The following is a 115343-nucleotide window of genomic DNA, read 5'->3' as shown; positions in this document are numbered from 1 at the left end:
AGCGCCCTCACCCGCTCGATGTTCTGCGGGGTGATGGTTTCGGCGTGGTCGAAGAACCATGGCAAACCGTTGAACGGAATATCGCGGTTGACCTTCTCGAACACGTCGAGCATGCGGCTGATCGATTCGTTGTAAGTGGCGTGCAAACGGAACGGCCAGCGCTGTTCCACCAGATGGCGCACCACCGGCTCCAGCTCCTGTTCCATGGTCTGCGGCAGGTCTGGACGTGGTTCGAGGAAGTCCTCGAAGTCCGCCGCCGAGAACACCAGCATCTCGCCGGCGCCGTTGTGCCGCAGGAAGTCGTCGCCCTGATGCAGCTTGACGCTGCCGGTCCAGTTCTTGAAGTCGGTCAGCTCTTCTTTTGGCTTCTGGGTAAACAGGTTGTAGGCGATGCGCACGGTCAGTTGGTCATCTTTCGCCAACTGCTCGATCACCTGGTAATCGTCCGGGTAATTCTGGAAACCACCGCCGGCATCAATGGCGCTGGTCAGGCCGAGACGGTTGAGTTCGCGCATGAACTGGCGGGTCGAGTTGACCTGATATTCCAGCGGCAGCTTCGGCCCCTTGGCGAGGGTCGAGTACAAAATCATCGCGTTCGGCCGCGCCACCAACATGCCGGTTGGGTTGCCGTTGGCATCACGCACGATTTCGCCACCCGGCGGGTTCGGCGTGTCGCGGGTGTAACCGACAACCCGCAATGCGGCGCGGTTGAGCAAGGCGCGGTCGTACAAATGCAGCACGAACACCGGCGTATCGGGCGCCGCCTGGTTGAGTTCTTCCAGGGTCGGCATGCGCTTCTCGGCAAACTGGAATTCGTTCCAGCCACCGACCACCCTCACCCACTGCGGCGTCGGCGTGCGGTCGGCTTGCTCCTTGAGCATGCGCAACGCATCGGCCAGGGACGGCACGCCTTCCCAGCGCAGTTCGAGGTTGTAGTTCAAGCCGCCACGGATCAGGTGCAAGTGCGAGTCGTTGAGGCCAGGGATGACGCAACGGCCCTTGAGGTCGATCACCTGGGTGCCCGAGCCGCGCAGGGCCATGGCCTCGGCGTCGGTGCCGACCGCGACGAAGCGGCCATCGCTGATCGCCACGGCGCTGGCGAGGGGTTTTTCGCGGTCTACGGTATGAAATTGGCCATTGAACAGAATCAGATCGGCGTTCATCGCAGTTCCTTCGTCATCAGTGAAATGAAGCAAATAAGCGCCAGCTCAGCGCGGCGAATTTGCGTTGGATTCGAGGTGTTCCCGTGGCTGACTGGGCGCCAGCCACGGCGCAAACAAGCGAGTCGCGGCCGGCATGCACACGTACACCACCGACACCACGATGGTCACGGTGATCAGGAACGTGGCGACCAGGTAGTTGGAGAGAAAAGCGTTGAGTTTTAGCAGCGGCCCCCAGAGCAGCGGCACCAGCAAGGTGTGCGGCAGAATCACCAGCAACGACAGCACGGCCTGCTTCCAGCGCGGCGGTGGCGAGGCGGCATCGGCCAGCGGCGCGAACCAGAATTCGTTGACCGGGTTGACCTCGGTCTGATCGCCGTCGGCCAGCATCGGCGCGGCTTCATCGATCAACGCCTGACGTTGCTGCGAATCGAGCCAGCGCTGCATGGCCTCGGTGGAGCAAAAGCGCAGCACGCAGGTGAACATGTCCAGGCCACCGTTCTTGCCACGGATCACGTCCACGCCCAGATGTCCTTCCATGCGCCCCGCTACGCTGACGATGTTGCGCAACCAGGCTTCATAGGCCGCTTCGAAACCGGCCTTGACCCGGTGCTTGACGATCAGCGTCACGATCTCATCGGACCCCGGCGCTTTTTGAGTTTGGGCTTCAGACATAACGGAGCACTCCGGGCAAACGAACATTGAGCGCCAGCCGTCCGGGGCCGGCGATAAACACAGAGGTGAAGATGATCAACAACAGCCAGCCGAACTGCCCTTCGGCCACACTCCATTGCGGATGAACCACCAGCAGCGCCACCAGCAGCACAAACAGAATAGGCAAGCACGCCAACCGCGCCAGGACACCGGCGACGATCAACAGCGGGCACAGGACTTCGGCGAAAATCGCCAGGATCAGCGTGAGGTGGGCACCGAGGTGGAACGGGTCTTCGATCAGTTGCAACTGCGCATTGAAGTCCAGCAGCTTGGGCAAGCCATGCACCCACAGCAGGAACACGCTGCCGGTGACCCGCAGAAACAGCAAACCGAGGCTTTGCGCCTGTTCATTGCGTTGCGAAGCATTCATGGCCGCCCCCCTGTTCAATCATTGGCTTGAATAGTGCCGCCAAGGGGTGGGGAAAAATTGAATGTACGTGCTCTCTTTGCGGTACGAAGAGCTTAGGCTCAACGCCCCCCGTAAGACCCGTTGTGGCAAGAGAGTTTGCCCCTCGCCACGGGGTAATACTGTTCACTTAAGCCGTAATGCAATCTGTAGCAGCTGTCGAGCTTGCGAGGCTGCGTTCGGCTGCGCAGCAGTCGTGAGTGTTGATCGTTCCCACGCTCTGCGTGGGAATGCCTCAACGGACGCTCCGCGTTCGGCTCTGGAGGGGACGCAGAGCGTCCCGGGCTGCATTCCTTTGCTGCGCGTGGGAACGATCGACAGGGATCAGCGTATAAGATCAGGTTACAGGGCCGGGTCGGCCTTCAGCTCCAGACTATCCAGCGCCCGATTCACCGCCAATTCACCGAACATGATGAGCTGCGCGACGCCCAGGATCGTATTGCGCTGCGGCCCTTCCAGAAACCCGGCGCAGTCACTGGCGATCACCTTGGCCGAGGCAAAGGACTCGCAGGCATTGGCCAGTAACTCTTCGATGTCGATGTTGGGGGCGACGGTGTAAATCGTGCTCGGTTTGCGCGGGGGCTGTTTGGCGCCGTCGGGGTCGGACGGTTTGAGGTAGTGATCGAGGGCGCGTTCGGCGGCTTCGTTGAGTTTTTTGGGATCGAGGGGATCGTAGGGGGAAACATCGTCGGTTTGGGGCGGGTTAGGTGTGACCTTGAACATGGTGAAACTCCTACAAGAAATGGAGCCACCAAGACCTGTCGCTAAACAGGTAAGGGTGGCGGCTGCACGCAGGTTAGCGAACCGAGTGTAGGCGCCCGGCAGACCCGAAGGTCTCCCGCGCACAGCCGCCATGACATCAATCGCAGACATGAACAATCTGCAAGAGGGTTTGGAGCGCTGTTGCGCCTACAAAGGTTCGGGTCGCTAAATCCGATCGCTGATTCGTCAGCGACCGGCAAACGATAGAGCCCGCCCCCAAGGCACACAAGCCGGCGGATTCTGGCGCAATCGTAGGCAACGACGCAAGGATCTGTAGCTTTCAGGAAGTAACGCTAAACACCATTAAACACAGCCTTCGGCAGCGCCTACGGTGCCGGTATTTTCAAGGGTTCGGACATGAATTGACTGATCCGCGACCGCAGCCATTTCTCGGCAGGATCGTTGTCGTGCACCCCGCTCCAGGCCATCGACAGTTGCGCGGCGTCGATGGGAAACGGCGGATCTTCGGCGCGCAACCCACACCCCTCAACCAACGCGCACGCGGCGTAATCCGGCACGGTGGCGATCATCTCGGTACCGGCAAGCAGCGCGCGCAAGCCACTGAATTGCGGTACGCCCAGCACCACGCGGCGGGTGCGACCGACCTTGGCCAGATCCAGGTCGATGTTGCCGCTCAGATCACCGGAGAACGACACCATCGCATGCGGACGGGCGCAGTATTCGTCCAGCGTCAACGGCCCCGGGCGGTCATCGCCGCGCAGGACTTTGCAGGGGATGTCGCGCAGCTTCTTGCGCTTGGCATTGGCCGGCAGGTCGGTGGTGTAGCTCACCCCCACCGAGATTTCTCCCGACGCCAGTAACGCCGGCATCAACAGGTAATTGGCGCGGCGCACCACGACCACGATCCCCGGCGCCTCTTCCTGCAACTGGCGCAGCAACGGCGGAAACAGACCGAACTCGGCATCGTCCGACAACCCGATGCGGAACACGTCGCAACTGCTGGCCGGGTCGAACTCCTTGGCCCGGCTGACCGCGCCGGAGATGGTGTCCATCGCCGGTTGCAGCTCCTTGAGAATCGCCAGCGCACGCGCCGTCGGCTCCATGCCGCGACCGTTGCGCAGCAACAACGGATCGTCGAACAGATCACGCAGCCGCCCCAGCGCGGCGCTCACCGCCGGTTGGCCCATGAACAGTTTTTCGGCGACGCGGGTCAGGTTTTTTTCGAACATCAGGGCTTCGAAAATCACCAGCAGGTTCATGTCGACGCGGCGTAGATCGTTACGGTTCATGGGCGCGGTTCCCTTTTTGTGTTCAGCAGGCGCGAGGTCTGTCGGACTTTACTCGATGGCGCGGTGGAGTCCAGGGCGATTTTGAAGAATTCCCTGGCACCGGCCGGTGCCTTGGCCAAGGAGATCACCCTTGATCAAGCCAGAAAAGGCGCCCCTGCCCAGCCCGCTACGCGTCGTCAATCTTACATGACCGTGCGTCAGTGCGAATTGAAGCGATGTGCTCAGTTGGCGCATTTTTACCCTTAAGCCTGACTGCGGAATTAACAACGTTTAACTCGCAAGCCAAAGCCCTCGCGACCAAAAATGAAGCCTTCTGCACAGACTTGTTTTTTAGACAAAGGAATGTGCTGACCCACCGTGCAGCGCAACCGCGCGCGCCCATTGACACGGACATTGGCCATGGCTCATTTTCAGCAAACCGCGATCAGTGCGCGTGCCACTGAAACACGAAAAAAAGCCACGGGCGGTCTGAGTCCCTGGCGTGAAACCCTGGTCAAGCAGTTGATCCTCGATAACCTCGGTGCCCCCCTGGAAGTGACCGAACTGGCACGGGCCTGTGCCCTGTCGCGCAGTCATTTTTCCCGTGCGTTCAAGTGCAGCATCGGTGCTTCACCGCAGGACTGGATCCGACAGCAACGCATCGCCCGGGCCAAACAGTTGATCCGCAACACCGACCTGACCCTGACGCAAATCAGCCTGGAATGCGGCTTCTGCGATCAGGCGCATTTCTCTCATATTTTTACCCGCAGCGAAGGCATCACACCGTTTGCCTGGCGTTGCCGCGCCATGCGTACGCTTCCCTCTCTCAACAGCAAAAGATCGCAGCCTTCGCCAGCGCCTACAGGTGTTCACATAACCCTGTAGGCGCCTTTGATTTTGATCAGGCCTTGATGAACGCCAGCAGATCTTCGTTGAGTTGATCCTTGTGGGTATCGGTCAGGCCGTGCGGGGCTCCTGGGTAGACTTTCAACGTAGAGCCCTTGACCAGTTTCGCCGAGGCGATGCCCGCCGCTTCGATCGGCACCACCTGGTCGTCGTCGCCATGCACCACGAGGGTCGGCACGTCGAACTTCTTCAGGTCTTCGGTGAAGTCGGTTTCAGAGAACGCCTTGATGCAGTCGTACGCGTTCTTATGACCGGAAGCCATGCCCTGCAGCCAGAACCAGTCGATCATGCCTTGGGACGGTTTGGCACCCGGCCGGTTGAAACCGAAGAACGGACCGCTGGCCAGATCCTTGTACAGTTGCGAACGGTCGACCAAGGACGCCTGACGAATACCGTCGAACACTTCCATCGGCAAGCCACCGGGGTTGGCTTCGGTCTTGAGCATCTGCGGCGGCACCGCGGAAATCAGCCCGGCCTTGGCCACGCGACCGGTGCCGTGGCGACCGATGTAACGCGCCACCTCGCCGCCGCCGGTGGAGAAGCCGAACAGCACGGCGTTTTGCAGATCCAGATGCTCGATCAACTGCGCCAGGTCATCGGCGTAGGTGTCCATGTCATTGCCGAACCATGGCTGGCTCGAACGACCGTGACCACGGCGGTCGTGGGCGATGACCCGGTAGCCTTGGGAGGCCAGGAAGATCATCTGCGATTCCCAACTGTCGGCGTTCAATGGCCAGCCGTGGCTGAAGACGATCGGCTGACCGGTGCCCCAGTCCTTGTAGTAAATCTCGGTGCCGTCACGGGTGGTAAAGGTGCTCATTACGATTCTCCTGATGCATGGGTTTACGACGATTAACAAGAGGTTTGAGCCAGGCGTTCGGCCAGGCGCGCGACCCGCTCGCCCAAATGTGCGGCGGTGCGGCGGTCTTCCAGGGGCGGAGCAAATTCGGGGGATTGTTCGACGTTCGATTGGGCCATCGCCCCCAGCGAACTGCCGAGTCGGTTCAACTGCCCGTCGAACAGGCCGACGCTGCTGCGCGCTGGCAGCAGGTCGAGGCCGACCCAAATCATCGAGTGTTGGGCGGCGAACACCGCCATCTGCAGCAAGGTGTTGAGCTTGTCGCCACACAGGCAACCGGAGTTGGTAAACCCGGCAGCGAGCTTGTCGCGCCAGGGCTGGGCCAGGTAGAAAGAGGCGGTGGCCTCCATGAAGCCCTTGAAGGCTGCCGAAGCGCTGCCCATGTAGGTGGGGGCGCCGAAGATGATTGCATCAGCAAGGTGCAAGCGCTCCCAGTGGTCGTCCACGTCCTCCACCGGAATCAGCCGACAGGTGCTACCCAGGTGCCGTTCCACCCCCAGGCCCACAGCTTCGGCCATGACCCGGGTGTGCCCGTAACCGCTGTGATAGACCACCACCACGTTGCTCATTCCGGTTCCTCCAGAAGTGTTCGTCCTTTTTGCGGCACGCTTTTTGTTGCACTTTCTGTTGCAAAAAGGCCGATACCTTCGGCTACTTGAAGAAATGGATTTTTGAGCGTAGACCGGATCGGTACGAGTTAAACGTTGTTAATTTTCTGCCGTACACCCATGGCCCCGGCGTGCCGTTCACCGGCGCTGAGTCCAATAAATACGGGACCGCCGGGCACTGACGGCAAGGCCGCAGCCGTTGTACCTGCTGTCGAGATGTATGACGCCACGTTGCGCTACCGAAAAAACCTCAGGAATATGCCTGGATACCGCGTGATAGAAGGATGCAAGCAGGAGTGACCCGTTGACCCTTACCCCCGAACAGGCCATCCGTTTCGGCCCCTACCGGATCTACCCCGGACAACGCCTGGTGATGGAGGCCGACCAGCCCCTGCGCCTGGGCAGGCAAGCCATGGACATTCTGTTGGTCCTGCTGGAGCACGCAGGCCAGGTGGTGAGCAAACAACAACTGATCGCGCGGGTCTGGCCCAAAAGCGTGGTGGAAGACATCAATCTGCGCGTGCACATGGCAGCACTGCGCAAAGCCCTCGGTGACGGTCAGGCCGGTCAGCGTTACATCATCACCGTCGCCCAACGCGGCTACAGTTTTGTCGCGCCATTTTCCCTGGAATCCATCGAACAACGCCCCCAAAACGACGCTAATGAACCAGGCGGCCATAACCTGCCGGTGCGCCGGACTCGCATGATCGGCCGTCAGGCCCTGGTCGACAGACTGCTGGCGCAACTCTCACAGCAACGTTTCATCACCCTCGTGGGCCCCGGCGGGATCGGCAAGACGACCGTGGCGCTGCGCGTCGCCGAGCAACTGATCGGTCGCTATCGAGACGGCATTCGCCTGGTGGACCTGGCACCGATCAACTGCCCTTTGATGATCGGCGCGCACTTGGCGACAGCGCTGGGCTTGTCGTTGCATGACGCCGACCCCATGAACGGGCTCGCCACATGCTTGCGCGAACGACAGATGCTGCTGGTCATCGACAACTGCGAACACCTGATCGATGCCATTGCGTTGCTCAGCGAAAGTATCCTGCGCGCGGCGCCCCAGGTGCACATTCTGGCCACCAGCCGCGAGAGCCTGCGGGCCGAAGGCGAATGCGTGCAGCGCCTGGAATCGCTGGACTGCCCGCCGCCCGTCGCCGTGCTCGACCGCGCTCAGGCCCTGACGTTTTCGGCGCTGCAATTGTTTGTCGAGCGGGCGATGGCCAGCCATGACAGCTTTGAACTGAGCGAAGCCGAACTGCCGCTGGCGATTGAAATCTGCCGTCGCCTGGACGGCATACCGCTGGCGATCGAACTGGCAGCGGCGCAAGTGGGCAACCTGGGCTTGAGTGGCTTGCTGTCGCAACTGCAAGGCAGTTTTCGTCTGCTCACCCAGGGTTGCCCGACGACCCTGGGCCGCCATCAGACCCTGCGCGCCACACTGGACTGGAGCTTCGAACTGCTCAATGCCTGCGAGCAAACCTGCCTGCGCCGATTGGGGGTGTTCCGGGGCGGGTTTACCCTGGAGTCGGCAGCCGCCGTGATTGTCGGCCAGCACGTCGAGCCCGACGTGGTGCTTGCCTCTATTACCCAATTGGTGGCCAAGTCATTGCTGAACGTGGAAGTCGGCGACGAAGAAGTGTTCTACCGTCTGCTCGACACCACACGTAGCTATGCACTGGAAAAACTCGATCAGGCCCAGGAGCTGGCGGACACCCGCGAGCGTCACGCCGAACGCTGCCTGGCCTTGATGCAGCAGGCGCAGAGTGACTGGGACCACACCCCGAGCGAACGCTGGACCGAGCGTTACGCCCGCAGCCTGGAAGACATTCGTGCGGCGCTCGATTGGGGCTTGAATGCGCAAGGGTCGCAAGGGTTGGCCATCCGCCTCACCGCGACCTCGGCACCGCTCTGGCAAGAGTTGTCGCTGCTCAAGGAACACGGCCAGTACGTGCGCAAAGCCCTGGCGTTGGACGAAGCGATACGCCCGCCCTGCCCGCGTTTGACCATGGCCCTCATGCTCGCCCTCGGCAGTTGCTGCTACCACACCCTGGGCAGCAGCGCCGAAGCCGTCGAAGCGTTCGTCAGCGCCAGACACCTGGCCGAACTCTGCAACGATGTGGCCGGTCAGCTCAAAGCGATTTCCGGACACCTGGCGGTTGATCTCAGTCGCGGCCACTACCAACTGGCCCTGGAGCAGAGCCTACAATTCGAGCGGTTGAGGCCGCACGACGACGCAGTGACAGCCCTCAGCACCCAGCGCTTGCGGGTTCTGGCCCTGCACTTTGCCGGCGATCAGCCACTGGCGCGGGAGAACGCCGAACAGGTCATTCAACGCCTGGCCCAGTGCGGCCACCTCAACCGTTTCACCCATGGCTTTGGCGTGCAGTACGACCAGAGCGTGGCGGCCCTGACGATTCTGGCGCGCATTCTCTGGTTGCAAGGGCACCCGGAAAAAGCCTGGCACACCGCGCGACAGGCACTCGACATCGCGATGCAGATCAATCATGGCACGTCCATCTGCTACACCCTGGCGCTGTCCGGCTGCCTGATCGCCCACTACAACGGCGACACCCCGCTCGCCCGCGAGCTCCTGGCCTTGCTGCTTGAGCAGGCGAAGAAACATTCGGTGCTGCTGTTCTATAAGTGGGCCAAACATTACGCGCAGGTGATCGACGTTGCCGATACCCCCTCGCCCCCGCGACCAGACACCGGGTTGATCAAGGAAATCATGGTCACACTGGACAGCCGTTTCATCGATGATGCGTTGCTGGAGCGGGTCGAAAACGGCGCCGCGGGCTGGAGCACGGCGGAGATTCTGCGGGCCGGGGCAGACGCGTTACTGGCAGAGGATTGCCCGGGCAGCGTTGGCGCGGCCGAGGCGGTGCTGCTCAAGGCTTTGACCGTAGCAAAAAAACAGGGAGCGCTGGCCTGGGAACTGCGCAGCGCCACATCACTGGCCCAGCTATGGCAGCGTCAGGGCCACTTCCGGCAAGCCCATGAGCTGCTGGCGCCGATTTACCAGCGTTTCACCGAAGGCTTCGCCACACCGGACCTGATCAAAGTCCGGCGGTTACTCGACGAGTTGCAGCGCGACCTGCCCGCCTGATGCCCAGAAGGACCGACTGGTGTAGCGCTCATAACGCAGTTCGAAGGCGCGCAAGTAACCGCTGCGTTCGAGTTTCTCCAGGGCGTAGGTGCGCGTGGTATTGAGGAAACGGTAGCGGGTCACGCCGCTGCCCTGCTCCACTGACAAAAGCGATTTATTCGCCAGACTCTCCACCACGTTGACCAGGCTTGCGGGCAGCAGCATCGCGCCACTGATCACGCCAATCGCCGCGTCCAGGGTGAACGCCATCTTGAACACCGCCAAGCGCTGCAACACGATCTGCTCCAACGGGCTCAGCCGTTCATAGCTCCAGTCCAGCGCAGCCTTGAGACTCTGATGCCGTGGCACGGCGGTGCGTCGACCTTGGCTCAACAGTTGAAAACAGTTGCCGAGTTGCGCTTGCACCCCCACCAGCGCCAGCGCATCGATCTGCGCCGCCGCCAGCTCAATGGCCAGGGGCAGGCCATCGAGCCGTCGACAGATTTCGCGCACGGCATTGAGATCCTGTTGGCGCAGGGCAAACCCTTGCTGACGGGCTCGGGCGCGGCTGATCAGCAGCTGCACCGCTGAATAGCCCATGGCTTCGGCCACGCTATAAATCGCCGAGGCGGGTGGCACCGTCAGGGCTGGTAACCGCAGCAGCGTTTCCGTTGCCGCTCGTAGCGGTTCGCGACTGGTGGCGAGGATCGACAAGCGAGGCGCCGAGGCCAGCAGACCCTCGACCACTGTCCGACAACGTTCAAGCAGGTGTTCGCAATTGTCGAGCACCACCAAGGCGTGTCGTTGCGCCAGTGCCTTTGCGCCGACGTCCAGTTCCAGCGTGCACGACAGATGATCGACAAGCTGCGACGGGTCGTCGATGGCCGCCAGATCAACCATCCAGACGCCATCCCGATAGTGCTGCAACAGCAATTCGGCCACGCGTAACGCCACGGTGGTCTTGCCGATGCCGGCGGGGCCGACCAGGGTCATGAAGCGTCGAACCGGTAACTGCCGGACCACGCTGCCGACGATCGAATCGCGACCGGTCACCGGTGTGAGTCGCGCAGGCAGGTTGTGTTGCGGCTTGTGCAAGGTTTCGACCAGCACCGGCGTGCCCGTACGGTCGTGCTGCACCGGGGCGATGAAGCTATAACCTCGCTGGGGAATATTAACGATATAGGGGTGCCCGTTCGGCATATCGCCAAGTGCCCGACGCAGGGCGGCGATGTGTACGCGCAGGTTGATTTCCTCGACCACCGAGGTCGGCCAGACGCGGGCAATCAACGCCTCTTTGCTGACCACCGCACCGGCGTGTTCGACCAGCATCTGCAAAATATCCAGGGCCCGCCCACCCATGCGCAGCGGTCGATCCCCCTCCAGGATCAGCCGCTGATGCAGGTGGAATGCGTAGGGCCCGAACCGCAGCACCGTGTCGCTGTGTATATTTCTGAAGCTGTTCATGCACGTTCAAGCGCTGAAAACCTGGCCCCGGCTCAAGGAACTGCAAGCTCCATCGAACCCCATCCAGGCTCCCGCACCTCCAAGAAAAAGAGTTCACGGGTATCTTGGCAGGCATGGGTGAGGGTACAACGGCCATGGGAGGAGCGTCACGGCCATCACGGTGCGCGTGACGGACACCAGGGACTCTAGCTGAACTGTTCGCGGTATTGAGTGGGCGTCAGGCCGAGCTTTTCACTGAACAGAAAACGCATGTGCCGCACGCTGCCGAAGCCACTTTTATAGGCCACGGTCTTGAGCGGCAGCTCGCTGGTTTCCAGCAGGTTCCTGGCGTGATCGATGCGCGCGCTTTGCAGAAACTCCATCGGCGTCATGTTCACTTCCCGGGCGAAAACCCTGGCGAAGTGGCGTGCACTCATGTTCACCAGACTGGCCATGCGCTCGATGCTGAACGCTTCGTCAAGGTGTTCGAGCACATGGTTCTGCACCCGGGTGACCGGCGTTTCCTGGGGAGCCACCGCGGCCATCAATGGACTGAACTGTGCCTGCCCGCCCTGGCGCTTCATCACCACCAGCAGCACTTTGGCCACGTCCTGAGCGACTTTCTTGCCGTGGTCCTGGGCAACCACCGCCAGCGCCAGGTCGATGCCGGCGGTGACACCGCCGGAGGTGATGAGGTTGCGATCCTGCACGAAAATCTGATCGGTCTCGACGACAGCCTTGGGGAAGCCCTTGATCAGTCGCTCGGTGTAATGCCAGTGGGTGGTCACGCGATACCCATCCAGCAACCCGGCATGCCCGAGCACGAACGCCCCGGTGCAGATCGAACCATAACGGTGTGCACGGCTGACGGCGCCCTGAAGCCAGTCGAGCAGCGGCGGATGCTTTTCGTTGTAGGCCCCCGGCCCGCCCGGCACCAGCAACACGTCATAGTGTCCGTTCGCCTGATCGATGTGCAGATCAGCCTGGACATTGACGCCGTTGGAAGCCCGCAATGCACCCTGCTCGGTGCCAATGGTCTGCAGCTCGTAACGGTCCGCCGGTTGCAGATAACGATTGGCGATGGAAAACACCTCCATGGGGCCGGCCATGTCGAGCAGGAGAAAGTCTGGGAACAACACCATTGCCACGGTTTTCATGGATCGGACATCACTGTAATCAAAGTCATCGGAACGTAGCGTCAGTACTGAACATTATCGCTGATTGTAACAATAAGGATACGTGAACCTACCCACACAACTGTCAACCTGACAGGGACAGTTTTTCAATTTTCATCTACTTACCGCACCGAAAGGTAAACATTAACCTTCTCCTCACTCGGACGAATTCACGTCCTGACAGGAGATTTCATCATGCTGACCCTTCGTAAAGCTTCGGATCGCGGCGCGGCCAATCACGGATGGTTGAAGTCGTTCCACACCTTTTCTTTCGCCAACTACCGCAACCCTCGGGAGCAGGGTTTTTCCGACCTGCTGGTGATCAACGACGACCGCGTGGCGGCCGGAAAAGGCTTTGGTCAGCACCCGCACCGCGACATGGAGATATTCTCCTACGTGCTCGAAGGCGCACTGGAACACAAGGACACCTTGGGCACCGGTTCGGTGATCCGCCCCGGTGACGTGCAACTGATGAGCGCCGGCAGTGGCGTGGCGCACAGTGAATACAATCACTCCTCGACACGCCCGGTGCACTTCCTGCAAATCTGGATCGTGCCTGACGTCGGCGGCGCCAAACCGCGTTACCAGCAAGAGCACTTCAGCACGCAGAAAAAACGCGGACGCCTGCAACTGATCATCTCCCCGGACGGGGCCAAGGGATCGCTGAAAGTCCGGCAGGATGCGCGGGTGTATGCCGGCCTGATCGACGGCCAGGAAAGCGCCACGCTGGAACTGGCCGCCAATCGCTACGCATATGTGCATGTGGCACGCGGCAGTGTCGAGCTCAACGGCATGCCGTTACAGGAAGGCGATGGCGTGCGGGTTCGCGAAGAACAGGTGCTGACCTTGAGCAACGGCGTGGATGCCGAGGTGCTGGTGTTTGATCTGCGGCCGCAGGAGTTGCCGCAAATGCCATAACCCCATCGTCCCAACGCCTGTAGGAGCGGGCAAGCCCACTCCTACAGCTCCGTTCAAACCCCTGCGAAGATATTTTTCATCGCCGCATACTGCAGCAGCATGATGGTCTTGGCATCGCAGATCTCCCCGCGATAAAACGCCGCGAGTGCGTCGTCGAACTTCCACTCCAGCACTTCCAGTTCCTCGGTTTCTTCTTCCAGCCCACCGCCCTCGCTGACTTTCGAAGACGCGTCGTATTCGGCGATAAAGAAATGCAGTTTCTCCGTGACCGAACCGGGGCTCATGTAAGACTCGAACACCTTCTGCACATGGTGGACGCGATAGCCGGTTTCTTCTTCGGCTTCAGCGCGAATGCGCTCTTCAGGCGCAGCGCCTTCCAGCAGCCCCGCCGCCACTTCAATCAGCAAGCCATCATGGCCGTTGACGAATACCGGCAACCGGAACTGGCGAGTCAGCACGACGGTTTTCTTCTCGCGGTTGAACAGCAGAATCGCCGCGCCGTTGCCACGGTCGTAGACCTCGCGGCTCTGGCGCTGCCAGTCGCCGTTGTTGCGCAGGTAATCGAAGGTGATTTTCTTCAGCAGATACCAGTTGTGGGACAACACCTGAGACTCGATGATGTTGACCCGCTCGGCTGTGTTCGACATGACAATTCATCCTTATTTTCGTCAGAGGGCGTCGATGTTAGACGAAAACGGATTTCTCCGGTGTGGGGGGATAGAACAATCGCCGCGACCGGGATAGGCTCAGCCTTCACTGCCATAAGGAAGTAGCACATGACCCTGCGAATCGAATTGTCGACAAATGCCACTCAGCAAGAGCGCGAGGCGATCCTCACCCCGCTGCGCGCCTACAACGTTTCAAAGGCCGGGCCCACGGTGTCAGAGCAGATTGCTTTACTGGTACGCGATGACAACGACGAGATTCTCGGCGGGCTTTATGGCCGGGTGTTTTACCAGTGGTTTTTCATTGAGTTGTTGTCGGTACCGGATCAGGCCCGGGGACAAGGGATGGGCTCGAAGCTGATGCAAATGGCCGAAGACCTGGCGCGGGAGAAGGAATGCATCGGGATCTGGCTGGACACCTTCGACTTCCAGGCGCCGGAGTTCTACAAGAAACACGGCTACAGCGAGCTGGGGCACATTGCCGATTACCCGCCGGGCCACAAGCGCTTCTTTTTCCAGAAGCGTTTGATGGATTTGTAAGCTGCGATCTTTCGATCTTGCTTACAAACAGGTCGCCAACGCCGCCAACCGGCGCTTGGCGACAAAATCATCGTGCTGGGCGTAGTAGCTCAAGGCCGTGCCTGAAGCATCGGTGGTCACGTCCACAAAGGACTCGGCCGAACGGGTGTAGACCGTCGAGCCGCCCTTCTTGCCCGGCTGCAAATATGCGCCCGCATCGACGCCGAATACCGCCTCGTCCTGCCAGGCAAACTGCACGCACTGGGCGACGACTTTTTCCGGCTTGTCCGACGTCAGGGTTTTGTACGGGGTTTTGCTGCGGGCATCGTTCATCGCCGATCCGGCGCAGCCCGCCAGCAAGGTCGCGGCCAGCGCCACCATCAGAATTCGCATTGCGTTCGCTCATCAGAAAAAAGCGGACTGTATCACCAGGAGCATTGCGAGTTATATGGGTTGACGTAGGTTGAATGGGGGGCATCTGACACACCACCTTCGCCGCCTCGCCGATAAAGCTTTATCATGGCCGCAGTTTCGCTGATCGAGTCCGTCATGAAATTCGCCATTGCGCTGTTTTCCGCCGCCCATGCGCCTTCCTCGCGCCGTGCCTTGCTGTTCGCCCAGGCTCTGCTTGCCGGCGGGCATGAGATTGTCCGGCTGTTTTTTTATCAGGATGGCGTCTACAACGCGTCCGCCAGCGTGGTCACGCCGCAGGATGAGCAGGATTTGCCCAAGCAATGGCGCAACTTTGTCAGCGAGCATCAACTCGATGGCGTGGTCTGCATCGCCGCCGCCCTGCGCCGTGGTGTGCTGAACGAGGAAGAAGCCCAGCGCTATCAGCGTGAAGCGGTCGCCGTGGGCGCACCATGGGAATTGTCCGGCCTTGGCCAGTTGCATGACGCGGTGCAGGACGCCGACCGCCTGATCTGTTTCGGAGGCGCGTGAGATGGCTAAATCCTTGCTGATTATCAGCCGTCAGGCGCCGTGGTCCGGGCCGAATGCGCGCGAAGCGCTGGACATCGTGCTGGCCGGCGGCGCCTTCGATCTGCCGATCGGCCTGCTGTTTCTCGATGACGGGGTGTTCCAGCTCGCCGCAAAACAGGATGCCAAGGCGTTGCAACAGAAAGACCTGAGCGCCAACCTGCAGGCCTTGCCGATGTTTGGTGTCGAAGACCTGTTCGTGTGCGCCGAAAGCGTCGCTGCCCGTGGTCTGGACCCTGAAGGTCTGTCGCTTGAAGAAGCCCGGCTGTTGACCGCCCAGGACATCACCGCCCTCATTGACCGTTACGACCAGGTGATCACCCTCTGATGTCGACTTTGCATGTGTTGTCTCATTCCCCTTTCGGCGACGAGCGCCTGAGCAGTTGCCTGCGCGTGATCGGCCCCAACGATGCCCTGCTGCTGAGCGGCGACGCAGCGTATGCCTTGCAGCCAGGCACCGCGCCGTTCGGCGCGCTGAACGCCCGCCAGCTGAAACTGTTCGTACTGGCCGAAGATGCTCAGGCGCGTGCCCTGCAAGTTCCGGACTGGGCCAGTGCCATCGATTATCCGGCCTTCGTCGAGTTGTCGATTCATTACGACAAGGTCAACAGTTGGCTATGAAATCCCTGACCGTTGGCGCCCGCGCCGTTGAACTGGACAAGGACGGCTTCCTGGTCGAACTGAGTGACTGGTCTGCCGAGGTGGCCACCGCCCTCGCCGCCGCCGAAGACATCGAGTTGAGCCCGGAACACTGGGAAATCCTCGAGCTGCTGCGTAGTTTCTACGACGAATTCCAGCTGTCCCCGGCGACCCGCCCGCTGATCAAGTACACCGCATTGAAACTGGGCCCCGACAAGGGCAACAGCCTGCACCTGAACCGACTGTTCAAAGGCACCCCTGCCAAACTCGCCGCGAAACTGGCGGGCCTGCCCAAACCGACGAATTGCTTATGACCGACTATCCAGCGCTGACCCTAGAAACGCCCGCCGAACACCCGTTCGCCCAGTTCGTGCGGATCCTTGGCAAAGGCAAACGCGGCGCCCGCGATTTGACCCGCGAGGAAGCCCGCCAAGCCATGGGCATGGTGCTCGACGACAAGATCGAAGACACCCAACTCGGCGCCTTCCTGATGCTGTTGCGGCACAAGGAAGAAAGCGCCGAGGAAATGGCCGGCTTCACCGAAGCCTTGCGTGAACGCCTGAATCCACCGGCGCTGGCGGTCGATCTGGACTGGCCGACTTACGCGGGAAAGAAGCGTCATCTGCCGTGGTATCTGCTGGCGGCCAAGTGCCTGGCGCAGAACGGCGTGCGCATCTTCATGCATGGCGGCGGCGCGCACACGGCGGGTCGGCTGTACAGTGAACAACTGCTCCAGACCTTGAACATACCGCTGTGTCGCAACTGGCAGCAGGTCGGTGCGGCACTCGATCAGGGCGGTCTGGCGTTCATGCCATTGGTGGACTGGGCCCCGCAGCTTCAGCGGATGATCGACCTGCGCAACACCTTGGGCCTGCGCTCGCCGATCCATTCCCTGGCGCGGATTCTCAACCCGCTGGGCGCCCGTTGTGGCCTGCAAAGCATTTTCCACCCCGGCTATCAGGCGGTGCATCGCGATGCCAGCGGTCTGCTCGGGGACACCGCCATCGTGATCAAGGGCGACGGCGGTGAGATCGAGATCAACCCGGACGCCGACAGTCACCTGTATGGCACCACCGGCGGTAAAAGCTGGGATGAAGAATGGCCGCAGTTGTCCAGCCAACGCCACGTCAAACCGGCCACCCTCGATCCCGAGCACTTGAAAGCCGTGTGGCGTGGTGACGTGGTCGACAGCTACCCGCAAATGGCATTGATCTCGACCATGGCCCTGGCCTTGCGCGGCCTCGGCCAGACCCGCGAGCAAGCGTTCGAAACCGCCCAGCAGTACTGGGATGCTCGAGACCGATCGATTTAACCGATCATAAACGCCCAACCTTTGCGCTTTTAGTTCGAACCTATGCGGATAGACTCCTCTCCAACGCTTATGGGTTGAGGAGTCAGAAACATGGGATTGTTAGTCGAAGGCCGCTGGCAGGATCAGTGGTATGAAAGCAGCAAGGACGGCGCGTTCCAGCGTGAACAGGCGCAGCGGCGCAACTGGCTGACCGTCGACGGCAAGCCAGGCCCGACCGGCGTCGGTGGCTTTGCCGCCGAGGCCGGTCGCTATCACCTCTACGTGTCCCTCGCCTGCCCGTGGGCCCATCGCACGCTGATCCTGCGCAAGCTCAAGGGCCTGGAAAGCCTGGTCGACGTGTCGGTGGTCAGCTGGTTGATGCTGGAAAACGGCTGGACCTTCGACCAGAGCCTCGGCTCGACTGGCGACAAGCTCGATCACTTCAATTTCATGCACCAGCGCTACACCGCCGATACTGCTGACTACACCGGCCGCGTCACCGTGCCGGTGCTGTGGGACAAACAGCTCGGGCGTATCGTCAACAATGAATCGGCGGAGATCATCCGCATGTTCAACAGCGCGTTCGATGACTTGACCGGCAATGACCTGGATTTCTACCCAGCACCGCTGCGCAGCGAAATCGACGCCCTAAACGAGCGGATTTATCCAGCGGTGAACAACGGCGTGTACCGCGCCGGGTTTGCCACCTCGCAGCAGGCTTATGAAGAAGCGTTCGATGAGTTGTTTAGTGAACTGGATCGGCTGGAGCAACTGCTGGGCGCCAATCGTTACCTGACGGGTGAATACCTGACCGAAGCGGATATCCGGCTGTTCACCACCCTGATTCGTTTTGATGCGGTGTATTACGGCCACTTCAAATGCAACCTGCAGCGGATTGCCGATTATCCGAACCTGTCGAACTGGCTACGGGAGATTTATCAGTGGCCGGGGATTGCCGAGACGGTGGATTTCACCCACATCAAGAATCACTACTACGGCAGCCACAAGACCATCAACCCGACCGGGGTTGTGCCCAAAGGGCCGGCGCAGGATTTCACCGTGGCCCATGATCGGGAGCGGTTGAGCGGGAAAGGGGTTTGGCGCAAGGCCTGAGATTGATCGTTCCCACGCTCTGCGTGGGAATGCCTCAATGGACGCTCCGCGTCCGCTTCGGCATGGGACGCAGAGCGTCCCGGGCTGCATTCCCACGCGGAGCGTGGGAACGATCACATCATGTGGAGCGGTGACTCGGTCTCTAGACCTGCCCCTGCGCCCCTTCAAACCACGCCAGTTTCTCGCGCAGTTGCACCACTTCCCCGACGATCACCAGTGTCGGTGCATGCACTTCATGCTCCGCCACCAGCCGTGGAAGGTCGGCCAACGTGCCGGTAAATACCCGCTGATTGACCGTGGTGCCCTGCTGGATCAACGCCGCCGGGGTGTCGGCCGCGCGACCGTGCTTGATCAACTGCTCGCAGATGATCGGCAAGCCCACCAGCCCCATGTAAAACACCAGGGTTTGCGCCGGCGCGACCAGGTCGGCCCACGGCAAATCGGTGGAACCGTCCTTGAGGTGCCCGGTGACAAACCGCACTGACTGCGCGTAATCGCGGTGAGTCAGCGGAATCCCGGCATACGCCGCGCAACCGCTGGCAGCGGTAATACCCGGCACGACCTGGAACGGGATGCCATGGGCCGCCAGTTCTTCGATCTCTTCGCCGCCACGCCCGAAAATGAACGGATCACCGCCCTTCAACCGCACCACGCGCTTGCCGGCCTTGGCCAGATCCACCAGATGCTGGTTGATCTGTTCCTGAGGCACGGCGTGATCGGCGCGGCGCTTGCCGACGTAGACCCGCTCAGCATCGCGACGGCACAAATCCAGAATCGCCGGCGCCACCAGACGGTCATACAGCACCACGTCGGCTTGCTGCATCAGGCGCAAGGCGCGGAAGGTCAACAGGTCGGGATCACCCGGCCCGGCGCCCACCAGATAGACCTCACCGGTGGCCACAGGGGCTTCGCCATTGATTTTCGCCAGCATCAAGCGCTCGGCCTCGGCGCCCTGCCCAGCCAGTTGCCGGTCGGCAATCGGGCCCTGGAACACATCCTCCCAGAACGCCCGACGCTGCTGCACATCCGGAAACAGGCCTTTGACCTGGTTGCGGAAACGCGCCGCCAGACCGGCCAGTTGTCCATAAGTGGAAGGAATCCAGGTTTCCAGCTTGGCGCGAATCAACCGCGCCAGCACCGGCGCATCGCCGCCACTGGACACAGCGATAATCAGCGGCGAACGGTCGACGATCGCCGGGAAGATCACGCTGCACAGCGCCGGGGCGTCCACCACATTGACCGGCACGCAACGCCGATGAGCATCGGCGGAGACTTGCGCGTTCAGCGGTTCGTCGTCGGTGGCGGCGATGATCAGCCCGCAACCGTCCAGATCCGCCTCGACGTAGCCACGCAACAGGCACTCGCCACCGCTGCCCGCCACCAGCTCACGCAGTTGCGGTTCGATGTCAGGCGCGACCACCCGCAGCAGCGCACCGGCCTCGGCCAACAGGCGGGATTTGCGCAAGGCAATCTCCCCCCCGCCGACGACCAACACACGACTGCCGCGAAGGTTATGAAACAGCGGCAGATAGTCCATTTAGCCGATGACCTCAAGGCCACCCATGTACGGTTTGAGCACCTCAGGCACACGGATCGAACCGTCGGCCTGCTGATAGTTCTCAAGCACCGCCACCAGGGTGCGACCGACCGCCAGGCCGGAACCGTTCAGGGTGTGCACCAGTTCAGGCTTGCCGGTTTCCGGGTTGCGGAAACGCGCTTGCATGCGGCGGGCCTGGAAGTCGCCGCAGTTGGAGCACGACGAAATTTCGCGGTACTTGTCCTGGCTAGGAATCCACACTTCCAGGTCATAGGTCTTGACTGCGCTGAAGCCCATGTCGCCGGTGCACAGCGCCAGGGTTCGGTATGGCAGCTCCAGCAGTTGCAGGACTTTTTCAGCGTTGGCGGTCAGGCTTTCCAGCGCTTGCATCGAGGTCGACGGTTCAACGATCTGCACCATCTCGACCTTGTCGAACTGGTGCTGACGGATCATCCCGCGAGTGTCGCGACCCGACGCACCGGCCTCGCTGCGGAAGCACGGCGTGTGCGCCACAAACTTGATCGGCAACAGTTTGGAGTCGACGATTTCGCCGGCCACGATGTTGGTCAGCGACACTTCAGCGGTCGGGATCAGGTACAGGTCGGCTTCGCCGTCGCGGCCGATCTTGAACAGGTCTTCTTCGAACTTCGGCAGCTGACCGGTGCCTTGCAGGGCCGGCGCTTGTACCAGATAAGGCGTGTAAGCCTCTTCGTAACCGTGTTCGTTGATGTGCAGGTTGATCATGAACTGCGCCAGCGCCCGGTGCAGACGAGCAATCGGACCGCGCAGCAAGGCGAAACGGGCGCCGGACAGCTTGGCGGCGGTTTCGAAGTCCAGCCAGCCGAACTTCTCGCCCAGGGCCACGTGGTCCTGAACCGGGAAGTCGAACACCTTCGGCGTGCCCCAGCGGCGCACTTCAACGTTGCCGTCTTCATCATCGCCAATCGGCACCGATTCGTGCGGCAGGTTCGGGATGCCCAGCAGGATCGAATCCAGCTCGGTCTGGATCGCGTCCAGCTCGACTTTGCCGGCGCTCAACTCGCCCGCCATGCGCTCGACGTCCGCCATCAACGGCGCGATGTCTTCGCCGCGCTGCTTGGCCTGACCGATGGACTTGGAGCGCGCGTTACGTTCAGCCTGCAGAGCTTCGGTGCGGGTCTGGACGGTCTTGCGCTGTTCTTCCAGCGCTTCGATGCGCGCAACATCCAGGGCAAAGCCACGGGATGCCAGGCGGTCCGCTACGTCCTGAAGGTTGCTACGTAACAGTTTGGAATCGAGCATGTCGGTTTCTCGTTATCAAAGTTTGGTCAGGGACAGGCCAGCCCAGGTGGCGAGCAGCCCGCCGAATACGCTGATGGCCGCATAGCCCAGGGCCAGCGGCACTTGCCCGGTTTCCAGCAGGCGCACCGTATCCAGTGAAAAGGATGAAAAAGTCGTCAGCCCCCCGAGGAAGCCGACGATCAACCCGGCGCGTACCGCAAACGATACCTCCGGGCGAATCAAAAACAGGCCGTATAGAACGCCGATCAGCAAACAGCCCACGATATTAACGGCCAGCGTCGCGGTATAGAAGTGCCGCGGCCAATTCGCGTTGATCCAGTTACCGGTGGCGAAGCGCAGCAGCGTACCGGCGACACCGCCGACAGAAACCGCAACAATCAAGGGAATCAATTTTTTCTCCGCTGCCGGGGGCTTAGACGGTCAAGCTGCGCGAGGTGACTGAGCTTTTCGCCGATCTTCAGCTCCAGGCCGCGGGGCACGGGTTGATAGAACCGTTGTGGCTCCAGCTCTTCCGGGAAGTAATCTTCGCCAGCGGCGTAGGCATCCGGTTCATCGTGGGCATAACGGTATTCGTCGCCGTAGCCCAATTGCTTCATCAGCTTGGTCGGCGCGTTGCGCAGGTGCAGCGGCACTTCGAGCGAGCCGTGTTCGGTGGCGCTGCGCATCGCGGCCTTGAAGCCCATGTACACCGCGTTGCTTTTCGGCGCGCAAGCCAGATACGTAATGGCCTGGGCCACCGCCAATTCGCCTTCGGGGCTGCCGAGGCGCTCCTGCACTTCCCACGCCGCCAGGCACAGGCTCAGGGCGCGGGGGTCGGCATTGCCGATGTCTTCGCTGGCCATGCGCACTACGCGTCGGGCCAGGTACAGCGGGTCGCAGCCGCCGTCGATCATTCGCGCGAACCAGTACAGCGCGCCATCGGGGTTGGAACCGCGTACCGATTTATGCAGCGCGGATATCTGGTCGTAGAAGGCTTCGCCGCCCTTGTCGAAACGCCGACGGGTATCGCCGAGCAGGCTTTGCAGCAGGTCGATGCCAATTTCGCTGTTGTCTTCGGCCAGGTCCGAGGCGTTTTCCAGCAGATTGAGCAGACGCCGGCCATCGCCATCGGCGGCGGACAACAACATCTGGAAGCCCTCGTCGCTGAGGGTCAGTTGCCGCTTGCCCAGCCCGCGCTCTTCGGTCAGCGCGCGATGCACCAGCTTGCGCAGGGCCGCTTCGTCGAGGCTCTTGAGCACATAGACACGCGCCCGGGACAGGAGCGCGTTATTGAGTTCGAACGAGGGGTTTTCCGTGGTCGCGCCGATGAAAATCAGCGTGCCGTCTTCAACGTATGGCAGGAACGCATCCTGCTGGGACTTGTTGAAGCGGTGCACTTCGTCGACGAACAGGATGGTGCGTTTACCGTACTGCCCGGCCTGCTGCTTGGCGACCTCCACTGCCTGACGAATCTCTTTGACCCCGGCCAGCACCGCCGAAACCGTTTCGAAATGCGCATCGGAGACTTCCGCCAGCAGCCGCGCCAGGGTGGTTTTACCCACCCCCGGCGGCCCCCAGAAAATCATCGAGTGCAGGGCCCCCTGCTCCAGGGCTTCGCGCAAAGGCTTGCCGCGAGCGAGCACATGTTCCTGACCGACGTACTCGTCCAGATTGGCCGCACGCAAGCGTGCTGCCAAAGGTTGAGCGATCGGGGCGCTGCGAAACAGGTCCATCACTGCTTATGAAACCTCACTGGGTCCTGATGTCGATCAGTAGGAGCGGGCTTGCTCGCGAAAGCGGTGTGTCATTCAACATTGATGTTGGCTGATCCGACGCATTCGCGGGCAAGCCCGCTCCTACAGTTATTCCTGGATCACATCGGCACCCTTGGGGATGTCGAACTTGAACTTGGATGCCGGGATCGGTTCGTTGGCCTTCACGCCAGTGAACAGAATGTTGGTGCGCTGGCCGACGCTGTCGATCATCTGCATATCATTGACCAGACCATTGCGGAACGACAGGCGCAGGCTGTCGAACAGGGTGTCTTTGGTTTTCGGCTTCAGGGTGAAGTCGATCACGCCGCCGGCTTCCTTGGCGCTGATGTCGAAGCTCTGGCTGATCTTGGACACGTCACCGGACAGCAGCAACGCCGGGGTCTGGGTCAGGCGCTGGTCGAGGGTCTTGATGGTGGCCTGTTCCAGATCCGGGTCCCACAGGGTCACTTTCTTACCGTCCGATACCATGGTTTGCTCGGCCGGCGCGTTGGTGTGCCAGTAGAACAGGCCCGGGCGCTGCAAGGACATTTCACCCGCAGTTTCTTGTAACTGGGTGCCGCTGCCATCAAGGGTCAGCTGAGAGAAGCGCGCGGTCAGGGTCTGGGATTTTTCCAGCAGTTGAGTCAGACGCGCCACGTCCTTGTCGTCGGCGTGGGCCGAGAGCGTGGTCAGAGCCAGTACCGGCAGCAACAGCATGCGGATAAGACGCATGGGAGTCCTCATAAACATTCGTGGGAGTGCGGGCAGCGCCTCAAGACGCCGCCCCTTTCAATACCGGATCAGTCGCGCACCGGGCCAGGGGCCAGGACTTCACGCGAACCGTTGGTGTTCATGGACGTTACGACCCCGGCCATTTCCATGGCTTCGATCATGCGCGCCGCGCGGTTGTAGCCGATTTTCAGCTTGCGCTGAACCGCGGAGATGGATGCGCGACGGCTTTCCAGGACGAACTGCACCGCTTCGTCGTAGAGCGCGTCGGTTTCGGCATCATCTTCACCGCCACCGCCGCCGTTTTCAAAGCCGCTACCAGCCTCTTCGACACCGGCGAGAATGTCATCGTTGTATTCCGGCGCGCCGCGCAACTTCCAGGCTTCAACCACCCGGTGCACCTCGTCATCGGACACGAATGCGCCGTGAACACGAATCGGCAGGCTGGTGCCCGGCGGCATGTACAACATATCACCGTGGCCCAGCAGTTGTTCGGCGCCGCCCTGGTCGATGATGGTCCGCGAATCGATCTTGCTCGACACCTGGAACGCCATACGGGTCGGGATGTTCGCCTTGATCAGACCGGTGATCACGTCCACCGACGGACGCTGGGTCGCAAGGATCAAATGGATGCCCGCCGCACGCGCCTTCTGGGCGATACGGGCGATCAGTTCTTCAACCTTCTTGCCGACGATCATCATCATGTCGGCGAATTCGTCGACCACCACGACGATGGTCGGCAGCTTCTGCAGCAGCGGCGCCTCGTCGTGGATGCTCTCGCGCTTGTACAGCGGATCGCTCAACGGCTCGCCAGCGTCCTGGGCTTCCTTGACCTTGGCGTTGAAGCCCGACAGGTTACGCACACCCATCTTCGCCATCAGTTTGTAGCGCCGTTCCATCTCGGCGACGCTCCAGCGCAAAGCGTTGGCAGCGTCCTTCATGTCGGTGACCACCGGGCACAACAGGTGCGGGATGCCTTCGTAGATCGACAGTTCAAGCATTTTCGGGTCGATCATGATCAGCTTGGCGTCTTCAGGGCCCGACTTGAACAGAATCGACAGGATCATCGCGTTCACGCCCACCGACTTACCGGAACCGGTCGTGCCGGCCACCAGCAAGTGCGGCATTTTCGCCAGGTCAGTGATGACCGGCTTGCCGCCGATGTCATGACCCAGGGCCAGGGTGACCGGCGACTTGAAATTATCGTACTCGGGGGTCGACAAGACCTCGGAGAACCGTACGATCTGCCGGTCTTCGTTAGGGATCTCGATACCGACCGTGGTCTTGCCCGGAATCACTTCCACCACACGCACACTGGTCACGGCCAGGGAGCGGGCCAGGTCTTTGGCCAGGTTGGCGATGCGGCTGACTTTAACCCCGGCGGCAGGCTGGATTTCGTAACGGGTAATGACCGGGCCCGGGTGAATCGAATCCACCGCGACTTCGACGCCGAATTCCTTGAGCTTGATTTCCAGCAAGTGGCCGACGGCCGCCAGGGATTCAGGCGAATAATTGAGTTGTTTCTTTTCCGCGGGGTCGAGAATCGAGATCGGCGGCAAGGTGCCTTCCACGGCGCTGTCGACGAACAACGGCGCCTGTTTCTCTTTCTCTACGCGTTTGCTCGGGGCGGCCGGTTTGGGCAGAGCCGGGGCAATCACCGGCGGCACCTGTTTCTCGCGCTCGGACATGTGCTTGCTCAGGGCCTGCTCGCGTTCGATCAGGCGCTCCTTGACCTTGGCCTGCTCGCGTTTGTCGGTGACGGTCGGTGCAACCACGTCATGCACGCGATCGTCGACTTCACGCAATTGGGCAACCAGTTGCTTGCGTTCGGTACGGGCCGCCCACCAACGATTGGCCGCGCCCTGAAACAGTTCGAACAGATCGAGGGTGATCTTGCCGGTAACGTCCATCACCTTGAACCACGACAGGTCGGTGAACACCGTCAGGCCGAACAGGAACAGCGCGATGAACAGCAGCGTACTGCCCTGGATGTTCAACGCGTTTTTGGCCAGATCGCCGAGGCTTTCACCCAAAGCGCCGCCCGCGCCGGCCGGCAGACCGGTCGCCGCATGAAAATGGATGTGGGCCAGTGCCGCGCCTGACAGCACCAGAAACACCAGGCCGATCAAGCGCCAGGAGAACAGCCAGCCGCTCCACTCCCACGGCTCGTGGCGTTGGCGAAAGATCTGATAGGCCTTGATCGCCAGCAGCAACGGGAAAATGTAGGCGAAGTAACCCAGGACCATGAACAGGATGTCGGCGCTGTAAGAGCCGGCAGGCCCGCCGAAGTTCTGCACATCGTCGATCTTGCTGTTATGGCTCCAGCCCGGATCGTCCTTGCCATAGGTCAACAAGGCCATCATCAGGAACAGGCACAACGCGCCAATGGCGATCAATGCACCTTCCTTGAGCCGGTAGTGCAATTGCTGCCGCCAGAGCGGAACGACTGTTTTAGGTGCTGCGGTGGATTTCTTCAAAACGCTTCTTTTCCTGCGCCCAGGGCGCGTCCATCTGTTGAATGACTATAAAAACTGCCCAATCCAGGCAGGTAAAAAAGTTAACCGGCGCAACCGGGACTACTTTTAACACTGCGCCCTGGTTTTTCGAAATACGGCACGCACTGCTTTTTTGATACAAACGCTGTTACAGCAAGGCATTGTACGGGTTTGTTCGCCCGATGCCATGCTTGACGCCCTTGGCAACAGCATAGCCAACAGCACAGTACGCGCGGTCCAATTTGAGCATGCATTCTCTTTTGTGACAAAGGCTTATGAGGTGTTTTTATGAGCGAAGCGAAGCATTTCCGCCTGATCATTCTGGGTTCCGGCCCTGCCGGTTATAGCGCAGCCGTTTATGCCGCTCGCGCCAACCTCAAACCCGTTGTCATCACCGGCCTACAGGCAGGTGGCCAGCTGACCACCACCGTCGAAGTCGACAACTGGCCTGGCGACGTCGAAGGCCTGACTGGCCCGGTACTGATGGAGCGCATGCAGAAACACGCCGAACGCTTCGACACCGAGATCGTTTACGACCACATCCATACCGCCAAGTTGCAACAGCGCCCGTTCGAGCTCATCGGCGACAGTGGCACCTATACTTGCGATGCGCTGATTATCGCCACCGGCGCTTCGGCCCAATACCTGGGGTTGCCATCGGAAGAAGCCTTTGCCGGCAAAGGGGTTTCGGCCTGCGCCACCTGCGATGGCTTCTTTTACCGCAACCAGGTGGTTGCCGTGGTTGGCGGCGGCAACACTGCGGTGGAAGAAGCGCTGTATCTATCGAATATCGCCAGGGAAGTTCATCTGATTCACCGTCGCGACAAACTGCGCTCGGAGAAGATCCTGCAGGACAAGCTCTTCGAAAAGGCCGCCAACGGCAACATTCGCCTGCACTGGAACCAGAATCTGGATGAAGTGCTGGGCGACGCCAGCGGCGTGACCGGCGCCCGACTGCGCCACAGCCATACCGGCGAAACCCATGAACTGTCGCTGGCCGGCGTTTTCATCGCCATCGGCCACAAGCCCAACACCGACCTGTTCCAGGGTCAACTGAAAATGCGTGACGGCTACCTGCTGGTCAAGGGCGGCAGCGAAGGCGACGCCACTGCAACCGACATCGCAGGCGTGTTTGCCGCCGGCGACGTGGCCGACCACGTTTATCGCCAGGCCGTGACGTCCGCCGGAGCCGGCTGCATGGCCGCGCTGGATGCCGAGAAGTATCTCGATGACATTCCCGGTGTTTGACGGTTAACCTTCCATCAGGCGGGCTCGCCAGCCCGCCACCGCCCTCCCCTTCTGCAAGCCCGGATGCCATGCTGACTTGGTTACAACGCAACACACTGACCTTTCCGCCACTGGAAAAAGCCATGCGCGACCCCAACGGGTTGCTGGCCGCGGGCGGCGATCTGTCTGCCGACCGTCTGATTCAGGCGTATCGCCATGGCTGCTTTCCATGGTTCTCGGAAGGCCAACCGATTCTCTGGTGGTCGCCGGATCCGCGCACGGTGCTGTTTCCCGATGAACTGCATGTCTCTCGCAGCCTGAACAAACTGCTGCGCCAGCAACGCTATCAAGTGACCTTCGATCGGGATTTTGTCGCGGTCATCCGCGCCTGCGCCGCACCGCGCGAGTACGCTGATGGCACCTGGATCACCCAGGAAATGCAGCACGCCTACATCGAACTGCACAAGCGCGGGTACGCCCATTCGGTGGAAGTCTGGGACGATGGCGCGCTGGTTGGCGGGCTCTACGGCCTGGCCATGGGGCAGCTGTTTTTCGGCGAGTCGATGTTCAGCCGCGCCGACAACGCTTCAAAATATGGCTTTGCCACACTGGTGCGGCATCTGAAAGACTCAGGTTTTGTACTGATCGATTGCCAGATGCCTACCGATCATCTGCACAGCCTGGGCGCCCGGGCGATTCCCCGCAGCGAGTTTGCCGGCTACCTTGCGCGACACCTGGATCAACCCGGCCGTGCCACCTGGGTTTGCTGAGCGACATTGGCGTGTGTGGCTTACACTTAATGCGGGGGAGACGAATTGAAAACGCTCCCTTATCAAAAGTTTATCCCGAGGGTTGATCATGACCGAGTTGGCGCGTTTGAAGTTCTATGCCACTCAGCCCCACTCTTGCAGTTATCTGCCCGATGAACAGGCCACGACGCTGTTCCTCGACCCTAGTCAGCCCATGGATGTGCATGTCTATGCAGACCTGTCGGAAATGGGCTTTCGTCGCAGTGGCGATCATCTCTACCGGCCCCATTGCCAGCATTGCAATGCGTGCGTACCGGCGCGCATTCCTGTGGCGCAATTCACCCCCAACCGTCAGCAGAAACGCATTCTCAAACGCAATGCCGATTTGCAGGTGCGCCCGGCCCGGCCAAAGTTCAGCGAAGAGTACTTCGACCTGTATCAGCGCTACATCGAACAACGCCACGCCGATGGCGATATGTATCCGCCGAGCCGCGACCAGTTTTCGACCTTCCTGGTACGTGACCTGCCGTTCTCCCGCTTCTACGAATTTCGCCTCGAAGGCCGGCTGGTGGCAGTGGCCGTTACCGATTTGCTGCCCAACGGTCTGTCAGCGGTCTACACCTTCTACGAGCCCGATGAGGAGCGCCGCAGCCTGGGACGTTACGCGATTCTCTGGCAGATCGCCGAAGCCCGGCGCCTGGAGCTGGAGGCGGTCTATCTGGGCTACTGGATCAAAAACTGCAAAAAAATGAGCTACAAGACCCAATATCGCCCTATCGAACTGCTGATTAATCAACGCTGGGTCATCCTGAGCTAGAACCTCTTGGCTTAAACCCCACTTTTCGGGCACAATGCACGCCGCTTTTGCCTGGCGCAGTTGCACCGGGCCATTCATTGGACACCGAGGGCTTTACTGCATGTCGAAAGAAGACAGCTTCGAAATGGAAGGCACTGTCGTCGACACCCTGCCCAACACCATGTTTCGTGTGGAGTTGGAAAATGGGCACGTCGTAACCGCGCACATCTCCGGCAAGATGCGCAAGAACTACATTCGTATTCTTACCGGCGACAAAGTGCGCGTCGAGCTGACGCCCTATGACTTGAGCAAAGGGCGCATCACCTACCGCGCTCGCTAATCAAGTCAATACAAAACGCCCGGCCATGCCGGGCGTTTTTGTTTGCGGATCGTTCCCACGCTCTGCGTGGGAATGCCTCAACGGACGCTCTGCGTTCGGCTTTTGAAGGGACGCGGAGCGTCCCGGGCTGCATTCCTTTGCTGCGCGTGGGAACGATCACATCTGGCAGACAGCAAAAAGGCGCCTTTCGGCGCCTTTTGCTTTGTTGCGGTTAACGTCAGGCCATTTCAGCCGTGGTCTCGAACTCGAAGGTCAGCTCGCCATCCTTGATGTCGATGTGCACCACACCACCATGGTCGGCCAGTTCGCCAAAGAGGATCTCTTCCGCCAGCGGACGCTTGATCTTGTCCTGGATCAAGCGCGCCATTGGCCGAGCGCCCATTGCCGTGTCGTAGCCACCCGCCGCCAGCCAGCTGCGTGCAGCGTCGGTGACTTCCAGCTGCACACGCTTGTCTTCCAGCTGCGCCTGAAGCTCGGTAAGGAACTTGTCCACCACACTTTTGATGACCTCATGACTGAGGCGACCAAACTGGATGATGGTGTCCAGACGGTTGCGGAACTCCGGCGTGAAGCTCTTCTTGATCACTTCCATCGCATCGGACGAGTGGTCCTGATAGGTGAAACCGATCGAAGCACGCGCCGCGGTCTCGGCACCGGCGTTGGTCGTCATGATGACGATCACGTTACGGAAATCCGCCTTGCGCCCGTTGTTATCGGTCAGCGTACCGTGGTCCATGACCTGCAACAGCAGGTTGAAGACTTCCGGATGCGCCTTCTCGATCTCATCGAGCAGCAGCACGCAGTGAGGTTGCTTGGTGATGGCTTCGGTCAGCAGACCGCCCTGATCGAACCCGACGTAGCCTGGAGGCGCACCGATCAGACGCGATACGGTGTGGCGCTCCATGTACTCGGACATGTCGAAGCGGACCAGTTCGACCCCCAACGCCTTGGCCAGTTGCCGCGCGGCTTCGGTTTTACCGACACCGGTCGGCCCTGCGAACAGGAACGAACCGACGGGTTTGTCAGGCGACTTGAGGCCGGCACGGGACAGCTTGATTGCGGTCGACAGCGAGTCGATCGCCGCATCCTGGCCGAATACCGTGAGTTTCAGGTCACGCTCAAGGTTGCGCAGCAGTTCTTTGTCGGAACTGGTGACGTGTTTTGGCGGAATCCGCGCGATTTTCGCGACGATGTCCTCGACCTGAGGCACTTCGATGCGTTTCACACGCTTCTCGATCGGTTGCAGACGCTGATAGGCGCCCGCCTCGTCGATGACGTCGATGGCTTTGTCCGGCATGTGCCGGTCGTTGATGTAACGCGAGGCCAGTTCGGCAGCGGCGCGCAGGGCTTCATCACTGTATTCGATGTTGTGATGCAGCTCGAAACGCCCTTTCAGGCCACGCAGGATGCCGACGGTGTCTTCCACCGAGGGCTCCGAGACATCGACCTTCTGGAAGCGCCGGGCCAGAGCACGGTCCTTCTCGAAGATCCCGCGGAACTCCTGGAACGTGGTCGAACCGATGCAGCGAATATCGCCGGACGACAGCAATGGCTTGAGCAGGTTCGAGGCATCCATGACGCCACCGGACGCAGCGCCCGCACCGATGATGGTGTGGATCTCGTCGATGAAGAGGATCGCCTGCGGACGTTTTTTCAGCTCATTGAGCAACGCCTTGAAGCGCTTCTCGAAATCGCCGCGGTATTTGGTTCCGGCCAGCAAGGCCCCCAGATCGAGGGAATACACCACGCTGTTGGCCAGCAGGTCTGGCACCTGGTTGTCGACAATGCGTTTGGCCAGGCCTTCGGCAATCGCGGTTTTACCCACGCCCGCCTCGCCCACCAGCAACGGGTTGTTTTTGCGACGACGCGCCAGGATCTGCGCGACGCGCTCGACTTCGAGCTCACGACCTACCAATGGATCGATACGACCCTGGCGCGCGAGTTCGTTGAGGTTGCTGGCATAAGCATCCAGAGGATTGCCTGAAGAAGAAGACTCACCGCCCTCGTCGTCCTGCATATCTTGTTCACCTTCAGAGTGATCGCCATGCCCCGGCACTTTGGAAATGCCATGGGCGATGTAGTTGACGACATCGATACGCGCAACGCTCTGCTGTTTCAGCAGAAACACTGCCTGACTCTCTTGCTCACTGAAGATCGCGACCAGCACGTTGGCGCCAGTCACTTCGCGTTTGCCCGAGCTCTGTACGTGAAAGACAGCACGTTGCAGTACACGCTGGAAGCCCAGGGTTGGCTGGGTTTCACGATCCTCGTCATGGAGGGGGATCAATGGCGTGGTGGAGTCGATGAACTCCTGCAGGTCATGCTTGAGTTTGTCGAGGTTTGCGCCACAGGCACGCAAAACGGTAGCGGCAGCCTCATTATCCAATAGGGCCAGCAGCAGGTGTTCGACGGTCATGAATTCATGACGCTTCGAACGAGCCTCCTTGAAGGCTAGATTGAGGGTGACTTCGAGCTCGCGGTTTAACATAGCTTCACCTCATACCCAAGTGGTCGGCGATTAACCGTCCTTCTCGATTTCACAGAGTAGCGGATGCTGGCTTTCCCTGGCGTACTGGTTGACCTGCATGGCCTTGGTCTCGGCGATGTCGCGGGTAAACACTCCACATACTGCCCGTCCTTCTGTGTGGACGGCCAGCATGACCTTGGTCGCCAGCTCGCGATTCAGGTTAAAAAACACCTCGAGCACTTCGACGACGAAATCCATCGGTGTGTAGTCATCGTTGAACAAAACCACCTTGTACATAGGCGGCGCCTGTAAAGCAGGCTTGGCCTCCTGAACAGCAATGCCTGCGGAATCGTCGTCGTGTAAATCAGGGCGATCCTGATTGAATGTTAGTCGAATCTGGCTGATTGCATGCATGGAAAGAAAGGTTCGTCAGTTGTGCAAATACAGTGGTGGGGGCGTCTACACACGTTTTCAACTCCGACTGCCCGGTCACCTTGACTATCGGAAAATCGGTGTTACAAACAATAGAGCCCACAGTGGGTAAAAAAGGTCCGCGGAGTCAATCCTGTTTGCAAGATTAGACTGCGGATGTACTGGATGATACTCCAGTGATGGAGTCTGTTGCAGAGGGATATGGGTATGTCAGTTGGCAAGGTGAAATGGTTCAACAATGCCAAGGGGTTCGGCTTCATTAATACCGACGCCAGAGAAGGTCGCGACGAGGACGGAAAACAAATCGATTTCTTTGCCCACTATTCGGCCATTGAAATGGAGGGATACAAGACCCTCAAGGCTGGGCAAATCGTTAAATTCGAGATCATTCAGGGCCCCAAAGGGTTGCATGCCATAAAGATCGCGCCTGCCACATCCCCGAACGAACAGACTGCACCTGCCACCAGGCAAGAAACAGTGTCGAGCTGACGCAACCTGTCATCCAGTCATAAAAAAACCGCCCGAAGGCGGTTTTTTTGTGCTGATTCGCTTACATATGCGGCTTACATATGCGAGATGAGCGCATCACCAAACGCAGAAGACGACAGCAGTTTCGCCCCGTCCATCAAACGCTCGAAGTCATAGGTCACGGTCTTGGCCGAAATCGCGCCATTAGTGCCCTTGATGATCAGATCGGCCGCTTCGGTCCAGCCCATGTGACGCAACATCATCTCGGCGGACAGGATCAACGAACCCGGGTTGACCTGGTCCTTGCCGGCGTACTTCGGCGCAGTACCGTGGGTCGCCTCGAACATCGCCACGGTGTCGGACAGGTTGGCACCCGGCGCAATACCGATACCGCCCACTTCAGCCGCCAGGGCGTCGGAGAGGTAGTCGCCGTTGAGGTTCAGAGTCGCGATCACATCGTACTCGGCCGGGCGCAGCAGGATCTGCTGGAGCATGGCGTCGGCGATGGCGTCCTTGACGATGACGTTCTTGCCGGTTTTCGGGTTCTTGAACTGCATCCACGGACCGCCGTCGAGCAGGGTCGCACCGAATTCTTCGGCGGCCACTTCGTAGGCCCATTCCTTGAAGGCACCTTCGGTGAACTTCATGATGTTGCCTTTGTGCACGATGGTCAGCGAGTCGCGATCATTGTCGACCACGTACTGCAGGGCTTTGCGCGCCAGACGCTTGGTGCCTTCCAGGGAAACCGGCTTGACGCCGATACCGCAGTTTTCGTCGAAACGGATCTTGGTGACGCCCATTTCTTCTTTAAGGAACTTGATGATCTTGGTCGCTTCCGGCGAACCGGCCTTCCATTCGATACCGGCATAAATGTCTTCCGAGTTTTCGCGGAAGATAGTCATGTCGACGTCGCCTGGCTTCTTGACCGGGCTCGGCACGCCTTCGAACCAGCGCACCGGGCGCAGGCACACATACAGGTCAAGCTGCTGACGCAGGGCCACGTTCAGGGAACGGATGCCGCCGCCGACTGGTGTGGTCAGAGGGCCCTTGATGGAAACCACGTAATCCTTGACCGCGTCCAGGGTTTCCTGAGGCAGCCAGGTGTCCTGATCGTAAACCTGAGTCGCTTTCTCCCCGGCGTAGACTTCCATCCAGGAAATTTTGCGCTCGCCGCCGTAAGCCTTCTTAACAGCAGCATCGACAACCTTGATCATGACCGGGCTGATATCAACGCCAATACCATCGCCTTCGATGAAGGGGATGATCGGGTTGTTAGGAACATTGAGAGAATGGTCCGCGTTGACGGTGATTTTTTCGCCAACGGCTGGAACCTGAATCTTCTTGTATCCCATGCTGAACTCCATTGTTTGGATTGAACATCTGGCTTGGTCCGAGCGTACCCCAGTTAAATCGGCGCGCAAACCCTATGTTCCGCCCATCTGCCGCAAAGCTGCGCTGTTCGCGACGTACAAGCCTGAAAACAAAGGGAAAAGCGCCAAACTCAAGCACGATGGACGACTCTACGCCCCACGCCTTCCTGCGACCTTTAGACCAATGGACGAAAATCGTTACCTATGAACCATCGGCAGATTGCCAGCTACCTATGTATAATGCCGCCGCTGACCACAGAGTCACGACGGCCGACCTCTCTGCCACTGGAAATGTAGCCGAGACTCTGGGCCCGAAAAAGCAGGATTGTTATCGCAGTCCACCCGCTTGACGCTCGACCGATGCACCCAACATCACAGCAAAGAAACCTCGACATTCGGCTCATGGATGACTTTGAACGAACGCGCTTACCCGGCGCCCCTCGAGTTTCTGTGCACGCTTTAGCAAAGAAGAGAGAGTTAATCCGAATATGCCCACCCGCTCGAAGATCATCTATACCTTCACCGACGAAGCCCCAGCCCTCGCCACCTATTCACTGTTGCCTATCGTAGAGGCTTTCACCGCCTCGGCTGATATCGCCGTTGAAACCCGCGATATCTCTCTTGCAGGGCGCATTCTGGCCAGCTTCCCCGAGCAATTGGGCGACAAGGCGGTAGCCGACCACCTCGCCGAACTGGGCGAGCTGGCCGTTACACCTGAAGCCAACATCATCAAGCTGCCGAACATCAGTGCTTCGGTTCCGCAACTGCAGGCCGCGATCAAAGAGCTGCAAGCCCAGGGCTATGCACTGCCGGACTACCCGGAAACCGTGACCAGCGACGCCGACAAAGAAGCCAAGGCCCGCTACGACAAGATCAAGGGCAGCGCCGTAAACCCGGTTCTGCGCGAAGGCAACTCCGATCGTCGTGCACCGCTGTCGGTCAAGAACTACGCACGCAAGCACCCGCACAAAATGGGCGCCTGGGCCAAGGACTCCAAGTCCCACGTGGCTCACATGAGCACCGGCGATTTCTACGGCAGCGAAAAAGCTGCCCTGATCGACGCCGCTGACGCCGTCAAAATCGAACTGATCGCTCAAGACGGCACCACCACCGTCCTGAAGGAAAAAACCACCGTACAAGCCGGTGAGATCCTCGATTGCGCGGTCATGAGCAAAAACGCGCTGCGCAGCTTCATCGCCGCCGAGATCGAAGACGCCAAGGCAAAAGGTGTACTGCTGTCGGTTCACCTCAAAGCCACCATGATGAAGGTCTCCGACCCGATCATGTTCGGCCAGATCGTTGCCGAGTTCTATAAAGATGCCCTGGCCAAGCACGCTGACGTGCTGGCTCAGATCGGCTTCAACCTGAACAACGGCATCGGCGACCTGTACGCTCGCATCAAGGCTTTGCCTGCCGAGCAACAAGCGCAGATCGAAGCGGACATCCAGGCGGTCTACGCCGTTCGTCCGTCGTTGGCCATGGTCAACTCCGACAAGGGCATCACCAACCTGCACGTGCCGAGCGACGTCATCGTCGACGCCTCGATGCCGGCCATGATCCGTGACTCCGGCAAAATGTGGGGCACCGACGGCCAGCTGCACGACACCAAGGCCGTGATCCCGGATCGCTGCTACGCCACCATCTACCAAGCGGTGATCGAAGACTGCAAGGCAAACGGCGCCTTCGATCCGACCACCATGGGCAGCGTGCCAAACGTTGGCCTGATGGCGAAAAAAGCCGAAGAGTACGGCTCGCACGACAAGACGTTCCAGATCAAGGCCAACGGCGTGGTTCGGGTTTCCGACAGCGCTGGCCGCACTCTGCTGGAACAGTCGGTTGAAGCCGGCGACATCTTCCGCATGTGCCAGACCAAAGACGCGCCGATCCAGGACTGGGTCAAACTGGCCGTCAACCGCGCTCGCGCAAGCAGCACTCCAGCGATTTTCTGGCTGGACCCAATGCGCGCCCACGACGGCGTAGTGATCGAGAAAGTTCAGGCTTACCTGAAGGACCACGACACTTCCGGGCTGGACATCCGCGTCATGTCGCCAGTCGACGCGATGAAGTTCACCCTGGAGCGCACTCGCGAAGGCAAGGACACCATCTCGGTGACCGGCAACGTATTGCGCGACTACCTGACCGACCTGTTCCCGATCATGGAACTGGGCACCAGCGCCAAGATGCTGTCGATCGTGCCGCTGATGAACGGCGGTGGCCTGTTCGAAACCGGCGCTGGCGGTTCGGCGCCGAAGCACGTTCAGCAGTTGCTGGAAGAAAACTTCCTGCGCTGGGATTCCCTGGGCGAATTCCTGGCCCTGGCCGCTTCTCTTGAGCATCTGGGTGTGACGTACAACAACCCTAAAGCGCTGGTGCTGGCCAAGACCCTGGATCAGGCCACTGGCCAGTTCCTCGACAACAACAAGTCGCCATCGCGCAAAGTCGGCAACATCGACAACCGCGGCAGCCACTTCTACCTGGCGCTGTACTGGGCTCAAGCCCTGGCCGCCCAGACCGAAGATGCTGCGCTGCAAGCGCAGTTCGGCGAGCTGGCCAAAACCCTGACCGAGAACGAAGCGACCATCGTTGCCGAGCTCAACGCCGTTCAGGGCAAGCCAGTGGACATCGGCGGTTACTACCACGCCAATGCCGAGCTGATCAGCAAGGCCATGCGCCCGAGCGCAACCTTCAACGCCGCGATTGCTGCGCTGGTTTAAGGTTGTAAGGGAGCATCACAAACCCCGGCCTCGTGCCGGGGTTTGTGTTTTCTATCTGCCAAACCTCAAAACCCTGTAGGAGCTGGCTTGCCAGCGAAAGCGGTTTATCATCCGAGACTTCGATTGACTGACCCACCGCCTTCGCTGGCAAGCCAGCTCCTACAGGGCTCGGGTTTCAAATTTTAATTTGAGGAAGCTTCATGGACTGGCTACCCCACATCACCGTCGCCACCATCGTCGAAGACAATGGCCGCTTCCTGATGGTCGAAGAATCCAAGCACGGACGAACGGTGCTCAACCAGCCCGCCGGCCATCTGGACCCGGACGAAACCCTGATCGAGGCCGCCGTGCGCGAGACCCTCGAGGAAACCGGCTGGGACGTCGAACCGACCGGTGTAATAGGCATTTACCTCTACACCGCGCCCAGCAACGGCGTGACTTACCAACGGGTCTGCTTCAGCGCAAAACCCGTCCAGCACCACCCGGATTATCCATTGGACGACGGCATTGTCGGTGCAAAATGGCTGACGCGTGACGAACTGCTGCAACAGCGCGCAAACTGGCGCAGTGAGCTGATCATCCGCTGCATCGATGATTATCTGGACGGTAAACACTTCAGCCTCGAACTGATCCGCCCTTCTCTTTAGCCTTGCAGGCTTGAGCCTGCTAGAATCGCGTCCTTTTTCAAGACACTCGTTGAATCCCTATGCGTGATCCAGCCCCTTCTGCCACACAAAAGAAGCGCGTCATTGTCGGTATGTCCGGCGGCGTGGACTCTTCCGTTTCCGCCCTCCTGCTGATCGAGCAGGGTTATGAGGTGGAAGGCCTGTTCATGAAGAACTGGGAAGAAGACGATGGAACGGAATACTGCACCGCCATGGATGACCTGGCGGACGCCCAGGCCGTGTGCGACAAGATTGGCATCAAGCTGCACACCGCCAACTTCGCCGCCGAGTACTGGGATAACGTGTTCGAGCACTTCCTGGCCGAATACAAGGCCGGTCGCACGCCGAACCCGGACATCCTGTGCAACCGCGAGATCAAGTTCAAGGCGTTCCTCGATTACGCCATGATGCTCGGCGCCGATCTGATCGCCACCGGCCACTATGTGCGCCGCCGCGACGTCGATGGCCGCACCGAGTTGCTCAAGGGCCTGGATCCGAACAAGGATCAGAGCTACTTCCTGCACGCCGTCGGCGGCGAGCAGATCGCCAAGACGCTGTTCCCGGTCGGCGAACTGGAAAAACCCGAAGTACGCGCAATTGCCGAGAAACACGACCTGGCCACCGCGAAGAAAAAGGATTCCACCGGGATCTGCTTTATCGGCGAACGCCGCTTCAGCGACTTCCTCAAGCAATACCTGCCGGCCCAACCCGGCGAGATCAAGACCACCGAAGGCGAAGTCATCGGTCGCCACCATGGCCTGATGTACCACACCATCGGCCAACGCCAGGGCCTGGGCATTGGCGGCCTGAAAGACGCCGGTGAAGAGCCGTGGTACGTGCTGATCAAGGACCTGGAGCACAACGAGCTGATCGTCGGCCAGGGCAATGACCACCCGTGGCTGTTCTCCCGCGCCCTGCTCGCCTCGGACATCTACTGGGTCAACCCGATCGATCTGACCGAGCCGCGCAGGCTGACTGCCAAAGTCCGCTATCGTCAGAGCGACCAGCCTTGCACCCTGGAAAAGACCGCCACCGGCTACCGCGCCACCTTTGATGACCCGCAACGCGCGGTCACCCCGGGCCAATCCGTGGTGTTCTACGACGGCGAAATCTGCCTCGGCGGCGGCGTGATCGAAGTGGCCGAGCCCTGGACCAGCAAGGGCCAGCGCCCATGAGCCCGACTCAGGAGCAACTGACAGCCCTGGGCGGTGTGTTTCTCGCCGCCGTGCTGGTCGACAAGATCGCCAAGACCGGCCAGACCAACGAAGCCGGCCTGACCTGCATGCTCGGCAGCCTGTTGATTCGCGACCCCAAGGACACGCTGGAAGTCTATGGCGGTGACGACATCAACCTGCGTGACGGTTACCGCGCACTGATCGGCGCCCTGGAGCGCGACCCCAGCACCCTCCAGCGCGAACCGCTGCGCTATGCCCTGGCGATGCTGGGGCTGGAGCGTCAGTTGGCCAAGCGCGGCGACATGCTGGACGTGATCGGCAAGCGTCTGCCGCAGATTCAGTCCCAGGTCGAGCACTTCGGCCCGGCGCACGAAAACGTGATCGCCGCCTGCGGCGCGCTGTATCAGGACACCCTGAGCACCCTGCGCCAACGGATCCAGGTGCATGGCGACATGCGCAACCTGCAGCAACCGAGCAATGCCTCGAAAATCCGCGCACTGTTGCTGGCCGGGATTCGTTCGGCGCGCCTGTGGCGGCAGTTGGGCGGCCATCGCTGGCAATTGGTGATCAGCCGTCGCAAGTTGCTTAAAGAGCTTTACCCGCTGATGCGCGGCAGCTGAACCGCGCCCGCAGTACCGCTTTGTAGTCAGTAACGCGTAATACGCCGGTCAGTTGGCAACGGACCGGCGGATTTTTTCATGTATGATACGCGCCCCATTTCGTTGCCCGACTGTCCGAGAACACCCCATGCAGCTCTCTTCGCTCACTGCGGTTTCCCCTGTTGACGGCCGCTACGCCGGCAAAACCCAGGCCCTGCGCCCGATTTTCAGCGAATACGGCCTGATCCGTGCTCGCGTTCTGGTTGAAGTGCGCTGGCTCCAGCGCCTGGCCGCTCACCCTGCCATCAGTGAAGTGCCGGCGTTCTCCGCCGAAGCCAACGCGGTGTTGAACACCCTGGCGGAAAACTTCTCTCTTGAGCACGCCGAGCGCGTCAAAGAGATCGAGCGCACCACCAACCACGACGTCAAAGCCATCGAATACCTGCTCAAAGAGCAGGCGGCCAAGCTGCCGGAACTGGCCAAGGTCAGCGAATTCATCCACTTTGCCTGCACCAGCGAGGACATCAACAACCTGTCCCACGCCCTGATGCTGCGCGAAGGCCGTGATGATGTGATGCTGCCGCTGATGCGCCAGACCGCCAACGCCATCCGCGAACTGGCCATCCGTTTCGCAGACGTGCCGATGCTGTCGCGCACCCACGGTCAACCGGCGTCCCCGACCACCCTGGGCAAAGAGCTGGCGAACGTGGTTTACCGCCTGGAGCGTCAAATCGCTCAAGTCGCCGCCGTTCCGCTGCTGGGCAAGATCAACGGCGCTGTCGGCAACTACAACGCTCACCTGTCGGCCTACCCTGAGATCGACTGGGAAGCCAACGCCCGCGCCTTCATCGAAGACGAGCTGGGCCTGGGCTTCAACCCGTACACCACGCAGATCGAACCGCACGACTACATCGCCGAGCTGTTCGATGCGATCGCGCGCTTCAACACCATCCTGATCGACTTCGACCGCGATATCTGGGGCTACATCTCCCTGGGTTATTTCAAACAGCGCACCATCGCTGGCGAAATCGGTTCGTCGACCATGCCGCACAAGGTCAACCCGATCGACTTCGAAAACTCCGAAGGCAACCTGGGCATCGCCAACGCACTGTTCCAGCACCTGGCGAGCAAACTGCCAATCTCCCGCTGGCAGCGCGACCTGACCGACTCCACCGTGCTGCGCAACCTCGGTGTCGGCTTCGCCCACAGCGTGATCGCGTACGAAGCCAGCCTCAAAGGCATCAGCAAACTGGAGCTCAACGAGCAAAAGATCGCCGCCGACCTGGACGCTTGCTGGGAAGTGTTGGCCGAGCCGATCCAGACCGTGATGCGTCGCTACAACATCGAAAACCCGTACGAGAAGCTCAAAGAGCTGACGCGCGGCAAGGGCATCAGCCCGCAAGCGCTGCAAACTTTCATCGACGGCCTGGACATGCCAGCTGCCGCCAAGGCTGAGCTGAAACTGCTCACCCCGGCCAACTACATCGGCAACGCTGTAGCACAAGCCAAACGTATCTGATCGACCGCTCTACCCGTTTGAGACGCCCGGCAGCGCCGGGCGTTTTTATTCCCGTCTGAAAAGTGCTTTTTTTCAATAGGTTACACATGAATCCTGATACTCCTCTTCAACTTCTGGGCGGCATCACGGCACGGGAATTCCTGCGCGACTACTGGCAGAAAAAACCGCTGCTGATCCGTCAGGCGATTCCTGATTTCGAAAGCCCGATCGACGCCGACGAACTGGCCGGCCTGGCGCTGGAAGAAGAAGTCGAATCGCGCCTGGTGATCGAGCACGGCGAGCGCCCTTGGGAATTGCGCCGCGGCCCGTTCGCCGAAGACGAATTCAGCAAACTGCCGGAACGTGAATGGACCCTGCTGGTGCAAGCGGTCGACCAGTTCGTGCCGGAAGTTGCCGAGCTGCTGGAAAACTTCCGCTTCCTGCCGAGCTGGCGCGTCGACGACGTGATGATCAGCTTCGCCGCTCCGGGTGGCAGCGTGGGTCCGCACTTCGATAACTACGACGTGTTCCTGTTGCAGGGCCACGGCAAGCGCAACTGGAAAATCGGCCAGATGTGCGATTCCGAGAGTCCGCTGCTGCAACATGCCGACTTGCGCATCCTCGCCGATTTCGAAGCCACCGATGAGTGGGTGCTGGAACCGGGCGACATGCTCTACCTGCCGCCGCGCCTGGCGCACAGCGGTGTAGCTGTCGATGATTGCATGACCTACTCGGTCGGTTTCCGCGCACCGAGCGCCGCTGAAGTGCTGACCCACTTCACCGATTTCCTCAGCCAGTTCCTGTCGGACGAAGAGCGTTACACGGACGCCGACGCCCTGCCGGCGGTCGATCCTCATCAGATCCAGCACGATGCCCTCGATCGCCTGAAAAGCTTGCTGGCTGAGCACATGAGCGACGAGCGCTTGCTGCTGACCTGGTTCGGCCAGTTCATGACCGAGCCACGCTACCCGGAACTGGTGGTCGGCCCGGAAGAAGTCGAAGAGCAAGACCTGCTCAGCGCACTCGAAGAAGGCGCCGTGCTGATCCGCAACCCGAGCGCGCGCCTGGCCTGGTCGGAAGTCGACGACGATCTGCTGCTGTTCGCCAGCGGCCAGAGCCGTTACCTGCCGGGCAAGCTGCGCGAGCTGCTGAAAATGATCTGCGCCGCCGATGCCCTGCATGTCGACAACCTCGGCCCATGGCTGAGCGACGAAGACGGCTGCGGCCTGCTGTGCGAACTGGTCAAGCAAGGCAGCCTGGGGTTTGCCGATGAATAAAATTCACGTACGTGTCGCAGACTGGCAGAAGGACAACGCCGAGATCCGGCGCATTCGTGAAGCGGTATTCGTCGCCGAGCAATCCGTTCCACCTGAACTGGAATGGGATGCCGATGACGCCACGGCGGTGCATTTCCTGGCCTTCGAAGGCGACTTTCCGATCGGCACCGCCCGCCTGTTGCCCGATGGCCACATCGGCCGGGTGTCGGTGCTCAAAGACTGGCGCGGCATGAAGGTTGGCGATGCGCTGATGCAAGCGGTGATCGGTGAAGCCGAGAAGCGCGGGCTGAAGCAGCAGATGCTGAGCGCGCAAGTGCAAGCCACGGCGTTCTATGAGCGCTTGGGTTTCAGCATGGTCAGTGAGGAATTCCTGGAAGCCGGGATTCCGCATGTAGACATGGTGCGTCACTCGGCTTGATACCTCGTAACTGATCGTTCCCACGCTCTGCGTGGGAATGCCTCTCGGGACGCTCCACGTCCCTTCGCGGCAGTGACGCGGAGCGTCACAGGCTGCATTCCTTTGCTGCGCGAGGGAACGATCACGCCCCGCCATCCTCGGATGCCGGGGCGTTTTGCTGTCTGTGATTCAACTCGCGCCACGCCGGGCCGACAAACTGGCAATATCAAACCTTTGATTTGCGGAGAAACGGACATGTCCCTACGCACCCTGCTCACCACGCTGCTGCTGACCTGCAGTTTTTCGGTCATGGCCGCCACCGAGATCGTGCCCCTGAATTACCGCACCAGCGCCGACCTGCTGCCGGTGGCGCAGAATTTCATCGGCAAGGACGGCAAGGTCAGCGCCTACGGCAACCAACTGATCGTCAATGCCGAGCCCGGCAAGATCGGCGAACTCAAAGCCCTCCTCGCGCAACTGGACACCGCGCCCAAGCGCCTGCTGATCACCGTCGACACCAACGAAAACAACTTCCAGGGCGATCAGGGCTACTCGGTGAATGGCGCCGCACCGAATCAGACCCGCATCATCAATCGCAGCACCGACAGCCGTGATGGCGGCATCCAGCAGGTTCAGGCCAGCGAAGGCGCACCGGCGCTGATCCAGGTCGGACAGAGCGTGCCGCTCACCAGCACCCAGACCGACGGCTATGGCGACCTGCGCAGCCAGACCGAATACCGCAACGTCACCCAGGGTTTCTACGTCACCGCCAGCGTCACCGGCGACATCGTTCATCTGGCAATCAGTACCAACCGTGACCGGATGAGCCAGGAACGCCCCGATGTAGTGAACGTGCAAAGTACCGACACAACCGTCAGCGGTCGACTGGGCGAATGGATCACCCTGGCCGGCATGAACCGCCAGACTCAGGCCGACAAACAGGGCCTGACCCGCAGCTACTCGACTCAGGGCCGGGATGACATGACGTTGCGGGTGAAAGTCGATACGTTGGACTAAAGCACCAAAAACTGACTGATTAGTCGTATTAGACCAAAGATGTAGTGCTTGAAAAAAAGCACTACAAAACGTTTGACGAGCCAAAAAAGCAAAGGCATGATGGCCTCGCTCCCGCTAATCAGAGGCCCTGGCAAGGGCTTTCGAGTCGCTGTTCGCACCCTACCCCGCGAGCCGATTCGTGTCTGTACCGCCCACAAGGTGTGTTTGACGAGGTTGCCGACTGGAACGAAGTTGTCCCGAGGGACGGAAGCGTAAATAGGTAACCCGGCTCCACACTGAAGTTCGCACCAAGGCCCACGACGCCCGAATGCGCTCGCCAGTTCGCCCTTACCTGCTCACTTCCCCCTCGAGCCCATCGTTCATCCCGTCGCCATCCCCGCCGAACCCGACTTGACCGCCTAAGCTTCTGGTCAGCGAGCAGCCTTTTACGCGCCCTTTAATTGTGTATCTGGCAGGAGCAGGAACTTTCACCAAGAACGACTTTTCATCAAAGACGCGACGAGGTTTATCTCCATGGCACTGACACGCGAACAGCAAATTGCAGCCCTCGAAAAAGACTGGGCTGAAAACCCGCGCTGGAAAGGCGTGAAGCGCAATTACTCCGCTGCTGACGTCGTCCGTCTGCGTGGCTCGGTTCAACCTGAGCACACCTTTGCAAAAATGGGCGCCGAGAAGCTCTGGAACCTGGTCACCCAGGGTGCCAAGCCGTCCTTCCGTCCTGAGAAAGATTTCGTCAACTGCATGGGCGCCCTGACCGGCGGCCAGGCTGTGCAACAAGTCAAGGCCGGCATCCAGGCGATCTACCTGTCGGGCTGGCAAGTGGCGGCGGACAACAACTCCGCCGAATCGATGTACCCGGACCAGTCGCTGTACCCGGTGGATTCGGTTCCAACCGTGGTCAAGCGCATCAACAACTCGTTCCGTCGTGCTGACCAGATCCAGTGGAAAGCCGGCAAGAACCCGGGCGACGAAGGCTACATCGACTACTTCGCACCGATCGTGGCGGACGCTGAAGCCGGTTTCGGCGGTGTACTGAACGCTTACGAGCTGATGAAGAGCATGATCGAAGCAGGCGCCGCCGGCGTTCACTTCGAAGACCAACTGGCTTCCGTGAAAAAATGCGGCCACATGGGCGGCAAGGTATTGGTTCCGACTCAGGAAGCCGTGCAGAAGCTGACCGCTGCTCGTCTGGCAGCCGACGTTGCCGGTGTGCCAACCATTATTCTGGCCCGTACCGACGCCAACGCTGCTGACCTGCTGACGTCCGACTGCGACCCGTACGACCAGCCATTCGTGACCGGCACCCGTACCCAGGAAGGCTTCTACAAGGTTCGCGCCGGTCTCGACCAGGCGATCGCTCGCGGCCTGGCTTACGCGCCATACGCCGACCTGATCTGGTGTGAAACCGCCAAGCCGGATCTGGACGAAGCCCGTCGTTTCGCCGAAGCGATCAAAAAGGAATACCCGGACCAACTGCTGTCGTACAACTGCTCGCCTTCCTTCAACTGGAAGAAAAACCTGGACGACGCGACCATCGCCAAGTTCCAGCGCGAACTGTCCGCCATGGGCTACAAGCACCAGTTCATCACCCTGGCCGGCATTCACAACATGTGGCACAGCATGTTCAACCTGGCGCACGACTACGCCCGCAACGACATGACCGCCTACGTGAAGCTGCAAGAACAAGAGTTCGCTGACGCCGCCAAGGGTTACACCTTCGTGGCTCACCAGCAGGAAGTGGGCACCGGTTACTTCGACGACATGACCACCGTGATCCAGGGCGGCACGTCTTCGGTGACCGCACTGACCGGCTCCACCGAAGAAGAACAGTTCCACTGATCTGCTTCGCTTAAACAAACGGCCCTTGCGGACCGAATAAAAAGCTAACCGCAAAGCCGCTCATCTGACGCCCCGACTGGTTCGGGGCGTTTTTTTGCCTGCGCGTCCATGACGCCAGCGACCACAGGAAATGAGCCAACCCACAAAATGCTGGCAAAAACATTGATCCAGAGCGGTATCACGATCTGGAAAAAAGGGTAAAACGACCGCGCATGCTACTTGCAGTAACGCGCATATAAGACAACTTCCCGGAGCGTGACCCGCTAAACAGTTTAAAAACCATATCAAATAACATTGATTATCATTTAGCGACAACTATGTTCGTTACATTCCCTACAAAACATATTTGACAAAACCCCCGCTAATGCCCGAACCGCATGGGCTACAGGGCTTTGGAGGTGCGCCATGTCCTTATTCCAATAAATAATTTCGCTACAGGAATTTTACTTGCACGGTGTTTAGCCATAAAATCAGCGGGATTGATTGCTGCGACATATCGTCACTGCTTTGTTTCTTTTCAAGCTCAGAGACCTTTGCTCTCTGTTAAGGATTACCAGCATGCCCGAAGCGACCGGACTCATGGCCCACAACTGGGGCTTTGCCATTTTCCTTCTGGGTGTCGGCGGCCTTTGCGCCTTCATGCTCGGCGTCTCCAGCCTCCTCGGGTCAAAAGCCTGGGGCCGCAGCAAAAACGAACCGTTCGAGTCCGGCATGCTACCTACAGGTGGCGCCCGCTTGCGGCTCTCAGCCAAATTCTATCTGGTCGCGATGCTCTTCGTGATCTTCGATATCGAAGCCCTCTTTCTCTTTGCCTGGTCTGTGTCCGTCCGCGAAAGCGGCTGGACCGGATTCGTCGAAGCTCTCGTTTTCATAGCAATTCTGTTGGCAGGTCTTGTCTACCTATTTCGAGTGGGCGCCCTTGACTGGGCTCCGGCAGCTCGTCTTAAGCGGCAAGCGAAGCTGAAACAATGAGGCTTTGGCAATGCAATACAATCTCACCAGGATCGACCCCGATGCTCCTAACGAGCAGTATCCGATTGGCCAACGGGAAACCGTTTCCGATCCGTTAGAAGATCAAGTCCACAAAAACATTTTCATGGGCAAGCTCGAAGACGTGCTCAACGGCACGATCAACTGGGGGCGCAAGAACTCCCTGTGGCCGTATAACTTCGGTCTTTCGTGCTGCTACGTGGAAATGACCACCGCCTTCACGGCGCCCCACGACATCGCGCGCTTTGGCGCCGAGGTGATCCGGGCATCGCCGCGTCAGGCGGATTTCATGGTTATCGCCGGTACCTGCTTCATCAAGATGGCGCCGATCATTCAGCGTCTCTACGAGCAAATGCTCGAGCCTAAATGGGTAATATCCATGGGTTCGTGCGCCAACTCCGGTGGCATGTACGACATCTACTCCGTCGTTCAAGGGGTGGACAAGTTCCTGCCCGTGGACGTCTACGTGCCTGGCTGCCCGCCCCGCCCTGAAGCTTTTCTGCAAGGCTTGATGCTGTTGCAGGAGTCGATTGGCCAGGAGCGTCGCCCACTTTCCTGGGTCGTTGGCGATCAAGGCGTTTACCGCGCCGAGATGCCTTCGCAAAAGGAACAGCGCCGCGAACAGCGTATTCAGGTAACCAACCTGCGCAGCCCCGACGAAGTCTGATCCAGATCTGCTTCTTCTATAGAACGAGAAACTGGCTTCATTCTTTACGTTGACCGAAAGCGATAAATAACCATGACTACAGGCAGTGCTCTGTACATCCCGCCTTATAAGGCAGACGACCAGGATGTGGTCGTCGAACTGAACAACCGTTTTGGCCCAGAGGCGTTCACCGCCCAGCCGACCCGCACCGGCATGCCGGTGCTTTGGGTTGCCCGCGCCAAACTCGTCGAAGTGATGACCTTCCTGCGCAACCTGCCCAAGCCGTACGTCATGCTCTATGACCTGCACGGCGTGGACGAGCGTCTGCGCACCAAGCGTCAAGGGCTGCCAAACGGCGTCGACTTCACTGTGTTCTATCACTTGATGTCGATCGAACGTAATAGTGACGTAATGATCAAGGTTGCCTTGTCCGAGAGCGACCTCAACCTGCCGACCGTCACCAGCATCTGGCCGAACGCCAACTGGTACGAGCGTGAAGTGTGGGACATGTACGGCATCCACTTTGCCGGCCACCCGCATCTGACTCGCATCATGATGCCGCCGACCTGGGAAGGTCACCCGCTGCGCAAGGACTTCCCGGCCCGTGCCACCGAGTTCGATCCATTCAGCCTGACCCTGGCCAAGCAACAGCTCGAGGAAGAAGCCGCGCGCTTCAAGCCTGAAGACTGGGGCATGAAGCGTTCCGGGCCGAACGAGGACTACATGTTCCTCAACCTGGGCCCTAACCACCCTTCGGCCCACGGTGCCTTCCGTATCATCCTGCAGCTGGACGGTGAAGAGATCGTCGACTGCGTGCCGGACGTCGGTTACCACCACCGTGGTGCCGAGAAAATGGCCGAGCGCCAGTCCTGGCACAGCTTCATTCCATACACCGACCGTATCGACTACCTCGGCGGCGTGATGAACAACCTGCCGTACGTGCTCTCGGTCGAGAAGCTGGCCGGCATCAAGGTGCCCGAGAAGGTCGACGTCATCCGCATCATGATGGCCGAGTTCTTCCGGATCACCAGCCACCTGCTGTTCCTGGGCACTTACATCCAGGACGTCGGCGCCATGACCCCGGTGTTCTTCACCTTCACCGACCGCCAGAAGGCGTACACGGTGATCGAAGCCATCACCGGTTTCCGCCTGCACCCGGCCTGGTACCGCATCGGTGGCGTCGCCCACGACCTGCCGCGCGGCTGGGAAAAACTGGTCAAGGATTTCGTCGAGTGGATGCCAAAGCGTCTGGACGAATACCAGAAAGCCGCACTGGACAACAGCATCCTGCGTGGCCGGACCATCGGCGTCGCCGACTACAACACCAAGCAAGCCCTGGAATGGGGCGTCACCGGTGCCGGCCTGCGTGCCACCGGTTGCGACTTCGACCTGCGTAAAGCGCGCCCCTACTCCGGCTACGAGAACTTCGAATTCGAAGTCCCGCTGGCGGCCAATGGCGATGCCTACGACCGTTGCATCGTTCGTGTCGAGGAGATGCGCCAGAGCATCAGGATCATCGACCAGTGCCTGCGCAACATGCCGGAAGGCCCGTACAAGGCGGATCACCCGCTGACCACGCCGCCGCCCAAAGAGCGCACGCTGCAGCACATCGAGACCCTGATCACGCACTTCCTGCAAGTTTCGTGGGGCCCGGTCATGCCGGCCAACGAATCCTTCCAGATGATCGAAGCGACCAAGGGCATCAACAGTTATTACCTGACGAGCGATGGCGGCACCATGAGCTACCGCACCCGGATTCGTACTCCAAGCTTCCCGCACCTGCAGCAGATCCCTTCGGTGATCAAAGGCAGCATGGTCGCGGACTTGATCGCGTACCTGGGTAGTATCGATTTCGTTATGGCCGACGTGGACCGTTAAGCATGAACAGCACGCTTATCCTGACAGACCGTTTCGCCCTCAGCGAAACCGAGCGCTCGGCCATCGAGCATGAGCTGCATCACTATGAAGACCCGCGCGCGGCGTCGATCGAAGCCCTGAAAATCGTCCAGAAGGAACGTGGCTGGGTGCCTGACGGCGCGCTCTACGCCATCGGCGAGATCCTCGGCATCCCGGCCAGCGACGTTGAAGGGGTGGCTACTTTCTATAGCCAGATCTTCCGTCAGCCAGTCGGCCGTCACATCATTCGCGTCTGCGACAGCATGGTCTGCTACATCGGCGGCCACGAGTCCGTGGTCAGCGAAATCCAGAGCAAGCTGGGCATCGGCCTGGGTCAGACCACCGCCGACGGTCGTTTCACCCTGCTGCCGGTCTGCTGCCTCGGCAACTGTGACAAGGCGCCGGCACTGATGATCGACGACGACACATTCGGTGATGTGCAGCCTGCCGGTGTTGCCAAATTGCTCGAGGGCTACGTATGACCCTGACTTCCTTCGGTCCCGCCAACCGCATCAAGCGTACGGCCGAGACTCACCCGCTCACCTGGCGCCTGCGTGACGACGGCGAAGCCGTATGGCTCGACGAGTACCAGGCCAAGAACGGTTACGCCGCTGCGCGCAAGGCCTTCGCCGACATGGCCCAGGACGACATCGTCCAGACCGTGAAAGACTCCGGCCTCAAGGGCCGCGGCGGTGCAGGCTTCCCCACGGGCGTGAAGTGGGGCCTGATGCCCAAGGATGAATCCATCAACATCCGCTACCTGCTGTGCAACGCGGATGAAATGGAGCCGAACACCTGGAAAGACCGCATGCTGATGGAGCAACTGCCCCATCTGCTGATCGAAGGCATGCTGATCAGTGCCCGCGCACTGAAAACCTACCGTGGCTACATCTTCCTGCGTGGCGAATACACCACCGCCGCCAGGCACCTGAACCGTGCCGTGGAAGAAGCCAAGGCAGCGGGCTTGCTGGGTAAAAACATCCTGGGCAGCGGCTTCGATTTCGAGCTGTTCGTCCACACCGGCGCCGGGCGTTACATCTGCGGTGAAGAAACCGCACTGATCAACTCCCTCGAAGGTCGCCGCGCCAACCCGCGCTCCAAGCCGCCCTTCCCTGCCGCCGTGGGCGTGTGGGGCAAGCCGACGTGCGTGAACAACGTTGAAACCCTGTGCAACGTGCCGGCGATCATTGCCGACGGCGTGGACTGGTACAAATCGTTGGCCCGGGTCGGCAGTGAGGATATGGGCACCAAGCTCATGGGCTTCTCCGGCAAGGTCAAGAACCCTGGGCTGTGGGAGTTGCCGTTCGGCGTCACCGGTCGCGAGCTGTTCGAAGACTACGCCGGCGGCATGCGCGACGGTTACAAGCTCAAGTGCTGGCAGCCAGGCGGCGCCGGTACCGGCTTCCTGTTGCCGGAACACCTGGACGCACAAATGTACGCCGGCGGCATCGCCAAAGTGGGCACCCGTATGGGTACCGGCCTGGCCATGGCGGTGGACGACAGCGTCAACATGGTGTCTCTGCTGCGCAACATGGAAGAGTTCTTCGCCCGTGAGTCGTGCGGTTTCTGCACCCCTTGCCGTGACGGTCTGCCGTGGAGCGTCAAGCTGCTGCGCGCGATCGAGAATGGAGAAGGGCAAGCCGGCGACATCGAGACCCTGCTGGGTCTGGTCGGTTTCCTCGGCCCGGGCAAGACCTTCTGTGCTCACGCACCGGGTGCCGTGGAACCGTTGGGCAGCGCCATCAAATACTTCCGTCCAGAGTTCGAAGCCGGCATCGCGCCTACCCGCGCCGTCGTCCCGCCTCTGGCAAAGCCGATCGTAGTCGGCGCGTAAACGCTTAAAAAAGGCGAAGGGTCCGTGCCCTTCGCCTTCTCGTGTGATGACGCCGCAAGCGGCTGTATTGATTCACACGGATAACAAGATTCCATTAGCCACGCCCGCTGACACCGGGCCAACGAAGAACTTTGAACCATGGCCACTATCCACGTAGACGGCAAAGAGCTCGAAGTCGATGGGGCAGACAACCTGTTACAGGCATGTCTGTCGCTAGGCCTCGATATCCCTTATTTCTGCTGGCACCCTGCCCTTGGCAGCGTTGGCGCTTGCCGCCAGTGCGCGGTCAAGCAATACACCGACGAGAATGACAAGCGTGGTCGGATCGTCATGTCCTGCATGACCCCCGCCACCGACGGCAGCTGGATCTCCATCGACGACGAAGAAGCGAAAGTATTCCGCGCCAGCGTCGTCGAATGGCTGATGACCAACCACCCCCACGACTGCCCGGTCTGTGAGGAAGGCGGTCACTGCCACCTGCAAGACATGACCGTGATGACCGGCCACAACGAGCGCCGTTATCGCTTCACCAAGCGTACCCACCAGAACCAGCAACTGGGCCCGTTCATTTCCCACGAAATGAACCGCTGCATCGCCTGCTATCGCTGCGTGCGTTTCTATAAGGACTACGCCGGCGGCACCGACCTCGGCGTATTTGGCGCCCACGACAACGTGTACTTCGGTCGCGTTGAAGACGGCACCCTGGAAAGCGAGTTCTCCGGCAACCTCACCGAGGTTTGCCCGACCGGTGTGTTCACCGACAAGACTCACTCCGAGCGCTACAACCGCAAGTGGGACATGCAGTTCTCGCCGAGCATCTGCCATGGCTGCTCCAGCGGTTGCAACATCTCTCCGGGCGAACGTTACGGCGAACTGCGTCGCATCGAAAACCGTTTCAACGGTTCGGTAAACCAATACTTCCTGTGCGACCGTGGCCGTTTTGGCTATGGCTACGTCAACCGCAAGGATCGCCCGCGTCAGCCACTGCTGGCCAACGGCGCGAAACTGAGCCTGGACGAAGCACTGGACAAAGCCGCCGACCTGCTGCGCGGTCGCAACATCGTCGGTATCGGTTCGCCGCGTGCCAGCCTGGAAAGCAACTACGCGTTGCTTGAACTGGTCGGCGCCGAGCACTTCTACTCCGGTATCGAAGCCTCGGAGCTGGAACGCATTCGTCTGGTGGTGCAGGTGTTGAAAAACAGCCCGCTGCCAATCCCGAACATGCGCGACATCGAAGACCACGATGCAATTTTCGTCCTCGGCGAAGACCTGACCCAAACCGCTGCGCGCATGGCCCTGGCCCTGCGTCAATCGGTCAAGGGCAAGGCCGAAGACATGGCCGACGCGATGCGCGTTCAGCCATGGCTCGACGCCGCCGTGAAAAACATCGGCCAACACGAACTGAACCCGCTGTTCATCGCCAGCCTGGCTGAAACCAAGCTCGACGACATCGCTGAAGAATGCGTTCACGCCGCACCAGACGACCTGGCCCGCCTCGGTTTCGCCGTGGCTCATGCCCTCGACGCCAGCGCGCCGGCCGTTGAAGGCCTGGATGCTGAAGCCCTCGAACTGGCTCAGCGCATCGCCAACGCCCTGCTCGCGGCCAAGCGTCCACTGATCATTGCCGGTACCTCGCTGGGTTCCAAGGCGCTGATCGAAGCAGCGGCGAACATCGCCAAAGCCCTGAAGCTGCGCGAGAAGAATGGTTCCATCAGCCTGATCGTGCCAGAGGCCAACAGCCTCGGCCTGGCCATGCTTGGCGGCAACTCGGTCGACGAAGCGCTGCAAGCGGTGATCGACGGCAAAGCCGACGCCATCGTGGTGCTGGAAAACGATCTGTACACCCGTACCGACAAAGCCAAGGTCGATGCGGCCCTGAACGCCGCGAAAGTGGTGATCGTGGCGGACCATCAGAAGACTGCCACCAGCGATCGCGCCCACCTGGTGCTGCCAGCGGCCAGCTTCGCTGAAGGCGACGGTACGCTGGTCAGCCAGGAAGGCCGCGCCCAGCGCTTCTTCCAGGTCTTCGACCCGACTTACCTCGACGCGAGCATTCTGGTCCACGAAGGCTGGCGCTGGCTGCATGCCCTGCGCTCGACCCTGCTGAACCAGCCGATCGATTGGACCCAACTGGACCACGTCACGGCTGCCGTTGCTGCAAGCACGCCGCAACTGGCGCGTATCGTCGACGCCGCACCGTCCGCCGCGTTCCGGATCAAAGGCCTGAAACTGGCGCGCGAACCGCTGCGTTACTCCGGTCGTACCGCCATGCGCGCTGACATCAGCGTGCACGAACCGCGCACCTCCCAGGACAAGGACACCGCGTTTGCCTTCTCCATGGAAGGTTACTCGGGCTCTGCCGAACCGCGTCAGCAAGTGCCATTCGCCTGGTCTCCGGGCTGGAACTCGCCGCAAGCCTGGAACAAGTTCCAGGACGAAGTCGGTGGTCACCTGCGCGCTGGCGACCCGGGCACGCGCCTGATCGAAAGCACCGGTGATTCGCTGAACTGGTTCGCCAGTGTTCCGCGCGCGTTCAACCCGGCGCCGGGCACCTGGCAGGTCGTGCCGTTCTTCCACCTGTTCGGCAGCGAAGAGAACTCTGCCAAAGCCGCGCCGGTGCAGGAACGCATTCCAGCCGCCTACGTGTCGCTGGCCAAGTCCGAAGCCGATCGCCTGGGCGTCAATGACGGTGCCCTGCTGAGCCTGAACGTGGCTGGCCAGACCCTGCGTCTGCCACTGCGCATCAACGAAGAACTGGGCGCCGGTCTGGTCGCATTGCCGGCCGGTATCGCCGGTATTCCGCCCGCGATCTTTGGCAAATCCGTTGACGGTCTGCAGGAGGCAGCGCTATGACCTGGTTCACTCCTGAAGTGATCGACGTAATCATCGCGGTCCTCAAGGCCATCGTGATTCTGCTCGCCGTAGTGGTCTGCGGCGCGCTGCTGAGCTGGGTCGAGCGTCGTCTGCTCGCCCTCTGGCAGGACCGTTACGGTCCGAACCGCGTCGGCCCGTTCGGCGCGTTCCAGATTGCGGCCGACATGATCAAGATGTTCTTCAAGGAAGACTGGACCCCGCCGTTCGCCGACAAAGTGATCTTCACCCTGGCGCCGGTCGTGGCCATGAGCGCCTTGCTGATTGCCTTCGCGATCATCCCGATCACCCCGACCTGGGGCGTGGCGGATATCAACATCGGCATCCTGTTCTTCTTCGCCATGGCGGGTCTGTCGGTCTACGCGGTGCTGTTCGCCGGCTGGTCGAGTAACAACAAGTTCGCCCTGCTGGGCAGCTTGCGGGCCTCGGCACAAACCGTGTCGTACGAAGTGTTCATGGGCCTGTCGCTGATGGGCATCGTGATCCAGGTCGGCTCGTTCAACATGCGCGACATCGTTGAATACCAAGCGCAGAACATGTGGTTCATCATTCCGCAAATCTTCGGTTTCCTGACCTTCTTCATCGCTGGCGTCGCCGTGACTCACCGTCACCCGTTCGACCAGCCGGAAGCGGAACAGGAACTGGCCGACGGTTACCACATTGAATACGCCGGCATGAAATGGGGCATGTTCTTCGTCGGTGAGTACATCGGTATCGTGTTGATTTCGGCGCTGCTGGTCACGCTGTTCTTCGGTGGCTGGCACGGCCCGTTCGGCCTGCTGCCGCAGATCCCGTTCATCTGGTTCGCACTGAAAACCGCGTTCTTCATCATGTTCTTCATCCTGCTGCGCGCCTCGATTCCGCGCCCACGGTATGACCAAGTGATGGACTTCAGCTGGAAGTTCTGCCTGCCGCTGACCCTCGTCAACATGCTGGTGACCGCTGCGATCGTGTTGCTCAACACGCCCGCCGTCGCGGCTCAGTGAGGATAGAGAATCATGAAGTACATTTTTGACATCGTGCATGGCTTCTTCACCCAGCTTCGCAGCCTGGTGATGATCTTCGGCCATGCCTTCCGCAAGCGCGACACGCTGCAGTACCCGGAAGAAGCCGTGTACCTGCCGCCGCGTTTCCGTGGTCGTATCGTCCTGACCCGCGACCCCGACGGCGAAGAGCGTTGTGTAGCCTGCAACCTGTGCGCCGTGGCGTGCCCGGTGGGTTGCATCTCGCTGCAGAAAGCTGAAACCGACGACGGTCGCTGGTACCCGGAGTTTTTCCGTATCAACTTCTCGCGCTGCATTTTCTGTGGCCTCTGCGAGGAAGCCTGCCCGACCACCGCGATCCAGCTGACACCGGATTTCGAAATGGCCGAGTTCAAACGTCAGGACCTGGTTTACGAGAAAGAAGATCTGCTGATCTCCGGCCCCGGCAAAAACCCTGATTACAACTTCTATCGTGTTGCAGGTATGGCCATTGCCGGTAAGCCGAAAGGCGCCGCGCAAAATGAAGCCGAGCCGATCAACGTGAAGAGCTTGCTGCCTTAAGGAAGAACGATGGAATTCGCTTTCTATTTCGCATCGGGTATCGCGGTTGTGTCCACGCTTCGCGTGATCACCAACACCAACCCCGTGCACGCCCTGCTCTACCTGATCATTTCGCTGATCGCCGTGGCCATGACGTTCTTCGCCCTCGGCGCGCCGTTCGCCGGTGTGCTGGAAGTGATCGCCTACGCCGGCGCCATCATGGTGCTGTTCGTGTTCGTGGTGATGATGCTGAACCTGGGCCCGGCCTCGGTTCAGCAAGAGCGCGTCTGGCTCAAGCCCGGTATCTGGCTGGGCCCGGTCGCGCTCGGCGCCCTGCTGCTGGCTGAACTGCTGTATGTGCTGTTCGGCGAAACCAGCGGTCAGGCCATCGGCCACACCACCGTAGACGCCAAGGCCGTGGGCATCAGCCTGTTCGGTCCTTATCTGCTGGTGGTCGAACTCGCCTCGATGCTGCTGCTCGCCGCAGCCGTCACGGCGTTCCACTTGGGCCGCAACGAAGCCAAGGAGCAATGACGATGCCTGCTATCCCTCTGGAGCATGGTCTGGCGGTCGCCGGCATCCTGTTCTGCCTCGGTCTGGTCGGCCTGATGGTCCGGCGCAACATTCTCTTCGTGCTGATGAGCCTGGAGGTCATGATGAATGCCTCCGCGTTGGCGTTCATCGTTGCCGGTAGCCGCTGGGCGCAGCCGGATGGACAGATCATGTTCATTCTGGTGATCAGCCTGGCAGCCGCCGAGGCCAGTATTGGCCTGGCGATTCTGTTGCAGCTGTATCGCCGCTTCCACACTCTCGATATCGACGCTGCCAGCGAGATGCGCGGATGAACCTTCTCTATCTGACTTTCCTGTTCCCCCTGATCGGTTTTGTGCTGCTGGCGTTCTCCCGGGGACGCCTCTCGGAAAACCTCTCGGCGCTGATCGGCGTCGGTTCCATTGGCCTGTCGGCGATCGTCGCCACTTATGTGATCTGGCAGTTCAACGTCGCGCCACCGGAGGGTGGTCATTACACCCAGGTGCTGTGGCAATGGATGGCGGTGGAAGGCTTTACGCCGACCTTCACCCTGTACCTGGATGGTCTGTCCGTGACCATGCTCGGCGTGGTGGTGGGCGTGGGCTTCCTGATCCACCTGTTCGCGTCCTGGTACATGCGCGGTGAAGCCGGTTACTCGCGCTTCTTCGCCTACACCAACCTGTTTATCGCCAGCATGCTGTTCCTGGTCCTGGCCGATAACCTGTTGTTCGTGTACTTCGGCTGGGAAGGCGTGGGCCTGTGCTCGTACCTGTTGATCGGTTTCTACTACAGCAACCGCAACAACGGTAACGCGGCACTCAAAGCCTTCATCGTGACCCGGGTCGGCGACGTGTTCATGGCCATCGGCCTGTTCATCCTGTTCCAACAGTTGGGCACGCTGAACATCCAGGAACTGCTGGTCAAGGCGCCTGAGCACTTCAAGGCCGGCGACTTCTGGATCGTTCTGGCGACCCTGATGCTGCTGGGCGGGGCGGTCGGTAAATCCGCGCAACTGCCGCTGCAAACCTGGCTGGCGGATGCGATGGCCGGCCCGACTCCGGTTTCGGCACTGATCCACGCCGCGACCATGGTAACCGCCGGTGTCTACCTGATTGCCCGTACCCACGGCCTGTTCGCCCTGGCGCCGGACATCCTGCACCTGGTAGGTGTTGTGGGTGGCGTGACGCTGGTGCTGGCAGGTTTTGCCGCACTGGTTCAGACCGACATCAAACGTATCCTCGCCTACTCGACCATGAGCCAGATCGGCTACATGTTCCTGGCCTTGGGCGTCGGTGCGTGGGATGGCGCGATCTTCCACCTGATGACCCACGCCTTCTTCAAGGCGCTGCTGTTCCTTGCATCCGGTTCGGTGATCGTTGCCTGCCACCACGAGCAGAACATCTTCAAGATGGGCGGCCTGTGGAAGAAACTGCCACTGGCCTACGCCAGCTTCATCGTTGGCGGCGCGGCCCTGGCGGCCTTGCCTCTGGTGACCGCGGGCTTCTACTCCAAGGATGAAATCCTCTGGGAAGCGTTCGCCAGCGGTAACGAAGGCCTGCTTTATGCCGGTCTGGTCGGTGCCTTCATGACCTCGCTGTACACCTTCCGCCTGATCTTCATCGCGTTCCACGGTGAAGCGAAGACCGAAGCCCATGCCGGTCACGGCATCGCTCACTGGCTGCCGCTGTCGGTGCTGATCGTGTTGTCGACGTTCGTCGGCGCAATGATCGTTCCGCCGCTGCACGGTGTGCTGCCGCAAAGCGTCGGCCATGCCGGCGGCGAAGCCAAGCACAGCCTGGAAATCGCCTCGGGCGCCATCGCCCTGTCCGGTATCCTGCTGGCCGCGCTGCTGTTCCTGGGCAAGCGCCGCTTCGTCACGGCCATCGCCAACAGCGGCATCGGCCGTATCCTTTCGGCCTGGTGGTTCGCTGCCTGGGGCTTCGACTGGATCTACGACAAACTGTTCGTCAAGCCATACCTTGCGATCAGCCACATTCTGCGCAAAGACCCGCTCGACCAGACCATCGGTCTGATCCCGCGTATGGCCAAAGGCGGTCACACCGCCCTGAGCCGTACCGAGACCGGTCAACTGCGTTGGTATGCCGCCTCGATGGCTGCTGGTGCCGTGCTGGTAATCGGCGCCGTCGTGCTGGTAGCGGTCTGACTATGAACCTTGCGAACTTGCGAAAGGAAACGAGCCCGTCATGATTCTGCCCTGGCTAATCCTGATCCCCTTCATCGGCGGCCTGCTGTGCTGGATGGGTGAGCGCTTCGGCGCCACCCTCCCCCGCTGGATTGCGCTGATCACCATGTCCCTGCTGCTCTCCCTCGGCCTCTGGCTGTGGGCCAACGGTGACTATTCATTTGCTCCGGCACCGGGTGCCGATCCGACCTGGGTGATTGAGTTCAAACACGTCTGGATCCAGCGCTTCGGCATCAACGTGCACCTGGCCCTCGACGGCCTGTCGCTGTTGATGATCCTGCTGACCGGCCTGCTGGGTGTCCTCTCGGTACTCTGCTCCTGGAAAGAGATTCAGCGTCACGTGGGCTTCTTCCACCTGAACCTGATGTGGATCCTGGGCGGTGTCGTCGGCGTGTTCCTCGCCCTCGACCTGTTCATGTTCTTCTTCTTCTGGGAAATGATGCTGGTGCCGATGTACTTCCTCATCGCGCTCTGGGGTCACAGTTCTTCGGACGGCAAGAAAACCCGGATCTACGCGGCGACCAAGTTCTTCATCTTCACGCAGGCTTCCGGCCTGATCATGTTGGTGGCGATCCTGGGGCTGGTACTGGTCAACTTCAACGACACCGGCGTGATTACCTTCAACTACGCCGACCTGTTGAAAACCAAGATGTCGCAGACCACCGAGTACATCCTGATGCTCGGCTTCTTCATCGCCTTCGCGGTCAAGCTGCCAGTGGTACCGTTCCACTCTTGGTTGCCTGACGCTCACGCCCAGGCACCGACCGCAGGTTCCGTCGACCTGGCGGGTATCTTGCTGAAGACTGCAGCGTACGGCCTGCTGCGTTTCGCCCTGCCGCTGTTCCCGAATGCCTCGGCCGAGTTCGCGCCGTTCGCCATGACCCTGGGTCTGATCGGGATCTTCTACGGTGCGTTCCTGGCCTTCGCGCAAACCGACATCAAGCGTCTGGTTGCCTTCTCCAGTGTGTCCCACATGGGCTTCGTGCTGATCGGCATCTACTCCGGCAGCCAACTGGCGCTGCAGGGCGCGGTGATGCAGATGCTGGCTCACGGTCTGTCGGCCGCGGCACTCTTTATCCTCGCCGGTCAGCTGTACGAGCGCACCCACACCCGCGATATGCGCGAGATGGGTGGCCTGTGGTCGAAGATTGCCTACCTGCCAGCCCTCAGCCTGTTCTTCGCGGCCGCGTCGCTGGGCTTGCCGGCGACCGGTAACTTTGTCGGTGAGTTCCTGATCCTGATCGGCACCTTCGCCAGTGCCCCATGGGTCACCGTACTCGCGACGTCCGGCCTGGTGTTCGGTTCGGTCTACTCGCTGATCATGGTCCACCGTGCCTACTTCGGCCCGTCCAAGTCGGACGCGGTGTTGCGTGGCATGGACGGTCGCGAACTGATCATGGTGGTTGGGCTTGCGGCGCTGCTGATCTACATCGGCGTGTACCCGCAACCGTTCCTCGATACCTCTGCCGCGACGATGCATGGCGTGCAGCAGTGGCTCGGCACCGCCTTCACTCAACTCGCTTCGGCCCGGTAAGAGCGCTATGGAATTCACGACTCAACACTTTATCGCGCTTGCGCCGTTGTTGATCACCAGCGCCACGATCATCGTGGTGATGCTGGCTATCGCCTGGCGCCGCAACCACTCACAGACCTTCCTGGTGTCGGTGGCAGGTCTTAACCTGGCCTTGCTGTCGATCCTGCCAGCCCTGAAAGTCGCGCCACTGGCCGTGACGCCATTGCTGCAGATCGACACCTTCGCCTGCCTGTACATGGCGCTGATCCTGGTCGCCACCCTCGCCTGTGTGACCCTCGCCCACGCCTACCTGGGCGACGGCGGTACGGGCTACCCGGGCAACCGTGAAGAACTTTACCTGCTGATCCTGATGTCCGCCGCCGGTGGCCTGGTGCTGGTCAGCGCGCAGCACCTGGCCGGGTTGTTCGTCGGTCTGGAACTGCTCTCGGTACCGGTCTACGGTCTGGTGGCTTACGCCTTCTTCAACAAGCGTTCGCTGGAAGCCGGCATCAAGTACATGGTGCTGTCGGCCGCCGGTTCCGCGTTCCTGTTGTTCGGCATGGCCCTGCTCTACGCCGAAGCCGGCAGCCTGAGCTTCAACGGCATCGGCCAGGCCCTGGCGGCCACCGGCCTGCCGAGCCCGATCGCGCAACTGGGCCTGGGCATGATGCTGATCGGCCTGGCGTTCAAACTGTCGCTGGTACCGTTCCACCTCTGGACCCCGGACGTTTACGAAGGGGCTCCGGCACCGGTGGCGGCGTTCCTGGCCACCGCATCGAAAGTGGCGGTGTTCGCGGTGATGGTGCGGCTGTTCCAGATCTCGCCGGCGGCGAGCAGTGGCGTGCTGAGCAACGTACTGACCATCATCGCCATCGCGTCGATCCTGTTCGGTAACCTGCTGGCACTGACCCAGAGCAACCTCAAGCGTCTGCTGGGTTACTCGTCCATCGCGCACTTCGGCTACCTGCTGATCGCCCTGGTGGCGAGCAAGGGCCTGGCCGTGGAAGCCATCGGCGTGTACCTGGTCACCTACGTGATCACCAGCCTCGGCGCGTTCGGTGTGATTACCCTGATGTCCTCGCCGTACAGCGGCCGTGACGCGGATGCCCTGTACGAATACCGCGGCCTGTTCTGGCGCCGTCCGTACCTGACCGCCGTGCTGACCGTGATGATGCTGTCCCTGGCCGGTATCCCGCTGACCGCGGGCTTCATCGGCAAGTTCTACATCATCGCCACCGGCGTCGAGTCGCATCAATGGTGGCTGGTCGGCTCCCTGGTACTGGGCAGCGCCATCGGCGTGTTCTACTACCTGCGCGTGATGGTCACCCTGTACCTGATGGAACCGAACCTGCGTCGCCACGATGCGCAAATGCACTGGGAACAACGTGCAGGCGGCGTGATGCTGCTGGCGATTGCCGTACTGGCGTTCTTCCTCGGTCTGTACCCACAACCGCTGCTGAACCTGGTTCAACAGTCTGGGTTGGCGGGTTGATCGTTTAGGCGATACTCGGTAACAAACAGAAACGGCACCTTCGGGTGCCGTTTTTGCGTTTGTGGGATTTGTTACTGTTGCCCTCCCCTTTTCGCATCGGGCCACACATGACGAAATGTAACCTTGCGGCCCGAGGTATGAGGTCCTGTTGAGCAGCGAGTACCACCATCGTCACCTCAAGCATGAAGGATTAAACTGCTGAAGATTTTCTGCTTCCTAAAATCAAGGATGAAACATGATTCGACCCTCATTTTCTAGCGCGTGGGCGGCTTCTCAACGGATATACGATCCCCTCAATCCATCTGAAAAAGTTGCGACAGTCATCGGCGGCAATGTTGCAATGAACATTAACAGCCGTGATCCGGCCCTAAGGTGGGTCAACACGTGCGCAGTGCGCATGAGCTATATCCTCAATTACTCCGGCTCACTCATACCGCGAATAGTGGGTGAAACCGTGTCTGGCGTTGATAAGCGCTGGTACTTTTATCGCGTCAAAAGCCTGATTGCCTATCTGGAACAGCAATGGGGAAGTGCCGAGACGGTCAGATACCCGGCCGCAGATGGCGGCACCCTGGCGGGCAGGAAGGGACTTATTTTGTTTGAGGTTTCTGGCTGGTCGGACGCTCAGGGGCATGCCACATTGTTTGACGGCAGAATGTGTTATGACCACTGCTATTTCAATGAGCCGGGTGTGAACTATCAAACCGACCGCGCAAACTTCTGGAGTTTGTCTTGATGAAGTATTTGACTACGGTCTTGATACTGGCTTGGGCTGCCGCACCTTCCAACAGTTGGTCCAAGGATGATCCGACCCACTCCCCACAGGCAGGCGGGCGCACCTACGCGCAAAATTACAAGGATATGGTGCTGGCAGACTGCATCGCTACAGCCTACAAGAACGAACCTGAAGCCGCCCAGGACGCCGGAAGCAGTGCCAGTGCGCTTATGGACTGGACCTCTTTCGATCTGGAGCAAGCACCTCAAGCCGGTAAACCACTGGTTGACCAGTTTCTGGCTCGTGATTATCACAATCCGCTGGTCGAATCAGAGCGTCAAGGCGTTCGATTTGAGCTGCTCAAATGCCTGGACCTGTATCACAGCAAAGAGTTGGACAGTCAGGTCAGGCAATTGGTCATCAATCCCCAACATACCTATCGTCAGGACAACCCGCCACGATCCAAAAACGATTGACCCTGCATGAGCCAACACTGTGGCGAGGGACACGCGCACTCGCCACAGGATCCGGCAGCTACTCCGCTGGTTCGACGTTATCCAACGCCGCACTCCCCTCCTCCTGCAATCCCCGAAAGCTCTCGCCGGATTGTCCGTTTCGTCCTACATCCAGCACTGCGCACTTGGCTCTATCTTGAATGACTGGCTGGATCGATAAATCAACACGAGAAAGAACAATGAACCGTGACATCTTTTCCGAACTGGTAGACGGCCTAGACGCCTTGGCCGCTGAGCGCCAGGGTAATGTCACGCTGCTGACCCATCGAGTGAAACGCTCCAAATCGCCCCCGTCCCACTTGAAGAATCGCGCATCTTTACCGTCTCCCAATATTCTGGCTATATTTGTCCAGAATATTGGAGAGAAACCATGATCGTCGTCCCGTTGGCCGAAGCAAAAAACAATCTGTCCAAACTCGTCGATGACGCGGCCGCCGGACAGATCATCACGATTGCCAAACATGGTCGGGCCCTTGCGCGTCTGGTTCCGATGGGAAAACCCCGTGGCCAGCGTATCGGAGCGATGAAAGGCAAACTGGTGCTCCCCGAAGACTTTGACGCCCCACTGCCAGACGACATGCTCGATGCTTTTGAAGGCACTCAAGAATGAGGCTCCTGCTCGACACGCATATTTTGCTCTGGACGCTCAGCGATGACCCCAGGCTATCCGGCAGAGCCAGGAAGCTCATTGAGAGCGCTGCCGACATTTACATCAGCGCAGCGACATTCTGGGAGATGGCGATCAAGGTCGGGCTGGGAAAGCTGAACGTTGACCTGGAAGAAATCCGCCAGTGCTGCCTCGACAGCGGGTTCATCGAGCTGCCTGTGACCTCGGAACACGCCATTGCCGTGAAGGACCTCGAACATCACCATCGTGACCCGTTTGACCGTCTCATTGTTGCAACGGCCATGGCAGAACCCATGAAACTTCTCACCGCCGATCCATTGGTTGCCCGGTACACGGATTTGGCTGTTTTGGTCTGATCGGCTGGAACAGGCACAAATGAGGACGGCACGTTTCGGGTGCCGTTTTTGCGTTTTGAGATCGTAGCTTTCAGGCGACAAATATATGCAGTGCTACTCAGGCCCAGTAGAAGCGCTGGGAGCGCGACATCGAAGTCAAATACGTGGTGCAGAAGCTCCTTGCTCCGTTGGTAAGAGGTGAATCTTTTGGCGTCCTTCGGGGCGCCTTTTTTATACCTGTAGATTGAGAATCTGAGCTGCCGAAGGCTGCGATCTTTTGATTTTGCTTTTCAAGATCAAGATCAAGATCAAAAGATCGCAGCCTTCGGCAGCTCCAGGGGGATCCGATGTCAGTTGCCCGCTTACAAGTCTTTGGTCTTGTCGTCCTTCTTTTCATTCGCGACGACGGGATCACGCGCCTTTTCTTTGGCAACAAACGTCTCCACCGAACGGTCATTGGCCGCCATCATTTTTTCAAAGGCTCTGTCGCCGCCACCTTCAGCCAAAACAACAGAAGACATCACCAACGCTGCTGCAAACGCACTCAGTTCTGCAAGTTTCATGTTTGATTCCTCGTTTAATTAACTAACGAGGTCAAGGTAACAATCCGAACCTTTCATGACGGTGGCGCGCAAATTACATATCCGTTATGTAGCCTGAAAGGTATCTGTGGCGAGAGCGCTTGCTCCCGCTGGGTCGCTTGCTCGCGAAAGCGGTCCATCGGGCACAAATGAGAACGGCACCTTTCGGTGCCGTTAGCGTTTCACATCACAAACGATTACTTACGCGCCGCCTCCCACGATTTCAGCAGTTCGGCATAGCTCACGGTTTCACCTTTAGGCTTCTCGTTCGCCAGTTTCGGTTTCGGCGCACCCGGCTGATCGAGCCAGTACTGCGCATCCCGCTCTGGGTTCATTTTCGGTGCGCAGGTGGCTTGGGCCTTCGAGCGTTCCAGACGGGTCATGATTGCGTCCTGATCCTTGGCCAGACCGTCCAGTGCCTGTTGCGGCGTTTTCTCGCCACTGGCCGCTTCGGCGATATGGCTCCACCACAGTTGCGCCAGGCGCGGATAGTCCGGCACGTTGGTCCCGGTCGGGGTCCATTGCACGCGGGCCGGGCTGCGATAGAACTCCACCAGGCCACCGAGTTTCGGTGCCAGGTCGGTCATGGCTTGCGAGTTGATGTCCGACTCGCGGATCGGCGTCAGGCCGACAATGGTTTTCTTCAGCGATACGGTTTTCGAGGTCACGAACTGTGCGTACAGCCACGCCGCGAGTTTTTGCTTTTCAGGCGTGGACTTGAGGAAGGTCCAGGAACCGGCGTCCTGATAACCGAGCTTCATGCCCTCCTCCCAATACGGACCTTTCGGCGACGGCGCCATGCGCCATTTCGGCGTGCCATCGGCGTTCATCACCGGCAGGCCCGGCTTGGTCATGTCGGCGGTAAACGCGGTGTACCAGAAAATCTGCTGGGCGATGTTGCCCTGGGACGGCACCGGACCCGATTCGGAGAAGGTCATGCCCGCTGCTTCCGGTGGCGCGTATTTTTTCATCCAGTCCACGTACTTGGTGGTGGCATAGACCGCCGCCGGGCCGTTGGTGTCGCCGCCACGGGTCACGCTGGAACCGACCGGATGGCAGTCCTCGACGCGGATGCCCCACTCATCCACCGGCAAGCCGTTGGGGATGCCTTTGTCGCCGGCACCGGCCATGGAGAACCAGGCATCGGTGAAGCGCCAGCCCAGGGACGGGTCTTTCTTGCCGTAGTCCATGTGGCCGTAGACGCGTTTGCCGTCGATTTCCTTGACGTCTTCGCTGAAGAATTTGGCGATGTCTTCATAGGCCGACCAGTTCACCGGCACGCCCAATTCATAACCGTATTTTTCTTTGAATTTGGCTTTCAGGTCCGCCCGCTCGAACCAGTCGGCGCGGAACCAGTAGAGGTTGGCGAATTGCTGGTCGGGCAGTTGATAGACCTTGCCGTCCGGCGCGGTGGTGAACGAGATGCCGATGAAGTCTTTGATGTCCAGCGTCGGCGAGGTGTAGGCCTTGCCTTCGTTGGCCATCAGATCGGTGATCGATTCGGTCTTGCCGTAGCGAAAGTGCGTACCGATCAGGTCCGAGTCGTTGACCCAACCGTCATAGATGTTCTTGTCCGATTGCATCTGGGTCTGCAGCTTTTCCACCACGTCGCCTTCCTGCAGCAGGTCGTGGGTCAGCTTGATCCCGGTGATCTCGGTAAACGCTTTGGCCAGCACCTTGGATTCATATTCGTGGGTGGCAATGGTTTCGGAGACCACCTTAATGTTCATCCCGCGAAACGGCTCGGACGCCTTGATAAACCACTTCAGCTCTTCGAGTTGTTGATCGGCCGTCAGGGTAGACGGTTTGAATTCGCTGCCAATCCATTTTTTGGCGGCGTCTTCATAGGCATCGGCCCAGGCCGCAGCGCTCAACCCGCTGAGTGCCAGCATGGCTGCCAATGAAACGCTATGTCGCAGCTTATTGTTTTTGTCGAACATAGAGACCTCCTGTTTGAGTTTGGGAGCAACATTGCCGATCGATGTCGACTAGCCCCAGCGCATCACAGCCAACAGCCACACCAGGGACAACGCGAACGCCACCCAGATGCTCCAGTCGGTGGCGCCGATGACCAGCAAATGCAGGTAGGCGCTGCCGAGAAGCCCGATAAACAGCCGATCGCCACGGGTGGTGGCAATCGGCAAAAAACCACGCCGAGGGACACTCGGCGAACGTAACTCCCAGGTCGTCATGCCCATCAGGATCAAGGCAATGACGCTGAAGAACGCCGCCGTGGGGACGGTCCAACTCATCCATTCCATCATCAGCTCCTCATACCCGGCCCAGGGCAAAGCCCTTGGCCACATGGTTACGGACAAACCAGATCACCAGCATGCCTGGCAGGATAGTCAACACCCCCGCCGCCGCCAGCACGCCCCAGTCAATGCCGGAGGCCGAGACCGTACGAGTCATCACCGCGGCAATGGGTTTGGCGTTCACCGAGGTCAGGGTTCGCGCCAGCAACAGCTCGACCCAGGAAAACATGAAGCAGAAAAACGCCGTCACGCCGATTCCGGAACCGATCAGCGGGACGAAAATCTTCACGAAGAACTTGGGAAAACTGTAGCCATCGATGTAGGCGGTTTCGTCGATTTCCTTGGGCACACCGGACATGAAGCCCTCCAGAATCCACACCGCCAACGGCACGTTGAACAGGCAATGAGCCAACGCCACGGCGATGTGCGTGTCGAACAACCCGATCGAGGAATACAGCTGGAAGAACGGCAGCAGGAACACCGCCGGCGGCGCCATGCGGTTGGTCAGCAGCCAGAAGAACAGGTGCTTGTCGCCGAGGAAGCGATAGCGCGAAAAAGCATACGCCGCCGGCAGCGCCACGCTCAGGGAGATCAGCGTGTTGAAACTCACGTAGTACAGCGAGTTGAGATAACCGGTGTACCAACTCGGATCAGTGAAGATCACCTTGTAGTTGGCGAAAGTGAAATCCTGGGGAAACAGCGTCAGGCCGCCGAGGATTTCGGTGTTGCTCTTGAAGGACATGTTCAGCAGCCAATAGATCGGCACCAGCAGGAACAGGATGTAGATCAGCAACGGGATAAGCTTTCTCTTGCTCATGGCGGGCCTCACCGATTGGCGTCAGAGTGAGTCATGGCGGTGTAGAACAGCCACGACACCAACAGGATGATCAGGAAGTACACCAGCGAGAACGCCGCCGCCGGGCCGAGGTCGAATTGCCCTACGGCCATTTGGGTCAAAGTCTGACTCAAGAAGGTCGTGGCATTGCCCGGACCGCCACCGGTCAGCACAAACGGCTCGGTGTAGATCATGAAGCTGTCCATGAACCGCAGCATCACCGCGATCAGCAGCACGCTCTTGAGCTTGGGCAACTGGATGTGTCGGAAAACCGCCCAGGCTGACGCCCGATCGATCCGCGCCGCCTGGTAGTACACGTCCGGAATCGCCCGCAGACCGGAGAAACACAGCAACGCCACCAGCGACGTCCAGTGCCAGACGTCCATCACCAACACCGTGACCCAGGCGTCCATGGTGTTGGCCGCGTAGTTGTAGCTGATGCCCATGGCATTGAGGCTGGACCCGAGCAAGCCGATGTCGGCGCGGCCGAAAATCTGCCAGATGGTGCCGACCACGTTCCACGGGATCAGCAGCGGTATCGCCAGAACAATCAGCACCACCGACGACCAGCGACCCTTGGTCGGCATGGTCAGGGCGATGGCGATGCCCAGCGGGATTTCGATCAGCAACACGCAGCCGGAGTAGATGAACTGGCGCAGCAACGAGTCATGCAGCCGTGGGTCGAGCAGCACCTGCTTGTACCAGTCGGCCCCGACGAAGTAGCGGCTGGACTGGTCGAAGATGTCCTGCACCGAGTAGTTGACCACCGTCATCATCGGGATCACCGCACTGAACGCCACCAGCAGGAACACCGGCAACACCAGCCACCAGGCCTTGTTGTTCTGCACCTTGTTCATGGCAGCACCTCCAGCAAATAATCATCGGCATAGACCATCAGCCATTGCGCGGGGAAACTGATGTAGGCCGTGCCGTCGGGCACCGGTTTGTCTTCGGCCAGGCGGACTTTCAGCGGCGCGCCGTCAAGGTTCAGGGTCAAGATCTTGTACGTGCCCAGGTCTTCGACGTGTACGACCTGTGCCCGCAGCGCGTCATCAAAGGGTTCTTCCCACACATGGACGAACTCCGGGCGGATGCCGACCTTCAGGGTTTTCCATTCGGACTCGGCGATGCGTCTTTGCATCGCGTCGGACAACGGCAAGTGGGTCCCGGCGAAACCGACCCCGCCGGCCTGAGGCTGGACTTCAATCAGGTTCATCCCCGGGCTGCCGATGAAATAGCCGACAAAGGTGTGGCTCGGCCGCTCGAACAATTCCCGGGGCGTACCGAACTGCACGATCTGACCGCCGTACATCACCGCGATCTTGTCGGCGAAGGTCGAGGCTTCGAGCTGATCGTGGGTGACATAGACCATGGTGATGTTGAACTGCTCGTGGATCTGCTTGAGCTTGCGCCGCAGCTTCCACTTCAGGTGCGGGTCGATCACCGTCAGCGGTTCATCGAAAAGGATCGCCGACACGTCATCACGCACCAGCCCACGGCCCATGGAGACTTTCTGTTTTTCATCGGCGGTGAGGTTGCGCGCCTTCTTGTGCAGCAACGCCTGAAGGTCGAGGACTTCGGCGATTTCATGCACCTTGCTGTAAATCTTCGCTTCCGCCATGCCCTGATTACGCAACGGAAAGGCCAGGTTATCGAACACCGTCATGGTGTCGTAGACCACCGGAAACTGGAAAACCTGGGCGATGTTGCGCTTTTCCGGGGTCAGCTCGTTGACCACTTTGCTGTCGAACAGCACCTGCCCCTGGGACGGGCTGAGCAACCCGGAAATAATGTTGAGCAAGGTCGACTTGCCGCACCCCGAAGGCCCGAGCAGCGCGTAAGCACCGCCCTGCTCCCAGACGTGGTCCATCTCGCGGATCGCGTAATCCTCGGGGCCGGTCGGCGTGTGGGTGTAGCTGTGGGCAAGGTTCTGCAAACGGATTTCGGCCATCAGGCAACCCTCGCAATGCGACGACCGGGCGCCTGGACCAGCCGCCCCTGCGTATCGAACACAAACAGTTTATGGGTCGGGATATAGATGCGAATCGGCGCATCGACGTCGTATTCGTGAACACCGGGCAAATGCAGCACCAGCAGGAAATACTCGTTGCGTACGTGCAGGAACGTCTCCGAACCGCTGATCTCGGCCACCTCGACGGTCACCGCCAGTTCCAGGTCATCGTCATTGCTCGGCACCAGCGAGATATGGCTGGGACGCACGCCGAAACGGAACTCGCCTTCGCCCACCGGCCGCAGATCGACGTTCAACGGAAAGTGCACGAAATTGGCGAAACTGACTTCGTTGCCGGCAATGCGCCCCGGCATCAGATTGATCGGTGGCTCGGAAAACAACTCCGCCGCCAGCACGGTTTGCGGCTGGTGATACACCTCGGAGGACTTGCCGCTCTGGATCACCCGGCCTTCGTGAAGAATCGTGGTGGTGCCAGCCAGTGCCAGGGCTTCGTTGGGTTCGGTGGTGGCGTAAATCGCGATGGTGTGCCGGGCCTTGAACAGCTCGCGCATTTCCTGGCGCAGCTCTTCGCGCAGCTTGTAGTCGAGGTTGACCAACGGCTCGTCGAACAGAATCAGCTCGGCGTCCTTGACCAGCGCCCGGGCCATGGCCGTGCGCTGTTGCTGGCCGCCGGAGAGTTCCAGGGGATAGCGCTGGAGGAATTTCTCGATGCGCAGCATCTTCGCGGTTTCCAGCACTTTGCTCTGGATCAGCTCATTGGAAACGCCGGACTGACGCAGCGGCGAGGCGATGTTCTCGAACACCGTCATGGTCGGGTAATTGATGAACTGCTGATAGACCATCGACACGTTGCGCAACCGCACCGGACGCTGGGTGACGTCGACGCCGTTCATCAGGATGCGGCCGCTATCGGGCTTGTCCAGACCGGCCATCAGACGCATGAGGCTGGTTTTGCCGGACAGGGTGCGACCGAGCAAAACGTTGAACGATCCGGGTTCGAAGTTGAGGCACGCATCGTCGATCCAGGTCTGACCCTCGACGGTGCGGCTGACGTGCTCCAGGATGAGTGACATGGCTCGGCCTTTTTTTATTTTTTGAGTCAAGCGACCGGAGCACTACAGCGACATTCGTGCCAGAAATTCCAAGCGCTTGATTTGGCTTGAAATCCCCTCAAACAAGACAAGAATCGCATTCGTTGCTGAACAGAAATGAACAACCACCAATGAACAATTGAACAGTTCAACGATTGACAATGAACAAATGTGAACAACACTCTACGGACCGTTTTACAGTTCCTGTAGCAGCTGCCGAAGGCTGCGTTCGAAGGCAAAGCCTTCGTGAAATCAGATGTCGCAGTGTGTCAGGATGACCGCGTATACAGGTTTTACGACGGCTACGCCGCCGAACGCAGGCTTCGCCAGCTGCTACATGGATCGCACCCACAATAAAAACAATAAAAGCTTGCTCAGAGATCGACCGCCATGGCCGCACCTGCATCAAAGCTCTCCCACGACGCCATCATCCAGGACTCCTGGTCGCGCTGCCGCGCATTCGGGCTTGATCATCAAAGTGCTCCGGCGTTCGACCAACTGCCGGCAGAGGGCATCGCCCGGTTGCTGGAGAGCCAGCATTCACTGGTGCAGACCACCCATCAGGAAGTTCTGCCGTATTACGAGAACATCCTCAGCAACTCCAATTGCCTGATCATGCTCGCCGACAATCAGGGCCAAGTGCTGACGTCCTGGGGCACCCAGCGTTTCATCGAGCCGAGCCTGACTCGCGGCTTCAGCGCCGGCGCCAGCTGGATGGAGCGCTGCAGCGGTACCAATGCGATCGGCACCGCGTTGGCCTGCGAACAGGCGGTACACATCGAGCACGATGAACACTTCCTCAAGGCCAACCGCTTCATGACCGGTTCCGCCGCGCCGATTTTCGATGCCGAGCGCAAGGTGATCGCGGTGCTGGATGTGTCCAGCGACAGCTACCTGCCGCCCTCTCACACTTTGGGCATGGTCAAGATGATGAGCCAGACCGTGGAAAATCGGCTGATCCTCAACCTGTTCCACGGCCAGCATTTCCAGCTGACCTTCAACACCGGGCTGAACAACCTCGACAGCCAATGGGCCGGGTTGCTGATCTTCGATGAAACCGGTCAGGTGCTGTCGGCCAATCGCCGGGCCGACAATTTGCTGGGCATCAGCCTGTCGCGGGTCAGCGTCGAGAGCCTGTTCAAAGTCTCGTTGCTGGAACTGCTGAACCAGCCGGACGGCCTGCCGTTCGCCCTGCAAGCCTCGGGGCGCAACCGCTTTCAATGCCTGCTGAAACGGCCAAAACAAGCGCCGATTCAAGCGCGGCTGTTTTCTGAAACAAAGAGCGCTGAAGCCACGGCGCCAGCGCCCGCCGCGATCAGCCTCAACACTCTGCACTTCGGCGACAGCCGCGTGGAAAAAGCCGTGCGCCAGGCCGAGCGCTTGCTGGAAAAGGACATTCCGTTACTGATCCACGGCGAAACCGGGGTCGGCAAGGAAGTCTTCGTCAAAGCCCTGCACCACGCCAGCTCACGCAACAAACAGCCGTTCATTGCCGTCAACTGCGCAGCAATCCCCGCCGAACTGGTGGAATCCGAGTTGTTTGGCTACGAGAAAGGCGCGTTCACCGGGGCCAACCAGAAAGGCAGCATCGGGCTAATCCGCAAGGCTGATAAAGGCACCCTGTTCCTCGATGAAATCGGCGACATGCCGCTACCGACCCAAGCCCGGCTGCTGCGGGTGTTGCAGGAGCGTTGCGTGCAACCGGTGGGCAGCAGCGAGTTGTTCCCGGTAGATATTCGGATCATTTCAGCGACTAACCGCTCGTTGCGCGAGCAGGTTCAGTTGGGACGATTTCGCGAAGACCTCTATTACCGGATTGGCGGTTTGACCCTGGAGTTACCGCCACTCAGAGAACGCAGCGACAAGCAGGCGCTGTTCAAGCGCTTGTGGGAGCAACACCGTGAACCGTCGCAGTGGGCCGGGCTGAGCCCCGAGGTGATGGCGTTGTTCAGCCGCCATCCATGGCCGGGAAATCTGCGCCAGGTCAGCAGCGTGATGCAGGTGGCGCTGGCCATGGCCGAGGAACAACCGGTGCGGCCGGAGCATTTGCCGGATGATTTTTTTGTCGATCTGGAGATGGAACCGGTGGATGCGCCGGAGCCGGTAGCCGTTGATTTGAATGATGCCGAGGCATTGAATCGGCAGTTGCAGGCGGCTGGGGGGAATATTTCGCACCTGGCGCGGCGGTTGGGGGTTAGTCGCAATACCCTGTACAAGCGGTTGCGACAATTGGGGGATTGATCGTTCCCACGCGCAGCAAAGGAATGCAGCCCGGGACGCTCCGCGTCCCTTCCAGAGCCGAACGCAGAGCGTCCGTTGAGGCATTCCCACGCGAAGCGTGGGAACGATCATCAGTCAGCCAGACGCCAGGTCGTGCCACCCTTGCCGTCTTCCAGCACCACGCCCATGGCGGTGAGCTGGTCGCGAATGCGGTCGGATTCGGCCCAGTCCTTGTTGGCACGAGCGGTCAGGCGCGCCTGAATCAGCGTATCAACCTCAGCCGCATCGACCCGCCCTTCGGCGCCAGCCTGCAGGAAGTCATCGGCTTCAAGCTGCAACACACCCAGCACACTGGCCAGTTCCTTCAAGCGCGCCGCCAGACCAGCCGCCGCGTCCAGATCGCTCTCGCGCAGACGGTTGATCTCGCGGACCATCTCGAACAGCACCGCGCAGGCTTCCGGCGTGCCGAAGTCGTCGTTCATCACCTGGGTGAAACGCTCGACGAAGGCTTCGCCGCCAGCCGGCGCCACGCTCGGCAGGCCTTTCAACGCATGGTAGAAACGCTCGAGGGCACCCTTGGCGTCCTTGAGGTTGTCTTCCGAATAGTTGATCGCGCTGCGGTAGTGGCTCGACACCAGCAGGTAACGCACGACTTCCGGGTGGTACTTGTCGAGCACATCGCGAATGGTGAAGAAGTTGTTCAAGGACTTGGACATCTTCTCGCCATTGATGCGAATCATGCCGCAATGCATCCACGCGTTGGCGTAGGTCTTGCCGGTGGCCGCTTCGCTCTGGGCGATTTCGTTTTCGTGGTGCGGGAACTCGAGGTCGCTGCCGCCGCCGTGAATGTCGAAGGTCTCGCCCAGGCAGCAGGTGGACATCACCGAGCACTCGATGTGCCAGCCCGGACGACCGTCGCCCCACGGCGATGGCCAGCTCGGCTCGCCCGGCTTGGCGCCTTTCCACAGCACGAAGTCCAGCGGGTCCTGTTTCGACTCGTCGACTTCGATCCGTGCGCCGATGCGCAGGTCTTCGATTTTCTTGCGCGACAGCTTGCCGTAGCCCATGAACTTGGCGACGCGGTAGTACACGTCGCCATTGCCCGGTGCGTAGGCGTAGCCCTTGTCGATCAGGGTCTGGATCATGGTCTGCATGCCAGCGATGTAATCGGTGGCCCGCGGTTCCATGTCCGGTTTGAGGATATTGAGGCGGGCCTCGTCCTCATGCATCGCGGCGATCATGCGCTCGGTCAGCACGTTGAACGGCTCACCGTTCTCCCTGGCCCGATTGATGATCTTGTCTTCGATGTCGGTGATGTTGCGCACGTAGGTCAGGTCGTAACCGCTGAACCGCAACCAGCGGGTCACCAGGTCGAACGCGACCATGCTGCGGCCGTGGCCCAGGTGGCAGTAGTCGTACACGGTCATCCCGCAGACGTACATGCGCACCTTGTTGCCATCCAGCGGCTTGAAGACTTCTTTGCTCTTGGTGAGCGTGTTGTAGATCGTAAGCACGACGGTTCCTTAAGACTTGATCACTGGCCCCACGAATCACGCAGGGTCACGGTACGGTTGAATACCGGAGCGCCCGGTTTCGAGTCCTTGATATCCGCGACGAAGTAACCTTCGCGCTCGAACTGGAAACGGTCTTCCGGCTGTGCGTTGCCCAACGAGGGTTCAGCACGACAACCGGTGAGGACTTGCAGTGAGTCAGGGTTGATGTTGTCCAGGAAACTGGCGCTGTCTTCGGCCTTCTCCGGGTTCGGAGAACGGAACAGACGATCGTACAGACGCACTTCGCACTCGACGCTGGCCGCGGCCGGCACCCAGTGGATCACGCCTTTGACCTTGCGGCCTTCAGGGTTCTTGCCCAGGGTTTGCGGGTCGTACGAGCAGCGCAGTTCGACGATGTTGCCGTCGGCGTCCTTGATCGCTTCGTCGGCACGGATCACGTAGCTGCCGCGCAGACGCACTTCGCCGTTCGGCTCCAGGCGCTTGTAGCCTTTTGGCGGCTCTTCCATGAAGTCTTCACGGTCGATGTAGAGCTCACGGGCGAACGGCAGAACGCGCACGCCCATGTCTTCTTTCGGGTGGCACGCCAGTTCGAGGTTTTCGACCTGACCTTCCGGGTAGTTGGTGATCACGACTTTCAACGGACGCAGCACGCACATGGCCCGTGGGGCGCTGTGGTCGAGGTCGTCACGGATGCTGAATTCGAGCATGCCGAAATCCACCACGCCGTCGGAACGGTTGGTGCCGATCATTTCGCAGAAGTTGCGGATCGATTTCGGCGTGTAGCCACGGCGACGGAAACCCGACAGCGTGGACATGCGCGGATCGTCCCAGCCATTGACGTGCTTCTCGTCCACCAGTTGCTTGAGCTTGCGCTTGCTGGTGATGGTGTAGTTCAGGTTCAGACGGCTGAACTCGTACTGACGCGGCTTCGCCGGTACTGGCAGATTCTCGAGGAACCATTCGTACAACGGACGGTGGCTTTCGAACTCCAGGGTGCAGATCGAGTGGGTGATGCCTTCGATGGCGTCCGACTGACCGTGGGTGAAGTCGTAGTTGGGGTAGATGCACCACTTGTCACCGGTCTGGTGGTGGTGAGCGTGACGGATGCGATACATGATCGGGTCGCGCAGGTTCATGTTCGGCGAGGCCATGTCGATCTTGGCCCGCAGCACGCGTGCGCCGTCCTTGAACTCGCCGGCCTTCATGCGGGCGAACAGGTCGAGGTTTTCTTCAACCGAACGGTCGCGGAACGGGCTGTTCTTGCCCGGCTCGGTCAGAGTGCCGCGATATTCCTTGGCCTGTTCCGGGGTCAGGTCGTCGACGTAGGCCTTGCCGGCCTTGATCAGCTCTACCGCCCAGTCGTGCAACTGGTCGAAATACTGCGAGGCATAGCGCACTTCACCGGACCATTCGAAGCCCAGCCATTTGACGTCGCTTTCGATCGCGTCGATGTATTCCTGGTCTTCCTTGGCCGGGTTGGTGTCGTCGAAACGCAGGTGCGTGACGCCGCCGAATTCCTGGGCCAGGCCGAAGTTCACACAGATCGACTTGGCGTGACCGATGTGCAGGTAGCCGTTGGGCTCAGGCGGGAAACGGGTGACGATCTGCGTGTGCTTACCCGAGTCCAGGTCCGCCTGGATGATCGGGCGCAGGAAGTTGACCGGCACGGCGGGGCCGGTCTTGGAATTCGAGGTAGGGTCGACAGTGGGCTTGCTCATAGGATCCTTGAACGTACAAGTGCGCGGCCAGTTGGCCAAATCAAAGCGGCTGTTATAAATCAAAGGGGCTTATCATAGCCGATGCTGTCAAGTGGCTGACAGAGCGGGCCGGCAATCGGTTGCATTTAATCGGCCGCCGATGAAAAACAGCCTCGAAATTCGCGCCCGGCACGCTAAACTGCGCACCTTGGCCGACACTGGCCGGACCGGTTGAGGGCCAAAGCGCCCCGAACCCACGAATTTCTATAAAGAGTACTGATCATGACTCAAGTCAAACTGTCTACCAACTTCGGCGACATCGTTCTGCAACTGAACGCTGAAAAGGCACCGCTGACCGTTGCCAACTTCATCGAGTACGTCAAAGCCGGTCACTACGAAAACACCGTTTTCCACCGCGTCATCGGCAACTTCATGATCCAGGGCGGCGGTTTCGAGCCTGGCATGAAAGAAAAGAAAGACAAGCGCCCAAGCATCCAGAACGAAGCCGACAACGGCCTGCCGAACAAGAAGTACAGCGTGGCCATGGCCCGCACCATGGAGCCGCATTCGGCTTCCGCGCAATTCTTCATCAACGTGGCGGACAACAGCTTCCTGAACCACAGCGCCAAGACCGTTCAGGGCTGGGGCTACGCGGTATTCGGAGAAGTGGTTGAAGGCACCGACGTGGTCGACAAGATCAAAGGCGTGGCCACCACCTCCAAGGCCGGTCACCAAGACGTACCTGCAGACGACGTGATCATCGAGAAAGCCGAGATCATTGAGTGATACTGCTGATTTCAGACTTGCATCTGGAAGAGGAGCGCCCGGACATTACCCGGGCGTTTCTGGATTTGCTCGCCGGACGCGCCCGCTCGGCGAGTGCGTTGTACATTCTGGGCGACTTTTTCGAGGCGTGGATTGGCGACGATGCCATGACGCCGTTCCAGCGTTCCATCTGCCAGGCCCTGCGCAACTTGAGCGACAGCGGCACGGCCATTTTTCTGATGCACGGCAATCGCGACTTCATGCTCGGCAAGGCTTTCTGCAAACAGGCCGGCTGCACATTGCTGAAGGACCCGAGTGTCGTGCAGTTCTACGGCGAGCCCGTGCTGTTGATGCACGGCGACAGCCTCTGCACCCGCGACGAAGCGTATATGAAGCTGCGTCGCTATCTGCGTAACCCGATCACCCTGTTCATCCTGCGGCATCTGCCCTTGGGCACCCGGCATAAACTGGCGCGCAAACTGCGCAGCGAAAGCCGTGCGCAGACGCGGATGAAGGCCAATGACATTGTCGATGTCACACCGGAAGAAGTGCCGCGGATCATGCAGCAATACGGGGTGAAAACCCTGATCCACGGTCATACCCATCGTCCCGCCATCCACAAGTTGCAGATTGGCGAGCAAGCGGCCAAGCGCATTGTGTTGGGGGATTGGGACCGTCAGGGCTGGGCGTTGCAGGTGGATGAGCAAGGGTTTGCGTTGGCGCCGTTTGACTTCACCCCGCCGCCGCAACTGGCGGCACCTTCAGCCTGATCGTTCCCACGCTCTGCGGGGGAATGCTTCAACGGACGCTCTGCGTTCGGCTCTGGAAGGGACGCGGAGCGTCCCGGGCTGCATTCCCACGCGGAGCGTGGGAACGATCTTTAAACACAAAAGCCTGTGGTGAGGGGGCGTACAGGGAGTTAGAAATCCCGCTTATAGAAGATGTCCAGCGAACTGGCCACGCCGCTGGCGGCTTCGAGGTAGACTTTTTTGCTCAACTTGTAACGCAAGGCAATGGTGTTGGCCGGTTCGAACACGCCTACGCCATAACGCAGGCTGAGCTTCTCGGAGATGTTGCCGCTGGCCACCACGCTGGTGGTACTGCCGCTGCCTTGGGTATCGAGTTGGAAGTCCTGAATGCCCAAGTCCTTGGCCAACCCGCTGGTCACGCCGGAGCTGCCCATCAAGCCCAAGCCGAGGGCGGCCTGGGCGAGCATGTTGTTGTCTTCACCGGTGGTACTCAGCGGACGTCCCAGCACCAGATAAGATAATGCCTGCTCCTGACTCATCGCCGGTTCGGAAAAGATCTGCGTGGCCGGCTGCTCGGCGCTGCCACTCAGGCGAATGCCGGCGATCACGTCGTCGGTCTGGCGAATCGCTTCGATGTCCAGGTACGGCTGATCGATGGGACCGGCAAACAACAGGCGCGCCCGGCGCACCGTCAGCCGCTGGCCATAGGCGCGATAACGCCCGTCGTTGAGCCACAGCTCGCCGCGAGTGTCCATGTTATCGCCGATATGCACCTGGCCTTGCAGGTTGGCGGTCAGGCCGAACCCGGCAAAGCTGAGTTTGTCCTGACCGACCACCACATCGACGTCCATCGCCATGGCCATCGGCGGTTTGCCCTCTTCGGTCTGCTGACCGACGATCACCGTGTCATCGGAGACCTTGACCGTCGACGGCGGCAGCTCGCGCACGGTGATGTCACCCTTGGGCACCAGCACCTTGCCGACGATCGCCAGTTTGTCGTCCTTCATGGAGATCTTCAGGTCCGGCGCCACTTCCAGCGCGGCGTAGGGCTCCACGGTGACCGGCAACTGCGAGCCCTTGAGTGTCAGATCCACCACCAGCGCCTGGCCCCAGGCGATGTTGCCATTGAGGCTGCCCTGCCCGGTCTTGCCGCTTTTCCAGCCGCCGTTCAGTTGCACGGTTTCGCCGGCAATCACCGCTTGAAGATGCAAGGCCTCAAGCGCCATCGGCAGTTGCGGGCCGGAAATTTCCCCGTCGCGCAGCTCAAGATTGCCGTTGACCAGCGGTGCCAGCAACCCGCCGGACAGCGTGCCGCTTCCGCTCAAATGCCCGGTGACTTTCTCGACCATCGGCACAAACGGCCGCGCCACCGACAAGTCCAGACCACTGAGACGGAACGAGCCGGTCAGCGGTTTGTTCTTCGGCAACGGGTTGATCTGCGCCTGGAGCATCAGCTCACCGAGCTTGCCACCGACGAAATTGAGGTCGGTGTCGATGCGTTTCGGCGTGAGTTTGCTGGTGAGTTTCAGGGTCTGGTATGGGAAATCCAGCCACTGATCCTTTTCCTTCATGCGCAACGTGCCGCCGCTGGCATCGACGCTGATCTGGCCGTTCGGGCCGCTGGCCGGCAAGTCCAGTTGCAGGTCGGCGTTGAGCCGGCCCTGCCAGGCGAAATCCTTCGGCAGCCATTGCGCCAAACTGTCGATAGGGAACTGCTTGAGGTGGTAACGCAGCTTCGGCTCAGGCATCAAGCGCTGGCCTTCGCCGCACAGGCTGGCCGGACCGGACATCCAGCAATGGGCGCCGAAGTTGATTTGGCCATTCGCCAGTCGTTCAAGCTTTGCCGGATTTTGCAGCTTCCAGTCCTGACCGCCCACCTGGATGTCGCCGCTGGCCAGACGCCCGCGCCAGTTGCCCTGATCCAGCGAGCCATCGAGACCGAGCGCCAGTTTCAACTTCGGTCCTTGCAGGTCGAGGGCCAGTTTCTGGTTTTTGATGTCGCCCTGGCCGCTGGCGGTCAAGGTGCCCAGTAACGTGTCGCCGGTCCGGATGCCGCTGCTCTTGAAATCGATCTTCGCCCGCTGGGCGCTGTCGAGGGTGGCGTCCAGATTGAGGCTTTGCAGGCGATGGTCTTCGAACGCCAGTTGCGTGCCCTGCAAACCGAGCTTGCCTTGCGGTGCCTTGAGCGTGCCGGCGACATCGACCCGGCCATTGAGCTGACCGCGCAGCTGCGGCCAGAGCTGGGCCAGGCGCGGCATCTTGATGTCGAGCTGGCCGGCGAGTTTCTGTTGCAGGCTGCCTTGACCATTGATGCTGTTGTCACCGAGGCGTATCTGCAATGCGCTGAGGTTCCATTGCTCGCCGCCGCCATCGGCCTTGGCTTGCAGCACCGCCGGTTGCCCGCGCAGTTTACCTTTCAAGTCCAGGTCGGCGGTCAGGCTGAGCCTTTCGTTTTTCATCTCACCCTTGCTGCGCAACGGGCCGGCCAAGGTACCCGGCAACTCCGCGAGCCAGTACGCCGGGTTGATCGCCGAGAGGTCCAGCGCGGTATCCCAGGCGATGCCGTCGGCAAATTGCAGGTTAAGATGCCCCTCGGCCTTGCCCTGCCCGGCTTCGAGCTTGAATTGCGGCAGATGGATTTGGCTCAGATCGCCGCTGAACGGGCTGCTCAGGCTGAACGCCCCGGCCGGGCCGTCCAGAGCAGCCTTGAAGTTACCGATGTAATTGCCGTCGGTGTAGGAGACTTCACCGTTGAAGCTGCGCAGCGCCACTTGCGGCTCGTCGATCAGCGGATAGAGGCGGTGCCAGGGGAAGTCCAGCCAGTCGATTTTTGCATCAGCGCTTAGGCCTTTGCTCCAGTCCAGTTGCCCGGTGAGTTTGAGGCTTTGTTTGTCATTGGCAGTCAGGTCGAGACCCACGATTTGCGCGCCCTTGGCGTCGACCTTGCCTTGCAGCAACAGCGCGACCGGGCCTTGTTCGGCGGGCAACGTGGCTTTGCCGAGCAACTGGTAGCCGTTTTTCAGGTCGCCGTCACCGGTAAGTTCCAGTTGATTGAGTTGCAGGGTGTCCGGCAGATCGGCGCTAGGTTTGAAGGCGTCAGCGGTGATCCGTACGTTGGCTGGCAGGTTTTCCACCAGCGGTTGCAGTTCTCCGGTGAGCTGCCCGTTCAGGTAACCGCTGCTGTCGGCTTTCAGCTTCAGGGTTTTCAGCAGATCGCCGTCGACCTTCAAAGCCAGTGCCCAGGGTTCGGTGCCCGGCGCCGGCAAAGTCAGTTTGCCTTCGGCGGTCAGCGGCCAGTTGCCGCTCGGTTGCAACACGCCGGACAAATTCAGACTCAGTTCATCACGCTGCAAGTGCACCGAGTCGATCTGCAAACCCTTTTCGGTCCAGTGCGCTGCCAGTTGCAGCCCTCTGAGTTCTTCACTGCCGTTGAACAGCAGGCGGCCGATTTTGACGTCGCCCAATTCGATGGCCAACGGCAATTTCAAGTCCGGGAGACTGATCGGGCCGCTGCTCGCCTCTTGCGCGCCCGGCGGGAATTGCAGGCTGACCTGCTCGGCTTGCAACTGCCCGATGCACAGCGTCAAGCGCGTCAGGCACAGCGGCGACCAGGCGAAAATCGCCTGGTTCAGCTCAACCCGGCTGTTGTCCTGCTGCCACAGCAGATGATCGGCGCTCCATCGCCCCCCCAAGCGTCCCTGGAAATTCTCCACGGTCAAACCCGGCACCAACCCGAGCGCCCAGCGACTGCCCGGCGAAGTGCCCAGCAAGGTGGCCAGCGTCAAAACGGCCAGCATCAGCAGCGCCGCAATCGCCGGCAGCGTTATTTTCAAACCACGCTTCACAGCTCAGGCCCCATGGAAAAGTGCAGTCGAATGCCGCCGTCGTCGTCCATCGCGTGAGCCAGGTCGAGACGAATCGGCCCCACGGGCGAGACCCAGCGTACGCCGATACCGACACCGGTCTTCAGGTTCGGCAATTCGAGTGTGTTGAAGGAGTTGCCCTGGTCGATGAAGGTTGCGACCCGCCATTTTTCGGCGACGGAGTATTGATACTCGACGCTGCCGGCCACCATGTAGCGGCCACCGATACGGTCGCCATCGGAGTTCTCCGGGGACAGGCTCTGGTAGTCGTAACCGCGCACGCTCTGATCGCCACCGGCGAAAAAGCGCAAGGACGGCGGAACCGATTTGTAGCCATTGGTGGCGCTGCCGCCGACCTGCACCCGACCAAGCAAGCGGTGTTTGTCGAAGACCGTGGTCAGGCCTTTGACCAGTGCCGTGCCATAGACCAGATTGGTGTCCGAACCCAATCCTTCCTTGGCGACTTTGGTATCGAATTGCAGGCGATAGCCATTGTGCGGGTCGATGCGGTTGTCGCTTTTGAGGTACGAGTAGCTCACGCCGGGCATCAGCAAGGTGCTGAGCCCCGAGTCGTCGCCGAGTGTGTATTCCTCGTGTTGCCACTTGAGCGACACCACCCGCTGCCAGCCGCTGGGCAACTTGCTGTGCCACTCGGGGCCGAGGGTCAGCAGCTTGCTGAGGGTGTCAGTGCCGGCGATTTCTTCATTCTGATAACCACCGGCAAAACGCAGCTTGTCGGTGAGCGGTGGGTCCAGCGGAATGTCGTAAAACAGCCCGACGTTCTGCCGGGGCGCCGAAACCTCGGCCTCCCAGCCATAGCTGTGCCCTTGGGGATTGACCCAATGGCGGGTCCAGTTGGCTTTGGCCCGAGGACCGACGTCGGTGGAAAACCCCAGACCAAGGCCCATGGTTCGTGGCTTTCGGGTATCGAGTTTGACCGCCACCGGAATCACGTCGTCCTTGGACGCGGTCGGCGCCGCGTCGACGCGCACGCCTTCGAAATAGCCGCTCGATTGCAGCGCCTGATTGAGTTCGGCGATCAGTTCGGAGTCATAGGGCGTACCGGCCTTGAACGGCACCATGCGTTGCAGCAGGTCTTCGTCGAACGGCGTGTCGCCTTCGAAACTGACTTTGCCCAGCGCATAGCGCGGGCCACTGTCGTAGATCAATTCGATGTCGGCGACGCCCGCTCGCGGGTCCACCAACAGCTTCTGACGGGTGAAGCGCCCACTGAAAAAGCCGAAGCGCGAGGCCTGGTTCTGAATCACCCGCTTGGCGTCTTCATAATGACCATGATTAAGCACCGCACCGGGTTTGAGCAGGTCGCCTTTGGGCACACGAAAGGATTTGAGCGAGGCCGCAGGACCGTCGACGCGTACCGTGACGTTGCGCAAATGAATCGGCTCGCCGGGATCGATGTTCAGCACCAGGCGCGGCGTCTTGCCGCCCTTCACATCGCTGTCGATTAGCGGCTGGTAATAACCCAAGGCCTGGGCGGCCTTGCGCGCCTGTTCTTCGGCACCGCGACTGAAGCGCAGCAGGGCTTCTTCATCGCGATCGCCGAGGCTACCGATATAGCCTTCTATATTGGCTTTCAGTTCATCGTTGGACGGTTTGATCCGCACATCCAATTCACTTTGCGCCAGCGCCGTGCAGCTGGATAACAGTATCAGCAGGCCGCTGGTCATTCTTCCTGGAACATTCATAGGCGCGGATGCTATCACGAGCTTGGGAGCCTGATAGAGCCTGACCTGCCGCGAAAGTTCTAGGGTTATGCCGTTGCGGTTTGTAACACCTGCGGGTTGGCGTGAAAAAACACGTGCTCTCGAATCGGTCCTACAGCCACTTCGCCGATTTCCTCATAGCCCTGACGTTTATAGAACTCCAGATAGCGAGGATTCCCCGTGTCGAGGATCACGCCCTGAGAGTGCTCATCGACCGCGCACCAATTGTGCACCGCTTGCAGCAATTGTTCGCCAAAGTGCTTGCCCTGAAATTGCGGGTGAACTCCCAGCAACGGCAGGATGTGCACCGAATCGGACGGCACGCAGGCCATCACGGCGGCGTGGTAGTCGAGGTAGCGCCGGGTACAGCGAAACCCGGTGCTGAGCACCATCCGCAGGCGCCAGGCCCAGCTTTCGGTGATGCCCAGACGGCGCTGCGGCGGTGCGATCAGGGCGATGCCGATCAAGCGGTCATTCACCAGCAGGCCGATGGCTGGCAAATCCTGCAAAAAGTGCTGCTTGACCAGTTCGCGCACCGTTGCCCGGACTCGCTGTTCGTAACCGGGGCGTTCGGCTTCGAACAAGTAGCCGAACGTCGGCTCGTGGCGGTACGCCTGGTACAACAGGGAACGTGCTTCGCTGGAATAGCCGCTGTCGAGCATGTGAATATCGGCGTTGGAGGTCGAGGTTTCGGGCATAACGGCAGATCTCCCTGGGGCACAGCTCAGATGTGCTGTGCTCTTATTGGGTACGAGCCTTTGGGTGGCTTCACAGTTCCCCAGACAGGTATAGACCAAGCCAGGATCTTCATCGACTGTAGGAGCGGGCTTGCCCGCGAAGAGGCCCTATCTGCCAACACATCTCTGGCCCCATTCCTACATGTCAGCTAGCATCGCATTTTTGCCAGGACTGCCGACCATGAAGATCGTCTCCTTCAACATCAACGGGCTGCGCGCTCGCCCGCATCAGCTGGCGGCGCTGATCGAAAAGCATCAACCGGACGTGATCGGGTTGCAGGAAACCAAGGTCCACGACGACCAGTTTCCCCTGGCCGAGGTTCAGGCGCTGGGTTATCACGTGTATTTCCACGGGCAAAAGAGTCACTACGGCGTGGCCCTGCTCTCGCGTCAGGAGCCGATTGTGCTGCACAAAGGTTTCGCCACTGACGAAGAAGACGCTCAGCGGCGCTTCATCTGGGGCACATTCGCCGACGCCAATGGCGTACCGGTGACCATCATGAACGGCTATTTCCCACAAGGCGAAAGCCGCGATCACCCCACCAAGTTCCCCGCCAAAGAACGTTTCTACAGCGATTTGCAGCAGTTGCTGGAAGGCCAGTTCAGCAACGACCAGCCGATTGTGGTGATGGGCGATGTGAACATTTCCCCGGAAGACTGTGACATCGGCATAGGCCCGGACAACATGAAACGCTGGCTGAAAACCGGCAAATGCAGCTTCCTGCCCGAAGAACGCGAATGGATGGCCCGCCTGAAAAACTGGGGCCTGGTGGACAGCTTCCGCCACCTGAACCCGGACGTTGCCGACCGTTTCAGCTGGTTCGACTACCGCAGCCGCGGTTTTGAAGATGAGCCCAAGCGCGGGCTGCGGATTGACCTGATCCTGGCATCCCAGGGGTTGTTGCCGCGAGTGAAGGATGCCGGCGTGGATTACGAACTGCGCGGGATGGAAAAGCCCTCCGACCATGCGCCGATCTGGCTTGAATTGAGCTGATCTGATCGTTCCCACGCGCAGCAACGGAACGCATCCCGTGACGCTCGCTGATCGTTCCCACGCTCCGCGTGGGAATGCATCCCGTGACGCTCTGCGTCACATTCAACTGCAGAACGCGGAGCGTCCCCGGCGGCGTTCCTTTGCTGCGCGTGGGAACGATCACTGTCATCGTTCAGAAACCTTACTGACTTATTCTCCCGGCACTTTCTTTGGCTTATAAGGTGCCGGCATGACCCTGCGCGTGTTGTTTCTGTGGCTGCTCGGCGCCGTGCTGCCGTTGACGGTGTCGGCCGTCGAGTTGCCGACGCCCGAACGTGGCCCGGTGCTGCGCATCCAGGGTTCCAACACCATTGGCGCGGCATTGGGCCCGGCGCTGGTCGAGGGGTTGATGCATGAACAGGGCCTGCTCAAGGTTCACCGCGAAGCTCCGGACAAAGCCAACGAACAACGCATCGTTGGCGAAACTGCCCAAGGCCGCCGGGTGGAAGTGGAGGTCGCCGCCCACGGTTCCAGCACCGGGTTCAAAGCCCTGAAAAACACCGCTGCCGATCTCGCGGCCTCATCACGACCAATCAAGGACAGCGAACGGCTGGATCTGGAACCGCTGGGCAATCTGAAAAGCCCGATTGCCGAGCAAGTCATCGCCATCGATGGGCTGGCCATCATCCTTCATCCGCGCAACTCGCTGAAGCAACTCGACACCGAACAACTGGCGCGAATTTTCAGCGGCGAAACGAAAACCTGGGAAGAACTCGGCGGCACCGGTGGGACGATTCATCTCTATGCGCGGGATGATCAATCGGGCACCTACGACACGTTCAAGGAACTGGTCCTCAGCCCGCGTGGGAAAAGTCTGAGTGGCAATGCGAAACGCTTCGAATCCAGCGAGCAATTGTCTGATGCGGTCAGTCTGGACCCGCAAGCCATCGGCGTCATCGGCTTGCCTTATGTGCGCCGGGCCAAAGCCGTGGCCATTGTCGATGGCGACTCCCAGGCCATGCTGCCACTTAATAGCCTGATCGCGACGGAAGATTACCCGCTGTCCCGTCGGTTGTTCTTTTACCTGCCGCCGAATGGGAAAAACCCCTGGGCCAAGGCCTTGGTGAAGTTTGCCCAAAGCAGCAAAGGCCAGGCGATTGTCGCGGCCAATGGTTTTATCGCGCAGACCGTTCAGGCCATGGCTGTCACGCCGAATGCGCTGATGCCCGAGGGTTATCAGGCACTCAGTCGGCATGCCCAGCGGCTGACGGTGAATTTCCGTTTCGAAGAAGGCAGCGCAACGCTGGACAACAAGGCCCGGCAGGACTTGTCACGGGTGCTCGACTATATAAAGCAGCACGACAAAACCAATCGGCAGGTAACGCTGGTGGGGTTTGGCGATGCCAAGAGCGACCCGGCGCGGGCCGACCTGCTGTCGAAACTGCGGGCCATGGCGGTGCGGCGAGAACTGGTGAAAAGCGGCGTGGTGTTTCGCGAGATTCGCGGTTTCGGCGCCGAGATGCCGGTGGCAGCCAACAGCGGGGATGAGGGGCGGATCAAGAATCGGCGGGTTGAGGTTTGGGTGTATTGAAGTGAACACCGAACAATGTGGCTTGGGGGGCTTACTGTGGCGAGGGGGCTTGCCCCCGTTCGGCTGCGAAGCAGTCGTAAATTGTACACCGCGTCTTTCCAGGAAAAATGCGGTGGCCGGTTTTAGGCCCGCTTCGCGGTCCAACGGGGGCAAGCCCCCTCGCCACAGGTCTCAGTGCCCGCTACGCATCATTTCTTTAGGCACATATTTGCCGATCTCGAACTTGCCGATCGCCGCGCGGTGCACTTCGTCCGGGCCATCGGCCAGGCGCAGGGTGCGTTGCATGGCATACATGTAGGCCAGCGGAAAATCGTTGGACACCCCTGCCCCACCATGGATCTGGATCGCCCGGTCGATCACCCGCAACGCCACGTTCGGCGCGACGACTTTGATCTGCGCGATCTCGCTCTTCGCCACTTTGTTGCCGACGGTGTCCATCATGTACGCCGCTTTCAATGTCAGCAGGCGCGCCATGTCGATCTCCATCCGCGAATCGGCGATTTTATCGATGTTACCGCCCAGGCGCGCCAAGGGTTTACCGAACGCGGTGCGGTTGACCGCCCGTTTGCACATCAGCTCCAGCGCACGCTCAGCCATGCCGATCGAACGCATGCAGTGGTGAATCCGTCCCGGGCCGAGGCGCCCCTGGGCGATTTCGAAGCCGCGTCCTTCGCCCAACAGGACGTTTTCGTACGGCACCCGAACGTTTTCGAACAGCACTTCGGCGTGGCCGTGAGGCGCGTCGTCGTAACCGAACACCGGCAGCGGCCGCACAATCTTCACGCCCGGGGTATCCACCGGCACCAGAATCATCGAGTGCTGCGCATGGCGCGGCGCATCCGGGTTGCTCAGGCCCATGAAGATCAGGATCTTGCAGCGCGGATCGCAGGCCCCTGAAGTCCACCATTTCTTGCCATTGATCACCCACTCATCGCCGTCGCGCACGGCACGGGCGGCCATGTTGGTGGCGTCGGACGAGGCCACGTCCGGTTCGGTCATGGCGAACGCCGAGCGGATTTCGCCGCGCAACAGCGGCTCGAGCCAGCGTTGCTTCTGTTCTTCGTTGGCGTAACGCACCAGCACTTCCATATTGCCGGTGTCGGGCGCCGAGCAGTTGAATGGTTCAGGGCCCAGCAAGGAACGGCCCATGATTTCCGCCAATGGCGCGTATTCGAGATTGGTCAGGCCGGCACCGAGTTCGGACTCAGGCAGAAACAAATTCCACAGGCCTTCAGCCTTGGCCTTGAGTTTGAGTTCTTCCATGATTGCCGTCGGCTGCCAGCGATCGCCCTCGGCGACCTGGCGTTCGAATACCGCTTCGGCGGGATAAACGTAGGTGTCCATGAACGCAGTCACGCGCTCACGCAGTTCCTGGACCTTGGGCGAATAAGCGAAATCCATGGCAGCTCTACCTTTTTAACAGGGGTTCAGAGGCGTTGTTCAGGTCATGCAATCGATGCTAGAACAGCTACGAAAATTTACCTAACCTATTCTCGGCGTGTATTAACATTCATCACCGATATATGATCGGCTGATTGCCAAGGCCCTCGGGTCCGATCAAGACGCCCCTGATAACAAGAGTGCAGCGCATGAATCTGAGCAAGGTCGACCTCAACCTTTTCATCGTCTTCGACGCGATCTACACCGAAGCCAACCTGACCCGCGCCGGGCAGATTGTCGGCATTACTCAACCGGCGGTGTCGAACGCTCTGGCCCGCCTGCGCGAAACCTTCAACGACCCGCTGTTCGTGCGCACCGCCCAGGGCATGGTGCCCACGCCGATGGCGCAGAACATCATCGGCCCCGTGCGCAACGCCCTCTCCCTGCTGCGGGTATCGGTACAGGAAAGCCGCATCTTCAACCCGTTGCAGGCGGTCAAGACCTACCGCATCAGCATGACCGACCTCACCGAAGCGGTGATCCTGCCGCCATTGTTCCAACGCCTGCGCCGCCTGGCGCCGACAGTGATCATCGAAAGCTTTCTGTCCAAACGCCGCGAGACCACCAAGGAACTGGCGGCCGGACGTCTCGATTTCGCGGTGGATGCGCCGCTCAACACCGACCCGCAGGTGCGTCACGTCAAGTTGATGGAAGACCGTTATGTGTGCGCCATGCGCAAGGGCCATCCGCTGGCGACCAAAGAGAAATTCACCCTCGACGATTATCTGTCGCTGACCCACATCCATATTTCCAGCCGCCGCAGCGGGCTGGGCTACGTCGACCTGGCCCTGGGCAAAATGGGCATCCAGCGCAAGATCGCCCTGCGCTCCCAGCATTACCTGATGGCATCCCAAGTGTTGCAGCAGACCGACATGGTCATGACCGTGCCGGAACGTTTCGCCCGTCGCCATGATTTGTATTCGGTGAACTTGCCGGTCAACGATGTTCCACCGGTGGAAACCCACCTCTACTGGCACGAAAGCACCGACCAGGACCCGGCCAACCGCTGGATGCGCGAGCAGATGATCGAGTTGTGCCAGCAGGTGACGGCGCATGAGAGGAAACTGGATAAACAGGTGGTTTGAGGAAAGATCAAAAGATCGCAGCCTGTGGCAGCCCCTACACGCCTGTGGGCGCTGTCGCAGGCTGCGATCTTTTCGCCCCTTGACGTAAACGTCAACCTGCCATTAGCTTAGCGCCATGACCTTTTTCGAGCGCTTCCATGAGCAGCCAGACCTATAGCATTTCCGACCTCGCCCGCGAGCTCGACATCACCACACGGGCCATTCGCTTTTATGAAGAGCAAGGCTTGCTCAGCCCCGAGCGCCGTGGCCAGGAACGCATTTATTCGCCCCGTGACAAGGTCAGCCTGAAGCTGATCCTGCGGGGCAAGCGCATTGGTTTTTCTCTGGCCGAATGCCGCGAGCTGATCGAGCTCTATGACCCCTCCAGCGGGAATACCAAGCAATTGCACAGCATGCTGGCGAAAATCGCCGAGCGTCGGGAACAACTCGAACAGCAACTGCTGGACATCGAACAGATGAAACTGGAACTCGACACGGCCGAAGAGCGCTGCACTCAGGCGCTGGAGCAAACCATCAAGAGCCAGCAGCTCGTGTAGGAGCTGAGCTTGCTCGCGAAAGCGGTATGTCCTTCAACATGGATGTCGACTGACCTGACGCTTTCGCGAGCAAGCTCAGCTCCTACAGGGCTCTGTGAACATTCATACAATCTCAACAGGTCGATTCCCATGTCCCTCCCCACCCACGTACGCCTGGTCGAAGTCGGCCCCCGCGACGGTTTGCAGAACGAAGCCCAGCCCATCAGCGTTGCTGACAAGGTGCAACTGGTTGACGCGCTGACCGCCGCTGGCCTCGGCTATATAGAAGTCGGCAGTTTCGTTTCGCCCAAATGGGTGCCGCAAATGGCCGGCTCCGCCGAGGTCTTCGCGCAGATCCAGCGCAAGCCGGGCGTGACCTATGGCGCCCTCGCTCCCAACCTGCGGGGCTTCGAAGATGCCATCGCCGCCGGGGTCAAGGAGGTGGCGGTGTTCGCCGCAGCGTCCGAAGCGTTTTCCCAGCGCAACATCAATTGCTCGATCAGCGAAAGCCTGGAGCGTTTCGTGCCGATCATGGATGCCGCCAGACAACACGGCGTCAGCGTGCGCGGTTACGTATCCTGCGTGCTGGGCTGCCCTTACGAGGGTGACGTCAAACCCGAGCAAGTCGCCCGAGTCGCTCGCGAGCTCTATGCCATGGGCTGCTACGAGGTTTCGCTGGGAGACACCATCGGCACCGGCACCGCCGGCGCGACCCGCAAGATGTTCGAAGTGGTGTCGGCCGACGTGCCACGTGAAAAACTGGCCGGGCACTTCCATGACACCTATGGCCAGGCCATGGCCAATATTTACGCCAGCCTGCTGGAAGGCATTGCGGTGTTCGACAGCTCCATCGCCGGCCTTGGCGGCTGCCCGTACGCCAAGGGCGCCAGCGGTAATGTCGCGACCGAAGACGTGGTTTACCTGCTCAATGGCTTGGGCATCGAGACCGGCATCGACCTGGACGCCTTGATTCGCGCCGGTCAGCAGATTTGCGCGGTGCTGGGACGCCCAACCGGTTCTCGCGTGGCCAAGGCCCGCAGCGCACAGTGACAGAGTGGATGTGTCCAGGTGTTACCGTGTGTTCCGGTGCGTGGGCGGAAACGAGTAACACGGAAACAAATTGTCAGGTTTGGGCTGGGTCAAAAAGCTCAAAAAAATACAAATCATTGATTTTAAAGAACTTTTAAAAGTTGGCACGGCTTCTGCTATCTCTATGGCATAACAAAAATAAAAACTGCAAACCAATAAAAATAAGACGTAACGACTCTGACATAACAAGAACAACACGGCAGAGACGCAGCTAACAGATTTTTTTGGAGAAGGTGTGCTTTTCAGGGTGCTTTTCGGAGCAACCCGCAACCGGGCAGAGAACAATAAAACTACCTTCAGGTAGCTCCCGAACTGGTTGGATCGCTTGGCGAAAAAGTAGATCAGCGCTCAAAAAAATACGTTTGCTCTTGATCCCGGATGGGGATCGACAAAAACAGCGGTAAAGGGCCACGGTTGCCAAAAACAACAACAGACCGCCCCTCAATAATAAAAAAAGAGCACGTACGACAAAATTAAAGGGGAGCTTCGGCTCCCCTTTGTGCTTTCTGCGTTTCCCCAAATCCTACGGCATCGTTTTGAGCTCCTCGATGCTGATCTCGCGCATTCGGAATTTCTGGATCTTACCGGTAACGGTCATTGGAAACTCCTCGACGAACTTGAAATAACGCGGCGTCTTGAAGTGCGCGATGCGTTCCTTGCACCAGGCTTGCAGTTCCTGTTCGGTGGCGCTGTGGCCGGGGTGAAACTTGATCCAGGCGACGATCTCTTCGCCGTACCGGGGACAAGGGATGCCGATCACCTGCACATCGGCAACTGCCGGGTGGGTGAAGAAGAACTCTTCCAGCTCCCTTGGGTAAATATTCTCACCGCCGCGGATGATCATGTCCTTGTTGCGCCCGGCGATGCACACGTAGCCTTCGTCGTTCATGCTCGCCAGATCGCCGGTGTGCATCCAGCCTGCCTGGTCGATAGCCTCGGCGGTGCCTTGCGGGTTGTTCCAGTAGCCGAGCATCACGCTGTAACCCCGAGTACACAGTTCGCCAATGGTGCCGCGTGGCACCGGATTGCCCGCCTCGTCGATGATCTTGCTTTCCAGTTGCGGCTGGGTGCGGCCGACCGTGGTGACACGCAATTCCAAGTCGTCTGACGGACCGGTCTGCAAAGACACAGGGCTGGTTTCCGTCATGCCGTAGGCAATCTGCACTTCACTCATGTGCATTTCGCTGATAACCCGACGCATCACCTCGATTGGGCACGTCGCCCCGGCCATGATCCCGGTGCGCAGGCTCGACAAATCAAATTCGGTGCGCTTGGGCTGATCGAGCATGGCGATGAACATGGTCGGTACACCGTAGAGCGCAGTGGCTTTTTCTTCGGCGACGGTGATAAGGGTCAGCAGCGGATCGAAAGCATCGTTGGGGTAAATCATGGTGCAGCCATGGGTGACGCAACCAAGATTGCCCATGACCATGCCGAAGCAGTGATACAGCGGCACCGGAATCACCAGCCGATCACGGGCGGTCAGCCCAAGGCTTTCGCCGACCATGTAACCGTTGTTGAGAATGTTGTAGTGGCTGAGGGTCGCGCCCTTGGGGAAGCCGGTGGTGCCGGAGGTGTACTGGATGTTCACCGCCTGATCGAAATGCAGGCTGTCCTGGCGTTCGTGCAATTGTTCGACCGACACGCTGGCCGCCAGATCGGCCAGTTGCGACCACGGCAGGAAACCCGACGGCGGCTGCGCATCCAGGCTGATCACCCCACGCAAATCCGGCAGGCGCTCGCTTTGCAAGCGGCCGATGGATTGCTCCGCCAATTCCGGCACCAGCCCTTGCAGCATGCCGTGGTAGTCGGAGGTCTTGAAGGCCCCGGCGCAGACCAGCCATTGGCAGCCGGATTGCTTCAACACGTATTCGAGTTCGGAACTGCGATAAGCCGGGTTGATATTGACCAGGATCACGCCGATTTTCGCGCTGGCGAACTGGCTGATGCACCACTGGGCACAATTCGGCGCCCAGATGCCGAGCCGGTCACCGGTTTGCAAACCCAACGCCAGGAATGCTCTGGCATGCAGATCAACAGCATCCGACAGCTGCTGCCAGGTGTAACGCAACTGTTGATGGCGAACGACCAGCGCCTCCCCATCCGGATATTGCCCGACGGTGTTGTCAAACGCCTGGCCGATGGTCATCGCCAGCAAGGCTTTGTCCTGGGAACCACGGGTATAGCTGCGCTGCGGGCTTGCACTGGGTTGATCCATGACGACCCCTATTGTCTTTATTGTAGGAGCGTGGCGTGTGTGGCAAGCCACAGAAGGCGACGCTGGTCTTTCAGAACTGGCTCTACTCTCGCTCAAGTTGACGTTAACGTAAAGGGTGATTGACAGCCATTCGTCACAGGCTTACGTTAACGTAAAGGTGAGAGCCGAATCACTGCCCTCCCCACCCTACAAAAAAGCCAAAAGGTGCCCCATGAGCTACCCATCCCTGAACTTTGCCCTCGGTGAAACCATCGACATGCTGCGCGATCAGGTTCAGTCCTTCGTCGCCAAAGAGATCGCTCCGCGCGCTGCTCAGATCGACATCGACAACCTGTTCCCCGCCGACCTGTGGCGAAAATTCGGCGACATGGGTCTGCTGGGCATCACCGTGCCGGAAGAGTACGGCGGCGCGGGCCTGGGTTACCTGGCGCACGTGGTCGCCATGGAAGAAATCAGCCGCGGTTCGGCCTCGGTCGCCCTGTCCTACGGCGCCCACTCCAACCTCTGCGTCAACCAGATCAACCGCAACGGCACTCACGAACAGAAAAGCAAATACCTGCCGAAACTGATCAGCGGCGAGCACATCGGTGCACTGGCCATGAGCGAGCCGAACGCCGGCTCCGACGTGGTGTCGATGAAGCTTCGCGCCGACAAACGCGGCGACCACTACGTACTCAACGGCAGCAAAACCTGGATCACCAACGGCCCCGACGCCAATACCTACGTGATCTACGCCAAGACCGATCTGGAAAAAGGCCCCCACGGCATCACCGCCTTCATCGTCGAACGGGACTGGAAAGGCTTCAGCCGCAGTAACAAATTCGACAAGCTCGGCATGCGCGGCTCGAACACCTGCGAGCTGTTTTTCGATGACGTTGAAGTGCCGGAAGAAAACATCCTCGGCGTGCTCAATGGCGGCGTGAAAGTGCTGATGAGCGGCCTCGACTACGAACGCGTGGTGCTTTCCGGTGGTCCGACCGGGATCATGCAGGCCTGCATGGACCTGATCGTGCCGTACATCCACGACCGCAAACAGTTCGGCCAGAGCATCGGCGAATTCCAGCTGATCCAGGGCAAAGTCGCCGACATGTACACCCAGCTCAACGCCAGCCGCGCCTACCTGTATGCGGTGGCCCAGGCGTGCGAACGCGGCGAAACCACCCGCAAGGACGCCGCCGGGGTGATCCTCTACAGCGCCGAACGCGCCACGCAAATGGCCCTCGACGCGATCCAGATTCTCGGCGGCAACGGCTACATCAACGAATTCCCGGCCGGTCGTCTGCTGCGTGACGCCAAGCTGTATGAAATCGGCGCCGGTACCAGTGAGATCCGTCGCATGCTCATCGGTCGCGAACTGTTCAACGAGACGAAATGAATTTCGTCAGCTACGAGGAGCCACAAGCTTCAAGCTGCAAGAGAACCGCTTTTACTTGCCGCTTGAAGCTTGCCGCTAACAGCTGCTTACGGAGTAAGCCATGATTTTGCATACCCAGCTCAACCCCCGTTCGGCGGAGTTCGTGGCCAACAGCGCGGCGATGCTCAAACAGGTCGACGCCCTGCACACCCTGCTCGCGCAAGTGCAACAAGGTGGCGGCCCGAAGGCGCAAGAACGCCACACCTCGCGGGGTAAGTTGCTGCCCCGTGAGCGGATCAATCGCCTGCTCGATCCGGGCTCGCCGTTTCTTGAGATCAGCCAACTGGCGGCCTACGCGGTCTATGGCGAAGACGTTCCCGCCGCGGGCGTGATTGCCGGGATCGGCCGGGTGGAAGGCGTCGAATGCATGATCGTCGCCAACGATGCCACCGTGAAAGGCGGCTCGTATTACCCGCTGACGGTGAAAAAACACCTGCGTGCGCAGACCATCGCCCAACAGAATCGCCTGCCCTGCATCTATCTGGTGGACTCCGGTGGCGCCAACTTGCCGCGTCAGGATGAAGTGTTCCCGGACCGCGAACACTTCGGACGGATCTTCTTCAACCAGGCCAACATGAGCGCCATGGGCATCCCGCAAATTGCGGTGGTCATGGGCTCTTGCACCGCCGGGGGCGCTTACGTGCCAGCGATGGCCGACGAAGCGATCATGGTCCGTCAGCAAGCAACGATTTTCCTCGCCGGCCCACCGCTGGTGAAAGCCGCGACCGGTGAAGTGGTCAGCGCCGAAGACCTCGGCGGGGCCGATGTGCACTGCAAGATTTCCGGGGTCGCCGACCATTACGCCGAGAGCGATGAACACGCCCTCGCATTGGCCCGGCGCAGCGTGGCCAACCTCAACTGGCGCAAACTGGGCGAACTGCAACAACGTACGCCGATCGCACCGCTGTACAGCAGCGACGAGTTGTACGGCGTGGTCTCGGCCGACGCCAAGCAACCGTTCGACGTGCGCGAAGTGATTGCGCGCCTGGTGGACGGCTCGGTGTTCGATGAGTTCAAGGCGCTGTTCGGGACGACATTGGTGTGCGGTTTCGCCCACCTGCACGGTTACCCGATCGCGATCCTCGCCAACAACGGCATCCTCTTCGCCGAAGCCGCACAGAAAGGCGCGCACTTCATCGAACTGGCTTGCCAGCGCGGCATTCCATTGCTGTTCCTGCAAAACATCACCGGCTTCATGGTCGGCCAGAAATACGAGGCCGGCGGCATCGCCAAGCACGGCGCGAAACTGGTGACGGCCGTGGCCTGCGCCAAGGTGCCGAAATTCACGGTGATCATCGGCGGCAGCTTCGGCGCAGGGAATTACGGCATGTGTGGGCGGGCTTACGATCCACGCTTCCTGTGGATGTGGCCGAACGCGCGGATCGGCGTGATGGGCGCCGAACAAGCGGCGGGCGTGCTGGTGCAGGTCAAGCGCGAGCAAACCGAGCGCAGCGGGCATCGTTTCAGCGCCGAGCAGGAAGCCGAGATCAAGCAACCGATTCTCGATCAGTACGAAGAACAGGGTCACCCCTATTACTCCAGCGCCCGGTTGTGGGACGACGGCGTCATCGACCCGGCGCAGACCCGCGACGTGTTGGCCCTGGCCTTGTCGGCGTCGCTGAACGCACCCATCGAACCGAGCCGCTTCGGCGTGTTCCGGATGTGATCTGGAGAAAACCATGAGCGACTTCAACACCCTCGAGCTGCTGACCGACCCGCGTGGCTTCGCCACCCTGTGGCTCAGCCGAGAAGAAAAGAACAACGCCTTCAACGCCGAAATGATCCGCGAACTGATCCTCGCGCTGGACAAAGTGTCGGGTGATGCCAGCCTGCGTTTCCTGGTGATCCGTGGGCGCGGCAAACATTTCAGCGCCGGTGCCGATCTGGCCTGGATGCAGCAATCGGCCGAACTCGATTACCACACCAACCTTGATGACGCCCGGGAACTGGCGGAATTGATGTACAACCTCGCCAAACTGAAAATACCGACCGTGGCGGTGGTGCAAGGCGCGGCCTATGGCGGCGCGCTGGGCCTGATCAGTTGCTGCGACATGGCCATCGGCGCCGACGACGCGCAGTTCTGTCTGTCGGAGGTACGCATTGGCCTGGCGCCGGCGGTCATCAGCCCGTTCGTGGTGCAAGCCATCGGCGAGCGCGCGGCACGGCGCTACGCCTTGACCGCCGAACGTTTCGGCGGGCAACGGGCTCGGGAAATCGGCCTATTGTCGGAGAGCTACCCGATGGCAGAGCTGGAGCACAAAGTCGATCAGTGGATCGACAACTTGCTGCTCAACAGTCCGGCGGCCATGCGCGCCAGCAAAGATTTGCTGCGCGAAGTCGGCCACGGCGCGCTGACCCCGGCGCTGCGCCGCTACACCGAGAACGCCATCGCCCGCATCCGCGTCAGCCCCGAAGGCCAGGAAGGCCTGCGCGCCTTCCTGCAAAAACGCTCGCCCACCTGGCAAGCTGAAATCACCCTCAAGGAGCCGCGTTGATGAGCGCACCTGTTCTCACCACCCTGCTGGTGGCCAACCGTGGCGAAATCGCTTGCCGGGTGATGCGCACCGCCAAGGCGCTGGGCCTGACCACCGTGGCCGTGCACAGCGCCACCGACCGTGACGCCCGGCACAGCCGTGAAGCGGATATCCGCGTCGACCTGGGCGGCAGCAAAGCCGCCGACAGTTATCTGCAGATCGACAAGTTGATCGCTGCGGCGAAGGCCAGCGGTGCTCAGGCGATTCATCCCGGTTATGGTTTTCTTTCGGAAAACGCCGGGTTCGCCCGCGCTATCGAAGCGGCCGGTCTGATCTTCCTCGGCCCGCCCGCCTCGGCCATCGACGCGATGGGCAGCAAATCCGCAGCCAAAGCCCTGATGGAAACCGCCGGTGTGCCACTGGTGCCCGGCTATCACGGCGAAGCCCAGGACCTCGACACTTTCCGCGATGCCTGCGAGCGCATCGGTTATCCGGTGCTGCTCAAGGCCACCGCCGGTGGTGGCGGCAAAGGCATGAAAGTGGTCGAGGACGTCAGCCAACTGGCCGAAGCCCTGGCCTCGGCGCAGCGTGAAGCGCAATCATCGTTCGGTGATTCGCGGATGCTGGTGGAGAAGTACCTGCTCAAGCCGCGTCACGTGGAAATCCAGGTGTTCGCCGACCAGCATGGCCACTGTCTGTACCTCAATGAACGTGATTGCTCGATTCAACGTCGGCATCAGAAAGTCGTCGAAGAAGCGCCCGCTCCAGGCCTGACCCCGGAGTTGCGTCGGGCCATGGGCGAAGCCGCCGTGCGTTCGGCTCAGGCTATCGGCTACGTCGGTGCCGGCACTGTGGAGTTTTTGCTGGATGCGCGCGGTGAGTTCTTCTTCATGGAGATGAACACGCGCCTGCAAGTCGAACACCCGGTTACCGAAGCGATCACCGGCCTTGATCTGGTGGCCTGGCAGATTCGCGTAGCTCGCGGTGAAGCGCTGCCAATCACTCAAGATCAGGTGCCGCTGATCGGCCATGCGATCGAAGTGCGGCTGTATGCCGAAGACCCGGGGCATGATTTTCTGCCGGCTACCGGGCGGCTGGCGTTGTACCGCGAATCCGCCAATGGGCCGGGACGTCGCGTGGACAGTGGCGTCGAAGAAGGCGACGAGATATCGCCGTTCTACGACCCGATGCTCGGCAAGCTGATCGCCTGGGGCGAAGACCGTGAACAGGCGCGGCTGCGGTTGCTGAGCATGCTCGATGAGTTTGCCATTGGTGGACTGAAGACCAACATCAACTTCCTGCACCGGATTATCGGCCACCCGGCGTTTGCCGCGGCCGAACTGGATACCGGGTTCATTCCGCGTTATCAGGAGCAACTGCTGCCAGAACCATCGCCGCTCAATGATGAATTCTGGCAAGCGGCCGCCCAGGCGTTTGCGCAAAGTCAGCCGCCTGTTTTGCGCGCCGATGACCCGAGTTCGCCTTGGGCCATTAACAATGGTTTGCGTGCCGGGTTGCCGACAGAAATCACCCTGCACTTGACTTGCGAAGGGCAGGACCGGGCGCTGACCCTGGGGGATGCCGACGCTCATACCGCGCGGCTCAAGGGTGAATACCTGCTGACCGAACACAACGGTTTGCGCCGCCAGCACCGGGCCATCCGTCGTGGCGATACGCTGTATCTGCAATGGGACGGCGAGTTGCGCCGCATCGCATCGTATGACCCGATCAGCGCCGTCGAAGCCAGTCACAGCCATCAGGGCGGGCTCACCGCCCCCATGAACGGCAGCATTGTGCGGGTGTTGGTGGAGGCCGGGCAAACGGTCGAAGCCGGGGCGCAGCTGGTGGTACTGGAAGCAATGAAGATGGAGCACAGCATTCGCGCGCCCCACGCCGGGGTGATCAAGGGGTTGTATTGCCAGGAAGGCGAAATGGTCAGCGAAGGCAGTGCCTTGGTGGAGTTGGAACAGGCCTGAAATAAAGATCGGTCCTACGCAGTGCGAGGACCGATCTGATTAGAATTTGGCAGTTGCCTGAACCACCACGCCGATGATTCGGCATTCTTCGGTGTAAAGGGCTTTCGGATAGGTCGGATTGAGCGGGACCAGATAACGCTGCCCGCCCTCTTCGATCAGTTTGCGAAAGACCGCCTCGGCGCTGCCGGGCCATTGGGCGATCACCAGTTTGCCAGGCTCCGGCACGATGGCCGGGTCGACCAGAATCAGCATGTCCTCGGCAATGCTCACCCCCGAAGGCGCCGTCATCGCATCGCCGACCACCACCAGCCAGAATGCCGCGCCCTGAGCGTGGTAATCGGACAGCTCGAAGCGTGGCTTGCCGGCAGCCGATGAAGCCCCGTAAGGCGATAGCTCCCCGTCGCGCACTTCCCCGGTTTTGCGCCAGTCACTGACCGGGTAGCGAAAGTACGGGTTGTACTTTTGCGTCAGAGAAATCCCCTCATCCTGTGAGACCTGCGGCTCCCTGATCACCATCGCCACTTCGAGATAGTCCATCCCCAGCGCCTGCAAGACACGATTCATCTCCGCGATGCCGGGCTGGCGACGTTTATTCAGCCAGTGGCCGACGCCGCCTTGGGACATTCCGATGCGCTCGGCGAGTATTTCTTGAGTGACTTTGAGTTCACTCATTTTGGCCTTGACCAATTCAATCCATTTATCCATGTGCGGCACGATACGTGGGGTACTCCGACCAACAAAACACAAATTGTAGTATTTAAATCCATGACACAAATACAGTACGTACTAAGCTGGGCTCACGGACTTGAATCTCTCACGGAGTTTGCCATCGTCATGACCATCCCCAGCAATACCCTGCCCGATATGCAATTCGACACTACCCTCACCTCGCCAAAAGGCTCTGCCGCCGCGCAGCGAGCGCTGGACTATTACTTGAAACCAGCTGTGTCAGAAGTGACCAGCGAAGAACGTTTCTTCGATGTGAACCGTAGCATCAGCTGCGAAGAGGCGCTGGTCCATGCTTCGGATCTGCTGCGGTGTGCCGCCGCCACCGCGCATGAGTCAGCCAACCAGCTGCAGGGCACAAGCCGGGATCTGGCGTTTTCGACGGTGCACATGATCGACATGGCCAAGGCGATGGTCGACCGGTCTCTGGAGGGCAATCAGAACGATTGAGGAAGGAGCGCACTGGAGGAAGACAGGAAAAATTTTCCAAGCGCGCAGATAAAATCATTTGACTTGCAAATGATAATGATTATTATTGCGTCATCTGATCGCGAGATCAGTCGATAGACCAAGAGACCTTAGGTCGGTCTCCTGGACTATCTCCTCATCAGGCTAATCACGGTTTTTGACCCGGCTTTTTGCCGGGTCTTTTTTTGCCAGTTATTCTGGCTTTGGCTTCAGGCTAATGAAGTCTGTGGGTGCTGCAAAATTCGATTGGCGCGGATGATATCAAAAGAACATCTGTTGGCAAGAGAAGCCCGGCAGCATTGGGCCAAACTAGCGCAAAATAGCACTTGAGAATCACTCGCGCAGTCTCTAAGCTGCATCGGCGTCAAGGAGGACGCCCCCCCTTTTTCACCCCCGTAATTTCCCCCGGTTCATCCCCCCCTTGCGTGTAAAGTAACAGCCATAAAAATCATATCCAGGAACCGATGATGGCCGTGGCTAAATCTTCTTTCGATATCAGCGCAAACTTCGACAGCGGCAATATTGAAGTGCTGGACATCAGCAATCCTCTGCAAGCGCTGCTGGCCATCAGGCCAGACACCCGCAGCCCGCATTTCCAGTGGTTCCACTTCAAGGTCAGCGGTCTGCACGTCGGTCAAGAGCATTGGTTTCGTCTGAACAACGCCAGTAAATCCTCGTACAACAAAGCTTGGGATGGCTATCAGGCGGTGGCGTCCTATGACCACGTCAACTGGTTCCGGGTGCCGACCATCTTCGAAGGCGACTGCCTGCGTTTCAGCCTCGAAGCCACTGCCACTCATGCCTGGTTCGCCTACTTCGAACCCTACAGCCGAGGGCGGCACGACTGGCTGATCGAACAGGCACTGACCAAAACCGGTACCGAACTGCTGGCCACCGGCAAGAGCATTGAAGGTCGCGACATCCAGTTATTGCGCAAAGGGACGGGTGCAGAAGGTCAGCGCAAGGTCTGGATCATCGCTCAGCAACACCCCGGCGAACACATGGCCGAATGGTTCATGGAGGGCGTGATCGAGCGCCTGGAAAAACACGACGACCCGGTGCTGAAAAAACTCCTGGCCAGCGCCGACCTGTACCTGGTGCCAAACATGAACCCGGACGGCGCCTTCCACGGTCATTTGCGCACCAACGCCATGGGGCAGGACCTGAATCGCGCCTGGCAGAACGCCAGCCAGGAGCTCAGCCCGGAAGTGCTGTTTGTTCAACAGCAAATGGAAAAGTATGGCGTCGACCTGTTCCTCGACATCCATGGCGATGAAGAAATCCCCCACGTGTTCACCGCCGGTTGCGAAGGCAATCCGGGCTATACGCCGCGGATCGCAAAACTCGAAGAGCACTTGCGCAGCCATCTGAAGCACCTGACCAAAGATTTCCAGACCAAATACGGCTACACCCGCGACGAGCCGGGTAAAGCCAACATGACCCTGGCCTGCAACAGTGTCGGTCAGAAATTCGACTGCCTGTCCCAGACCCTGGAAATGCCCTTCAAAGATCACGATGACGCGCCGAATGCACTCACCGGCTGGTCCGGCAAGCGCTCCAAGCAATTGGGCAAGGATGTGCTGACGACCATTGCCGATATGGTCGACATCCTGCGCTGATCAAAATATCGCAACCTGCGCCAGCGCCTACGCCGACTGTGTGAACCGCACGAATCCTTGTAGGCGTTGCCGCAGGTTTTTAGCCCCGATCCCTGCCCCGCAACATGCTGTCGAGCACCTCATCGCGGCGCACCCAACCGTGAAACAACGCCGCCGCCAAGTGCAGCAGCACGGTCAGGAACAGCAGATACGCCAGATACCCATGGGCCTTGCGCAGAAACGCAAACACCTGCGCATTCGCCGGCAGGATCGATGGCAACAGCAGCGAACGACTAAGCATCACCGGATCGCCAGCCGCCGAAATCATCGCCCAGCCCAGCAGCGGCAAAATCAGCATCAAGGCGTACAGCAAGACATGCGAGGCCTTCGCCGCGAGCACTTGCCAACCCGGCAGGTCCGCCGGCAGCGGCGGTTGCCGGGTCGAAAAACGCACGGCCAGACGCACGATCACCAACAGCAAAATCGCGATACCCAAGGGTTTGTGCAGATGGATCAGCCACTCATGACGCTCCGACACCGAGGCCACCATGCCCGCGCCGATAAACAGCATGGCGATAATCATCAACGCCATCAGCCAGTGCAGCAGTCGCGCCAACGGCGCGAAATGGTTCGGTTGAGCGCTCATTGACGAGCCTCCTGTCTGGCAGCGGGCAATTGACTGACTTCGCTGGTGCGGCGCAGGTAGGAACGGGCGTAACCTGCTGAGCGAGCGGCGAGCAGCGGGTCGTCGGAGCCTTCGATACCGCTGGGCAATACCAGTGGGTCATAGTTGATATCACGGCATTCGCCATTGAGTTGCGGCTGAGTGCTTTCGAGCACCAGCATGCCGGCGTTCAGCACTTTTCGGTCATTGGGCCACGCCTTGCTGGCGTCATTGACCGGGTCCCCGGGGTTCGCCAGGGTGATGTTCAACTGCCAACGCAACGATCCGGCGGACAAGCGCTGAGCCAGATCTTTCTCCAGGAAGTCAGCGCCCTCCGGGGCCGTCGCACCCGCTGCGTCCTGAGCGACCGGCGCCATGCTCCAACGCACCGCCTGCCGTTGCCCGGCTGCGTTCACCAGGTAAAACGCGTTGACACTGTTATAGGTTTCCGTCGCATAACTGGCCGACGGCTTGGCGGTTTTGATCCAGGCCAGAAACGGTGCTGCTTCCGGGTGAGAACCGAAGAACGCCGGAACAGCCGCGGGATTCGGTTTACCGGTCGCCGGATCCGGCGACTGCGCTTGTTGCAGCTGATAGAACGCCTCGGGCGTGCCCACCGGGAACACCGGCATGCTGTTCATCCCGGTGCGCCACTGCTGACCGTTGGCCTGGGTGAAACGCAACGCCAGGCTGCGGATCGACACGCTGTTGTCTGGCGCATAAGGGTTGCCGGCAGGCAGCGCAAAGCGCCCGACCACCGGAGTCCGCGCCTGGCTGAACACTTGGGCACTGGAATACTCGCGCGCCTGGCCGCTGCTCTCGAAATGCCCGATCACGCAAACCCCTTTGGCGTGGTTACGACGGAACCCCGGATGCACGCCGTTATTTTTCTCCAGCACATTGATCAACACGTTCGGCGTCAGACGCTGTGGGTCGAGTGTGCCGTTGACGTAGGCAAAAGCCCCGGCCAACCCGGCAACCACCAAGGCAATGCCGGTCAGGCGCAGCGTCCGGCTCGCGGTACTCAGGGGTGGCCGAGACGGCCCAGTTGCAGATGAGCGATCAACCATGAAAGTCTCCAGGGCCATGGGCCATAGGGGAAAAGAGCTATGAGACGAACGTCACGTAGGATTAATCCCCCTGAACTGTAGTTTCTTTCAAAGCACCGCGAGCAACGAATCCTCAAGGCTGCTCAAACCGGGTTGAAACACGGCTCACGCTTCTCCAAAAAGGCCTGCATACCTTCCTTTTGCCCTCCCGTGGCAAACAAACCATGAAACACCCTTCGCTCGTACAGAAGGCCATCGCGCAATCCCGACTCCAGTGCCCGGTCAACTGCTTCACGCGCAGCAAGTGTGGCGGTTTTGGCGAAACCGGCCATGATCTGCGCCGCGGCCAAGGAGTGTTCCAGCAGATCGCAGGCAGCGATTACGCGCGACACCAACCCTGCCCGCTCAGCCTCTTCGGCCGACATCGAACGTCCGGTCAAAATCATGTCCATGGCCTTCGACTTGCCTATCAGGCGTGTAAGACGTTGGGTCCCGCCCATTCCAGGCATCACCCCCAATCTGATTTCCGGTTGGCCAAAACGTGCCGTATCCGCGGCAAAGATCAGATCGCACATCATGGCCAGCTCACAGCCACCACCGTATGCATAACCCGCAACAGCGGCCAGCTTGGGCGTACGCAACGCGGCAAAGGCCTCCCACTCGGCAAAATAATCCTCATGGACCATGTCCAGATAAGATTTTTCGTACATCTCCTTGATGTCCGCGCCCGCCGCAAAAAAATCTGCCGTTCCGGTGATCACGAAACAGCCGACCCCGGGGTCACGGTCCAGCCGCTGCAACGTATCCAGCAGTTCGCGCATCAGGGCCGAGCTCAACGCATTCCTGGCCTGCGGGCGATTAAGACGAATCAATACGACTCGATCATGACGTTCGATCAGTGTGTGCATGGTGACCTCATTGAATACGGGTGAAATGTTTGAATGAAACAGCGCCTGGCGAGCATCAGGAATCCCAGATGGCGCCATATGCCGGAATGCCCCGCCCCTCCATTTCCTCGACCACTCGCTGAGTGAGCGTCTGGTTCGAAATGCAGATCACCGCCTCGGCACCGAACGTTCGAACCGCGTTATAGGCCAATTGCACGAGGTCTGGCTTGCCGAGTACGTCGGTGTCCCAGATCAGGGCATCGGGATTGGCCCGCAGGATCTCTTCCACCAACGCGTCACCGTAGGTGATTCGGGGACTGCGGGTCGACCAGACCAGCCGTATCGGCACCTGCCTGGCCAGCAAATGGGGCAACACCGGCCCGATGCCGCTGCCCGTGGCGATGTACACCACCGATTTGAACAGGGTTTCGATATGCGCCACGCCGGCGGTGGTAATGCCTTTGACCCAGACATGCGTCGGCATTTGCTCGATGAACTCGCCGGTCCAGTCACCTGCGCGGGAAATGATCAGGCGAAAACCCGCTTCACCCGGTGCGGGAATATTGGCAAAGGAGTGCCACTCCATCAGCGGGTTGAGGCTGATGGCGTTGGAGGAGCCGGCAAACGGCGTGGTATGGCCGAAATGCGCGATCACCGCATGAGAAGAAGGCCTGATCAGTTGCACCGGCACTTTGCGCAGACGAAACCATGGCAAGGCAATACTGAACGTCAGCACAATCAGCACCCAGAATGGCACCGACGTCGACAGCACCTCGTTCACGGGGACCTGCGGGTTCTGGTCCCGGGCAAACAGAACGGTCCATACCCAGAACAGCGCGAGCGCGGTCCATCCACCAAAGCGGTGCATTCGCTCGAAGCCGTTGTGAAAACGTGCGCGAATCCGTGGGTGAGCCATGATTGCCACCAGCAGCAAGATCCCCAGCAACCCGGCGCTCACCCCGAGCAGCGCCAGAGAAACCCCACCCAGGCCCTTGATCCAATGCCAGACCAGGGAGCCACTCAACACCGCGAACCAGCCAATCGCCGCCAGCGCCCCGCCGCTGTGCAGGCCGCCGAAGTGGTAAACCTTGGCCAGTGAGCGGCGAATCGCAAGCGGCCAACCAGTGGGTGCCCTGGTTGCCAGCCAGAACAGCAGATTGATGAGGTATTGCTGGCGAATCAAAATCGCCATCGACAGATTCGCCACCACCAACGCCGACAGCGCCTCAAGGACAACCCCCGAAGATGTCCACCACTGCCCGGCGGTCAACCCATGCGCCAGCGCCGCGATATTGAGTGCAAGCACCAACGCCACCAGGCGGTTGTAATGAGAAAATATCGGCAACGTTCCCAATCGTCGCCATAGCGCATGTTTGGCGGGTAGCGCGATATCCGGATTCCCCCCCTTCATGCGTTCACCACTGACCGGGTCGCCGCGCCAAGGTCGGCCTGATGCGCCATCGCCCACTCCAGCAGCAAGCGTTTGTCGACCTTGCCGCGTGAGGTCAGCGGAATCTGCTCCACGGCGAGAATCAGCGAAGGGACGCAATAGTAGGCAAGCCGCTCTTCACAACGCCGTCTGGCATCATCGATGTCCGTGGTCACGGGATAGACGAAGGCCGCCAGATGGCGACTGTCGAGTTTCAAGGTGACCGCCCGCTCGCAACTATCGGATGACTCCAGAGCCGCAGAAACAGAATCGAGCTCCACCCGAAACCCTCTGACCTTGACCTGATCATCGACGCGTCCCAGGTGTTCAAGTTCGCCGTTCACTGTCCAGCGCCCCAGATCGCGTGTGCGGAACATCATCCGGCCCTGCCCCAGAAACGGGTCAGGTCGATAGCGTTCAGCCGTCAACGCAGGGTTACCCAAATAACCCGCCGTCACACAGTCGCCACCGGCCCACATCTCGCCTTGCTCACCCACCTTACAAAGCCGGCCCGCCTCGTCCAGCACATACACCGTGTTGTTGGGAGTGGGTTTGCCGATCGTCAACGGCCCTTCGCCCCGGTAATGCTGCATGGTGTTGACAATGGTGGTTTCGGTCGGGCCGCAGGCATTGTAAAAAGTGCAGAACGACGACCAGCGATCAGCCAGGGCGCGCGGGCACGGCTCCCCTGCAAGGGCCACGACCTTGACTTGCCGGCAACGCAATGGATCGAGGGTGCCGAGAATCGAGGGCGTGGCGATCAGCACATCGCATTGTTCGGCAGTCTGGCCGATGTCCTTTCCACGGATCATCAAGGTCGCGCCGTGAGCCAGACAACCGAGTATTTCCCAAGCCGCCATGTCAAAGGCAATGTTAAGTATCTGTCCGACCTTGAGCCCAGGCCGCATGCCGAGATTGCCAGGGGCTGTCAGCAAAATATTGCACACATTACGTTGGGTCACCCGAACCCCATTGGGCAGGCCGGTGGTGCCGGAGGTAAACAGAACGAAACACAATCGGTCCGGGGTCGATGACGGCGAACAGGCCACATTCAGGTCATCAGCGGGTGTTGACGCAACCTTCATGAACTCATCGAGGCAAATGCAGTGCTGCTGTGAGGTCAGGGGAATTTGCGACTTGAGGCTCGACAGCGTCAGCACCACCCGCGTCGAAGCCACGTCCATGATGTGGCGCAATTGTGCGCTGGGGGTGATCCCTACATGCTGGGGAATATAGGCAGCCCCCACTTTCAATGCTGCCAACATTCCCACCAACATCGGGATCGAGCGTTCCACAAACAAGGCCACGTGATCGCCCGGGGCGACGCCCTGCTGACGCAACAGCGTGGCCAGGCGATTGGCCTGCCGGTTCAATTCGCCGTAGCTGATGGTTTCTCCCAGACAATGGGCGGCGATGCCCTGGGGTCTGACCGCAGCGTGTGCTTCGATGGCGTGATGAATCAGGAGAAATGCTGGCTGATCCGTTGGCCCACGACCGAATCGCTGCCACACGTCTTGAGCATCGGTCGGAAGCGGCAAACGGCTCGCTGCCGGTTCAAGGGTAATTTCGCACTCTCGCATCTCAAAATCTCTTCAGGCTCAATGTTTACGTTCAGCACGGGTGGCTCTGCGCAGCCTGGTGAGGGGCCGAGCTGATTGCCCGAGCTTGCGGTATGGGTTGAGCCACGAAGTTCGATGCCATTACATGGCTTACAAATCCCTCAGAAATGCCCTACAAAAATGAGAAATACCCTGACAAGGACAACACCAATCGATGGGGCCGTGATCATTTGGAGATTATGGTCAACCCTGCCCGAACACCTGCGAAGGCCTGCGCAACAGCGGATCGAACGGATTGATCCGCGGCCCGATCAACGCCGCTTCACGCTTGAGCATTTCCACCACCGTCGGCAGGCGATCCGGCCCCAGGCGATCACTGACCGTGGCCACACTCAGCGCCGCCACCGCCCGGCCTTCGCGGTCGAGAATCGGCACCGCCACCCCGGCCATGCCCGGCAACACGCCGGTGTTGCGCCCGGCGTAACCGAGGGATCGCACATTCTCGACTTCCGAGCGCAGGAACACCTCGTCATACAGGTGAAAGTCCTTGAGTCGCGGCAAGTTGTAATGAATCACCGTGTCGCGTTCCTCTTGCGGTAGAAACGCCAGAATCGCCAGGCTGCCCTGGCCCACGCCGAGCGCCACCCGCCCACCGATGTCACCGGTAAAGGTGCGAATCGGAAACGGTCCTTCACTGCGATCCAGACAAATCGCGTCGAAGCCGCTGCGCGCCAGTAAAAACAACGAATCCCCCAACGATGCCGACAACCGCAGCAACGCCGGCCGCGCCAGTTCGCGCAAGTTGCCGGTGTTGCCGGCGCGGGCCGCCAAGGCAAAAAATTCCAGGCTCAGGCGATAGCGTTTGCTGCGGGCGTCCTGCTCGACCATGCCCTCGTCCATCAGGCTGCGCAGCAAGCGGTGGGTGGTCGGTTGCGACAAACCGATGCGCTGCGCCAGTTGCGTCACCCGCTCCCCGCCTTCGACGGTGTCACCCAGGCTGCGCAGCACGGCAAACAATCTTGAGACCGCACCGACACCGACTTCATTCTTGTTTTCATTCCATTGAGTGGAATCAGACATGATATTTCTCGACAATAAATTTACTCACCGAATGAAACTGAAAATAGTCATCGCTTCAGTGAAATAGGCCATTGAGCCCATCCTATTCTTCGTCCTACTCTGCGTCCATACAGGGGCGATTCGAACAACAGCGGCAGCCGACAACAGTCGAGCGCCAACGCACCCCGGCAACATCTTTTCGTATCTGCCCATACAAAAAAGCGCGCCTTTGGCGACGCATAACAATCTCAGGTGGAGCGCAGTCATGGCCTTTGTGCAACTTGAAAACCTCGGCAAACGTTACGGCGAGATCGACGCGGTCGTCGCCACCAACCTGTCGGTGGAAAAAGGCGAGTTCGTCTCCTTGCTCGGCCCCTCCGGCTGCGGCAAAACCACCACCTTGCAAATGATCGCCGGCTTCGTCGAAGTCAGCAGCGGGCGCATTGTGCTGGACGGTCGTGACATCACCCACGCCAAACCCGCCAGCCGTGGTCTGGGGGTGGTGTTCCAGAGTTATGCGCTGTTCCCGCACATGAGCGTGCAAGACAACGTCGCCTTCGGCCTGCGCATGCGCAAAGTGCCCAACGGCGAATTGCAGCAACGGGTCGACCGGGTGCTGAAACTGGTACGTCTGCACCAGCACGCCGAGCGTTACCCTCGGGAGCTTTCCGGCGGTCAGCGCCAGCGTGTCGCGCTGGCCCGAGCGTTGGTCATCGAGCCGCCGGTGTTGCTGCTCGACGAACCGCTGTCCAACCTCGACGCCAATCTGCGTGAAGAGATGCAGTTCGAAATCCGCCGCATCCAGCGTGAGGTCGGCATCACCACGCTGATGGTCACCCACGACCAATCCGAAGCCCTGTCGATCAGCGACCGGGTGGTGGTGATGCAGGCCGGGCGCATTACCCAGATCGACGCGCCCTACACCCTCTACGAACACCCGCGCACCGAGTTCATTTCCGGCTTCGTCGGCAAGGCCAACTTGCTGCCCGGCGAACGGGACAGCGCTGGCGTCGTGCAGGTCTGCAACCGTGGCAACGGCGAACTGACCCTGAGCCTGCGTCCGGAAAAGATCGACTTGCTGGATAAAGGCCTGGGCCGTCTGCAAGGCAAGATCGTCAGCCGCTTTTTCCTTGGCAGCCAATGGCTGTACGGCGTATCGACATCGTTGGGCGAACTCAGCGTGGTGCGCCGCAATGACGGTTCGGCCCCCTTGATCGAAGACACGGCGGTCGGCCTCGATTGGGATGCAACATTGCTGCGGGTGCTGAGTGTCGACGAGGTGTCGGCATGAGTACGCTTGCCGTCATCCGCCAAGGACGTCAGGGCTATTGGTTATCCGCACCGGCCCTGGCGTTGTACTTCGGCCTGCTGGTGATCCCGCTGCTGCTGACGCTGATCTTGTCGTTCAACGTCTTCGACTACAGCTCGGGGATCAACAGCGACGCCTACACCCTCGATCATTACAGCAGCCTGCTGGGCGATCCGTACTTCTACGAGATCTTTCTGAGGACGTTTTGGATCAGCGCCCTGACCACCCTGCTCTGCGTGCTGATCGGCGTGCCCGAGGCCTACATCCTCAGTCGCATGGGCGCGCCGTGGCGTTCGATTTTCCTGATTCTGATCCTCACGCCGCTGCTGATTTCAGTGGTGGTGCGGGCGTTCGGCTGGAGTCTGTTGCTGGGCGCCGACGGGCTGATCAACCAGACCTTGCAAGCCTTCGGTGGCTCGCCGATGAAGCTGCTCTACACGCCGTTCGCGGTGGTGATCGCGCTGGTTCACGTGATGCTGCCGTTCATGATCATTCCGGTCTGGACCTCGCTGCAAAAACTCGACCCGGCCGCCGAGCAAGCCGCGCTGTCGCTGGGTGCGAGCCACCTCACGGTGATGCGCAAAGTGGTGTTGCCGCAAATCATGCCCGGCGTGCTTTCCGGCACCTTGATCGTGTTCGGCCTGGCGGCCAGCTCATTCGCCATCCCCGGATTGCTCGGCGGACGCCGGCTGAAGATGGTCGCCACGCTGATCTACGACCAATACCTGTCGGAACTCAACTGGCCCATGGGCGCCACCATCGCCGTGGCCCTGCTGTTGCTCAACCTGCTGATCATGCTGTCGTGGAACCGGATGATCGAAGGCCGCTACAAGAAGTCATTGGGATAATTCGTCATGTCCAGAAACGGTCCTTTCGCCTTGCTGTTCCATGCCCTGGTGGTGCTGTTCATGCTCGCGCCGCTGGTGGTGGTGTGCCTCGTCGCCTTCACCCCGGAAAACACCCTGAGCCTGCCGACCACCGAGTTTTCCCTGCGCTGGTTTCGCGCCGTGTTCGAACGCGCGGACTTTGTCGATGCGTTCTACAACAGCCTGATCCTGGCGTTCAGCGCGGCCAGTCTGGCGACGCTGATTGCGGTGCCGGCGGCGCTGGCGATCACCCGTTTCGAGTTCCCCGGACGGGACTTTTTCAACGGCCTGTTCCTGTCGCCCATCATCATTCCGCACCTGGTGCTGGGGGTGGCGTTGCTGCGGCTGTTCGCGCTGATGGGCGTGAATGGCAGCTTCGCCTGGCTGATCTTCGCGCATGTGCTGGTGATCACGCCGTATGTGCTGCGCCTGGTATTGGCGTCGGCCATCGGCCTGGACCGCAGCGCCGAACACGCGGCGCAATCGTTGGGCGCCGGGCGCTTCACGCTGTTCCGGCAAATCACCTTGCCGATGATTCTGCCGGGGGTCGCCGGTGGCTGGCTGCTGGCGTTCATCAACAGCTTCGATGAGGTCACGTTGTCGATCTTTGTCACCTCGCCGGCTACTCAGACGTTGCCGGTGCGCATGTACGTGTACGCCACCGAATCCATCGATCCGATGATGGCGGCGGTGTCGGCCCTGGTGATTGCGCTGACCGCGCTGACGATGATTCTGCTCGATCGGGTCTATGGCCTGGATCGGGTGCTGGTGGGTAAACAATGAGGACGCCATGGCGCTGCTGAAACGACTGGCCGAAGGCGACCGCCCGGCCCTGGACTTTACCCTCGACGGCGTGCCTGCCCGTGGCTTGCTCGGCGACACCCTGCTGACCGCCGTACTGACCTGCAGCGAACACCTGCGCGGCAGCGACTTCAGCGCCGAACCCCGCGCCGGCTTCTGCCTGATGGGCGCCTGCCAGGACTGCTGGGTACGCCTGGGCGATGGTCGCCGGGTGCGGGCCTGTTCGACCCTGCTTGAGGCCGGACAGCACATCAGCCGTGAACCGGGGCGATCCCTATGAACACATTTTCCAGCAGCAGAAACCCGGTCTCCTGTAGGAGCCGGCTTGCCGGCGAAGGCTTCTTCATTGGCGCTGCAGGGCTTGAGGCCGCCTTCGCTGGCAAGCCAGCTCCTACAGGGGATCTGTGACTATGAAATCTGTGATCATCATCGGCGCTGGACCGGCGGGCATTCGTGCTGCTCAGACACTGGTGGCCCACGGCGTGCGCCCGGTTCTGCTGGATGAAGCCGCACGCGGTGGCGGACAGATTTATCGGCGCCAGCCGGAGAACTTCAAGCGTTCGGCGGTCAAGCTATATGGCTTCGAAGCCCCCAAGGCCAACGCGCTGCATCAGACTCTCGACAATTTGTGCGAACAACTCGACTACCGCCCCAACACGCTGGTGTGGAACGCCGAAGCGAACGCGCTCGACACCTTGCACAAGGGCCGCGCCCTACGTGTGGCGTTCTCCCGGGTAATCGTCGCCACGGGGGCCACCGACCGGATTCTGCCGGTGCCGGGCTGGACGTTGCCGGGGGTGTACAGCCTCGGCGCGGCGCAGATCGCCTTGAAGTTTCAGGGCTGCGCCATTGGTGAACGCGTGGTGTTCGCCGGCAGCGGGCCGTTGCTGTACCTGGTGGCCTATCAATACGCCAAGGCTGGTGCGAACGTGATCGCGGTGCTCGACAGCTCGCCGTTCAGCGCTCAGGCCCGCGCCTTGCCCGGCCTGCTGTCACAACCCGCCACGCTGGCCAAAGGCATTTATTACCGCACCTGGCTGACCGCCCACGGCATCCCGGTGCATCAGGGCGCAACCTTGAAAAGCATCGCTGGCAACCACCGTGTGCAATCGCTCAATTGGTCCAACGCCAGAGGCGAACATCAGCTGGAATGCGACGCCGTGGCCTTCGCCCATGGCCTGCGCAGCGAAACCCAACTCGCCGACCTGCTGGGCTGCGAATTCACCTGGAACCCGCTCAACCGCGCCTGGCTGCCCCAACGCGACAGCGCCGGACGCAGCAGTGTCGCCGAGGTGTACCTGGCCGGTGACGGCGCCGGCATCATGGGCGCCGACGCAGCGGAAATGGCCGGTGAACGGGCAGCCTTGGCGCTGCTCGAAGACATCGGCTACCTGATCCCATCGCAACGAGCCACTCAACTGGAACAGTCGCTGAATAACGTCGGCAGATTCCGCCAGGGCCTGGAGCGCGCCTTTGCCTTTCCCGAAAACTGGGCCGCCGACGCCGTAGATGACCTGATGATCTGTCGCTGCGAAGAAGTACGCGCCGGCGAAATCCGCCAGGTGGTGCGCGAAGGTCATTGGGAGATCAACCGGGTCAAGGCCCATTGTCGGGTCGGCATGGGTCGCTGTCAGGGCCGGATGTGCGGGGCCGCCGCCGCGGAAATCGTTGCCTGCGAAAGCCAGCGCTGCGTATCCGACATCGGTCGGTTGCGGGCTCAGGCACCGATCAAACCCTTGCCGTTCGGTCTGGAGGTCGAGCCATGATCGAAGTCGAGGCAATCATCATTGGCGGCGGCATTGTCGGCGCTTCCGCCGCCCTGTTTCTGAGCAAGGCCGGCCGTCGCGTGGCGCTGCTGGAACGGGATTTTTGCGGTTCGCATTCCAGTGGCGTGAATTATGGCGGCGTGCGCCGTCAGGGCCGGCCGCTGTCGCAATTGCCGCTGTCGCAACGGGCCCACGATATCTGGGGACAGCTGCCGCAATTGATCGGCATCGACGGCGAATACCAGCGCAGCGGTCACCTGAAACTCGCCCGCAGCCCCAACGACCTGCACGCCTTGCAGGACTATGCCGCCAGCAGCCAGGGGTTCGGCCTCGACTTGCAGCTGTTGGACCGTAGTGAGTTGCGCGCACGTTTTCCGTGGGTCGGAGACGTCGCGGTCGGTGCCTCGTTGTGCCCGGACGACGGCCACGCCAACCCGCGTCTGGTGTCTCCGGCGTTTGCCCAAGCGGCGCGTCGGCATGGCGCACAAATCCATGAACAGTGTGCAGTGACTGTGGTGGAGCATGACGGTCAGCGCTTTCGCATCAGCACCCAAAACGGTCTCGAACTGTACGCGCCCTGGCTGCTCAACTGCGCCGGCGCCTGGGCCGGCAGCCTCGCTGCGCAATTCGGCGAAGCGGTGCCCATGCACGCCGGGCACCCGGCCATGCTGGTCACCGAACCGTTGCCGCTGGTGATGAATGCCAGTACTGGCGTCGAGGGCGGCGGCATCTATGCCCGTCAGGTCGCGCGCGGCAATTGTGTGTTGGGTGGCGGCCAGGGCTTTGCCCTCGACGGTGCCCGCGCCCGGCCCGGCCAGCACGCGGTGATCGAGATCCTGCGTCAGGCCGTCGAGCTCTATCCGTTTCTTGAGGGCGCCCAGGCGATTCGCACCTGGAGCGGCACCGAAGGGTATCTGCCCGATCGCCAACCGGTGATCGGCCATAGCAGCACCCAACCCGGTCTGTTGCACGCGTTCGGCTTTGCCGGCGCGGGCTTCCAGATCGGGCCTGCGGTGGGTCAGGCGCTCACCGAGATCATCTGTAGCGGCGCGTCAAAGACGCCGCTGGATGCATTTTCCATCACCCGGTTTCATTCCATCTCCGTAGCTTGATAGAGGAAGGTCGCGCCAATGAATAACTTCAAACGCACTGCACTGCTCGGATTTTCATGCCTGAGCGCTCTGCTCACGGTCACCCAGGCCCACGCCGAACCGACGCTGTACCTGGGCATGAACGGCGGAACCATGGAGCGGCTCTACGCCGACAAGGTGCTGCCGGCTTTCGAGAAGGCCAATAACGTCAAGGTGGTGATCGTGCCGGGAACCTCCGCCGATATTCTGGCCAAGGTCCAGGCCAGCAAAGGCAACCCGCAGCTGCACGTGATGTTCCTCGACGACGGCATCATGTACCGCGCCATCGCCATGGGTTTGTGCGACAAACTCGAAGACAGCCCGACCCTGGCGCAGATTCCGGCCAAGGGCCGCATCAAGGATCAGGCTGTAGCGGTCAGCCTCGGCGTTACCGGATTGGCGTACAACACGCGGCTGTTCAAGGAAAAAGGCTGGAACGCGCCGACCTCCTGGATGGACATGGCCGACCCGCGCTTCAAGGACAGACTGGTGTTCCAGTCGGTGGCCTCGTCGACCTTCGGCCTGCATGGTTTCCTGATGTTCAACCGGATCCAGGGCGGCAGCGAAACCGACGTCGAACCGGGGTTCAAGGCCTGGCCGAACACCGTCGGGCGCAATGTGCTGGAGTACATTCCGAGTTCGGCAAAGATTTCCGAAATGCTCCAGACCGACGAAGCGGCGCTGTTCCCGTTGACCCCGACCCAGGTCACCGCGCTGAAACTCAAGGGCATGCCGGTGGAATATGCACAGCCCAAGGAAGGCTCGGTGGTGCTCAACGTGGCCGAATGCGCCATCGCCAACAACACCCAACCGGAACTGGCGCAGAAACTCGCCGCCTTCCTGCTGACGCCCGAAGCGCAAGCCGCCGCGCTTGAAGATGGCGATCAGATTCCGTCCAACCCGAATACACCGACCACCGACAAGACCCGTGGCCAGGTCGAGGCGATGAAACAGTACCTGCAAACCGCGATTGCCATCGACTGGGATCAGGTCAACGAACAGCGCCCGGCGTGGAATGACCGGTGGAATCGCAGTATCGAGCGCTAACCTCGAAGATCAAAAGATCGCCTGTGGTGAGGGGGCTTGTCTGTGGCGAGGGACCTTGCTCCCTCGCCACAAAAGCGCCCCCACCACAACCGCTTCCTCGACACCGGTGGAAGGAAAATTCGCCCTTTGGTTACACTACGCCGCCGCGGCTCGGGGAGTCGGGCCTGAAGATTACGGGGTGACATCACAGTGGCCATTCGACCTCCCAACCGTGCGCGACTCAAACCACGCTGGCCCGCGCTACGCCGTTTCTTCGGCAAGGCATTCTCGGCCCCGGCCAGTGGCAGCGCGCAGGATCGGGTGATCCACGACTATTTCCACCACAAGTCCCATGCCCAGGGCTATACCCTCAGCCACAGCCAGCAGCGCGTGATCGACTGCATGGCGCAGCACGCGTCGGCGCTGCTGGGCGGATCGGCGCCCACACGCCCCGGTCTTTACCTTTACGGTGCCGTCGGGCGCGGCAAGAGCTGGTTGCTCGACGGTTTTTTCCAGGCCATCCCCGTCGCGGAAAAACAGCGCCTGCACTTCCATGAGTTTTTTGCGCATCTGCACCAGGGCATGTTCAGCCATCGCGATCAGCCTGACCCACTGGCAACTACCCTCGACGAACTGCTGCATGACTGCCGGGTGCTGTGTTTCGACGAATTCCATGTGCATGACATCGGTGACGCGATGCTCATCACGCGGCTGTTCAAGGCGCTGTTCCGCCGGGGGATTGTGCTGCTGGTGACCTCCAACTACCCGCCGGAAGGTTTACTGCCCAATCCCCTCTACCACGCACGTTTCAAACCGGTGATCGACCTGATCAACACGCGCATGCAGGTGATGGAAGTCGGCGGCCCCCATGATTATCGCAGCCAGGCGCAAAGCCATGCGCAGCAGTTGTTCACCCAGGGTCAGTACGTCTGGCCAGCCACGCAGGCACAGCGTCAGGCGTTGCACCTGCCCGAACACGACGCTGCGGCCATTGCACTGCCCGTCGGGACACGGCACCTTCAAGCCCGATACTGCGAAGGGCGAACCATCGGCTTCACCTTCAGCGACCTGTGCGAACGCCCCACCGCGGTCATGGACTATCTGGAACTGTGCCGACGGTTCGACCGCTGGATCATCGACAAACTGCCCGGCCTCGCCGACTGTTCAATCGCGGCCCAACAACGTTTCATCAACCTGATCGACGTCTTGTACGACCAGGACAAACACCTGATTCTGCTCGGCCACCAGTCGTTGCGCG

Annotated in this window: 104 protein-coding genes (1 of these 104 running past the window's edge); 63 read left to right on the top strand and 41 right to left on the bottom strand. The window is 60.2% G+C overall.

The window, feature by feature from the left end; genetic code table 11:
- The 5 genes from HCU66_RS06980 to HCU66_RS06960 form a co-directional block, all read right to left on the bottom strand.
- A protein-coding gene (locus tag HCU66_RS06980; protein ID WP_205887781.1) for an amidohydrolase crosses the window boundary here: on the bottom strand, positions 1 to 1163 show its 5' portion. Its footprint begins 676 nt before the window's first position; the window shows 1163 of its 1839 coding nt (coding positions 1-1163); the start codon lies at positions 1161 to 1163; the stop codon falls past the left edge of the window.
- A gap of 45 nt (positions 1164 to 1208) precedes the next feature.
- Entirely contained in the window at positions 1209 to 1835 is a 627-nt protein-coding gene (locus tag HCU66_RS06975; protein ID WP_205887780.1) for an antibiotic biosynthesis monooxygenase, read from the bottom strand.
- A complete protein-coding gene (locus HCU66_RS06970) occupies positions 1828 to 2244 on the bottom strand; it encodes a DoxX family protein (RefSeq protein WP_205887779.1) in 417 nt (138 codons plus the stop codon). Before HCU66_RS06970 ends, HCU66_RS06975 begins: the two co-directional genes overlap by 8 nt.
- A gap of 378 nt (positions 2245 to 2622) precedes the next feature.
- A complete protein-coding gene (locus tag HCU66_RS06965) occupies positions 2623 to 3003 on the bottom strand; it encodes a DUF6124 family protein (RefSeq protein ID WP_205887778.1) in 381 nt (126 codons plus the stop codon).
- A 365-nt stretch (positions 3004 to 3368) separates the two neighbouring features.
- On the bottom strand, positions 3369 to 4292 hold the full coding sequence (locus HCU66_RS06960) for a LysR family transcriptional regulator (protein ID WP_205887777.1): 924 nt from the start codon (positions 4290 to 4292) through the stop codon (positions 3369 to 3371).
- Positions 4293 to 4691: 399 nt separating this feature from the next.
- Here HCU66_RS06960 and HCU66_RS06955 point away from each other — a divergent pair, with 399 nt between their 5' ends.
- A complete protein-coding gene (locus HCU66_RS06955) occupies positions 4692 to 5156 on the top strand; it encodes a helix-turn-helix domain-containing protein (protein ID WP_205887776.1) in 465 nt (154 codons plus the stop codon).
- 16 nt (positions 5157 to 5172) lie between these two features.
- Here HCU66_RS06955 and HCU66_RS06950 read toward each other — a convergent pair whose 3' ends face one another.
- Both HCU66_RS06950 and HCU66_RS06945 read right to left on the bottom strand, forming a co-directional pair.
- Positions 5173 to 5997 carry an alpha/beta fold hydrolase gene (locus tag HCU66_RS06950; RefSeq protein WP_205887775.1) on the bottom strand — a complete coding sequence of 275 codons (825 nt, stop codon included), beginning with the start codon at positions 5995 to 5997 and terminating at the stop codon, positions 5173 to 5175.
- Positions 5998 to 6029: 32 nt separating this feature from the next.
- Positions 6030 to 6605 carry a flavodoxin family protein gene (locus HCU66_RS06945; protein WP_205887774.1) on the bottom strand — a complete coding sequence of 192 codons (576 nt, stop codon included), beginning with the start codon at positions 6603 to 6605 and terminating at the stop codon, positions 6030 to 6032.
- Positions 6606 to 6948: 343 nt separating this feature from the next.
- On the opposite strand from HCU66_RS06945, the gene HCU66_RS06940 reads away from it, so the two are divergent.
- Positions 6949 to 9753 (top strand): ATP-binding protein, encoded by a 2805-nt coding sequence (locus tag HCU66_RS06940; protein WP_205887773.1) that lies wholly within the window; start codon positions 6949 to 6951, stop codon positions 9751 to 9753.
- Here HCU66_RS06940 and HCU66_RS06935 read toward each other — a convergent pair.
- Positions 9718 to 11196 carry an ATP-binding protein gene (locus HCU66_RS06935; protein ID WP_205887772.1) on the bottom strand — a complete coding sequence of 493 codons (1479 nt, stop codon included), beginning with the start codon at positions 11194 to 11196 and terminating at the stop codon, positions 9718 to 9720. The two genes, HCU66_RS06940 and HCU66_RS06935, sit on opposite strands and share 36 nt — an antisense overlap.
- Positions 11197 to 11381: 185 nt before the next feature.
- A complete protein-coding gene (locus tag HCU66_RS06930; RefSeq protein WP_205887771.1) occupies positions 11382 to 12332 on the bottom strand; it encodes a GlxA family transcriptional regulator in 951 nt (316 codons plus the stop codon).
- A 213-nt stretch (positions 12333 to 12545) separates the two neighbouring features.
- Between HCU66_RS06930 and HCU66_RS06925 the strand changes: the two genes are divergently transcribed.
- Positions 12546 to 13268 carry a pirin family protein gene (locus HCU66_RS06925; protein WP_205887770.1) on the top strand — a complete coding sequence of 241 codons (723 nt, stop codon included), beginning with the start codon at positions 12546 to 12548 and terminating at the stop codon, positions 13266 to 13268.
- A 53-nt stretch (positions 13269 to 13321) separates the two neighbouring features.
- Here the strand turns inward: HCU66_RS06925 and HCU66_RS06920 are convergent, their stop codons facing one another.
- Positions 13322 to 13915 (bottom strand): NUDIX domain-containing protein, encoded by a 594-nt coding sequence (locus tag HCU66_RS06920; RefSeq protein ID WP_205887769.1) that lies wholly within the window; start codon positions 13913 to 13915, stop codon positions 13322 to 13324.
- 129 nt (positions 13916 to 14044) lie between these two features.
- On the opposite strand from HCU66_RS06920, the gene HCU66_RS06915 reads away from it, so the two are divergent.
- Entirely contained in the window at positions 14045 to 14473 is a 429-nt protein-coding gene (locus tag HCU66_RS06915) for a GNAT family N-acetyltransferase (protein ID WP_205887768.1), read from the top strand.
- 21 nt (positions 14474 to 14494) lie between these two features.
- On the opposite strand, the gene HCU66_RS06910 is transcribed toward HCU66_RS06915, so the two are convergent.
- Complete coding sequence (locus HCU66_RS06910) at positions 14495 to 14845, bottom strand: hypothetical protein (protein WP_205887767.1); 351 nt, start codon at positions 14843 to 14845, stop codon at positions 14495 to 14497.
- 156 nt (positions 14846 to 15001) lie between these two features.
- On the opposite strand from HCU66_RS06910, the gene tusD reads away from it, so the two are divergent.
- The 6 genes from tusD (at position 15002) to HCU66_RS06880 (ending at position 18473) form a co-directional block, all read left to right on the top strand.
- Positions 15002 to 15394 carry a sulfurtransferase complex subunit TusD gene (gene tusD / locus HCU66_RS06905; protein ID WP_205887766.1) on the top strand — a complete coding sequence of 131 codons (393 nt, stop codon included), beginning with the start codon at positions 15002 to 15004 and terminating at the stop codon, positions 15392 to 15394.
- 1 nt (position 15395) lies between these two features.
- Positions 15396 to 15758: a sulfurtransferase complex subunit TusC gene (tusC, locus tag HCU66_RS06900; RefSeq protein ID WP_205887765.1), complete on the top strand. Its 363-nt coding sequence runs from the start codon at positions 15396 to 15398 to the stop codon at positions 15756 to 15758.
- Entirely contained in the window at positions 15758 to 16051 is a 294-nt protein-coding gene (gene tusB, locus HCU66_RS06895; RefSeq protein WP_205887764.1) for a sulfurtransferase complex subunit TusB, read from the top strand. Before tusC ends, tusB begins: the two co-directional genes overlap by 1 nt.
- Positions 16048 to 16383, top strand: a complete 336-nt coding sequence (locus HCU66_RS06890) for a TusE/DsrC/DsvC family sulfur relay protein (RefSeq protein WP_205887763.1) — start codon at positions 16048 to 16050, stop codon at positions 16381 to 16383. Before tusB ends, HCU66_RS06890 begins: the two co-directional genes overlap by 4 nt.
- Positions 16380 to 17381 (top strand): glycosyl transferase family protein, encoded by a 1002-nt coding sequence (locus HCU66_RS06885; RefSeq protein ID WP_205887762.1) that lies wholly within the window; start codon positions 16380 to 16382, stop codon positions 17379 to 17381. Before HCU66_RS06890 ends, HCU66_RS06885 begins: the two co-directional genes overlap by 4 nt.
- A gap of 90 nt (positions 17382 to 17471) precedes the next feature.
- The gene (locus tag HCU66_RS06880) at positions 17472 to 18473 is read left to right on the top strand and encodes a glutathione S-transferase family protein (protein ID WP_205887761.1); all 1002 of its coding nucleotides are present in this window, start codon (positions 17472 to 17474) and stop codon (positions 18471 to 18473) included.
- A 142-nt stretch (positions 18474 to 18615) separates the two neighbouring features.
- Here HCU66_RS06880 and cysG read toward each other — a convergent pair whose 3' ends face one another.
- From cysG to HCU66_RS06850, 6 genes are all read right to left on the bottom strand, one after another.
- The gene (gene cysG / locus HCU66_RS06875; RefSeq protein ID WP_205887760.1) at positions 18616 to 20010 is read right to left on the bottom strand and encodes a siroheme synthase CysG; all 1395 of its coding nucleotides are present in this window, start codon (positions 20008 to 20010) and stop codon (positions 18616 to 18618) included.
- Positions 20011 to 21291, bottom strand: coding sequence for a serine--tRNA ligase (gene serS, locus HCU66_RS06870; protein ID WP_205887759.1), 1281 nt, complete (start codon positions 21289 to 21291; stop codon positions 20011 to 20013).
- 15 nt (positions 21292 to 21306) lie between these two features.
- A complete protein-coding gene (gene crcB, locus HCU66_RS06865) occupies positions 21307 to 21681 on the bottom strand; it encodes a fluoride efflux transporter CrcB (RefSeq protein WP_007941127.1) in 375 nt (124 codons plus the stop codon).
- Positions 21678 to 23003: a replication-associated recombination protein A gene (locus tag HCU66_RS06860; RefSeq protein ID WP_205887758.1), complete on the bottom strand. Its 1326-nt coding sequence runs from the start codon at positions 23001 to 23003 to the stop codon at positions 21678 to 21680. The genes crcB and HCU66_RS06860 overlap by 4 nt, the downstream gene beginning before the upstream one ends.
- A 129-nt stretch (positions 23004 to 23132) precedes the next feature.
- Complete coding sequence (lolA, locus tag HCU66_RS06855) at positions 23133 to 23756, bottom strand: outer membrane lipoprotein periplasmic chaperone LolA (RefSeq protein ID WP_018925528.1); 624 nt, start codon at positions 23754 to 23756, stop codon at positions 23133 to 23135.
- A gap of 68 nt (positions 23757 to 23824) precedes the next feature.
- Positions 23825 to 26230, bottom strand: a complete 2406-nt coding sequence (locus HCU66_RS06850) for a DNA translocase FtsK (RefSeq protein WP_205887757.1) — start codon at positions 26228 to 26230, stop codon at positions 23825 to 23827.
- Between the two features lie 306 nt (positions 26231 to 26536).
- Here HCU66_RS06850 and trxB point away from each other — a divergent pair, with 306 nt between their 5' ends.
- The 4 genes from trxB (at position 26537) to infA (ending at position 29360) form a co-directional block, all read left to right on the top strand.
- Positions 26537 to 27496 carry a thioredoxin-disulfide reductase gene (gene trxB, locus HCU66_RS06845; RefSeq protein WP_205887756.1) on the top strand — a complete coding sequence of 320 codons (960 nt, stop codon included), beginning with the start codon at positions 26537 to 26539 and terminating at the stop codon, positions 27494 to 27496.
- Positions 27497 to 27564: 68 nt separating this feature from the next.
- Positions 27565 to 28245, top strand: a complete 681-nt coding sequence (aat, locus tag HCU66_RS06840; protein WP_205887755.1) for a leucyl/phenylalanyl-tRNA--protein transferase — start codon at positions 27565 to 27567, stop codon at positions 28243 to 28245.
- A gap of 88 nt (positions 28246 to 28333) precedes the next feature.
- Positions 28334 to 29041 (top strand): arginyltransferase, encoded by a 708-nt coding sequence (locus HCU66_RS06835; protein ID WP_205887754.1) that lies wholly within the window; start codon positions 28334 to 28336, stop codon positions 29039 to 29041.
- A 100-nt stretch (positions 29042 to 29141) separates the two neighbouring features.
- Positions 29142 to 29360: a translation initiation factor IF-1 gene (gene infA / locus HCU66_RS06830; RefSeq protein ID WP_002553999.1), complete on the top strand. Its 219-nt coding sequence runs from the start codon at positions 29142 to 29144 to the stop codon at positions 29358 to 29360.
- A gap of 217 nt (positions 29361 to 29577) precedes the next feature.
- On the opposite strand, the gene clpA is transcribed toward infA, so the two are convergent.
- On the bottom strand, positions 29578 to 31848 hold the full coding sequence (clpA, locus tag HCU66_RS06825) for an ATP-dependent Clp protease ATP-binding subunit ClpA (RefSeq protein ID WP_205887753.1): 2271 nt from the start codon (positions 31846 to 31848) through the stop codon (positions 29578 to 29580).
- A gap of 30 nt (positions 31849 to 31878) precedes the next feature.
- Positions 31879 to 32241: an ATP-dependent Clp protease adapter ClpS gene (gene clpS / locus HCU66_RS06820; RefSeq protein WP_015094394.1), complete on the bottom strand. Its 363-nt coding sequence runs from the start codon at positions 32239 to 32241 to the stop codon at positions 31879 to 31881.
- A gap of 225 nt (positions 32242 to 32466) precedes the next feature.
- Here clpS and HCU66_RS06815 point away from each other — a divergent pair, with 225 nt between their 5' ends.
- The gene (locus tag HCU66_RS06815) at positions 32467 to 32748 is read left to right on the top strand and encodes a cold shock domain-containing protein (protein ID WP_205887752.1); all 282 of its coding nucleotides are present in this window, start codon (positions 32467 to 32469) and stop codon (positions 32746 to 32748) included.
- A 74-nt stretch (positions 32749 to 32822) separates the two neighbouring features.
- Here the strand turns inward: HCU66_RS06815 and icd are convergent, their stop codons facing one another.
- Positions 32823 to 34079: an NADP-dependent isocitrate dehydrogenase gene (gene icd, locus HCU66_RS06810; protein ID WP_205887751.1), complete on the bottom strand. Its 1257-nt coding sequence runs from the start codon at positions 34077 to 34079 to the stop codon at positions 32823 to 32825.
- 506 nt (positions 34080 to 34585) lie between these two features.
- Here icd and HCU66_RS06805 point away from each other — a divergent pair.
- The 26 genes from HCU66_RS06805 (at position 34586) to HCU66_RS06680 (ending at position 62991) form a co-directional block, all read left to right on the top strand.
- Positions 34586 to 36811: an NADP-dependent isocitrate dehydrogenase gene (locus HCU66_RS06805; protein ID WP_205887750.1), complete on the top strand. Its 2226-nt coding sequence runs from the start codon at positions 34586 to 34588 to the stop codon at positions 36809 to 36811.
- Positions 36812 to 37011: 200 nt separating this feature from the next.
- Positions 37012 to 37458 (top strand): NUDIX hydrolase, encoded by a 447-nt coding sequence (locus HCU66_RS06800; RefSeq protein WP_205887749.1) that lies wholly within the window; start codon positions 37012 to 37014, stop codon positions 37456 to 37458.
- 59 nt (positions 37459 to 37517) lie between these two features.
- Positions 37518 to 38651, top strand: a complete 1134-nt coding sequence (gene mnmA / locus HCU66_RS06795) for a tRNA 2-thiouridine(34) synthase MnmA (protein ID WP_205887748.1) — start codon at positions 37518 to 37520, stop codon at positions 38649 to 38651.
- Positions 38648 to 39271, top strand: coding sequence for a high frequency lysogenization protein HflD (gene hflD / locus HCU66_RS06790; RefSeq protein WP_205887747.1), 624 nt, complete (start codon positions 38648 to 38650; stop codon positions 39269 to 39271). Before mnmA ends, hflD begins: the two co-directional genes overlap by 4 nt.
- Before the next feature lie 127 nt (positions 39272 to 39398).
- Complete coding sequence (gene purB, locus HCU66_RS06785) at positions 39399 to 40769, top strand: adenylosuccinate lyase (protein ID WP_110662578.1); 1371 nt, start codon at positions 39399 to 39401, stop codon at positions 40767 to 40769.
- 86 nt (positions 40770 to 40855) lie between these two features.
- Positions 40856 to 42025, top strand: coding sequence for a ribosomal protein uL16 3-hydroxylase (locus tag HCU66_RS06780; RefSeq protein ID WP_205887746.1), 1170 nt, complete (start codon positions 40856 to 40858; stop codon positions 42023 to 42025).
- Positions 42018 to 42443, top strand: a complete 426-nt coding sequence (locus HCU66_RS06775) for a GNAT family N-acetyltransferase (protein WP_018925516.1) — start codon at positions 42018 to 42020, stop codon at positions 42441 to 42443. Before HCU66_RS06780 ends, HCU66_RS06775 begins: the two co-directional genes overlap by 8 nt.
- Before the next feature lie 234 nt (positions 42444 to 42677).
- Entirely contained in the window at positions 42678 to 43439 is a 762-nt protein-coding gene (locus HCU66_RS06770; protein WP_205887745.1) for a secretin N-terminal domain-containing protein, read from the top strand.
- A 513-nt stretch (positions 43440 to 43952) separates the two neighbouring features.
- On the top strand, positions 43953 to 45278 hold the full coding sequence (gene aceA / locus HCU66_RS06765) for an isocitrate lyase (protein WP_018925513.1): 1326 nt from the start codon (positions 43953 to 43955) through the stop codon (positions 45276 to 45278).
- A gap of 558 nt (positions 45279 to 45836) precedes the next feature.
- Positions 45837 to 46250, top strand: a complete 414-nt coding sequence (locus tag HCU66_RS06760; RefSeq protein ID WP_007940868.1) for an NADH-quinone oxidoreductase subunit A — start codon at positions 45837 to 45839, stop codon at positions 46248 to 46250.
- 10 nt (positions 46251 to 46260) lie between these two features.
- Positions 46261 to 46935, top strand: coding sequence for a NuoB/complex I 20 kDa subunit family protein (locus HCU66_RS06755; protein WP_007940869.1), 675 nt, complete (start codon positions 46261 to 46263; stop codon positions 46933 to 46935).
- Positions 46936 to 47007: 72 nt separating this feature from the next.
- On the top strand, positions 47008 to 48792 hold the full coding sequence (gene nuoC / locus HCU66_RS06750; RefSeq protein ID WP_205887744.1) for an NADH-quinone oxidoreductase subunit C/D: 1785 nt from the start codon (positions 47008 to 47010) through the stop codon (positions 48790 to 48792).
- Between the two features lie 2 nt (positions 48793 to 48794).
- Positions 48795 to 49292: an NADH-quinone oxidoreductase subunit NuoE gene (nuoE, locus tag HCU66_RS06745; protein WP_007905058.1), complete on the top strand. Its 498-nt coding sequence runs from the start codon at positions 48795 to 48797 to the stop codon at positions 49290 to 49292.
- Positions 49289 to 50644 (top strand): NADH-quinone oxidoreductase subunit NuoF, encoded by a 1356-nt coding sequence (gene nuoF / locus HCU66_RS06740; protein ID WP_205887743.1) that lies wholly within the window; start codon positions 49289 to 49291, stop codon positions 50642 to 50644. Before nuoE ends, nuoF begins: the two co-directional genes overlap by 4 nt.
- 138 nt (positions 50645 to 50782) lie before the next feature.
- On the top strand, positions 50783 to 53497 hold the full coding sequence (gene nuoG, locus HCU66_RS06735) for an NADH-quinone oxidoreductase subunit NuoG (protein ID WP_205887742.1): 2715 nt from the start codon (positions 50783 to 50785) through the stop codon (positions 53495 to 53497).
- Positions 53494 to 54501 carry an NADH-quinone oxidoreductase subunit NuoH gene (gene nuoH, locus HCU66_RS06730; RefSeq protein ID WP_018925509.1) on the top strand — a complete coding sequence of 336 codons (1008 nt, stop codon included), beginning with the start codon at positions 53494 to 53496 and terminating at the stop codon, positions 54499 to 54501. The genes nuoG and nuoH overlap by 4 nt, the downstream gene beginning before the upstream one ends.
- Positions 54502 to 54513: 12 nt before the next feature.
- Positions 54514 to 55059 (top strand): NADH-quinone oxidoreductase subunit NuoI, encoded by a 546-nt coding sequence (gene nuoI / locus HCU66_RS06725; protein WP_019648466.1) that lies wholly within the window; start codon positions 54514 to 54516, stop codon positions 55057 to 55059.
- Between the two features lie 9 nt (positions 55060 to 55068).
- Positions 55069 to 55572, top strand: coding sequence for an NADH-quinone oxidoreductase subunit J (gene nuoJ / locus HCU66_RS06720; RefSeq protein ID WP_205887741.1), 504 nt, complete (start codon positions 55069 to 55071; stop codon positions 55570 to 55572).
- A 2-nt stretch (positions 55573 to 55574) separates the two neighbouring features.
- On the top strand, positions 55575 to 55883 hold the full coding sequence (nuoK, locus tag HCU66_RS06715; protein WP_007940879.1) for an NADH-quinone oxidoreductase subunit NuoK: 309 nt from the start codon (positions 55575 to 55577) through the stop codon (positions 55881 to 55883).
- A complete protein-coding gene (gene nuoL, locus HCU66_RS06710; RefSeq protein WP_205887740.1) occupies positions 55880 to 57733 on the top strand; it encodes an NADH-quinone oxidoreductase subunit L in 1854 nt (617 codons plus the stop codon). The genes nuoK and nuoL overlap by 4 nt, the downstream gene beginning before the upstream one ends.
- Before the next feature lie 40 nt (positions 57734 to 57773).
- Complete coding sequence (nuoM, locus tag HCU66_RS06705) at positions 57774 to 59306, top strand: NADH-quinone oxidoreductase subunit M (RefSeq protein WP_205887739.1); 1533 nt, start codon at positions 57774 to 57776, stop codon at positions 59304 to 59306.
- Positions 59307 to 59313: 7 nt separating this feature from the next.
- A complete protein-coding gene (nuoN, locus tag HCU66_RS06700; protein ID WP_205887738.1) occupies positions 59314 to 60777 on the top strand; it encodes an NADH-quinone oxidoreductase subunit NuoN in 1464 nt (487 codons plus the stop codon).
- Between the two features lie 235 nt (positions 60778 to 61012).
- Positions 61013 to 61513, top strand: a complete 501-nt coding sequence (locus HCU66_RS06695) for a type VI secretion system amidase effector protein Tae4 (RefSeq protein ID WP_205887737.1) — start codon at positions 61013 to 61015, stop codon at positions 61511 to 61513.
- A complete protein-coding gene (locus tag HCU66_RS06690) occupies positions 61513 to 61968 on the top strand; it encodes a type VI secretion system amidase immunity protein Tai4 (RefSeq protein ID WP_205887736.1) in 456 nt (151 codons plus the stop codon). Before HCU66_RS06695 ends, HCU66_RS06690 begins: the two co-directional genes overlap by 1 nt.
- Before the next feature lie 409 nt (positions 61969 to 62377).
- A complete protein-coding gene (locus HCU66_RS06685) occupies positions 62378 to 62617 on the top strand; it encodes a type II toxin-antitoxin system Phd/YefM family antitoxin (RefSeq protein WP_205887735.1) in 240 nt (79 codons plus the stop codon).
- Entirely contained in the window at positions 62614 to 62991 is a 378-nt protein-coding gene (locus tag HCU66_RS06680; RefSeq protein ID WP_205887734.1) for a type II toxin-antitoxin system VapC family toxin, read from the top strand. Before HCU66_RS06685 ends, HCU66_RS06680 begins: the two co-directional genes overlap by 4 nt.
- 341 nt (positions 62992 to 63332) lie before the next feature.
- Here HCU66_RS06680 and HCU66_RS06675 read toward each other — a convergent pair whose 3' ends face one another.
- The 7 genes from HCU66_RS06675 to HCU66_RS06645 all read right to left on the bottom strand — a co-directional run bounded on the left by HCU66_RS06675 (position 63333) and on the right by HCU66_RS06645 (position 69686).
- Positions 63333 to 63533, bottom strand: a complete 201-nt coding sequence (locus HCU66_RS06675) for a co-regulatory protein PtrA N-terminal domain-containing protein (RefSeq protein WP_205887733.1) — start codon at positions 63531 to 63533, stop codon at positions 63333 to 63335.
- Between the two features lie 215 nt (positions 63534 to 63748).
- Positions 63749 to 65491, bottom strand: a complete 1743-nt coding sequence (locus tag HCU66_RS06670) for an ABC transporter substrate-binding protein (RefSeq protein ID WP_205887732.1) — start codon at positions 65489 to 65491, stop codon at positions 63749 to 63751.
- Between the two features lie 48 nt (positions 65492 to 65539).
- Entirely contained in the window at positions 65540 to 65812 is a 273-nt protein-coding gene (locus HCU66_RS06665) for a DUF2160 domain-containing protein (protein ID WP_205887731.1), read from the bottom strand.
- A 10-nt stretch (positions 65813 to 65822) separates the two neighbouring features.
- Positions 65823 to 66623, bottom strand: coding sequence for a carbohydrate ABC transporter permease (locus tag HCU66_RS06660; protein WP_123358324.1), 801 nt, complete (start codon positions 66621 to 66623; stop codon positions 65823 to 65825).
- 8 nt (positions 66624 to 66631) lie between these two features.
- Entirely contained in the window at positions 66632 to 67498 is an 867-nt protein-coding gene (locus HCU66_RS06655) for a carbohydrate ABC transporter permease (RefSeq protein ID WP_205887730.1), read from the bottom strand.
- Positions 67495 to 68592: an ABC transporter ATP-binding protein gene (locus HCU66_RS06650; protein ID WP_205887729.1), complete on the bottom strand. Its 1098-nt coding sequence runs from the start codon at positions 68590 to 68592 to the stop codon at positions 67495 to 67497. Before HCU66_RS06650 ends, HCU66_RS06655 begins: the two co-directional genes overlap by 4 nt.
- Positions 68592 to 69686, bottom strand: a complete 1095-nt coding sequence (locus HCU66_RS06645) for an ABC transporter ATP-binding protein (protein ID WP_205887728.1) — start codon at positions 69684 to 69686, stop codon at positions 68592 to 68594. The genes HCU66_RS06650 and HCU66_RS06645 overlap by 1 nt, the downstream gene beginning before the upstream one ends.
- A gap of 408 nt (positions 69687 to 70094) precedes the next feature.
- Here HCU66_RS06645 and HCU66_RS06640 point away from each other — a divergent pair, with 408 nt between their 5' ends.
- Positions 70095 to 71945 carry a sigma-54-dependent Fis family transcriptional regulator gene (locus HCU66_RS06640; protein ID WP_205887727.1) on the top strand — a complete coding sequence of 617 codons (1851 nt, stop codon included), beginning with the start codon at positions 70095 to 70097 and terminating at the stop codon, positions 71943 to 71945.
- A 110-nt stretch (positions 71946 to 72055) separates the two neighbouring features.
- Here HCU66_RS06640 and cysS read toward each other — a convergent pair whose 3' ends face one another.
- Both cysS and HCU66_RS06630 read right to left on the bottom strand, forming a co-directional pair.
- Positions 72056 to 73438 (bottom strand): cysteine--tRNA ligase, encoded by a 1383-nt coding sequence (gene cysS / locus HCU66_RS06635; protein ID WP_205887726.1) that lies wholly within the window; start codon positions 73436 to 73438, stop codon positions 72056 to 72058.
- A 20-nt stretch (positions 73439 to 73458) separates the two neighbouring features.
- Complete coding sequence (locus HCU66_RS06630) at positions 73459 to 75156, bottom strand: glutamine--tRNA ligase/YqeY domain fusion protein (protein ID WP_205887725.1); 1698 nt, start codon at positions 75154 to 75156, stop codon at positions 73459 to 73461.
- 261 nt (positions 75157 to 75417) lie between these two features.
- Between HCU66_RS06630 and HCU66_RS06625 the strand changes: the two genes are divergently transcribed.
- Positions 75418 to 75921: a peptidylprolyl isomerase gene (locus HCU66_RS06625; RefSeq protein ID WP_064618823.1), complete on the top strand. Its 504-nt coding sequence runs from the start codon at positions 75418 to 75420 to the stop codon at positions 75919 to 75921.
- Complete coding sequence (gene lpxH / locus HCU66_RS06620) at positions 75918 to 76670, top strand: UDP-2,3-diacylglucosamine diphosphatase (RefSeq protein WP_205887724.1); 753 nt, start codon at positions 75918 to 75920, stop codon at positions 76668 to 76670. The genes HCU66_RS06625 and lpxH overlap by 4 nt, the downstream gene beginning before the upstream one ends.
- 149 nt (positions 76671 to 76819) lie before the next feature.
- On the opposite strand, the gene HCU66_RS06615 is transcribed toward lpxH, so the two are convergent.
- From HCU66_RS06615 to HCU66_RS06605, 3 genes are all read right to left on the bottom strand, one after another.
- The gene (locus tag HCU66_RS06615) at positions 76820 to 80494 is read right to left on the bottom strand and encodes a translocation/assembly module TamB domain-containing protein (protein WP_205887723.1); all 3675 of its coding nucleotides are present in this window, start codon (positions 80492 to 80494) and stop codon (positions 76820 to 76822) included.
- Entirely contained in the window at positions 80491 to 82218 is a 1728-nt protein-coding gene (locus tag HCU66_RS06610) for an autotransporter assembly complex protein TamA (RefSeq protein ID WP_205887722.1), read from the bottom strand. The genes HCU66_RS06615 and HCU66_RS06610 overlap by 4 nt, the downstream gene beginning before the upstream one ends.
- A 65-nt stretch (positions 82219 to 82283) precedes the next feature.
- On the bottom strand, positions 82284 to 82934 hold the full coding sequence (locus HCU66_RS06605) for a GNAT family N-acetyltransferase (protein ID WP_205887721.1): 651 nt from the start codon (positions 82932 to 82934) through the stop codon (positions 82284 to 82286).
- Positions 82935 to 83154: 220 nt separating this feature from the next.
- Here HCU66_RS06605 and xthA point away from each other — a divergent pair, with 220 nt between their 5' ends.
- On the top strand, positions 83155 to 83967 hold the full coding sequence (xthA, locus tag HCU66_RS06600; RefSeq protein ID WP_205887720.1) for an exodeoxyribonuclease III: 813 nt from the start codon (positions 83155 to 83157) through the stop codon (positions 83965 to 83967).
- A 229-nt stretch (positions 83968 to 84196) separates the two neighbouring features.
- A complete protein-coding gene (locus tag HCU66_RS06595; protein WP_205887719.1) occupies positions 84197 to 85537 on the top strand; it encodes a substrate-binding domain-containing protein in 1341 nt (446 codons plus the stop codon).
- Between the two features lie 171 nt (positions 85538 to 85708).
- On the opposite strand, the gene HCU66_RS06590 is transcribed toward HCU66_RS06595, so the two are convergent.
- Positions 85709 to 86938: an acyl-CoA dehydrogenase gene (locus tag HCU66_RS06590; protein WP_008014296.1), complete on the bottom strand. Its 1230-nt coding sequence runs from the start codon at positions 86936 to 86938 to the stop codon at positions 85709 to 85711.
- Between the two features lie 188 nt (positions 86939 to 87126).
- On the opposite strand from HCU66_RS06590, the gene HCU66_RS06585 reads away from it, so the two are divergent.
- The 3 genes from HCU66_RS06585 to HCU66_RS06575 all read left to right on the top strand — a co-directional run bounded on the left by HCU66_RS06585 (position 87127) and on the right by HCU66_RS06575 (position 89627).
- Positions 87127 to 88062: a LysR family transcriptional regulator gene (locus HCU66_RS06585; protein ID WP_205887718.1), complete on the top strand. Its 936-nt coding sequence runs from the start codon at positions 87127 to 87129 to the stop codon at positions 88060 to 88062.
- A 137-nt stretch (positions 88063 to 88199) separates the two neighbouring features.
- The gene (locus tag HCU66_RS06580; protein ID WP_007904077.1) at positions 88200 to 88598 is read left to right on the top strand and encodes a MerR family transcriptional regulator; all 399 of its coding nucleotides are present in this window, start codon (positions 88200 to 88202) and stop codon (positions 88596 to 88598) included.
- A 129-nt stretch (positions 88599 to 88727) separates the two neighbouring features.
- Positions 88728 to 89627: a hydroxymethylglutaryl-CoA lyase gene (locus HCU66_RS06575; RefSeq protein ID WP_205887717.1), complete on the top strand. Its 900-nt coding sequence runs from the start codon at positions 88728 to 88730 to the stop codon at positions 89625 to 89627.
- A gap of 562 nt (positions 89628 to 90189) precedes the next feature.
- Here HCU66_RS06575 and HCU66_RS06570 read toward each other — a convergent pair.
- A complete protein-coding gene (locus HCU66_RS06570) occupies positions 90190 to 91884 on the bottom strand; it encodes an AMP-binding protein (protein WP_205887716.1) in 1695 nt (564 codons plus the stop codon).
- Between the two features lie 211 nt (positions 91885 to 92095).
- On the opposite strand from HCU66_RS06570, the gene HCU66_RS06565 reads away from it, so the two are divergent.
- The 4 genes from HCU66_RS06565 to HCU66_RS06550 all read left to right on the top strand — a co-directional run bounded on the left by HCU66_RS06565 (position 92096) and on the right by HCU66_RS06550 (position 97748).
- Entirely contained in the window at positions 92096 to 93259 is a 1164-nt protein-coding gene (locus HCU66_RS06565; RefSeq protein ID WP_205887715.1) for an isovaleryl-CoA dehydrogenase, read from the top strand.
- A 100-nt stretch (positions 93260 to 93359) separates the two neighbouring features.
- Positions 93360 to 94964: a carboxyl transferase domain-containing protein gene (locus HCU66_RS06560; protein WP_205887714.1), complete on the top strand. Its 1605-nt coding sequence runs from the start codon at positions 93360 to 93362 to the stop codon at positions 94962 to 94964.
- Between the two features lie 13 nt (positions 94965 to 94977).
- A complete protein-coding gene (locus tag HCU66_RS06555; protein WP_205887713.1) occupies positions 94978 to 95793 on the top strand; it encodes a gamma-carboxygeranoyl-CoA hydratase in 816 nt (271 codons plus the stop codon).
- Complete coding sequence (locus HCU66_RS06550; protein ID WP_205887712.1) at positions 95793 to 97748, top strand: acetyl/propionyl/methylcrotonyl-CoA carboxylase subunit alpha; 1956 nt, start codon at positions 95793 to 95795, stop codon at positions 97746 to 97748. The genes HCU66_RS06555 and HCU66_RS06550 overlap by 1 nt, the downstream gene beginning before the upstream one ends.
- A 39-nt stretch (positions 97749 to 97787) precedes the next feature.
- Here the strand turns inward: HCU66_RS06550 and HCU66_RS06545 are convergent, their stop codons facing one another.
- Complete coding sequence (locus HCU66_RS06545) at positions 97788 to 98453, bottom strand: LexA family protein (protein WP_205887711.1); 666 nt, start codon at positions 98451 to 98453, stop codon at positions 97788 to 97790.
- Between the two features lie 129 nt (positions 98454 to 98582).
- Here HCU66_RS06545 and HCU66_RS06540 point away from each other — a divergent pair, with 129 nt between their 5' ends.
- Together HCU66_RS06540 and HCU66_RS06535 are read left to right on the top strand one after the other, a co-directional pair.
- Positions 98583 to 98924: a DUF6124 family protein gene (locus HCU66_RS06540; RefSeq protein WP_205887710.1), complete on the top strand. Its 342-nt coding sequence runs from the start codon at positions 98583 to 98585 to the stop codon at positions 98922 to 98924.
- A 485-nt stretch (positions 98925 to 99409) separates the two neighbouring features.
- A complete protein-coding gene (locus tag HCU66_RS06535; protein ID WP_205887709.1) occupies positions 99410 to 100561 on the top strand; it encodes a M14 family metallopeptidase in 1152 nt (383 codons plus the stop codon).
- Positions 100562 to 100640: 79 nt separating this feature from the next.
- Here the strand turns inward: HCU66_RS06535 and HCU66_RS06530 are convergent, their stop codons facing one another.
- The 6 genes from HCU66_RS06530 to HCU66_RS06505 form a co-directional block, all read right to left on the bottom strand.
- The gene (locus HCU66_RS06530; RefSeq protein ID WP_205887708.1) at positions 100641 to 101186 is read right to left on the bottom strand and encodes a cytochrome b; all 546 of its coding nucleotides are present in this window, start codon (positions 101184 to 101186) and stop codon (positions 100641 to 100643) included.
- Positions 101183 to 102274 carry a catalase family peroxidase gene (locus HCU66_RS06525; RefSeq protein ID WP_205887707.1) on the bottom strand — a complete coding sequence of 364 codons (1092 nt, stop codon included), beginning with the start codon at positions 102272 to 102274 and terminating at the stop codon, positions 101183 to 101185. Before HCU66_RS06525 ends, HCU66_RS06530 begins: the two co-directional genes overlap by 4 nt.
- A gap of 122 nt (positions 102275 to 102396) precedes the next feature.
- Positions 102397 to 103161, bottom strand: coding sequence for an enoyl-CoA hydratase-related protein (locus HCU66_RS06520; RefSeq protein ID WP_205887706.1), 765 nt, complete (start codon positions 103159 to 103161; stop codon positions 102397 to 102399).
- Positions 103162 to 103216: 55 nt separating this feature from the next.
- Positions 103217 to 104551 carry a ferredoxin reductase domain-containing protein gene (locus tag HCU66_RS06515; protein ID WP_205887705.1) on the bottom strand — a complete coding sequence of 445 codons (1335 nt, stop codon included), beginning with the start codon at positions 104549 to 104551 and terminating at the stop codon, positions 103217 to 103219.
- The gene (locus HCU66_RS06510; protein ID WP_205887704.1) at positions 104548 to 106149 is read right to left on the bottom strand and encodes an amino acid adenylation domain-containing protein; all 1602 of its coding nucleotides are present in this window, start codon (positions 106147 to 106149) and stop codon (positions 104548 to 104550) included. The genes HCU66_RS06515 and HCU66_RS06510 overlap by 4 nt, the downstream gene beginning before the upstream one ends.
- Before the next feature lie 222 nt (positions 106150 to 106371).
- A complete protein-coding gene (locus HCU66_RS06505; RefSeq protein ID WP_205887703.1) occupies positions 106372 to 107208 on the bottom strand; it encodes an IclR family transcriptional regulator in 837 nt (278 codons plus the stop codon).
- A gap of 244 nt (positions 107209 to 107452) precedes the next feature.
- Here HCU66_RS06505 and HCU66_RS06500 point away from each other — a divergent pair, with 244 nt between their 5' ends.
- The 8 genes from HCU66_RS06500 to zapE form a co-directional block, all read left to right on the top strand.
- Positions 107453 to 108478, top strand: coding sequence for an ABC transporter ATP-binding protein (locus tag HCU66_RS06500; RefSeq protein WP_205887702.1), 1026 nt, complete (start codon positions 107453 to 107455; stop codon positions 108476 to 108478).
- On the top strand, positions 108475 to 109344 hold the full coding sequence (locus HCU66_RS06495) for an ABC transporter permease (protein ID WP_205887701.1): 870 nt from the start codon (positions 108475 to 108477) through the stop codon (positions 109342 to 109344). The genes HCU66_RS06500 and HCU66_RS06495 overlap by 4 nt, the downstream gene beginning before the upstream one ends.
- Before the next feature lie 6 nt (positions 109345 to 109350).
- The gene (locus tag HCU66_RS06490; RefSeq protein ID WP_205887700.1) at positions 109351 to 110145 is read left to right on the top strand and encodes an ABC transporter permease; all 795 of its coding nucleotides are present in this window, start codon (positions 109351 to 109353) and stop codon (positions 110143 to 110145) included.
- Between the two features lie 7 nt (positions 110146 to 110152).
- Positions 110153 to 110443 (top strand): (2Fe-2S)-binding protein, encoded by a 291-nt coding sequence (locus tag HCU66_RS06485; RefSeq protein WP_205887699.1) that lies wholly within the window; start codon positions 110153 to 110155, stop codon positions 110441 to 110443.
- A 130-nt stretch (positions 110444 to 110573) separates the two neighbouring features.
- Positions 110574 to 111929 carry an FAD/NAD(P)-dependent oxidoreductase gene (locus HCU66_RS06480; RefSeq protein WP_205887698.1) on the top strand — a complete coding sequence of 452 codons (1356 nt, stop codon included), beginning with the start codon at positions 110574 to 110576 and terminating at the stop codon, positions 111927 to 111929.
- On the top strand, positions 111926 to 113041 hold the full coding sequence (locus tag HCU66_RS06475; RefSeq protein WP_205887697.1) for an NAD(P)/FAD-dependent oxidoreductase: 1116 nt from the start codon (positions 111926 to 111928) through the stop codon (positions 113039 to 113041). Before HCU66_RS06480 ends, HCU66_RS06475 begins: the two co-directional genes overlap by 4 nt.
- 18 nt (positions 113042 to 113059) lie before the next feature.
- Positions 113060 to 114106: an ABC transporter substrate-binding protein gene (locus tag HCU66_RS06470; protein ID WP_205887696.1), complete on the top strand. Its 1047-nt coding sequence runs from the start codon at positions 113060 to 113062 to the stop codon at positions 114104 to 114106.
- A gap of 189 nt (positions 114107 to 114295) precedes the next feature.
- A partial coding sequence (gene zapE / locus HCU66_RS06465; RefSeq protein WP_205887695.1) for a cell division protein ZapE occupies positions 114296 to 115343 on the top strand: 1048 nt, incomplete at its 3' end.

It is taken from the genome of Pseudomonas frederiksbergensis, from assembly GCF_017114915.1.
GTDB lineage: Bacteria > Pseudomonadota > Gammaproteobacteria > Pseudomonadales > Pseudomonadaceae > Aquipseudomonas > Aquipseudomonas frederiksbergensis_I.
Note: the sequence above shows the minus strand (reverse complement) of the source record. Positions and strands in the feature narration are given on the sequence as shown.

Excerpts from the sequence above, each read along its gene's own strand:
- HCU66_RS06975 (WP_205887780.1), bottom strand. The coding sequence starts at position 1,835 with ATGTCTGAAGCCCAAACTCAAAAAGCGCCGGGGTCCGATGAGATCGTG.
- HCU66_RS06970 (WP_205887779.1), bottom strand. The coding sequence starts at position 2,244 with ATGAATGCTTCGCAACGCAATGAACAGGCGCAAAGCCTCGGTTTGCTG.
- HCU66_RS06965 (WP_205887778.1), bottom strand. The coding sequence starts at position 3,003 with ATGTTCAAGGTCACACCTAACCCGCCCCAAACCGACGATGTTTCCCCC.
- HCU66_RS06960 (WP_205887777.1), bottom strand. The coding sequence starts at position 4,292 with ATGAACCGTAACGATCTACGCCGCGTCGACATGAACCTGCTGGTGATT.
- HCU66_RS06955 (WP_205887776.1), top strand. The coding sequence starts at position 4,692 with ATGGCTCATTTTCAGCAAACCGCGATCAGTGCGCGTGCCACTGAAACA.
- HCU66_RS06950 (WP_205887775.1), bottom strand. The coding sequence starts at position 5,997 with ATGAGCACCTTTACCACCCGTGACGGCACCGAGATTTACTACAAGGAC.
- HCU66_RS06945 (WP_205887774.1), bottom strand. The coding sequence starts at position 6,605 with ATGAGCAACGTGGTGGTGGTCTATCACAGCGGTTACGGGCACACCCGG.
- HCU66_RS06935 (WP_205887772.1), bottom strand. The coding sequence starts at position 11,196 with ATGAACAGCTTCAGAAATATACACAGCGACACGGTGCTGCGGTTCGGG.
- HCU66_RS06930 (WP_205887771.1), bottom strand. The coding sequence starts at position 12,332 with ATGAAAACCGTGGCAATGGTGTTGTTCCCAGACTTTCTCCTGCTCGAC.
- HCU66_RS06925 (WP_205887770.1), top strand. The coding sequence starts at position 12,546 with ATGCTGACCCTTCGTAAAGCTTCGGATCGCGGCGCGGCCAATCACGGA.
- HCU66_RS06920 (WP_205887769.1), bottom strand. The coding sequence starts at position 13,915 with ATGTCGAACACAGCCGAGCGGGTCAACATCATCGAGTCTCAGGTGTTG.
- HCU66_RS06915 (WP_205887768.1), top strand. The coding sequence starts at position 14,045 with ATGACCCTGCGAATCGAATTGTCGACAAATGCCACTCAGCAAGAGCGC.
- HCU66_RS06910 (WP_205887767.1), bottom strand. The coding sequence starts at position 14,845 with ATGCGAATTCTGATGGTGGCGCTGGCCGCGACCTTGCTGGCGGGCTGC.
- tusD (WP_205887766.1), top strand. The coding sequence starts at position 15,002 with ATGAAATTCGCCATTGCGCTGTTTTCCGCCGCCCATGCGCCTTCCTCG.
- tusC (WP_205887765.1), top strand. The coding sequence starts at position 15,396 with ATGGCTAAATCCTTGCTGATTATCAGCCGTCAGGCGCCGTGGTCCGGG.
- tusB (WP_205887764.1), top strand. The coding sequence starts at position 15,758 with ATGTCGACTTTGCATGTGTTGTCTCATTCCCCTTTCGGCGACGAGCGC.
- HCU66_RS06890 (WP_205887763.1), top strand. The coding sequence starts at position 16,048 with ATGAAATCCCTGACCGTTGGCGCCCGCGCCGTTGAACTGGACAAGGAC.
- HCU66_RS06885 (WP_205887762.1), top strand. The coding sequence starts at position 16,380 with ATGACCGACTATCCAGCGCTGACCCTAGAAACGCCCGCCGAACACCCG.
- HCU66_RS06880 (WP_205887761.1), top strand. The coding sequence starts at position 17,472 with ATGGGATTGTTAGTCGAAGGCCGCTGGCAGGATCAGTGGTATGAAAGC.
- cysG (WP_205887760.1), bottom strand. The coding sequence starts at position 20,010 with ATGGACTATCTGCCGCTGTTTCATAACCTTCGCGGCAGTCGTGTGTTG.
- serS (WP_205887759.1), bottom strand. The coding sequence starts at position 21,291 with ATGCTCGATTCCAAACTGTTACGTAGCAACCTTCAGGACGTAGCGGAC.
- HCU66_RS06860 (WP_205887758.1), bottom strand. The coding sequence starts at position 23,003 with ATGGACCTGTTTCGCAGCGCCCCGATCGCTCAACCTTTGGCAGCACGC.
- lolA (WP_018925528.1), bottom strand. The coding sequence starts at position 23,756 with ATGCGTCTTATCCGCATGCTGTTGCTGCCGGTACTGGCTCTGACCACG.
- trxB (WP_205887756.1), top strand. The coding sequence starts at position 26,537 with ATGAGCGAAGCGAAGCATTTCCGCCTGATCATTCTGGGTTCCGGCCCT.
- aat (WP_205887755.1), top strand. The coding sequence starts at position 27,565 with ATGCTGACTTGGTTACAACGCAACACACTGACCTTTCCGCCACTGGAA.
- HCU66_RS06835 (WP_205887754.1), top strand. The coding sequence starts at position 28,334 with ATGACCGAGTTGGCGCGTTTGAAGTTCTATGCCACTCAGCCCCACTCT.
- infA (WP_002553999.1), top strand. The coding sequence starts at position 29,142 with ATGTCGAAAGAAGACAGCTTCGAAATGGAAGGCACTGTCGTCGACACC.
- clpA (WP_205887753.1), bottom strand. The coding sequence starts at position 31,848 with ATGTTAAACCGCGAGCTCGAAGTCACCCTCAATCTAGCCTTCAAGGAG.
- clpS (WP_015094394.1), bottom strand. The coding sequence starts at position 32,241 with ATGCATGCAATCAGCCAGATTCGACTAACATTCAATCAGGATCGCCCT.
- HCU66_RS06815 (WP_205887752.1), top strand. The coding sequence starts at position 32,467 with ATGTCAGTTGGCAAGGTGAAATGGTTCAACAATGCCAAGGGGTTCGGC.
- icd (WP_205887751.1), bottom strand. The coding sequence starts at position 34,079 with ATGGGATACAAGAAGATTCAGGTTCCAGCCGTTGGCGAAAAAATCACC.
- HCU66_RS06805 (WP_205887750.1), top strand. The coding sequence starts at position 34,586 with ATGCCCACCCGCTCGAAGATCATCTATACCTTCACCGACGAAGCCCCA.
- HCU66_RS06800 (WP_205887749.1), top strand. The coding sequence starts at position 37,012 with ATGGACTGGCTACCCCACATCACCGTCGCCACCATCGTCGAAGACAAT.
- mnmA (WP_205887748.1), top strand. The coding sequence starts at position 37,518 with ATGCGTGATCCAGCCCCTTCTGCCACACAAAAGAAGCGCGTCATTGTC.
- hflD (WP_205887747.1), top strand. The coding sequence starts at position 38,648 with ATGAGCCCGACTCAGGAGCAACTGACAGCCCTGGGCGGTGTGTTTCTC.
- purB (WP_110662578.1), top strand. The coding sequence starts at position 39,399 with ATGCAGCTCTCTTCGCTCACTGCGGTTTCCCCTGTTGACGGCCGCTAC.
- HCU66_RS06780 (WP_205887746.1), top strand. The coding sequence starts at position 40,856 with ATGAATCCTGATACTCCTCTTCAACTTCTGGGCGGCATCACGGCACGG.
- HCU66_RS06775 (WP_018925516.1), top strand. The coding sequence starts at position 42,018 with ATGAATAAAATTCACGTACGTGTCGCAGACTGGCAGAAGGACAACGCC.
- HCU66_RS06770 (WP_205887745.1), top strand. The coding sequence starts at position 42,678 with ATGTCCCTACGCACCCTGCTCACCACGCTGCTGCTGACCTGCAGTTTT.
- aceA (WP_018925513.1), top strand. The coding sequence starts at position 43,953 with ATGGCACTGACACGCGAACAGCAAATTGCAGCCCTCGAAAAAGACTGG.
- HCU66_RS06760 (WP_007940868.1), top strand. The coding sequence starts at position 45,837 with ATGCCCGAAGCGACCGGACTCATGGCCCACAACTGGGGCTTTGCCATT.
- HCU66_RS06755 (WP_007940869.1), top strand. The coding sequence starts at position 46,261 with ATGCAATACAATCTCACCAGGATCGACCCCGATGCTCCTAACGAGCAG.
- nuoC (WP_205887744.1), top strand. The coding sequence starts at position 47,008 with ATGACTACAGGCAGTGCTCTGTACATCCCGCCTTATAAGGCAGACGAC.
- nuoE (WP_007905058.1), top strand. The coding sequence starts at position 48,795 with ATGAACAGCACGCTTATCCTGACAGACCGTTTCGCCCTCAGCGAAACC.
- nuoF (WP_205887743.1), top strand. The coding sequence starts at position 49,289 with ATGACCCTGACTTCCTTCGGTCCCGCCAACCGCATCAAGCGTACGGCC.
- nuoG (WP_205887742.1), top strand. The coding sequence starts at position 50,783 with ATGGCCACTATCCACGTAGACGGCAAAGAGCTCGAAGTCGATGGGGCA.
- nuoH (WP_018925509.1), top strand. The coding sequence starts at position 53,494 with ATGACCTGGTTCACTCCTGAAGTGATCGACGTAATCATCGCGGTCCTC.
- nuoI (WP_019648466.1), top strand. The coding sequence starts at position 54,514 with ATGAAGTACATTTTTGACATCGTGCATGGCTTCTTCACCCAGCTTCGC.
- nuoJ (WP_205887741.1), top strand. The coding sequence starts at position 55,069 with ATGGAATTCGCTTTCTATTTCGCATCGGGTATCGCGGTTGTGTCCACG.
- nuoK (WP_007940879.1), top strand. The coding sequence starts at position 55,575 with ATGCCTGCTATCCCTCTGGAGCATGGTCTGGCGGTCGCCGGCATCCTG.
- nuoL (WP_205887740.1), top strand. The coding sequence starts at position 55,880 with ATGAACCTTCTCTATCTGACTTTCCTGTTCCCCCTGATCGGTTTTGTG.
- nuoM (WP_205887739.1), top strand. The coding sequence starts at position 57,774 with ATGATTCTGCCCTGGCTAATCCTGATCCCCTTCATCGGCGGCCTGCTG.
- nuoN (WP_205887738.1), top strand. The coding sequence starts at position 59,314 with ATGGAATTCACGACTCAACACTTTATCGCGCTTGCGCCGTTGTTGATC.
- HCU66_RS06695 (WP_205887737.1), top strand. The coding sequence starts at position 61,013 with ATGATTCGACCCTCATTTTCTAGCGCGTGGGCGGCTTCTCAACGGATA.
- HCU66_RS06690 (WP_205887736.1), top strand. The coding sequence starts at position 61,513 with ATGAAGTATTTGACTACGGTCTTGATACTGGCTTGGGCTGCCGCACCT.
- HCU66_RS06685 (WP_205887735.1), top strand. The coding sequence starts at position 62,378 with ATGATCGTCGTCCCGTTGGCCGAAGCAAAAAACAATCTGTCCAAACTC.
- HCU66_RS06680 (WP_205887734.1), top strand. The coding sequence starts at position 62,614 with ATGAGGCTCCTGCTCGACACGCATATTTTGCTCTGGACGCTCAGCGAT.
- HCU66_RS06675 (WP_205887733.1), bottom strand. The coding sequence starts at position 63,533 with ATGAAACTTGCAGAACTGAGTGCGTTTGCAGCAGCGTTGGTGATGTCT.
- HCU66_RS06670 (WP_205887732.1), bottom strand. The coding sequence starts at position 65,491 with ATGTTCGACAAAAACAATAAGCTGCGACATAGCGTTTCATTGGCAGCC.
- HCU66_RS06665 (WP_205887731.1), bottom strand. The coding sequence starts at position 65,812 with ATGGAATGGATGAGTTGGACCGTCCCCACGGCGGCGTTCTTCAGCGTC.
- HCU66_RS06660 (WP_123358324.1), bottom strand. The coding sequence starts at position 66,623 with ATGAGCAAGAGAAAGCTTATCCCGTTGCTGATCTACATCCTGTTCCTG.
- HCU66_RS06655 (WP_205887730.1), bottom strand. The coding sequence starts at position 67,498 with ATGAACAAGGTGCAGAACAACAAGGCCTGGTGGCTGGTGTTGCCGGTG.
- HCU66_RS06650 (WP_205887729.1), bottom strand. The coding sequence starts at position 68,592 with ATGGCCGAAATCCGTTTGCAGAACCTTGCCCACAGCTACACCCACACG.
- HCU66_RS06645 (WP_205887728.1), bottom strand. The coding sequence starts at position 69,686 with ATGTCACTCATCCTGGAGCACGTCAGCCGCACCGTCGAGGGTCAGACC.
- HCU66_RS06640 (WP_205887727.1), top strand. The coding sequence starts at position 70,095 with ATGGCCGCACCTGCATCAAAGCTCTCCCACGACGCCATCATCCAGGAC.
- HCU66_RS06630 (WP_205887725.1), bottom strand. The coding sequence starts at position 75,156 with ATGAGCAAGCCCACTGTCGACCCTACCTCGAATTCCAAGACCGGCCCC.
- HCU66_RS06625 (WP_064618823.1), top strand. The coding sequence starts at position 75,418 with ATGACTCAAGTCAAACTGTCTACCAACTTCGGCGACATCGTTCTGCAA.
- HCU66_RS06610 (WP_205887722.1), bottom strand. The coding sequence starts at position 82,218 with ATGAATGTTCCAGGAAGAATGACCAGCGGCCTGCTGATACTGTTATCC.
- HCU66_RS06605 (WP_205887721.1), bottom strand. The coding sequence starts at position 82,934 with ATGCCCGAAACCTCGACCTCCAACGCCGATATTCACATGCTCGACAGC.
- xthA (WP_205887720.1), top strand. The coding sequence starts at position 83,155 with ATGAAGATCGTCTCCTTCAACATCAACGGGCTGCGCGCTCGCCCGCAT.
- HCU66_RS06595 (WP_205887719.1), top strand. The coding sequence starts at position 84,197 with ATGACCCTGCGCGTGTTGTTTCTGTGGCTGCTCGGCGCCGTGCTGCCG.
- HCU66_RS06590 (WP_008014296.1), bottom strand. The coding sequence starts at position 86,938 with ATGGATTTCGCTTATTCGCCCAAGGTCCAGGAACTGCGTGAGCGCGTG.
- HCU66_RS06585 (WP_205887718.1), top strand. The coding sequence starts at position 87,127 with ATGAATCTGAGCAAGGTCGACCTCAACCTTTTCATCGTCTTCGACGCG.
- HCU66_RS06580 (WP_007904077.1), top strand. The coding sequence starts at position 88,200 with ATGAGCAGCCAGACCTATAGCATTTCCGACCTCGCCCGCGAGCTCGAC.
- HCU66_RS06575 (WP_205887717.1), top strand. The coding sequence starts at position 88,728 with ATGTCCCTCCCCACCCACGTACGCCTGGTCGAAGTCGGCCCCCGCGAC.
- HCU66_RS06570 (WP_205887716.1), bottom strand. The coding sequence starts at position 91,884 with ATGGATCAACCCAGTGCAAGCCCGCAGCGCAGCTATACCCGTGGTTCC.
- HCU66_RS06565 (WP_205887715.1), top strand. The coding sequence starts at position 92,096 with ATGAGCTACCCATCCCTGAACTTTGCCCTCGGTGAAACCATCGACATG.
- HCU66_RS06560 (WP_205887714.1), top strand. The coding sequence starts at position 93,360 with ATGATTTTGCATACCCAGCTCAACCCCCGTTCGGCGGAGTTCGTGGCC.
- HCU66_RS06555 (WP_205887713.1), top strand. The coding sequence starts at position 94,978 with ATGAGCGACTTCAACACCCTCGAGCTGCTGACCGACCCGCGTGGCTTC.
- HCU66_RS06550 (WP_205887712.1), top strand. The coding sequence starts at position 95,793 with ATGAGCGCACCTGTTCTCACCACCCTGCTGGTGGCCAACCGTGGCGAA.
- HCU66_RS06545 (WP_205887711.1), bottom strand. The coding sequence starts at position 98,453 with ATGGATAAATGGATTGAATTGGTCAAGGCCAAAATGAGTGAACTCAAA.
- HCU66_RS06540 (WP_205887710.1), top strand. The coding sequence starts at position 98,583 with ATGACCATCCCCAGCAATACCCTGCCCGATATGCAATTCGACACTACC.
- HCU66_RS06535 (WP_205887709.1), top strand. The coding sequence starts at position 99,410 with ATGGCCGTGGCTAAATCTTCTTTCGATATCAGCGCAAACTTCGACAGC.
- HCU66_RS06530 (WP_205887708.1), bottom strand. The coding sequence starts at position 101,186 with ATGAGCGCTCAACCGAACCATTTCGCGCCGTTGGCGCGACTGCTGCAC.
- HCU66_RS06525 (WP_205887707.1), bottom strand. The coding sequence starts at position 102,274 with ATGGTTGATCGCTCATCTGCAACTGGGCCGTCTCGGCCACCCCTGAGT.
- HCU66_RS06520 (WP_205887706.1), bottom strand. The coding sequence starts at position 103,161 with ATGCACACACTGATCGAACGTCATGATCGAGTCGTATTGATTCGTCTT.
- HCU66_RS06515 (WP_205887705.1), bottom strand. The coding sequence starts at position 104,551 with ATGAAGGGGGGGAATCCGGATATCGCGCTACCCGCCAAACATGCGCTA.
- HCU66_RS06510 (WP_205887704.1), bottom strand. The coding sequence starts at position 106,149 with ATGCGAGAGTGCGAAATTACCCTTGAACCGGCAGCGAGCCGTTTGCCG.
- HCU66_RS06505 (WP_205887703.1), bottom strand. The coding sequence starts at position 107,208 with ATGTCTGATTCCACTCAATGGAATGAAAACAAGAATGAAGTCGGTGTC.
- HCU66_RS06500 (WP_205887702.1), top strand. The coding sequence starts at position 107,453 with ATGGCCTTTGTGCAACTTGAAAACCTCGGCAAACGTTACGGCGAGATC.
- HCU66_RS06495 (WP_205887701.1), top strand. The coding sequence starts at position 108,475 with ATGAGTACGCTTGCCGTCATCCGCCAAGGACGTCAGGGCTATTGGTTA.
- HCU66_RS06490 (WP_205887700.1), top strand. The coding sequence starts at position 109,351 with ATGTCCAGAAACGGTCCTTTCGCCTTGCTGTTCCATGCCCTGGTGGTG.
- HCU66_RS06485 (WP_205887699.1), top strand. The coding sequence starts at position 110,153 with ATGGCGCTGCTGAAACGACTGGCCGAAGGCGACCGCCCGGCCCTGGAC.
- HCU66_RS06480 (WP_205887698.1), top strand. The coding sequence starts at position 110,574 with ATGAAATCTGTGATCATCATCGGCGCTGGACCGGCGGGCATTCGTGCT.
- HCU66_RS06475 (WP_205887697.1), top strand. The coding sequence starts at position 111,926 with ATGATCGAAGTCGAGGCAATCATCATTGGCGGCGGCATTGTCGGCGCT.
- HCU66_RS06470 (WP_205887696.1), top strand. The coding sequence starts at position 113,060 with ATGAATAACTTCAAACGCACTGCACTGCTCGGATTTTCATGCCTGAGC.